At 55.8% G+C, this 113,438-nt stretch carries 111 protein-coding genes, 1 tRNA gene and 1 other RNA gene (2 of these 113 only partly in view); 63 read left to right on the top strand and 50 right to left on the bottom strand.

Features of this window, described 5'->3' with window-relative positions; all coding sequences use genetic code 11:
- From J8E65_RS12480 to J8E65_RS12670, 28 genes are all read left to right on the top strand, one after another.
- Positions 1-1,331, top strand: partial view of a hypothetical protein gene (locus J8E65_RS12480; protein ID WP_237181806.1) — the 3' portion only. It extends 781 nt beyond the left edge of the window; only the last 1,331 of its 2,112 coding nucleotides appear in the window; the start codon falls outside the window, past its left edge; it ends in the stop codon at positions 1,329-1,331.
- 13 nt (positions 1,332-1,344) lie between these two features.
- Entirely contained in the window at positions 1,345-2,028 is a 684-nt protein-coding gene (locus J8E65_RS08945; protein WP_237181804.1) for a flagellar hook assembly protein FlgD, read from the top strand.
- A gap of 19 nt (positions 2,029-2,047) precedes the next feature.
- The gene (locus tag J8E65_RS08940; protein ID WP_210375401.1) at positions 2,048-2,443 is read left to right on the top strand and encodes a TIGR02530 family flagellar biosynthesis protein; all 396 of its coding nucleotides are present in this window, start codon (positions 2,048-2,050) and stop codon (positions 2,441-2,443) included.
- Between the two features lie 99 nt (positions 2,444-2,542).
- Complete coding sequence (locus J8E65_RS08935) at positions 2,543-3,820, top strand: flagellar hook protein FlgE (protein WP_210375400.1); 1,278 nt, start codon at positions 2,543-2,545, stop codon at positions 3,818-3,820.
- Positions 3,821-3,966: 146 nt separating this feature from the next.
- Positions 3,967-4,464, top strand: coding sequence for a chemotaxis protein CheW (locus tag J8E65_RS08930; protein WP_210375399.1), 498 nt, complete (start codon positions 3,967-3,969; stop codon positions 4,462-4,464).
- Between the two features lie 19 nt (positions 4,465-4,483).
- Positions 4,484-5,728, top strand: a complete 1,245-nt coding sequence (locus J8E65_RS08925) for a HEAT repeat domain-containing protein (protein ID WP_210375398.1) — start codon at positions 4,484-4,486, stop codon at positions 5,726-5,728.
- Between the two features lie 27 nt (positions 5,729-5,755).
- Positions 5,756-6,637: a CheR family methyltransferase gene (locus J8E65_RS08920; protein WP_210375397.1), complete on the top strand. Its 882-nt coding sequence runs from the start codon at positions 5,756-5,758 to the stop codon at positions 6,635-6,637.
- Positions 6,638-6,649: 12 nt separating this feature from the next.
- Positions 6,650-7,015: a response regulator gene (locus tag J8E65_RS08915; protein ID WP_210375396.1), complete on the top strand. Its 366-nt coding sequence runs from the start codon at positions 6,650-6,652 to the stop codon at positions 7,013-7,015.
- A gap of 6 nt (positions 7,016-7,021) precedes the next feature.
- Positions 7,022-7,390, top strand: a complete 369-nt coding sequence (locus J8E65_RS08910; RefSeq protein ID WP_210375395.1) for a chemotaxis response regulator CheY — start codon at positions 7,022-7,024, stop codon at positions 7,388-7,390.
- A gap of 7 nt (positions 7,391-7,397) precedes the next feature.
- Positions 7,398-8,321, top strand: coding sequence for a protein phosphatase CheZ (locus tag J8E65_RS08905; protein ID WP_210375394.1), 924 nt, complete (start codon positions 7,398-7,400; stop codon positions 8,319-8,321).
- A 27-nt stretch (positions 8,322-8,348) separates the two neighbouring features.
- Positions 8,349-10,586, top strand: a complete 2,238-nt coding sequence (locus tag J8E65_RS08900) for a chemotaxis protein CheA (RefSeq protein ID WP_210375393.1) — start codon at positions 8,349-8,351, stop codon at positions 10,584-10,586.
- A 14-nt stretch (positions 10,587-10,600) separates the two neighbouring features.
- Positions 10,601-11,659 (top strand): protein-glutamate methylesterase/protein-glutamine glutaminase, encoded by a 1,059-nt coding sequence (locus J8E65_RS08895; protein ID WP_210375392.1) that lies wholly within the window; start codon positions 10,601-10,603, stop codon positions 11,657-11,659.
- Between the two features lie 106 nt (positions 11,660-11,765).
- Positions 11,766-12,554 (top strand): motility protein A, encoded by a 789-nt coding sequence (locus J8E65_RS08890; protein WP_210375391.1) that lies wholly within the window; start codon positions 11,766-11,768, stop codon positions 12,552-12,554.
- 4 nt (positions 12,555-12,558) lie between these two features.
- Positions 12,559-13,317 (top strand): OmpA/MotB family protein, encoded by a 759-nt coding sequence (locus J8E65_RS08885; RefSeq protein ID WP_210375390.1) that lies wholly within the window; start codon positions 12,559-12,561, stop codon positions 13,315-13,317.
- Positions 13,263-13,805: a flagellar basal body-associated FliL family protein gene (locus J8E65_RS08880; protein ID WP_210375389.1), complete on the top strand. Its 543-nt coding sequence runs from the start codon at positions 13,263-13,265 to the stop codon at positions 13,803-13,805. The genes J8E65_RS08885 and J8E65_RS08880 overlap by 55 nt, the downstream gene beginning before the upstream one ends.
- Before the next feature lie 4 nt (positions 13,806-13,809).
- Positions 13,810-14,856, top strand: coding sequence for a flagellar motor switch protein FliM (gene fliM / locus J8E65_RS08875; RefSeq protein WP_210375388.1), 1,047 nt, complete (start codon positions 13,810-13,812; stop codon positions 14,854-14,856).
- Complete coding sequence (gene fliN / locus J8E65_RS08870) at positions 14,825-15,697, top strand: flagellar motor switch protein FliN (RefSeq protein WP_210375387.1); 873 nt, start codon at positions 14,825-14,827, stop codon at positions 15,695-15,697. The genes fliM and fliN overlap by 32 nt, the downstream gene beginning before the upstream one ends.
- Before the next feature lie 63 nt (positions 15,698-15,760).
- Positions 15,761-16,282, top strand: a complete 522-nt coding sequence (locus J8E65_RS08865; protein WP_210375386.1) for a FliO/MopB family protein — start codon at positions 15,761-15,763, stop codon at positions 16,280-16,282.
- A gap of 15 nt (positions 16,283-16,297) precedes the next feature.
- Positions 16,298-17,089, top strand: a complete 792-nt coding sequence (fliP, locus tag J8E65_RS08860) for a flagellar type III secretion system pore protein FliP (protein WP_210375385.1) — start codon at positions 16,298-16,300, stop codon at positions 17,087-17,089.
- A 16-nt stretch (positions 17,090-17,105) separates the two neighbouring features.
- Complete coding sequence (fliQ, locus tag J8E65_RS08855; RefSeq protein WP_210375384.1) at positions 17,106-17,375, top strand: flagellar biosynthesis protein FliQ; 270 nt, start codon at positions 17,106-17,108, stop codon at positions 17,373-17,375.
- A 3-nt stretch (positions 17,376-17,378) separates the two neighbouring features.
- Positions 17,379-18,155 (top strand): flagellar biosynthetic protein FliR, encoded by a 777-nt coding sequence (gene fliR / locus J8E65_RS08850; RefSeq protein ID WP_210375383.1) that lies wholly within the window; start codon positions 17,379-17,381, stop codon positions 18,153-18,155.
- Between the two features lie 111 nt (positions 18,156-18,266).
- Complete coding sequence (locus tag J8E65_RS08845) at positions 18,267-19,343, top strand: EscU/YscU/HrcU family type III secretion system export apparatus switch protein (protein WP_210375382.1); 1,077 nt, start codon at positions 18,267-18,269, stop codon at positions 19,341-19,343.
- Positions 19,344-19,365: 22 nt separating this feature from the next.
- Complete coding sequence (gene flhA / locus J8E65_RS08840) at positions 19,366-21,459, top strand: flagellar biosynthesis protein FlhA (protein ID WP_210375381.1); 2,094 nt, start codon at positions 19,366-19,368, stop codon at positions 21,457-21,459.
- A gap of 21 nt (positions 21,460-21,480) precedes the next feature.
- Positions 21,481-22,716 (top strand): flagellar biosynthesis protein FlhF, encoded by a 1,236-nt coding sequence (locus J8E65_RS08835; RefSeq protein ID WP_210375380.1) that lies wholly within the window; start codon positions 21,481-21,483, stop codon positions 22,714-22,716.
- 3 nt (positions 22,717-22,719) lie between these two features.
- Entirely contained in the window at positions 22,720-23,493 is a 774-nt protein-coding gene (locus J8E65_RS08830) for a nucleotide-binding protein (protein ID WP_210375379.1), read from the top strand.
- Positions 23,494-23,562: 69 nt separating this feature from the next.
- Complete coding sequence (locus tag J8E65_RS08825; RefSeq protein WP_210375378.1) at positions 23,563-23,856, top strand: hypothetical protein; 294 nt, start codon at positions 23,563-23,565, stop codon at positions 23,854-23,856.
- A gap of 24 nt (positions 23,857-23,880) precedes the next feature.
- Positions 23,881-24,642, top strand: a complete 762-nt coding sequence (locus tag J8E65_RS08820; protein WP_210375377.1) for a sigma-70 family RNA polymerase sigma factor — start codon at positions 23,881-23,883, stop codon at positions 24,640-24,642.
- 113 nt (positions 24,643-24,755) lie between these two features.
- Positions 24,756-26,846, top strand: a complete 2,091-nt coding sequence (locus J8E65_RS12670; protein ID WP_210375376.1) for a peptidylprolyl isomerase — start codon at positions 24,756-24,758, stop codon at positions 26,844-26,846.
- Positions 26,847-26,909: 63 nt separating this feature from the next.
- Here J8E65_RS12670 and dapF read toward each other — a convergent pair whose 3' ends face one another.
- Positions 26,910-27,764, bottom strand: coding sequence for a diaminopimelate epimerase (gene dapF / locus J8E65_RS08810; RefSeq protein ID WP_210375375.1), 855 nt, complete (start codon positions 27,762-27,764; stop codon positions 26,910-26,912).
- 117 nt (positions 27,765-27,881) lie between these two features.
- On the opposite strand from dapF, the gene J8E65_RS08805 reads away from it, so the two are divergent.
- On the top strand, positions 27,882-28,916 hold the full coding sequence (locus tag J8E65_RS08805) for a PhoH family protein (protein ID WP_237181801.1): 1,035 nt from the start codon (positions 27,882-27,884) through the stop codon (positions 28,914-28,916).
- A 126-nt stretch (positions 28,917-29,042) separates the two neighbouring features.
- Here J8E65_RS08805 and J8E65_RS08800 read toward each other — a convergent pair whose 3' ends face one another.
- The 4 genes from J8E65_RS08800 to panC are packed head-to-tail and all read right to left on the bottom strand — an operon-like array spanning position 29,043 to position 32,267.
- Positions 29,043-29,903: a 3-hydroxyacyl-CoA dehydrogenase family protein gene (locus J8E65_RS08800; RefSeq protein ID WP_210375374.1), complete on the bottom strand. Its 861-nt coding sequence runs from the start codon at positions 29,901-29,903 to the stop codon at positions 29,043-29,045.
- A gap of 59 nt (positions 29,904-29,962) precedes the next feature.
- The gene (locus J8E65_RS08795) at positions 29,963-30,985 is read right to left on the bottom strand and encodes a WG repeat-containing protein (RefSeq protein WP_210375373.1); all 1,023 of its coding nucleotides are present in this window, start codon (positions 30,983-30,985) and stop codon (positions 29,963-29,965) included.
- On the bottom strand, positions 30,982-31,386 hold the full coding sequence (panD, locus tag J8E65_RS08790) for an aspartate 1-decarboxylase (protein WP_210375372.1): 405 nt from the start codon (positions 31,384-31,386) through the stop codon (positions 30,982-30,984). The genes J8E65_RS08795 and panD overlap by 4 nt, the downstream gene beginning before the upstream one ends.
- Positions 31,387-31,403: 17 nt before the next feature.
- The gene (gene panC, locus J8E65_RS08785) at positions 31,404-32,267 is read right to left on the bottom strand and encodes a pantoate--beta-alanine ligase (RefSeq protein WP_210375371.1); all 864 of its coding nucleotides are present in this window, start codon (positions 32,265-32,267) and stop codon (positions 31,404-31,406) included.
- 165 nt (positions 32,268-32,432) lie between these two features.
- Here panC and J8E65_RS08780 point away from each other — a divergent pair, with 165 nt between their 5' ends.
- Both J8E65_RS08780 and J8E65_RS08775 read left to right on the top strand, forming a co-directional pair.
- Positions 32,433-33,833, top strand: a complete 1,401-nt coding sequence (locus J8E65_RS08780) for a class II fumarate hydratase (protein WP_210375370.1) — start codon at positions 32,433-32,435, stop codon at positions 33,831-33,833.
- Between the two features lie 137 nt (positions 33,834-33,970).
- On the top strand, positions 33,971-35,506 hold the full coding sequence (locus tag J8E65_RS08775) for a Do family serine endopeptidase (RefSeq protein ID WP_210375369.1): 1,536 nt from the start codon (positions 33,971-33,973) through the stop codon (positions 35,504-35,506).
- A 56-nt stretch (positions 35,507-35,562) separates the two neighbouring features.
- On the opposite strand, the gene J8E65_RS08770 is transcribed toward J8E65_RS08775, so the two are convergent.
- From J8E65_RS08770 to J8E65_RS08745, 6 genes are all read right to left on the bottom strand, one after another.
- A complete protein-coding gene (locus tag J8E65_RS08770) occupies positions 35,563-36,945 on the bottom strand; it encodes a high affinity choline transporter 1 (protein WP_210375368.1) in 1,383 nt (460 codons plus the stop codon).
- Between the two features lie 48 nt (positions 36,946-36,993).
- Entirely contained in the window at positions 36,994-38,310 is a 1,317-nt protein-coding gene (locus J8E65_RS08765) for a type IX secretion system plug protein (protein ID WP_210375367.1), read from the bottom strand.
- On the bottom strand, positions 38,253-40,400 hold the full coding sequence (locus J8E65_RS08760) for a hypothetical protein (RefSeq protein WP_210375366.1): 2,148 nt from the start codon (positions 40,398-40,400) through the stop codon (positions 38,253-38,255). Before J8E65_RS08760 ends, J8E65_RS08765 begins: the two co-directional genes overlap by 58 nt.
- Before the next feature lie 67 nt (positions 40,401-40,467).
- On the bottom strand, positions 40,468-41,349 hold the full coding sequence (locus J8E65_RS08755) for a DUF3078 domain-containing protein (RefSeq protein WP_210375365.1): 882 nt from the start codon (positions 41,347-41,349) through the stop codon (positions 40,468-40,470).
- A gap of 99 nt (positions 41,350-41,448) precedes the next feature.
- On the bottom strand, positions 41,449-41,625 hold the full coding sequence (locus J8E65_RS08750) for a histone H1 (protein ID WP_210375364.1): 177 nt from the start codon (positions 41,623-41,625) through the stop codon (positions 41,449-41,451).
- 138 nt (positions 41,626-41,763) lie between these two features.
- A complete protein-coding gene (locus J8E65_RS08745) occupies positions 41,764-42,381 on the bottom strand; it encodes an amino acid kinase family protein (RefSeq protein ID WP_210375363.1) in 618 nt (205 codons plus the stop codon).
- A gap of 133 nt (positions 42,382-42,514) precedes the next feature.
- On the opposite strand from J8E65_RS08745, the gene dnaE reads away from it, so the two are divergent.
- Positions 42,515-46,072, top strand: coding sequence for a DNA polymerase III subunit alpha (dnaE, locus tag J8E65_RS08740; RefSeq protein WP_210375362.1), 3,558 nt, complete (start codon positions 42,515-42,517; stop codon positions 46,070-46,072).
- Positions 46,073-46,121: 49 nt separating this feature from the next.
- Here dnaE and groL read toward each other — a convergent pair whose 3' ends face one another.
- Positions 46,122-47,747 carry a chaperonin GroEL gene (groL, locus tag J8E65_RS08735; RefSeq protein ID WP_210375361.1) on the bottom strand — a complete coding sequence of 542 codons (1,626 nt, stop codon included), beginning with the start codon at positions 47,745-47,747 and terminating at the stop codon, positions 46,122-46,124.
- Positions 47,748-47,828: 81 nt separating this feature from the next.
- The gene (groES, locus tag J8E65_RS08730; protein ID WP_210375360.1) at positions 47,829-48,128 is read right to left on the bottom strand and encodes a co-chaperone GroES; all 300 of its coding nucleotides are present in this window, start codon (positions 48,126-48,128) and stop codon (positions 47,829-47,831) included.
- Positions 48,129-48,338: 210 nt separating this feature from the next.
- Here groES and J8E65_RS08725 point away from each other — a divergent pair, with 210 nt between their 5' ends.
- Positions 48,339-48,791 carry a DUF2085 domain-containing protein gene (locus J8E65_RS08725; RefSeq protein ID WP_210375359.1) on the top strand — a complete coding sequence of 151 codons (453 nt, stop codon included), beginning with the start codon at positions 48,339-48,341 and terminating at the stop codon, positions 48,789-48,791.
- 32 nt (positions 48,792-48,823) lie between these two features.
- Positions 48,824-49,315, top strand: a complete 492-nt coding sequence (locus tag J8E65_RS08720) for a hypothetical protein (protein WP_210375358.1) — start codon at positions 48,824-48,826, stop codon at positions 49,313-49,315.
- Here the strand turns inward: J8E65_RS08720 and J8E65_RS08715 are convergent.
- Positions 49,292-49,744 (bottom strand): hypothetical protein, encoded by a 453-nt coding sequence (locus J8E65_RS08715; RefSeq protein WP_210375357.1) that lies wholly within the window; start codon positions 49,742-49,744, stop codon positions 49,292-49,294. The genes J8E65_RS08720 and J8E65_RS08715 overlap by 24 nt on opposite strands.
- A 61-nt stretch (positions 49,745-49,805) precedes the next feature.
- Positions 49,806-50,960 (bottom strand): A/G-specific adenine glycosylase, encoded by a 1,155-nt coding sequence (mutY, locus tag J8E65_RS08710; protein ID WP_210375356.1) that lies wholly within the window; start codon positions 50,958-50,960, stop codon positions 49,806-49,808.
- Between the two features lie 28 nt (positions 50,961-50,988).
- On the opposite strand from mutY, the gene J8E65_RS08705 reads away from it, so the two are divergent.
- From J8E65_RS08705 to secG, 5 genes are all read left to right on the top strand, one after another.
- Entirely contained in the window at positions 50,989-52,644 is a 1,656-nt protein-coding gene (locus J8E65_RS08705) for a POTRA domain-containing protein (protein ID WP_237181800.1), read from the top strand.
- Positions 52,645-52,647: 3 nt separating this feature from the next.
- Positions 52,648-53,418 (top strand): RsmE family RNA methyltransferase, encoded by a 771-nt coding sequence (locus tag J8E65_RS08700; protein WP_210375354.1) that lies wholly within the window; start codon positions 52,648-52,650, stop codon positions 53,416-53,418.
- A complete protein-coding gene (locus J8E65_RS08695; RefSeq protein WP_210375353.1) occupies positions 53,390-53,716 on the top strand; it encodes a heavy metal-binding domain-containing protein in 327 nt (108 codons plus the stop codon). The genes J8E65_RS08700 and J8E65_RS08695 overlap by 29 nt, the downstream gene beginning before the upstream one ends.
- Positions 53,717-53,737: 21 nt before the next feature.
- A complete protein-coding gene (locus J8E65_RS08690; protein WP_237181798.1) occupies positions 53,738-54,325 on the top strand; it encodes an NUDIX domain-containing protein in 588 nt (195 codons plus the stop codon).
- 61 nt (positions 54,326-54,386) lie between these two features.
- On the top strand, positions 54,387-54,725 hold the full coding sequence (gene secG / locus J8E65_RS08685; RefSeq protein WP_210375352.1) for a preprotein translocase subunit SecG: 339 nt from the start codon (positions 54,387-54,389) through the stop codon (positions 54,723-54,725).
- Between the two features lie 64 nt (positions 54,726-54,789).
- Here the strand turns inward: secG and rnpB are convergent.
- The 4 genes from rnpB to J8E65_RS08665 form a co-directional block, all read right to left on the bottom strand.
- Positions 54,790-55,236, bottom strand: an RNA gene (rnpB, locus tag J8E65_RS08680) — RNase P RNA component class A.
- Between the two features lie 6 nt (positions 55,237-55,242).
- The gene (locus J8E65_RS08675; protein ID WP_210375351.1) at positions 55,243-56,031 is read right to left on the bottom strand and encodes a zinc ribbon domain-containing protein; all 789 of its coding nucleotides are present in this window, start codon (positions 56,029-56,031) and stop codon (positions 55,243-55,245) included.
- A 94-nt stretch (positions 56,032-56,125) separates the two neighbouring features.
- A complete protein-coding gene (locus tag J8E65_RS08670; RefSeq protein WP_210375350.1) occupies positions 56,126-57,268 on the bottom strand; it encodes a Nif3-like dinuclear metal center hexameric protein in 1,143 nt (380 codons plus the stop codon).
- A gap of 43 nt (positions 57,269-57,311) precedes the next feature.
- Positions 57,312-58,607: an MFS transporter gene (locus tag J8E65_RS08665; RefSeq protein ID WP_210375349.1), complete on the bottom strand. Its 1,296-nt coding sequence runs from the start codon at positions 58,605-58,607 to the stop codon at positions 57,312-57,314.
- A 113-nt stretch (positions 58,608-58,720) separates the two neighbouring features.
- On the opposite strand from J8E65_RS08665, the gene J8E65_RS08660 reads away from it, so the two are divergent.
- Positions 58,721-58,794 (top strand) — tRNA-Arg (locus J8E65_RS08660).
- Positions 58,795-58,801: 7 nt separating this feature from the next.
- Here the strand turns inward: J8E65_RS08660 and J8E65_RS08655 are convergent.
- From J8E65_RS08655 to glmM, 3 genes are all read right to left on the bottom strand, one after another.
- The gene (locus J8E65_RS08655; protein WP_210375348.1) at positions 58,802-59,608 is read right to left on the bottom strand and encodes a tellurite resistance TerB family protein; all 807 of its coding nucleotides are present in this window, start codon (positions 59,606-59,608) and stop codon (positions 58,802-58,804) included.
- A gap of 135 nt (positions 59,609-59,743) precedes the next feature.
- On the bottom strand, positions 59,744-62,530 hold the full coding sequence (acs, locus tag J8E65_RS08650; RefSeq protein WP_210375347.1) for an acetate--CoA ligase alpha subunit: 2,787 nt from the start codon (positions 62,528-62,530) through the stop codon (positions 59,744-59,746).
- 90 nt (positions 62,531-62,620) lie between these two features.
- Positions 62,621-64,000 carry a phosphoglucosamine mutase gene (gene glmM / locus J8E65_RS08645; RefSeq protein ID WP_210375346.1) on the bottom strand — a complete coding sequence of 460 codons (1,380 nt, stop codon included), beginning with the start codon at positions 63,998-64,000 and terminating at the stop codon, positions 62,621-62,623.
- Positions 64,001-64,168: 168 nt separating this feature from the next.
- On the opposite strand from glmM, the gene J8E65_RS08640 reads away from it, so the two are divergent.
- From J8E65_RS08640 to J8E65_RS08625, 4 genes are read left to right on the top strand one after another with little or no spacing between them, the layout of a single operon-like run.
- Positions 64,169-65,176 carry a COX15/CtaA family protein gene (locus tag J8E65_RS08640; protein WP_237181797.1) on the top strand — a complete coding sequence of 336 codons (1,008 nt, stop codon included), beginning with the start codon at positions 64,169-64,171 and terminating at the stop codon, positions 65,174-65,176.
- Between the two features lie 6 nt (positions 65,177-65,182).
- Positions 65,183-66,097: a heme o synthase gene (cyoE, locus tag J8E65_RS08635; protein WP_210375344.1), complete on the top strand. Its 915-nt coding sequence runs from the start codon at positions 65,183-65,185 to the stop codon at positions 66,095-66,097.
- Positions 66,058-67,047 carry an ABC transporter ATP-binding protein gene (locus J8E65_RS08630; RefSeq protein ID WP_237181796.1) on the top strand — a complete coding sequence of 330 codons (990 nt, stop codon included), beginning with the start codon at positions 66,058-66,060 and terminating at the stop codon, positions 67,045-67,047. Before cyoE ends, J8E65_RS08630 begins: the two co-directional genes overlap by 40 nt.
- 8 nt (positions 67,048-67,055) lie before the next feature.
- Positions 67,056-67,835: an ABC transporter permease gene (locus J8E65_RS08625; protein WP_237181795.1), complete on the top strand. Its 780-nt coding sequence runs from the start codon at positions 67,056-67,058 to the stop codon at positions 67,833-67,835.
- Positions 67,836-67,863: 28 nt separating this feature from the next.
- Here J8E65_RS08625 and J8E65_RS08620 read toward each other — a convergent pair whose 3' ends face one another.
- The 5 genes from J8E65_RS08620 to J8E65_RS08600 form a co-directional block, all read right to left on the bottom strand.
- Complete coding sequence (locus J8E65_RS08620) at positions 67,864-68,142, bottom strand: NifU family protein (RefSeq protein WP_210375342.1); 279 nt, start codon at positions 68,140-68,142, stop codon at positions 67,864-67,866.
- 66 nt (positions 68,143-68,208) lie between these two features.
- On the bottom strand, positions 68,209-69,312 hold the full coding sequence (locus J8E65_RS08615; RefSeq protein ID WP_210375341.1) for an Mrp/NBP35 family ATP-binding protein: 1,104 nt from the start codon (positions 69,310-69,312) through the stop codon (positions 68,209-68,211).
- Positions 69,313-69,337: 25 nt separating this feature from the next.
- Positions 69,338-70,288: a Ppx/GppA phosphatase family protein gene (locus tag J8E65_RS08610; RefSeq protein WP_210375340.1), complete on the bottom strand. Its 951-nt coding sequence runs from the start codon at positions 70,286-70,288 to the stop codon at positions 69,338-69,340.
- Between the two features lie 4 nt (positions 70,289-70,292).
- Complete coding sequence (gene prmA / locus J8E65_RS08605) at positions 70,293-71,177, bottom strand: 50S ribosomal protein L11 methyltransferase (protein WP_210375339.1); 885 nt, start codon at positions 71,175-71,177, stop codon at positions 70,293-70,295.
- On the bottom strand, positions 71,131-72,879 hold the full coding sequence (locus J8E65_RS08600) for a hypothetical protein (protein WP_210375338.1): 1,749 nt from the start codon (positions 72,877-72,879) through the stop codon (positions 71,131-71,133). The genes prmA and J8E65_RS08600 overlap by 47 nt, the downstream gene beginning before the upstream one ends.
- Before the next feature lie 184 nt (positions 72,880-73,063).
- Here J8E65_RS08600 and J8E65_RS08595 point away from each other — a divergent pair, with 184 nt between their 5' ends.
- From J8E65_RS08595 to J8E65_RS08585, 3 genes are read left to right on the top strand one after another with little or no spacing between them, the layout of a single operon-like run.
- Positions 73,064-75,220: a PP2C family protein-serine/threonine phosphatase gene (locus tag J8E65_RS08595; RefSeq protein WP_210375337.1), complete on the top strand. Its 2,157-nt coding sequence runs from the start codon at positions 73,064-73,066 to the stop codon at positions 75,218-75,220.
- 54 nt (positions 75,221-75,274) lie between these two features.
- Entirely contained in the window at positions 75,275-75,658 is a 384-nt protein-coding gene (locus tag J8E65_RS08590; RefSeq protein WP_210375336.1) for an STAS domain-containing protein, read from the top strand.
- A 15-nt stretch (positions 75,659-75,673) separates the two neighbouring features.
- Positions 75,674-76,138 (top strand): ATP-binding protein, encoded by a 465-nt coding sequence (locus J8E65_RS08585; protein ID WP_210375335.1) that lies wholly within the window; start codon positions 75,674-75,676, stop codon positions 76,136-76,138.
- Here the strand turns inward: J8E65_RS08585 and ubiE are convergent.
- Genes ubiE through aat form a run of 4 tightly spaced genes read right to left on the bottom strand, consistent with a single transcriptional unit; the run spans position 76,135 to position 79,334 of the window.
- On the bottom strand, positions 76,135-76,869 hold the full coding sequence (gene ubiE, locus J8E65_RS08580; protein WP_210375334.1) for a bifunctional demethylmenaquinone methyltransferase/2-methoxy-6-polyprenyl-1,4-benzoquinol methylase UbiE: 735 nt from the start codon (positions 76,867-76,869) through the stop codon (positions 76,135-76,137). The genes J8E65_RS08585 and ubiE overlap by 4 nt on opposite strands.
- A complete protein-coding gene (gene pfkA / locus J8E65_RS08575) occupies positions 76,869-77,852 on the bottom strand; it encodes a 6-phosphofructokinase (protein WP_210375333.1) in 984 nt (327 codons plus the stop codon). The genes ubiE and pfkA overlap by 1 nt, the downstream gene beginning before the upstream one ends.
- Positions 77,853-77,889: 37 nt before the next feature.
- Positions 77,890-78,720: an N-acetylmuramoyl-L-alanine amidase-like domain-containing protein gene (locus J8E65_RS08570; protein ID WP_210375332.1), complete on the bottom strand. Its 831-nt coding sequence runs from the start codon at positions 78,718-78,720 to the stop codon at positions 77,890-77,892.
- A gap of 41 nt (positions 78,721-78,761) precedes the next feature.
- Entirely contained in the window at positions 78,762-79,334 is a 573-nt protein-coding gene (gene aat, locus J8E65_RS08565; RefSeq protein WP_237181794.1) for a leucyl/phenylalanyl-tRNA--protein transferase, read from the bottom strand.
- Positions 79,335-79,475: 141 nt separating this feature from the next.
- Here aat and J8E65_RS08560 point away from each other — a divergent pair, with 141 nt between their 5' ends.
- From J8E65_RS08560 to J8E65_RS08540, 5 genes are all read left to right on the top strand, one after another.
- Positions 79,476-81,611, top strand: a complete 2,136-nt coding sequence (locus J8E65_RS08560) for an Ig-like domain-containing protein (RefSeq protein ID WP_210375330.1) — start codon at positions 79,476-79,478, stop codon at positions 81,609-81,611.
- Positions 81,612-81,757: 146 nt separating this feature from the next.
- Positions 81,758-82,876: a hemolysin family protein gene (locus J8E65_RS08555; protein WP_210375329.1), complete on the top strand. Its 1,119-nt coding sequence runs from the start codon at positions 81,758-81,760 to the stop codon at positions 82,874-82,876.
- 9 nt (positions 82,877-82,885) lie between these two features.
- Entirely contained in the window at positions 82,886-84,403 is a 1,518-nt protein-coding gene (gene mpl, locus J8E65_RS08550; RefSeq protein WP_210375328.1) for a UDP-N-acetylmuramate:L-alanyl-gamma-D-glutamyl-meso-diaminopimelate ligase, read from the top strand.
- Entirely contained in the window at positions 84,384-85,193 is an 810-nt protein-coding gene (locus tag J8E65_RS08545; protein WP_210375327.1) for a helical backbone metal receptor, read from the top strand. The genes mpl and J8E65_RS08545 overlap by 20 nt, the downstream gene beginning before the upstream one ends.
- Before the next feature lie 56 nt (positions 85,194-85,249).
- Positions 85,250-86,455: a dipeptidase gene (locus tag J8E65_RS08540; RefSeq protein ID WP_210375326.1), complete on the top strand. Its 1,206-nt coding sequence runs from the start codon at positions 85,250-85,252 to the stop codon at positions 86,453-86,455.
- Here the strand turns inward: J8E65_RS08540 and J8E65_RS08535 are convergent.
- From J8E65_RS08535 to pncA, 3 genes are all read right to left on the bottom strand, one after another.
- The gene (locus J8E65_RS08535) at positions 86,452-87,492 is read right to left on the bottom strand and encodes an EpsG family protein (protein WP_210375325.1); all 1,041 of its coding nucleotides are present in this window, start codon (positions 87,490-87,492) and stop codon (positions 86,452-86,454) included. The genes J8E65_RS08540 and J8E65_RS08535 overlap by 4 nt on opposite strands.
- Before the next feature lie 9 nt (positions 87,493-87,501).
- Positions 87,502-88,635, bottom strand: coding sequence for a glycosyltransferase family 4 protein (locus tag J8E65_RS08530; protein WP_341481751.1), 1,134 nt, complete (start codon positions 88,633-88,635; stop codon positions 87,502-87,504).
- A 120-nt stretch (positions 88,636-88,755) separates the two neighbouring features.
- The gene (gene pncA / locus J8E65_RS08525) at positions 88,756-89,388 is read right to left on the bottom strand and encodes a bifunctional nicotinamidase/pyrazinamidase (RefSeq protein ID WP_210375324.1); all 633 of its coding nucleotides are present in this window, start codon (positions 89,386-89,388) and stop codon (positions 88,756-88,758) included.
- Between the two features lie 134 nt (positions 89,389-89,522).
- Between pncA and J8E65_RS08520 the strand changes: the two genes are divergently transcribed.
- On the top strand, positions 89,523-90,971 hold the full coding sequence (locus J8E65_RS08520) for an aldehyde dehydrogenase family protein (RefSeq protein WP_210375323.1): 1,449 nt from the start codon (positions 89,523-89,525) through the stop codon (positions 90,969-90,971).
- Here J8E65_RS08520 and J8E65_RS08515 read toward each other — a convergent pair.
- Complete coding sequence (locus J8E65_RS08515; RefSeq protein WP_237181793.1) at positions 90,968-92,029, bottom strand: M42 family metallopeptidase; 1,062 nt, start codon at positions 92,027-92,029, stop codon at positions 90,968-90,970. The two genes, J8E65_RS08520 and J8E65_RS08515, sit on opposite strands and share 4 nt — an antisense overlap.
- Positions 92,030-92,121: 92 nt before the next feature.
- Here J8E65_RS08515 and J8E65_RS08510 point away from each other — a divergent pair, with 92 nt between their 5' ends.
- On the top strand, positions 92,122-92,829 hold the full coding sequence (locus J8E65_RS08510; protein ID WP_210375322.1) for a response regulator transcription factor: 708 nt from the start codon (positions 92,122-92,124) through the stop codon (positions 92,827-92,829).
- Here the strand turns inward: J8E65_RS08510 and J8E65_RS08505 are convergent.
- The 3 genes from J8E65_RS08505 to J8E65_RS08495 all read right to left on the bottom strand — a co-directional run bounded on the left by J8E65_RS08505 (position 92,826) and on the right by J8E65_RS08495 (position 95,644).
- Positions 92,826-93,536, bottom strand: coding sequence for a response regulator transcription factor (locus J8E65_RS08505; protein WP_210375321.1), 711 nt, complete (start codon positions 93,534-93,536; stop codon positions 92,826-92,828). The two genes, J8E65_RS08510 and J8E65_RS08505, sit on opposite strands and share 4 nt — an antisense overlap.
- A 72-nt stretch (positions 93,537-93,608) precedes the next feature.
- A complete protein-coding gene (gene mnmA, locus J8E65_RS08500; protein ID WP_210375320.1) occupies positions 93,609-94,754 on the bottom strand; it encodes a tRNA 2-thiouridine(34) synthase MnmA in 1,146 nt (381 codons plus the stop codon).
- A 74-nt stretch (positions 94,755-94,828) separates the two neighbouring features.
- Positions 94,829-95,644, bottom strand: a complete 816-nt coding sequence (locus tag J8E65_RS08495) for an SDR family oxidoreductase (protein WP_210375319.1) — start codon at positions 95,642-95,644, stop codon at positions 94,829-94,831.
- Positions 95,645-95,716: 72 nt separating this feature from the next.
- Here J8E65_RS08495 and J8E65_RS08490 point away from each other — a divergent pair, with 72 nt between their 5' ends.
- The gene (locus J8E65_RS08490) at positions 95,717-96,139 is read left to right on the top strand and encodes a RidA family protein (protein WP_237181792.1); all 423 of its coding nucleotides are present in this window, start codon (positions 95,717-95,719) and stop codon (positions 96,137-96,139) included.
- On the opposite strand, the gene J8E65_RS08485 is transcribed toward J8E65_RS08490, so the two are convergent.
- From J8E65_RS08485 to J8E65_RS08460, 6 genes are all read right to left on the bottom strand, one after another.
- Complete coding sequence (locus J8E65_RS08485) at positions 96,121-96,669, bottom strand: hypothetical protein (protein ID WP_210375318.1); 549 nt, start codon at positions 96,667-96,669, stop codon at positions 96,121-96,123. The genes J8E65_RS08490 and J8E65_RS08485 overlap by 19 nt on opposite strands.
- A gap of 6 nt (positions 96,670-96,675) precedes the next feature.
- Entirely contained in the window at positions 96,676-97,224 is a 549-nt protein-coding gene (locus tag J8E65_RS08480) for an adenine phosphoribosyltransferase (RefSeq protein WP_272491920.1), read from the bottom strand.
- 5 nt (positions 97,225-97,229) lie between these two features.
- Positions 97,230-98,453: an N-acetylmuramoyl-L-alanine amidase family protein gene (locus J8E65_RS08475; protein ID WP_210375317.1), complete on the bottom strand. Its 1,224-nt coding sequence runs from the start codon at positions 98,451-98,453 to the stop codon at positions 97,230-97,232.
- Between the two features lie 131 nt (positions 98,454-98,584).
- Positions 98,585-99,427, bottom strand: coding sequence for a hypothetical protein (locus tag J8E65_RS08470; protein ID WP_237181791.1), 843 nt, complete (start codon positions 99,425-99,427; stop codon positions 98,585-98,587).
- A 14-nt stretch (positions 99,428-99,441) separates the two neighbouring features.
- A complete protein-coding gene (locus tag J8E65_RS08465) occupies positions 99,442-100,122 on the bottom strand; it encodes a hypothetical protein (protein ID WP_210375316.1) in 681 nt (226 codons plus the stop codon).
- The gene (locus J8E65_RS08460; protein WP_210375315.1) at positions 100,119-100,715 is read right to left on the bottom strand and encodes an RNA polymerase sigma factor; all 597 of its coding nucleotides are present in this window, start codon (positions 100,713-100,715) and stop codon (positions 100,119-100,121) included. Before J8E65_RS08460 ends, J8E65_RS08465 begins: the two co-directional genes overlap by 4 nt.
- A 161-nt stretch (positions 100,716-100,876) precedes the next feature.
- Here J8E65_RS08460 and J8E65_RS08455 point away from each other — a divergent pair, with 161 nt between their 5' ends.
- Together J8E65_RS08455 and J8E65_RS08450 are read left to right on the top strand one after the other, a co-directional pair.
- Positions 100,877-102,196: an O-acetylhomoserine aminocarboxypropyltransferase/cysteine synthase family protein gene (locus tag J8E65_RS08455; RefSeq protein WP_210375314.1), complete on the top strand. Its 1,320-nt coding sequence runs from the start codon at positions 100,877-100,879 to the stop codon at positions 102,194-102,196.
- Positions 102,163-102,702 carry a CoA-binding protein gene (locus tag J8E65_RS08450; RefSeq protein WP_210375313.1) on the top strand — a complete coding sequence of 180 codons (540 nt, stop codon included), beginning with the start codon at positions 102,163-102,165 and terminating at the stop codon, positions 102,700-102,702. Before J8E65_RS08455 ends, J8E65_RS08450 begins: the two co-directional genes overlap by 34 nt.
- On the opposite strand, the gene radA is transcribed toward J8E65_RS08450, so the two are convergent.
- The gene (gene radA / locus J8E65_RS08445; protein ID WP_210375312.1) at positions 102,699-104,060 is read right to left on the bottom strand and encodes a DNA repair protein RadA; all 1,362 of its coding nucleotides are present in this window, start codon (positions 104,058-104,060) and stop codon (positions 102,699-102,701) included. The two genes, J8E65_RS08450 and radA, sit on opposite strands and share 4 nt — an antisense overlap.
- A 122-nt stretch (positions 104,061-104,182) precedes the next feature.
- Here radA and J8E65_RS08440 point away from each other — a divergent pair, with 122 nt between their 5' ends.
- The 5 genes from J8E65_RS08440 to J8E65_RS08420 all read left to right on the top strand — a co-directional run bounded on the left by J8E65_RS08440 (position 104,183) and on the right by J8E65_RS08420 (position 108,144).
- Positions 104,183-104,944, top strand: coding sequence for an MlaE family ABC transporter permease (locus tag J8E65_RS08440; RefSeq protein ID WP_210375311.1), 762 nt, complete (start codon positions 104,183-104,185; stop codon positions 104,942-104,944).
- A gap of 3 nt (positions 104,945-104,947) precedes the next feature.
- Positions 104,948-105,706, top strand: a complete 759-nt coding sequence (locus J8E65_RS08435) for an ABC transporter ATP-binding protein (RefSeq protein ID WP_210375310.1) — start codon at positions 104,948-104,950, stop codon at positions 105,704-105,706.
- Entirely contained in the window at positions 105,703-106,644 is a 942-nt protein-coding gene (locus J8E65_RS08430; protein ID WP_210375309.1) for an MlaD family protein, read from the top strand. The genes J8E65_RS08435 and J8E65_RS08430 overlap by 4 nt, the downstream gene beginning before the upstream one ends.
- A gap of 69 nt (positions 106,645-106,713) precedes the next feature.
- Positions 106,714-107,577, top strand: a complete 864-nt coding sequence (locus J8E65_RS08425) for a hydroxypyruvate isomerase family protein (RefSeq protein ID WP_210375308.1) — start codon at positions 106,714-106,716, stop codon at positions 107,575-107,577.
- Positions 107,578-107,580: 3 nt separating this feature from the next.
- The gene (locus tag J8E65_RS08420; RefSeq protein WP_210375307.1) at positions 107,581-108,144 is read left to right on the top strand and encodes an HD domain-containing protein; all 564 of its coding nucleotides are present in this window, start codon (positions 107,581-107,583) and stop codon (positions 108,142-108,144) included.
- Here the strand turns inward: J8E65_RS08420 and J8E65_RS08415 are convergent.
- Positions 108,141-110,285 carry a cation:proton antiporter domain-containing protein gene (locus J8E65_RS08415; protein WP_210375306.1) on the bottom strand — a complete coding sequence of 715 codons (2,145 nt, stop codon included), beginning with the start codon at positions 110,283-110,285 and terminating at the stop codon, positions 108,141-108,143. The two genes, J8E65_RS08420 and J8E65_RS08415, sit on opposite strands and share 4 nt — an antisense overlap.
- Positions 110,286-110,421: 136 nt before the next feature.
- Positions 110,422-110,643: a hypothetical protein gene (locus J8E65_RS08410; RefSeq protein ID WP_210375305.1), complete on the bottom strand. Its 222-nt coding sequence runs from the start codon at positions 110,641-110,643 to the stop codon at positions 110,422-110,424.
- A gap of 4 nt (positions 110,644-110,647) precedes the next feature.
- On the opposite strand from J8E65_RS08410, the gene J8E65_RS08405 reads away from it, so the two are divergent.
- Positions 110,648-110,851, top strand: a complete 204-nt coding sequence (locus J8E65_RS08405) for a hypothetical protein (RefSeq protein WP_210375304.1) — start codon at positions 110,648-110,650, stop codon at positions 110,849-110,851.
- On the opposite strand, the gene J8E65_RS08400 is transcribed toward J8E65_RS08405, so the two are convergent.
- The 3 genes from J8E65_RS08400 to J8E65_RS08390 all read right to left on the bottom strand — a co-directional run.
- On the bottom strand, positions 110,848-111,201 hold the full coding sequence (locus J8E65_RS08400) for an ArsR/SmtB family transcription factor (protein ID WP_210375303.1): 354 nt from the start codon (positions 111,199-111,201) through the stop codon (positions 110,848-110,850). The two genes, J8E65_RS08405 and J8E65_RS08400, sit on opposite strands and share 4 nt — an antisense overlap.
- A 64-nt stretch (positions 111,202-111,265) precedes the next feature.
- Positions 111,266-113,065 carry an ABC transporter ATP-binding protein gene (locus J8E65_RS08395; protein WP_210375302.1) on the bottom strand — a complete coding sequence of 600 codons (1,800 nt, stop codon included), beginning with the start codon at positions 113,063-113,065 and terminating at the stop codon, positions 111,266-111,268.
- Positions 113,035-113,438 carry the end of a ribonuclease Z gene (locus J8E65_RS08390; protein WP_210375301.1) on the bottom strand. 553 nt of this gene lie beyond the right edge of the window, so the window shows 404 of its 957 coding nt (coding positions 554-957); its start codon lies off the right edge, out of view; the stop codon is at positions 113,035-113,037. Before J8E65_RS08390 ends, J8E65_RS08395 begins: the two co-directional genes overlap by 31 nt.

The raw sequence follows: 113,438 nt of genomic DNA, 5'->3' as shown, positions 1-113,438 counted from the left end.
TGTCTGAGATAGCAAAACAGACCGAAGCCGCATCTCCCCAACCCAGGCACTCTACCTCACCCGCTGACACCAAAGCACCTACGCCAGCTTGGCCTTTTTCAGATGTCCCTCAGCAGCCACAGATGATCGAGGCAAATAAACAAGCCAACCCGATCACAAGCGCCGTACCGAGTGCCGTGCCGGGACCGGGAACCGGCGCAAACAAACAAACCAACCCGACCACAAGCTCCCCTCATTTCCAACGACAGGTTAACCATGTAGCTTTTCAGAAGACGAACGGAGCGCTGGGCCTACAACCTGCTGAGCAGCAAACGTTGCTGCAACCTCTCTTTACGGAAGATCCTACGGTTTCAGCTATCAGCTCAAAGCCATTGCATCAGCAACCAGACATTGTAGCGGCTGAAGCTGCGCAAGTCAATCAGCTTCGTGCTTTAGAAACGGATCCCTTCCTGCGCTCAATCCCAGACGTTCATCCTCAGAAAGCACATGTGCCGCCACTTTCCAGACAGGCAGCGTCGTACGTAGTCGATGCTTCGGTCCCGCAACAAGCCGCAAAAACGCAAATCCTGTCCCCTTTAGCGACAGTGCCCTCAGGGGCGATCCCCGAGCCGGAGCTCAAGACGTCCACGCCCCGGTCGCAGACACATGCACCAAGCACTACGCCCCCCATAGCGATGGCCGAGTCCCCCGAAGAAGGAGTCCATGAGACATTCTTTCCCGCTATGGAGGAAAAAACGCCGCCACCTTCCTTAAAGGGCATGCCTTCAGAAGGTGAAGACTTGGGGATCCTCAAGCCAGAAGCCAAAGCTGTTGAGGAATCGCTGCTGTCTGTCCCTGATGAAATCGTTCGGCCAGATGTACCGCTCCGACCAACGCCAGCTGCCATTGGCTCATCGGTCTTACCGCATGCAATTCGGAGTGCTGCGTGGATACAGGTGCTGTTCGCTTATAGTGAACGCATCGTTCAGCTAGAGCGCGGAAAGGCCCTTGAAGTCACCCTAGCTGATGGATCGGGCACGATGCACATTCGGGCGCAGCGCGAGACCGATCGCGTCACGGTCGCCGTGCATTTTAGCGACCCCACGTTGCGCGCCCTAGCTGCTGCGCATGCGGATCGCATCCAGGAGGCATTGCAGGCGCAATACCAAACAGCCGTGCAGCTGTCGCTCACCGGGGGAGAAAGCCAAAGCAGAGGCTGGCAGACGTTTACGGAAGCGTCCGAGAATGGTACAACGCTTGCTGGAGAGGTTTCAGCCCCCGCTTCCGAGGCATCCCCGACTTCCCCAAGCCGGGCTATGCGCCCTGGAAGTACTTACGAATGGATTGGCTAAGCCTGAACGCATTATGTCGCTCATTGCCCCTATCGAAGCTATTCGTAACCAAGCGCTCCAAGCCACACCAGCAGCGCCGGGTTCACAAACGCTGGATAAAGAAGCTTTCCTGCGGTTGCTGGTCACCCAGCTGCGCTATCAAGACCCAACCAATCCGCTCGATAGCCGGGAGTTTGCCGTGCAGCTAGCGCAGTTTAGCACGGTTGAGCAGCTGATTGAAATCAACAAAGCGCTGACAGCGCAAAATGATGCTTACGGGGCCCTAGCCCAAGGCATTCATAACAGCGTAGCGGCCGGGCTGGTGGGGAAGGTGATCGAAGCCGAAGGCAGCCGTATCCGCTGGACAGGTGAACAGGCCGCAGCCTTCCGGTTTGTGCTCGACGGCAACGCACAGCAAGTAAGTGTGCAGATTCGCAACGAGTCTGGCCAGCTGGTGCGCACCATACAGCTTGGACCTCAAGCTGCAGGAGAGCATGAGCTTTCCTGGGATGGGCGAGACGATTCAGGAAAGTCCTTGCCAGCCGGCACCTATATCCTAGAAGTGACAGCAACCAATGCCGAAGGCGATCCGATAGCCGCACGCACAATGGTACGTGGACGCGTCGATCGCGTGACGTTTGGTCCAGAGGGCATTCTGCTTTGGATAGGCACCTATGCGATTCCCTTGCAAAACGTTCGCGGCGTAACCTCAGCGTAACATCCAAACCCTAGACGCCATGCAGGTACAAGAACTGGCCCAACGCGTTTCGTCTGCTGCTGGGCTGCCTTCGACGGCTAGATCCTCAGAAATATCCCGAACGCATGACCCGCCAGAAGGCACGTTTGCCCACGTCCTTCGTCAAGTGCAAACTGCTGGTGAAGGGTTGCGCCTTTCGGCGCATGCCCAGCAACGCATCGCGCAGCGCCATATTGCCTTCGACGAACTTCTGGCGCGACAGCTGAGCCAAGCGGTGCAGGAGCTAGCCAGTAAAGGCGCCCGAGAGGCCTTAGTGCTTCACCCTGAAGCTGCCTTCATCATCAGTGTGCCCAACCGCACCGTGGTTACTGCACTCGACCGCCAGGAAATGCCACAGCGCATTTTTACGCAGATTGACAGTGCTTACATCTTGTAAAAAATCCGGCAGGCCCCTTATGGGATGCCGGTGGCTGCAGCTGACCGACTGAAGCTGCGGCATCAGTCTAAAAACTTTAAACCTAACCCAAGTAGTGCCATGATTCGCTCACTCCGCACCGGCGTCTCCGGACTCAAAAGCCACCAGGTCCGCATGGACGTCATCTCCAACAACATTGCCAACGTCAACACTACGGCCTTCAAGCGTGGTCGCGCTGCCTTCAATGAACTCTTTGGCCAGACCCTGCTGGGTGTAGGTCGAACGGCTGGCGGCCGTGGCATCAACCCTGCTTATGTTGGCCTGGGCGTCGCGGTTGGATCGATCGATGTCAACTTTGCCCAGGGTGCCCTTGAAAACACGGGCGTGGCCACCGATCTAGGCCTCAACGGTGACGGGTTCTTTGTCGTGCGCGGGGGCGATCGGCTTTACCTGACACGTGCCGGCAACTTTACAGTCAATCGCTTTGGCGAACTGGTGACCAATACCGGCCTGCAAGTGCAAGGCTGGGCTTTTGACGAAAACGGCCAGTTGCGCTCGGCAGCTTTGCAGGATGTGCGCATTCCGCTCAATGCCACGGCTCCCCCAAAACGCACCGAAAACATCTATATCCGTGGAAACCTCAGTGCCGAAGCCGCAATCGGCGACAGCATGAACGTCTCGACCATCGTGTACGACGCGCAGGGACGAACCTATACGCTGATCATCCGCTTTACCAAAACCAATACTAACGAATGGCAATGGGAAGTCCTGGACGCCAACAGCAATCCCATCCTCGACAGTAGCGGCAATCCCCAAAGCGGCACGCTGTCGTTTAACAACGATGGGACCTTGGATTTGGACAGCGACCCTACGACGTATCCGGATGCCGGCACCTTAAACATACCGTTCGAGTGGGATATTGATGGCGATAGTACGTTTGAGACGTTCACGTTGAATTTGGCTGGTGACGATGCTGCAATGACCCAGTTTGCAGGCTCTACCACTGCCATGGTCCGTAACCAGGACGGGGTTCCCCCGGGGTCGCTTGTGGGCTTCAGCATCAACCAAGAGGGCATTGTTGAGCTTAACTTTTCCAACGGCCAGCAACAACGGCTCTATCAGATTGTCCTGGGCATGGTCAACAACCCTAACGGCCTCCAGCAAGAAGGAGACAACCTTTGGAGCCTTACCAGTGCCTCAGGGGACCTGATGCTGGGTCGCGCTGGTGCCGAAATGAACCGTACTGTGATCGTAGCTGGAACGCTCGAAATGAGCAATGTGGACCTAGCTACTGAGTTCACTGACATGATTGTTACCCAGCGAGGTTACCAGGCTTCGGCGCGTATCATTACCACCTCCGACGAAATGCTCCAAGAACTGGTACAGCTAAAACGATAAGCTTTCTGGCGAGCCTCCACGCTGCGCCCTGACCTTGCAAGGGTCAGGGCGCAGCGTTTTTAGCCTAGGGCTTACCTAAAGAAGTTCGGCTTTTGGTCGATATGGTAAGCCGAAGGCCTTCTTACGTCCACCAACGTAATGCTGCCATGCAATCGCACACCAAGCATGCTTCCCTGCTTCAGCTGGTCAGCTTTCTGATTGATCAGGAAGAATTTGGGGTTGACATCCTCAATGTGCAAGAAATCATTCGGCCTGTCGACATTACGCGCGTGCCGAATGCCCCAGCTTTTGTCGAAGGGGTCATCAACCTACGGGGCCGTATTGTACCTGTAGTTGACCTACGCAAGCGTTTTAACCTGCCTACCCGTGAGCGCGACAAAAACTCACGTATCATTGTCGTAGAGCTGGGCGATAAGATTGTGGGCTTTATGGTCGATGCTGTACGCCAGGTGTTGCGCGTAGATGCCAGCGTTATCGAGCCTCCACCAGAGCTGGCTATTGGCATCGACGCGGGCTACATCACGGGTGTAGCCAAGCTAGAAGACCGGTTACTGATCTTACTGGATCTGGAACGCATTCTCTCAGAAGAGGAAAAGCAAGAGCTCCGGCCTGTTCAGGAGCGTGCCGAGGCCCATATGGCATAAGCCTTAATCCGGAAAAGCTATGGTTTTACCCGACGGTTTTGCCCACCCAGACCCAGCAGTACGCCTGGATACCCTGATCACTTTTCTGGCGCAAACGCCGCCCGAAGAAGCTGTTCAGGTTGCTGCCCTGTGCCTGCACGATAGCGATCCAGGCATCCGTGAAGAGGCTGCTCAGTACTTGAGTGCCCACCCGACACCAGAGGCAGCGCAAGCCATAGCACCCATCATTCAGCACCCTGAGCTTCCGATACGGAATTTAGCCGGTGAACTTTTAGTACGCATAGGTCGACCAGCTGTTGAAGCGCTGTTGCCTTTTGTAGATAGCCCAAACGCTGACGTTCGCAAATTTGCCATCGATGTGCTGGCCCAGCTTCCAGCCCAGGACGTAGCAGACCGAATTGCAGCGCATATCGAAGACCCCGATGTCAATGTGCGGCTTTCCGTGATCGATGCCTTAGGCATGCTGAAAGCCACAGGCTATGCTCCCCTGCTGCGCCAGCGATACGCGGATCACCCGCAAGAGCGAGCGCACATTTTAACCGCCCTGGGGGCCTTCCGCGACCCGCGGGATTTGAAGCTAATCGAAACCGCCCTAAACGATCCAGATCCAGTGGTGCGCTACGCTGCAGCCGAAGCCTTAGCCCGCTACCCGATCCCTGAAGTGCTTACGCTACTTTTGCAACAACTTGCTCAAGCTACCCCAGAAGCACGACCCCTTATTCTGTACGATTTGATCGAAGCCTACGAATCGGCTCCAGCACCTCGGCCTCCTTTACCTGAAACACTTCGGCCCTACTTTTTGGAAATGCTCTTTGAGCCCGACCTAGAGTTCAAAAAGGCCGCCATTCGAGGCCTGCGATATCTGTTCGATACGGCAACGCTAGAGGCCTTGCTGGAGCATGCTGGGCAGCACGACGAGCTAGACATCGCCCTGTTTGAAGCAATCGCTACACATCCAGAAACGCTGACCTGCATTGCCCGCTGCGCAGAAAGTGGACGCATGTCGCTCAATGCCGCGGCTGGATTTACCATCGCCCTATTGGCTCAAGGCTGTATCGACGACGTGCAACTTCCACAGGCTGCCCAGTTCCTTCAAGCTCATTTTGAAAACCTGGATGCTGAAACCAAAATGGCGGCCATCACGCTCGCGCTCCAGCTGCAACACCCAGCCTTTAGTAACCTAGTGCAGCAGGGGCTGCACGACCCAGACCCCAGCGTGCGCCACTATGCCGACGATGTGCTGTACGCTACGCAGCGTAAATGAGTCCTCCACCCCTAACCCTCAGCGCTTATGAGCCTGCTGGCCCACCTACCACTTACGCCCCAGCAAGGTGCACTTTCCGACGAGGACTTTCAGCAGTTACGCGACCTGATTTACCAAACAACCGGCATTTTCTTTCAGGAGAATAAGCGTTATCTGCTGGAAAGCCGCGTCAGACGCCGTCTCACCGAGCTTAAGCTGCCTAGCGCGCGTGACTACGTGCACCTGCTGAGCAACGGGCAAAGCAGTGAAGAGCTCCGCAGGCTTATCAATGCGATTACCATTAATGAAACGTTCTTTTTTCGTGCCCCCGGGCAGCTTGAGGTTATAGAAAACCACCTTGTGCCCGAATGGCTGCAGCTCAGGCGTCCTATTCGCATTTGGAGCGCCGGTTGCTCCAGCGGTGAGGAGCCCTATACAATCGCGCTTTTCTTGCGACACAACCTACTGCCTCGCTACCCCCAGCTTCGCTTTGAAATCATCGGTACCGACATTAACACCGAAGTGCTCCAGCAAGCTCAAGAAGGGCTATACGGAAGTTATGCCATACGCAACCTTCCCCCCGAGTACCTACAACGCTATTTCATTGCAGCAGGCAACTACTACCGGCTTCGCCCGGAAATCCGCCAGATGGTTCAGTTTCGCGTGCTCAACCTGGTTGATACGCTGGCCATGCAGGCCATGCGAGATTTCGATCTGATCATCTGCGCTAATGTTTTGATCTATTTCGACGATAATATCAAACGCCGGGTGGTACAGTCTTTCTACCGAAGTCTGGTGCCTGGCGGCTATCTGTTTATTGGATTTTCTGAGACGCTTTATGGCATCAGCCAGGCGTTTCATCCGGTACGCTGTGGCAAGACCATTGTGTATCGGAAGGAACTTCAGCCGGAGGAAACGTCAGGCAACTAAAAACAAAGGGCTATGGCCAAGACCGTTCTGGTCGTCGACGATTCCAGCACCGCAAGAAAGTTTGTCACTTTCGCCCTGCGTGCGCAGGGCCTAACGGTACTGACAGCTTGCGACGGCCTAGAAGCTTTAGAGAAACTGGCCCAAACGCCGGTAGATCTGGTCATTACCGACCTGAATATGCCCAAGCTGGATGGGATAGGGCTGGTGCAGGCGCTTCGCGCAGACCCGGAGTACGCCCACATTCCTATCCTGGTGCTGTCCTCGCTCGAAGATGCCGAGCTGGTCAGCCAAAGCCAGCAACTGGGCGTGCAAGCCTACCTCACCAAACCTTTTGATGCCCAACGCCTACAGTACGAAGTTGCCAAATTTATCTCGTAAGGAGCCATGAAATTCTTGGTCGTTGACGACTCTCCCACCATGCGGCGCATTGTATGCAATGCGCTCCGTGAAATCGGCTATACCGACGTGATCGAAGCCGGCGACGGCGTCGATGCACTGGAAAAACTCGAGCAGGAAACGGTCGACTTTGTTATCACCGACTGGAACATGCCCAACATGAACGGACTGGAGCTAACGCGGACTATCCGAAACCACAGTCGCCTGAGCAACCTGCCTATCCTGATGGTCACTACCCGAGGCATGAAAGAAGACGTGCTTGCCGCCATGCAGGCACGCGTGAACAACTACATCGTTAAGCCCTTCACTCCTGAAGTGCTCCGCGAAAAAATCAACCTGATTCTCAAAACTGCCTAAAGCAATTATGGCTACGCAGCACATTCACGACCTGCTCTCTAAGCTCAACGAGCTACGGGCTGTTTTCATCTTAGGACAACGGGCCATTCCGTTCATTGAAGAAGTGGTTTACTTCCTACGGGAAATCTCACCGCTTCTAGAAGAAGTCAACGATTCGTTGGCCGATAGCACACGAAAAATGCCCAAGGCCAGCTCGCAGCTTAAAAGCGTCACGCAGGCCACGGAAATGGCCACAACGGAGATCCTGGACCTGATCGATGTGGTGCTGCGCGAGCTGGACGAATTTAACCAATCGCGAAGCCAAGCACCGCAATACCTCGAACAGCTCATTGCGCTTGATCAAGAGCTGCAGCAACGCCTGCCCAGTGCGCTACGGGCAGAACTGGAGGCCTGCTTTGCCACACGCCACCAGCTTTACGCAGCCCTTCAAGAACCTTTAGTGCACCAAGATCGCCTTATTGCTTCGGTGCGGGAACGCATGAACCGCATTATGCTGGCGCTTCAGGTGCAAGACATCACGGCCCAGCAATTAGCCGCCGTCAACCACCTCATCGAGTCTGTGCGCCAACGCATGGCGCATCTGATCCAACGCCTAGGAGGCGAAGTTCTCGAAGGACTGGACATGGCCAGTTTGTTTACTCCAGGCACATTCGACCCGCATGCCCACTACGACCGAAGCGGGAAACGCCAGCAGCGGGCTGACGCCATTATCGAAGCCTTCCAACAAGGAGATTTAGCTGAAGCGCCCCTGGCTTCGCAAGACGAAATCGATGCCCTCTTTAGCGGTAGCGCACCAACTTCTCAAAGCGCAATCGACGCGCTGTTTAACGGGACACCGACCTCGCAGCAAGAAATCGATGCCCTCTTTGGCGGCAAAACCCCTGCTTCGCAAGACGAAATTGATGCCCTTTTTAATAAACCACGGTCCTAACAACATCAAAGCGAGCACCCACGGGCCATGAGCGAGCATCCGATCTTTTTGGAGGAGATGCGGGAGATTGTAGAGAGTTTTGTGGTCGAAACCCGCGAAATCTTCGAAGACCTCGAAGCCGACCTGCTCCAGCTCGAAAAAAACCCCTCCGACCGCCAACTGATCGATAAAATCTTCCGCGCAGTGCACACCGTCAAAGGCACCTCGGGGTTTTTGAGCCTGGAGCAGCTCAGCCTCCTGGCCCACCACTTCGAAGACGTGCTCAACCGCCTGCGCCGCGGCACGCTCGCCTTCGAAGCTTCGATGATGGACGTGCTCTTCGAAGCCTTCGACCGCATGAAACTCCTCCTCCAACAGGTCGAAAATCGCACCCTGCAAGCACTTCCCTTAGAAGATATTCTGCGTAAGCTTAAGGCCATCGCCGAAGGAGAACCGCTAGCCCCTGTGTCGGCACCGACCGAAGCAGGTTTGACTGCGCTCAGCGCACCCCCTCCCGAGTCGGAAAATACCCTGAAGGCCTTAGCAGCCCACTTGTTTTCGGAGGAGATGCGGGAGATTGTAGAGAGTTTTGTGGTCGAAACCCGCGAAATCTTCGAAGACCTCGAAGCCGACCTGCTCCAGCTCGAAAAAAACCCCTCCGACCGCCAACTGATCGATAAAATCTTCCGCGCAGTGCACACCGTCAAAGGCACCTCGGGGTTTTTGAGCCTGGAGCAGCTCAGCCTCCTGGCCCACCACTTCGAAGACGTGCTCAACCGCCTGCGCCGCGGCACGCTCGCCTTCGAAGCTTCGATGATGGACGTGCTCTTCGAAGCCTTCGACCGCATGAAACTCCTCCTCCAACAGGTCATCGACCGCAACCTCTATCCCATCGCGCTCGAAAGTACGCTGCAAAAACTGCAGGCTATAGCCACGGGTCAGGCTGTCGCTCCACAATCCCAAGCCCCTCCCAAAGAGCCCATGCCTGTCACCGCCCCATCGCATAACGAAGCAACTTCGCCCAATACAGGCGGCGATGGCCAACTTGCCCACCGAGATCAGCATACCGAGACCATCCGCGTCGAAGTGCGCCGGCTAGACAACCTCATGGACCTGGTGGGCGAGCTGGTGCTGGGCCGGAACCGGTTGTTACAGCTCCTAAGCGACCTGCACAATGGTGCCGATGGTGAAGCCATGCGTGAACTGGCCGACACCACAGCCCAAATCGACTTTATCACCACCGAACTCCAGTCGGCCGTCATGCATACCCGTATGGTGCAAATCGGCCGCGTGTTTAACAAATTTCCACGCTTGGTTCGCGACTTAGCCCGTGAATTCAATAAACAAATCGAACTCATCATCGAAGGGGAAGAAACCGAGCTGGATAAGTCGCTTATCGAAGAAATTAGCGACCCCTTGGTGCACTTAATCCGCAACGCCGCTGACCACGGCATCGAAGACCCAGAAACGCGCCGTGCGCAGGGTAAGCCGCCAACGGGACGCATTCGCCTGGCTGCTGCCCAAGAAGGTAACCACATTGTCATCGAGGTGGAAGACGATGGGGCCGGAATTGATCCCAAAAAGCTTAAAGCGAAAGCCGTAGAAAAACAGCTCATTACCGAAAAAGAAGCAGCCGAGATGAGCGATCGGGAGGCCCTGGAACTCATCTTCCGTGCCGGCTTCAGTACAGCACAGCGTGTAAGTAAGGTTTCTGGCCGGGGCGTAGGCATGGACGTGGTCAAAACCAATATCACCAAGCTCAATGGAACGATCAACATCCATTCGGTGCCAGGCCAAGGTACCCGCTTTACGCTTAAGCTTCCGCTAACGCTAGCGATCATTCAAAGCCTTTTGGTGCGCGTAGCCCGCGAGACGTTTGCTATCCCACTGCATACAGTTATCGAGGTCGTCAAGCTTGAGCCTGAAATGGTCTACTCCATTAAAGGCCGTGAAGTGGTGCGTCTACGCGACACAGTTATCCCACTGCTGCGCATTGGCGAAATGCTTCAGGTACCTGATTGGCAGTACCGTCCAGAGCGCTCCTATGCAGTCATTGTCGGCATTGCGCATTATCGCTTAGGTCTGATTGTGGATGACCTGATCGGACAAAAAGAAATCGTTATCAAGCCCCTTGGCACCTACCTTAAAAAAGTCCCTGGTGTAGCCGGCTCGACCATTTTGGGCGATGGTCGGGTAGTGATGATCCTGGACATTGGCGAACTCGTTCGGCAGGAATCGCACCGGCTGCGCAACGGCCAACGCATCCGCGAAACTGTTATGGCCTAAGCTCGAAAACCCCTATGATCCGTGTTCTGATCGTAGACGATTCTGCCTTTATGCGGAAAGCCCTCGCGATCATGCTTGAGGGCGATCCGGAAATTACCGTTGTCGATACCGCACGGGATGGCCTGGAAGCCATCGAGAAGGTTCGCCAGCTTAAACCCGACATTGTAACGCTGGACGTCGAGATGCCCCGCATGGATGGCATCACAGCGCTGCGGCAAATTATGCGGGAGCATCCCGTGCCCGTCATCATGATCAGCTCGCTGACCCAGGAAGGTGCCCGCGCCACCATCGAAGCGCTAGAAGCCGGGGCAGTCGATTTTATTCCTAAGCAGCATGCCTACGTGTCGATCGAGATTTCTCGGATTCGGGCCGAGCTGATCGAAAAAATTAAAGCCATCACGCGGACGCGACCGCACCTGCGCATGCGCTCCCGCACCGCAGGACGCGAGCGTCTGCCTATGCTAGATTTTACAGATGCTCAAATTATTGCGATTGGCACCTCTACCGGGGGACCCCGCGCCTTGCAGCAGGTGATTCCGGCCTTGCCGGCCAATTTGCCTGTTCCGGTTGTCGTTGTGCAGCATATGCCGCCCCACTTTACGCGTTCCTTAGCTGAACGGCTCGATAGCCTCAGTGCCCTGCCGGTCGTCGAAGCCGAAGAAGGCATGCTGCTTCAACCAGGACGGGTTTTCATTGCGCCAGGAGGTCGCCATCTCCTGGTGGCCATGCCCAATGGCAAAGCAGTCCTGCGTACGCCTGCAGAGCCAGCGACACTGCACCGGCCTTCCGTAGACGTGACATTTGAAAGCGTGTGTCGCACCTTTAATGGTCGCGTCGTAGCCGTCATTATGACCGGCATGGGGCGCGATGGTCTCGAAGGCGCGCGCTTAATCCGACAAATGGGGGGCAAAGTGTTGGCCCAAGACGAAGCCAGCTGCGTAGTCCATGGCATGCCACGCGCAGTCGTTGAGGCCGGACTGGCCGATGCCGTGCTGCCCCTGGAACAAATCGGCCCAACGCTGGCCCGCGGCTTAGGGTGCATGCCAGCAGCAGCACCCAGCAGCACATCTTAAGAGGACCTTTCCGATAGTCGATACTTTAACTATAAGCGCCAGCTAACGGCTCTTTAAGCCAACCACCGGGGAAGCGTTGTAGATTAATCTGCGGGACAGCACCGCTATGGAAAAGTCCGCACCCATTGGGCTTGTCGCTGGATTTATTCTGATTTTTACCGCGATTTTTCTCGGGGGCGACTGGCTCATCTTTATTGACTTCCCATCAGTACTGATCACGGTAGGGGGAACTATTGCCGCGCTACTGGTGGCGTATTCCCTTGAAGAGCTACAAACCATTCCACAGGGCCTAGCCCATTTGTTTCGCTTTACCCCACCGAATCTGGAGCAATACGTCAGCCTTTTTGCAGAACTGTCCCGCACAGCCCGACGCGAAGGCTTGCTGGCTTTAGACCGGCGACTGGGGGAAATTGAGGATGAGTTCTTACGCTTTGGACTCGAAATGGCCGTTGACGGCATCGACGAGCAAGAAATCGAAGAAATGCTGCGCGCCCGTCTAACTGAGGAGGTAAGGCCCCGTCAACTGTTTGCCAAAATTATGACCTCGGCGGGCAGTTTTGCACCAGCTTTTGGTATGATTGGCACGCTAATCGGCCTGATCCAAATGATGCAAAACCTGAACGACCCTACCCAGATCGGGGCGGGCATGGCTGTTGCAATGCTCACGACGCTTTACGGTGCTGTACTGGCGAATTTGGTTTTTCTGCCTTTAGCCAACAAAACCCGACTTCAACTGGCGCAGCTGCAAAAAGCACGGGAAATGGCCCGCATTGGGATTTTGTCGATCGTTCGGGGCGACAGCCCAAGCATGATCGAAAAACGCCTACAAATGCTTGCAGGACAAACCACGGTCAAACCTGAGGCTGAAACCACCCCCCTAGCTAAAGCTGCTTAAGGTTATGCCCGAAGAAGCCTTGAACTTAGAAGAAGAGGACGACGAAGAGCCTTCTGCTCCAGCGTGGATGACCACCTTCAGCGACATGGCTACGCTGTTGCTGACGTTCTTTGTGATGATTGTGGCCATGTCGGAAGTTGAGGTGAAAAAATTTCAGGAAGCGCTCAGTTTTTTTCAGGGACGCACGGGCCTGCTGCAAAGCGAGATGGTAATTCCTTCGATCAAAAATCAAGTGGTAACGCAACAACAGCTGTCCCAAGAGCAAGCCCAAAAGTACGAAGAGCTTTTAAAGTACCTTGAGGAGAACAATCTGGCTGGGAAAGTTCAGGTGAACCTGACCGATCGTGGACTGCACCTGATCATCACGGATTCGGTCATGTTTCGATCGGGTGAAGCGGAACTGATCGAGCCCTCGCGCACCATCCTACGCATCCTAGCGGGAATGATCGATAGCCGTATTCAATCCGTGGTCGTTGAAGGCCATACAGACAATGTGCCGATCAGCACCACACGCTATCCTTCCAACTGGGAGCTTTCAGCTGCACGGGCCGCAGCCGTGGTGCGCTTTCTGCTGGAGCAGACCCGCGCGCTATCCCCCGAGCGCTATTTGGCCGTTGGCTATGGCGAGTTTCACCCGCGTGCACCTAACGACACGCCGGAAGGCCGCGCCCGCAACCGCCGCGTAGAGATTCTTTTTAACTGGGAGCCATGGCAGAACGAAACCAACCCGTATCTGAAGCGACAGACGCTGCCAACGCGGTAGCCCCAGCAGCGGAGGAAACACCTACCAAGCGCCGCTGGCTAAGTGGGCTGCTTTTGGCCGTTTTAACCCTGGGCCCTACAGGGGTAGGCGCTTGGGTCAGCTATTTTTATTATCCGACACTGCTGCAGGCAGCCGCGTGGTTTTCTGGCACGAATCCTGATAAGAAAGAAGAAAAACCCATCCAGTATGGGCAGTTTACCGAGCTACAAGGGTTCATTGTCAACCCTGCCGGAACAAACGGCACGCGTTACCTCATGGTCAACATTGGCCTAGAAAGCAACAAAGCTGACGTACTGGAAGAAGTCAAAGAAAAAGAAGTGGTCATACGCGACATCGTACTGAAGCTACTAAGCCAACGTACGGTGGAAGAACTGGCCGACATCCAGCTGCGCACCCCTATAAAAGAAGCCTTGCGCGACACGATCAATAGCGTCCTCCGCAAGGGAAAAATTGACCGCCTGTATTTTACGCAGTACGTCCTGCAGTAGTCCTATGGCAAAGCCGCTAAGTCAGGAAGAAATCGACATACTCCTTGAGGTCCGAAACCAGATCGGCGAAACCGGTGACTACGACCTCGAGGCGATCGAGTCGATCATGACGGCTGAGGCCGAGAAGAAAATTTTGCCTTATAACTTCAAGCGGCCTCGGCTGTTTTCGCAGGACCAAATGCGCGTCTTGCACTACGTGCACGAAGCCTTCGCGCGCGATCTTTCGGTGTACATGTCGGCCCAGCTGCGCACTTTGGTAGATATTGCGCTTTCGGCTATCGACCAGGTCTTGTACTCCGAGTTTGTCATGTCCAGCGCCCCACCTTCAGCCCTGTATGTGGTGGACGTGACTCCCTTAAACCAGCGTATTGTTGTCGAAATTGACCCCCGCCTCGTGATCTACACGGTGGAAAAGCTTTTTGGGGGTCCAGGAATTTTTCTGCGCAAACCTCGAGAAATCTCCCAGATCGAACGCCGCATCATGGATAAGGTGGTGATGCGGGCCTTTCGCGAACTGGAAAAAGCCTGGAGACAGATTCACGAAATTCAATTGGAAGAAATCGCCTTCGAGTCTAATGCCGAGTTTGTCCAAATTTTACCTGGGGTAGAACCGGCGCTGGTGGCCACGTTCGAAGTGACGATTTACGAACAGCGTTCGTTTATCAACATTTGCTATCCGTACATTTTGCTGGAGCGGATGCTAGGCCACAGCGCTATGAAGCAGTGGATGTCCAGCGCCACCAGCGAAGTGCCCCCCCAGGTACGTCAGCGCTATGAGGAGCGTCTAGAGAAAATCGAGCTTGAGCTGCGAGCCGAAATTGGCCGCACGCGCATCCCGCTTAGCGAACTCCTCACGCTGGAGGTAGGCGACGTGATCGTCCTAGAACGGCGCATTAACGAGCCGATACAAGTTTACATTGGTGAACACGAAAAGTTTAAAGCCATACCGGGTCGCTCGGGTAAATACCGGGCATTACGTATTTTGGAAGTTGTTCTCCCTGAACTACCTGTAGAGGAAGATGAGCTTGCCTCGCGCGCTTCCGCGGCTTGATGCCACCCGAGAGGCATTGCAAGCCTTTTTACAAACGCTCCTAGGACAATCCTTGAACCTAGAGCTGGGAGAGCCGTCTTCGGTAGAGACCAGTCAGCTGCCTACGCTTAGCCAGCAACATGTGTTGATTTGGGGTATACCGGCGCCTTTTGCAATTGCCCTACAACCAGACTGGGTACCCCTGCTGGCCCAAGCCATGCTTAACGAAAGCCTTCAGGCAGGGGATGCCGGTAGTGCAGACTTACTCAGTGAAGTAGCTGCCCAAGGCTATGGCGCGCTCCGCAACGCTTTGGCTGCTGACGGAGTTCGTTTGCCTGAAGTATCGTTTTCAGTAAACTTTCCTACCACAAAGGCTTCCCTTCCGGATGCGCTCCCAACCGCATTTATCCGTCTGCCTTTTACTTTGCACATTGGTGAGACCCGTCATAACGGCTTTTTGCTGCTTCCTCCTGGTGTAGCTGAGAAAACATCGACCACCGATGCAGGCGCAGCATCCCGTCCAGGTGGTGCTACCGTCGAGGTGCGCCCGGCATCGTTTAAAGACTTGGGGCCAGAGCGCATTGGCAACGGAGGGTTCAAAGGCAATTTTGAGCTCCTAGCCGATGTTGAGCTCGAAGTAGTTGTTGAACTGGGTCGGCGTCGTCTACCGTTGGCCGATGTGTTACGCCTAACGACCGGAAGCATTATTGAGCTGGAAAAATTGGTCGGGGAGCCGCTGGAAATTTATGCCAACGGACGGCTTATTGCCGAAGGTGAGGCTGTTGTCATTGACGAGCAATTTGGCGTACGCATCACCAACTTGGTTACGGGCAGTCGCCAGCGCGAAAAGACGCTCATCTAAGTGTTCCTGGCACAGTGTTCGCTCTAAGCCCTAGAAGTCTTGGAGCCTCATCCACGCTGTGCCATGCCATCGCTTATAAGTCGTGCTGTGCAGCAGATCCCCGCCCCATGGCGGCGCCTGCTGCTTTTCATTGCGGGGTTATTTGTCCTTTGGGCCCTGTGGCAATGGGCCACAGCCCCTTCAGGTCCCCCTCCAATTCCAGCCGATGCAGCGGATCCCACAACGTTCTCACAGCAGCATGCACCAACTGCAGAACCTGGCTTTTTACTACGCTACTTTCTGATTCTTATCGTCTTGGCAGGTGGTGCGCTGTGGGCGCTGCACTTGCGCCGGCGGGTTACCCCTGCAGCCAACACTATGCTGCTTCGCCCCCTTGGGCAGCTTTCATTGGGTCCAGGCCAGCAAATCCGGCTTGTGGCTTGTGGGGAGGAACTGTTGGTGCTAGGCGTAACAGCCCATCACATTACCCTACTCAAAAGTCTACCTTTACCGGCTGAACTGCGAACCGAAACAACCAGTGAGGCGGTGCGCGCTGCGACCTTTGCCCGCTTGTTGGAGTCTCTCCCTGTTTCCCTAAGTCGCTGACCGCTGCAAGCTGCTATGCTACGTGCGTGCCCCGTACTTCTCCTTATCGGGCTGCTCAGCGGGCCACTCCTTTCGCCGGCCCTTGCTCAGTCGGCACCCACTCAGCAAACCACCCCACCAAGCTCAGGGTCCCTTCTGGGTCCATTGCCTCAGATTCGACTGGGCGAAAACGAAGACTTCGAGCTGCCACTCCAGCTGCTCCTGCTTTTAACCATTCTTTCGCTGGCCCCCGCAATTATTATTCTAACCACCAGCTTTACCCGCCTGGTTGTTGTTTTTAGCATTCTGCGTACAGCCCTGGGCCTGCAGCAGTCGCCGCCAACGCAAGTGCTCATCGGCCTAGCGCTTTTTTTAACCCTGTTTATCATGCATCCTGTGTTTGACCAAATCCACAAGCAAGCGCTACGGCCCTACTTAGACAAGCAGATTACGCAAAAAGAAGCGCTGGAGCGTGCTGCCGCCCCGCTGCGCACCTTCATGCTTCGGCAAACACGTGAAAAAGACCTTATGCTTTTTATGGACCTGGCACGCATCGAAGCCTTCGATCGCCCCGAAGATGTGCCGTTTTACATTTTGGTACCTGCCTTTGTGATTAGCGAGCTCCGGATCGCTTTCCAAATCGGTTTTATGATTTTTCTGCCGTTTCTGCTGGTTGACCTGATTGTAGCCAGCGTGCTGATGAGCATGGGCATGATGATGCTACCGCCCGTGATGATTTCGCTGCCGCTTAAGCTTTTGCTGTTTGTGCTTGCCGACGGCTGGTACTTGATTGTGGAATCGGTCGTTCGCGGCTACTTGGGTACCTAAAACCGCTTTTGCTGCTATGAATAGCGACGTTGCGTTGTACTGGATTCAGGAAGCCCTAAAAACCGCCCTACTGCTTGTGGGTCCTTTGCTAGGCGTAGCCTTAGTGGTTGGCCTGGTGGTCAGCCTGCTACAAGCCATTACTTCGGTACAAGAGATGACGCTTAGCTATGTACCCAAAATTTTGGCAGTTGGTTTGGTGCTGCTGCTTTTAGCTCCTTGGATGTTACAGATGTTGACCGATTTTACGGTGCACGTGCTGCAGTTTATTCCGAACGTTTCCCGCTAACGCATGCCGCTGCTGAATCCCGAATACTTGCTTCGCGTGTTGTTGGTGTTTGTACGGATCAGCGGCGTATTGCTGACTGCGCCGCTTTTTGGGCAACTGGCCATCCCCGTTCGTGTGCGTCTTCTACTGGCGGTACTGCTGGCCTACAGCCTTTCAGGTCTGGTACGCACGCCTTTACCTCCCCACGTTGATCAAGCCCTCGGCTTTATGGTAGCGGTAGCCATTGAAGCCCTAACCGGCGTGCTGCTGGGCTTTGCCGCACATGTCGTTTTTTGGGCCGTTGAAATGGCCAGCGACCTTATTGGCTTTCAAGTCGGCCTGCACATGGCACAGGTGTTTAATCCCCTGGAGGCCCACAGTACCAATCCCCTAGGCCGGCTGCTATCGCTAACTACACTAATGGTGTTTGTACTCCTAGAAGGTCACCATGCCGTAGTGCGCGTGCTGGTCCGCTCGTTTGACGTTGTGCCTTTAGCCGGTGCCTATTTGGCTGGAAGTAGCCCTTTGCTCCTGCACTGGGCCTGGGAGTTTCTCGTACTGGCCTTTCGGCTGGCAGCTCCGTTTTTGGTCACTATCTTGCTCATTGATGTGGCTTTAGGGATCTTTGCACGGATTGTGCCGCAAGCTGACCTGTTTTCCATTGCCCTGCCGCTCAAGCTGCTGGTGGGCTTAGGGGTTGCCGTTTTTTACGTGCAGCATTTCTTCCCGCTGATGTTCTCGCTACTTGGGGACCTGGAAAACACCTTGCTGCGCCTGCTTGAAGCCATTGTGCCGCGCTAAAGGAAAGGTTTTCCCTCTGGGGCAGGTGTTATGGGCATTGGGAAACGCGTTTATCCAGGCGGCACTGTTTTTTCACCTGTGGTAACGAGAAAGCACGGAACCGCTTGAGGTATGCCCGAACGCGACCAAAAGCAATTTGACCCTACACCGCGCCGTTTGCAAAAAGCACGCGAGGAGGGCAGTGTCTTTCGGTCGCAGGAAGCCACAGCTGTTGCGCTGCTCATAGGCGCTCTGGCGATCCTGACTTTAGGCTTGCCCTATGCTTTTGCTCTGTTGCAGCAGGCCATGCGGCGCTATTTGGCCAGTGCACCCTTTTTCCCCCTGCAGGCCTCCTCGGTTGCTCTGGCTGTGCAGGATGCGCTTCAGGTGGCAGGCCGCTTGCTGCTTCCTTTTATGGCTTTACTATTTGTATTGGCTTTTGCGGTCAACGTCTGGCAAACCGGCTGGCATCCCACTGCCAAGCCCTTAGCGCCAAAGCCAGAACGGGTGAGCCCGGCAAAGGGCTTGCAGCGGCTATTTTCTTCACGCGGCCTGTTTAATTTGCTCAAAGCACTGCTCAAAGTAGCCATCGTGGGCCCGATTGCCTATTTCGTCATTGCGCGTCATTTACCTGAAATCCTGCTCCTCCACCTTTATCCCCTGGAAGTGATTGTGCAAAACCTAGGGCGCTGGATGCTGCAGTTGAGCGCATTTGCGCTAGGCGCATTGCTGCTGCTATCGGCTGCCGACTTTGCTTATGAGAAATGGCGCTATCGCCAGGATCTCAAAATGACGGCTCAGGAGCTCAAAGATGAGTACCGAGAGCTGGAAGGCGACCCCTTGGTCAAAAGCCGTCGCCTCAAAAAAGCGCGTGAGCTCCTCCGCAAGCGGCGGCTCGACCATGCGGTATTGCGTTCTGACTTTGTGGTGACAAACCCGACGCATTATGCGGTTGCGCTGCGCTACGATCCTACAGAAGCCCCAGCACCCCGCGTGATGGCCAAAGGCATCCGCAAACGCGCCTTGCGCATCAAAGCCTTGGCGCAGGCCTACAACATTCCGATCGTTGAAGACCCGCCTTTGGCAAGGGCTTTGTATCATAGCGTGCCTGAAGAGCACGAAATCCCCGAAGAGCTCTACCTGGCTGTGGCCACCATCCTGGCTGAGATCTACCGCCAGCGTGGCCGCAACCCCCACGCACAGGTCTAATCCTTCGGCCTAAAAGGAGTATATGGCAAACCTTGTCTCTGTCACGAATACGCCGGCCACACCCGTGGGCACGCTGCTTCGCCGGGTCAATACCGAGGCTTTTTTGGCCAGTAGCGTCGTTTTTATCCTGTTTGTGATGCTGGTGCCGCTGCCCCCGTTTCTGCTCGACGTTCTGCTAGCCACCAACATTACGATCAGTTTGGCCATTTTGCTCACGGCTTTTTATGCCGCCAGACCGCTAGAATTTGCGATTTTTCCGGGCTTACTGCTGCTTACCACCCTGTTCCGCCTCTCGCTGAACGTAGCCTCCACGCGACTCATCCTTAGCGAAGGCAAGGCCGGTGCACTGATTAGCGCCTTTGGGCAGTTCGTCGTAGCTGGCAACTATGTGGTAGGGGCCATCATTTTTATCGTACTGGTGATCATCAACTTTGTAGTAATCACCAAAGGCTCTGGCCGCATTGCAGAGGTTGCGGCACGCTTTACGCTCGATGCCTTACCAGGCAAACAGATGGCGATCGACGCCGACCTAAACGCTGGGCTCATTGACGAAACGGAAGCCCGGCGCCGCCGCGAAGAAATCGCCCGAGAAGCCGACTTTTACGGGGCTATGGACGGCGCGAGCAAATTCGTACGCGGCGACGCCATCGCGGGACTAGTCATTACGGCGGTCAACATCGTTGGGGGTTTTTTAGTTGGCGTTTTTCAACAGGGCATGTCGGCCGCCGAAGCAGCCCAGAACTTCATGCTTCTTTCGATCGGCGATGGCCTGGTTTCCCAAATTCCGGCGCTGTTGATTTCTACCGCGGCAGGCATCATCGTCTCACGCGCCAGCGGCGAATCGAACCTGGCCGAGGACTTCAAGGGACAGCTCTTCAAACGCTCTTATCCGTTACTGATCACAGGCAGCTTTTTGGTACTGTTGGGGTTGGTTCCCGGGTTGCCACTACTGCCTTTCTGGATGTTGGCAGGTGCTACATTGCTTTTGGGGTTTCAACGACGGCAAGCTGAGATGCAGGAAAAAGTGGGCGCCCAGCAACCCGAAACGCCTCCGTCCCAACCCCAACCTGTCGAAGACCCTACGGCGTTGCTTTTTGTGGATCCGTTAGAGCTAGAAATCGGCTACGGCCTGATTCCCCTTGTAGATCCCAATCAACATGGCGATTTGCTGGATCGCGTCAAAGTGCTGCGCCAGCAACTGGCTTTAGAGTTGGGTATCGTCATTCCTCCAGTGCGCATTCGAGACAACCTGCGCTTAGGTGCTAACCGTTACGTCATCAAACTTCGGGGCAATCCGGTTGCCGAAGGGGAAGTGCTTCCGGGCTACTACCTGGCCCTCTTGCCGGAAGGGCTTGAAGAAACCCCACCTGGACTGCGTACGCAAGATCCAACGTTTGGTCTGCCTGCACTCTGGGTAGCCGAGCGCAACCTATCTGAGGCAGAACGCCTGGGCTTGACGGTGGTCGAAGCGCCTGCGGTCATCACCACCCACCTCCTGGAAGTACTCCGCAAACATGCACACCAGCTCTTAGACCGTCAAGAAGTCAAAAAGCTGCTCGAAAAGGTCAAAGAAACACACCCGGCATTGATTGAGGAGCTCACCCCAGGCTTACTCAGCCTGGGCGCTATCCAAAAAGTGCTCAAAAAGCTGCTGCGCGAACGCATCCCTATACGAGACTTGGTCGCCATTCTCGAGACACTGGCCGACCATGCCACTAGCACAAAAAACCTGGATGTGCTGACCGAGTACGTGCGACATGCCTTAGCGCCTACCATCACGCGCCAATTCCTGTCTCAAGACGGCGCCATCTACGCCTTTGTGCTGGATCCTGTATTGGAACGGCACTTGCTACACCAAGCCGAGGCAGGAGAACTGCATCCTAGTACCCTGGGCTTGGAGCCACGACAGGCGGATCGCCTGCTCAAAGAGGCAGACCGCCTCACCAAACGCATGCTGAGCGAAGGGCGTCCGCCTATCCTGCTTACCTCACCGGTACTCCGACCGGTGTTGTATAGCTTCTTAACACCTTCAGTTTCAGACCTTAACATACTGTCCTACAACGATTTATTACCGGATGTCCGTGTAGAAGTTGTCGAGCAATTGCGGCTTCCTTAGTGCATGCCTTTAGCTTAAACCATGCGCATTCAAACACTCACTGGAGCAACCATTCAGGCTGCCTTGCTAGAAGCGCGCCGCCGCTTTGGCGACGACGTGGTGTTGCTGGAATCTATTCCTCCTCAAGGAGATCAGCCGGCCCGCATTACGATTATGGTGGACGAGCGGCTTGAGATGCCCGAAGCGCTCCCTTATGGCTATGGAGCTGCGCTGGCTCGAGCACAAAAAGCGGTCGGGAAAACGACACCTGCGGCAAACGACACTGCAGAGGTGCTTGTAGCCCCGCAGGCAAGCCCGGAAAAGCCGGCCGCTACGTTAAACGGGCGCGGGCAACTTTTTCCGCAACGCACAGCACCTCCAGCACCTGCGCCTAGTGCTACGGCGGGTTCGGCAGAGGTCCAGCTAGAACGTCTCAGCCGTCGACTGGCACGGCTGGAGCGACAGTTGGGAAGCGCGCTGGTAGGCACCTCGCATCGCTGGCTGGCACATCCGCTGGCCACAGAGCTGCTGCGCCAGGGGTTGCGCTCCGCTACGGTTATCCGGCTCTTTGACCGGCTTCTTGCCCAAGGATTTGACCCAGAGCAGCCCGAAGAGCAGTTGCGCTGGGCCCTAGCGCGTGAAATGCGACGCCAACTTTCGCCCACCACGCCTCGACCATTGCAAGGCACATTGGTATGCATTGGCGCAGCTGGTTCAGGCAAAACCTCTGTCGTGCTTAAATTGGCCCGGCATCCAGGTTTCTTTGGCAGGCGCTTGGTGGCCGTGTTGGTTCTCATGCCAGAGGAGGTTGAATCCCAGCCTTATATCAGCCCTGTAGATCTGTATCGCCGTTTTGAGCTGCCCGTCCAGACAGTTAGTAGGCCTGATGAGATGGCGGCCGCCCTTCGACGCCTACAAGGTTTTGATCAGGTGCTGATCGACACGCCTTCGCTTCCTCTCCTGGAAGGGCCAGCACGTCGTCTTCTGCTGCAGCTGCGGCAGCTCCTGTCGCCGATTGTACCCCTTCAGGTACTCTTTACGCTCAATGCTACGACCAACCTCGAAGACTTACCGCCAGAATTCCTGCAGCGGCTACCGCTGTCGCCCGATGCGTTGGTGCTCACGCACTGGGACGAAGTGCGACGGCCTGGTCGGCTCTACGACTGGCTTGTAGCCTTAGCCCGACCCGTTGTTTGCCTATCGAGCGGCAGCCGCGTGCCTGAAAGCCTAGAAGCGTTCTCACCTACTGCCTATATTGAGCAGCTACTTCGGTTGTAACCTATGAAACGCCGTTCAACAGTTGTTGCTGTAGTCAGTGGAAAAGGAGGCGTAGGCAAAAGCGTTCTCGCCGTTAACCTAGCGGAAACGCTGGCTATGCAGGGCGAACGCGTAGCCCTAGTAGACGTCGATTTTGGCCAAGGTGCTTGTAGCATCCTGCTGAACGAATCCCCTGCAGCCAGTGTGCTAGACCTCATGCGGGACCAGGCCACCCTTGAAGACGTGCTGCATCCTACAAGCAGCGGCCTTACCCTGGTTCAGGCCGTGACCGAAGCCGGACAAGCAGATGGACAGCAGGAGGAGCTCTACGCCACGCTGGACTGGCTGCTAAAAGAACTGCGCCACAACCACACCATTGTGCTATTGGATGCCCCAGCTGGTACCGAAGGCGCAGTGCGCTGGGCCTTGGATCGCGCAGACCTGGGCTTGCTGCTGCTGGTGGGAGAACCAACCGCCATAGCCGATGCCTATCGACTATGCAAACTGCTGTGGCAGCACGCTCCCCACTATCCACTTAGCTGCGTCGTTAACTTTGCCGATACCGAAGCCGAAGCCCGCAGCATTGCCGATCGCTTCGCTACCCTAACGCAGCACTTCCTCCACCAAACCCCAACATTTCTAGGCTGGATACCCTACGCGACCCAGATCCGCCGCAGCGTGCTGATGCAGCAACCAGCCGTTCAACAGCCCGGACCCGTGCGTAACGCCTTTGAACGCTTAGCCTATGCCCTCCTTCACGGCAAAACGACCCACGCAGCCTCTTGCCCAACCTCCTAAGCCTTAGATGGCATGCATCTTGCCTTTTGTGCTTTGTAAACCCATGTAAAACCCCCACCCTCAAGGGCCATGCGAAGTTTGCTAACCTACACCAGTAGCCTGCTAGGTGCCTTTGTGCTATTCTGGCAACTATGGAAATTTGTGCCGCTAGAACGTGCACTGCTCAGTGCTGCTACTGCAGCAGTGGGTAGCTATTTGGTCCTACTAGGAGGCTATCTCACGGTGCGGTGGATTCTGCAGCAAACATCGACTGCCAAACCCACTAAGGATCAGCAGGGAACCCTACCGGATGGAGATTCCGAGACTTCAGCAAAAACTGCCGCACCAACGGCCTCCCGAACGCCAACGCCCGCAGCCGCTTAAGTCTGATTTTGCGCATCGCCTTCTATGGGCACGGATCTGCAGCGCCTTGCCGAGCAACACGCCGCTGACCCTTCGCCGGCTAACCGTGAAGCCGTCGTGCTGGCGGCCGTCCCCTTAGTACGGGCATTGGTCGGCCGGCTGAGCATCCCTGACCATCCGCTGGTCACCCGTGAAGACCTGGAAAATGTAGGGCTCATGGGGTTGCTCCAAGCACTCGACAGCTACGACCCCAGCCGCGGCACCCCCTTTGCTTCCTATGCCTACGGCCGCATTCGCGGCGCGCTGGTCGATTACCTCCGTTCCATCGATGCCCTGCCCCGGGAGCGACGTCGCAAGCTGGCCGAGCTCCAACAGGCCCTTGAAAGCTTACGCCAACTGCTGGGCGGCGAGCCCGAAGACCAAGACGTGGCCGACTACCTAGGCATTTCACTCAACGAATACTATGCGCTGCTCTCCGACGCCCAGTGCCGCTATGCCCTTTCTTTGCAAGACACCCTCAACGATGAAGGTGAACAAGCTGTCCTGGAAACCATTCCCAATGAAGAAGCCGAGCAGGCTTTCGAAACTATCGATCGCAAATCGCTCATCGAATACGTCGCTTCGCTCATCAAAAAACTGCCTGAGCGCGAGCAAAACATCCTGGCCCTCTACTATTACGAAAACCTTACCCTGCGTGAGATTGCCCAGCTGATGGGACTCACCGAAGCCCGCATATCCCAGATTTTGGGAAAAACCTTAGTGATGCTCCGCACGCACATCCAACGCATCCACCCCCGCGTTGCCTGAGCTTCGAACAAAACGCTGCTGCTAACCGTTACATGCAGCACGTGATGTAGAAGATTTCGCTTCTACCCACGTAATTCCTACCCGGTGGTAGTCAACCAAACCGTGTTGCGTGCATGGGCATCATGAACAAACTCCGGGAGCAGACCGGAGTCATTTTGTGGATTTTGGTGATTTCTTTCGGCATCATCTGGGTACTGCAGGATACAGGGGCCTTTGACGTGATCGGCCGCACCGGCGACACTATTGCTGAAGTCAACGGTGAACCCATCTCGTATCAAGAATACGCTCGCGCTGTCGAAGCGCAACTGCAAGCCTTCCAGCAACAGACCGGAGAGTCACCTACCCCCCAGCTTACTGACCTCATCCGGGAGCAGGTCTTCAACGCCCTGATCGAAGAGCGGCTGCGCGAGCAGGCCATGAAAAAGCTGGGCATCCGCGTAACCGACGACGAGGTTGTACAGATGGTGCTGGGAGAAAATCCCCACCCCATCATTAAGGCCTACTTTGGCGATGAAAATGGCAATGTCAACCGCGCCCTGCTCCAGAACTTTATTGACAACCCGGCTGCCCGAGAAGACTGGATCCGATTGGAAGAATACCTAAGGGCTGAGCGGGGTCGGCAAAAACTGGAGCAACTGCTCTTGGCAACCGTTCGCGTCTCTGATCAAGAAGTCGAAGAAGAATACCGGCGACGCACGCTTCGCGCCGATGCCCACTACATTGCCTTACGCTATGCTGAAGTGCCTGACGATTCGGTCTCGGTGTCCGATAGCGACCTACGCCGCTACTACAACGCACACCGAGAAGACTTCAAGCGAAAGCGTACGTATTTGGTGAGCTATGCCAGCTTGCCCAAAACGCCCACAGCCGAGGATACAGCACAGGTACTAAATGAGCTCAATCAGCTTAAAACGCGCTTTGCTGAAGCAGAAAACGACTCACTCTTTTTGGTCCGCTATGCTTCGGAGCGGCCCTACACCGATGCGTTTTTCCGGCGTGATGAGCTCGACGAAGCAATCGGCGAAGCGGTTTTTGGCCATTTGGAACCGGGCGCTGTCGTTGGTCCAGTGATTTCCGGAAATCAGGCCCATCTGATTAAGATTCGTGCAGTGCGCCCCTCGAACGAAGTGGTCGTTCGCGCCCGCCACATTTTACTACAAGCACCGGAAGGGGATGCTGCAGCGCGTGAGCGCGCTCGCCAAGAAGCTTTAGCGCTCAAGCGCCAGCTGGAGCAAGGTGCCGATTTTGCAACGCTAGCCCGTGAGCACTCCGATGATCCAGGCAGTGCCAACCGTGGTGGCGACCTAGGATGGTTTGGCCGCGGGCGTATGGTGGAGCCCTTTGAAAAGGCTGCCTTTGAGGCCCCCTTAGGACGGGTGGTCGGCCCGGTCGAAACCCGCTTTGGCTACCACCTCATTCAAGTAACCGGTCGCGCTCAGCAGGAAGTGCAACTGGCCGATTTAGCGCTCCCCCTTACCCCTTCGCTGGCCACGCTCAACCGCATTCAAGAGCGCATGGAAGACCTGGCCTACTATGCCAGCGAGTCTGGCGATTTCCGTGCTGAAGCCCAACGCTTAGGGTTGCAAGTGCAGGACATGCGCATCGAGGAGGGCCAGCAAATTATCCCGGGTATTGGTCAAAGCCGAGCCATACAAAACTTTTTGGCCGATGCCCGCAAAGGAGCCGTCAGCCCAGTTATCGAGCTAGACGACCGGTTTATCGTGCTGCATCTCGTTCGCATAGAACCTGAAGGCTACCGCTCCTTTGAGGAAGTGCGCGAAGAGCTGCGGCCGCGCGTTTTACTGGAAAAGAAAAAGGAAATTCAGGTGGCGCGCTTGCGCCGGGCCCTTGCCCAACACGGGTTTGATGGACTGGCCAGTGCCCTGGGCACGAGCGTACAAACCATTACCCAGCTGAGCTATACGCAAACGATCCTTCCAGGCCTAGGCCGTGAGCCCCGCTTTGTCGGGACCGTCTTTGGCCTTCAGGAAGGACAAACCTCAGACGTTGTCGCGGGGGAAAATGCAGCTTTTGTAGTACAGCTCACGCAGCTTTATGAACCCCCTCCACTGACCGAAGCCATGCGAAACCAAATTCGCCAGCAATTGCTTAATCAGCGCCGGCAACAGGTACTCAGTCAGTGGACAGCTGCTTTGCGTGAACAAGCAGAGATTAAAGACCACCGGCGCCGCTTCGAGTTGTAAGTCGCTCGCTGAACTACACCTGCCCGAAGGCACCTTCTGATTGTAGAAGGTGCCTTCGGCGTTTTATGGCACCAAGGGCATAGGCACTTCCACTGTTCCGCGATAGACCACAACCGCTGGCCCTTCCAGAAAGAAGCCATGCTGCGCTGTTGGATCAACCCCTACCGTGAGCACGCCGCCAGGCATGTGTACGGCAATGGGCAACTGCTCCACGCGCTGCTGCTGCCAGGCTACCAGCGCAGCTGCCAGTGCCCCTGTGCCGCAGGCGAGCGTTTCGGCCTCAACCCCCTTTTCGAAGGTGCGCACGCGCACGGCACTTTTGCTGAGTACTTCCACAAAGTTTACGTTTGCTCCACGAGGTTGCAGTGCCGGATCGTGCCGAAGCTGCAAGCCCCAATAGGCCACATCGACAGCTTGCACCGATGGCACAAAACACACCAAGTGCTCGGTACCCGTCCAAATGAACGCGGCAGCCTCAATCGTCTCTGGCAGCGAGGTCTCCAAGGCCGGCCTAGGGGTATAGTGCTGTGGGGGGGGAACGTATAGCCGAACGGGCGCCTGTGGATCGTCGGGCACGTCAACATGGTACAAACCGGCATCGGTCTCAAACCACAACGGCGCAGCTTTTAGGCCTGCCATGCGCGCAAAGCGTGCCAGACAACGCGCCCCATTCCCACACATGGTTCCTTGGCTGCCATCCGCATTGAAATACCGCATGCGATAGTGCACGCCTTCCTGCTGAGGAGCGTTGAGCGCCAACAAGCCGTCGGCTCCAATGCCTACGCGCCGAGGACAATACCGCCGGGCTAAAGCTGAAAGCTCTTCATCCGAAAACACATAAAACCGGTTGTCAATAACGATAAAGTCGTTCCCCGCCCCATTCATTTTGGTAAATTCCAGAATCAGTGGTGTAGCCATAGGTATAAACCGTGGGTGAAAAACGGGCACCAAGTGCAAGACGCACCGTTAAACGGTGGTGCCTAAAGAATTTTCCATTGAAGTCAAACGTTCACCTAAACCAGCATCGAACCTACATTGGCGGAAAAGCGACTGGTGATTGAGCACGCCGACCCGGTCTTGCTCTTTGGGTTAGGCGACGTTTATCTACGCAAGCTCGAGGCTGCCTTCCCGGAAACGCAGATCATTGCTCGAGGGAACCAGCTTATTCTGCGCGGTGAAAGCGAAACGTTAGCGTGCATCGAAAGGGCTGTACGCGAGCTCATCGTGGTCCTCAACCGAAACGGCCAGCTGTTGGAACGGGACGTCGACACCGTCTTGGCCCTATTTACTGCCGGTGATGGGGCAGGCCTAGCTGAAACAGTCCTTGACGATGTCATCCTCTTTACGCCCAGTGGAACGCCCGTGCGGGCCAAAACACCTAACCAACGAAAGCTGGTCGAAATGGCCCGGAAAAACGACATTGTGTTTGCCATCGGACCTGCCGGTACAGGCAAAACCTACACCGCTGTAGCCCTGGCGGTTGCAGCCCTGAAAGCGCGACAGGTTAAGCGTATTGTGCTCTCGCGCCCAGCCGTAGAGGCGGGAGAACGGCTGGGCTTCCTACCCGGTGATTTCCGGGAAAAAATTGATCCTTACCTGCGCCCACTTTACGATGCTCTAGAAGACATGTTACCGCGCGAGCGCCTGCGGGCGCTTATGGAGCAGAACGTGGTGGAAATCGTGCCGTTGGCTTACATGCGCGGCCGCACGCTCAACTCGGCCTTCGTCATCTTAGACGAAGCGCAAAATGCCACCACGCAACAAATGAAGATGTTCTTGACCCGTCTAGGTGCCAATAGCCGCGCTATCGTTACAGGCGATATTACCCAAACCGATCTTCCTAGCCCTGAACGCAGCGGCTTAGTGGAAGTCCGCCACGTCCTCGAGGGTATCGAGGGCATTGGGTTTGTCTATTTCGACCGAGAAGACGTGGTACGCCACCGTCTGGTAAAAGACATCATCGAAGCCTACGAGCGCTTTGCCCAACGCGAACAAAACGGCAATGGGCGTACGACGGTTACGACAGGTGGACAAAATACAGGGTCAGCAGCAGCGCCATCACCACAATAACAGCCCATGCAGCCACGCCGGGGCGTCGATAAAATGGTATGCTGCGCTTGCGGTAGGAAATCGTAGAGCTTTCCATAGGCCGTTGAAGTTTGATAGGGGGTGTCATGGTGGGGTTTTTCATGAGCTCTAAGCCGCAGGATATTCATAAAAACCCCGCCCAGTTTTGCGCCCTAAGTACCCAGCAGCCACCATCTTGCGTAGCAAGGGGCATGGGCGGTACTTATCCTCACCCAGCTCGCGATGGAGCACCTCCAAAATAGCCAGGCATACATCTAACCCAATCAAGTCGGCCAACGCTAGCGGTCCCATCGGGTGCGCCATGCCCAGTTGCATCACCCGATCAACGTCTTCAACCGAAGCCACCCCTTCCATCACACAATAGACCGCCTCGTTGATCATGGGCATAAGCACACGATTAGAGACGAAACCAGGGGCATCCTGCACCGCAACGGGAACCTTATCCAGCCGTTGCGCTAAAGCTGCTACCGCCTCAAACGTCGCTTGACTGGTCTTCAAGCCGCGTACAATTTCTACAAGGCGCATTACCGGCACCGGATTAAAAAAATGCATGCCGATCACCTGCTCTGGACGCCGAGTGCGGGTACCCAACCAAGTAATGGAAATCGAGGACGTATTGGAGGCTAAAATAGCATGTGCCGGTGCCTGCGCATCCAATGCAGCAAACAACTGCCCTTTCAACGTAGGGTCTTCAGGTACAGCTTCGATAACCAGTTCTACATCAGCCACTGCCGCCGCGATATCGGTCAAGCAGGTGATCCGCTTGCGTGCAGCCTCGACCTGCTCGAGCGTGATGAGCGATTTGTTCAGCTGGCGTTGCAAGTGGTGCTCGATAGTTTGAAATGCCTGCTGCAGCACTGCTTCAGACGTATCGACGAGTCGCACAGTAAGCCCATGCACAGCCGCCACCTGGGCAATGCCGCGTCCCATGGTACCCGCCCCGATAACGGCAACCGTCGAAATCTCCATGGTGGGCCTTAGGTGCCTGTCTCAACAGGGCTCAAACGTACAAAATTCAGATCTTATCCTCAAGGGGTGCCAGCTTGCCAGTAGACCCTCCCCACAGGATCGATATAGGTCAACCTCCCCTGTTCGACGACAAGCGCTCGCCCTTGGGTAAAAGGACGTGCCTGTTCATAACGAGCTGGAATGACAAGATCTCCCTCTGGATTGATGTAGCCCCACCGCCCTCCTATACGCACGGCGGCCAGCCCTTCGGAAAAATCTAGCGCCTGCTCATAGCGCAGCGGAATGACCAACGCGCCGGTGCGATCAATAAATCCCCATGCGGTGCCGTCGGAAACCCGGGCCCTGCCCTCAGCAAAGCTAAACACCTGTCGGTAAGGGACCTCCAGCACAACATTACCCTGCTTATCGATAAACAGCGTGCGACCACCTTCGCGCACCAGCGCTAACCCTTCCGAAAAACTCCGTGCTGAGCTGTAGCGGGGGGGAATGACCCAACGACCTGTGCTATCTATAAACCCCCATCGACGTTCGGTAGTCACAAAAAGCGTTTGCTCGCCCGTTTCAACTGCAGCCAGCCCTTCGCTAAACGATAACGCCTGCGTAAACTGGGGCGGAATCACCAGTTCACCCGTGCTGTTGACAAAGCCCCAGCGCGTACGCCGCATGACAACAAGTAGCTTTTGGGCAAATCCCACCGGCGCCAGGCCTTGAGCAAAGTCACGCGCAGCCACATACCGCGGTGGGATGATTTCCTGACCTTGGCTATCGACAAAACCCCAGCGCTCCCCTAGCTGCACGCGCGCATAGCCATTTTGATAGGAAAAAACATGATCGTATTTAGGCAAAACAATCCACCGGCCCGTCGTATCAACAAACCCCCATCGACCGTCCAGTTGCGCACCAGCGCGCCCTTCAGCAAAAGGCAGCACACGTTCAAACTGGGGCGTAATGGCGAGCTGGCCTTCGCTGGTCACAAAGCCGTATCCGTCGGGCGTGGCTACCGGCAAAAGCACCTGCGACTGCGCATAAAGCCCACTGTAGCTAACCAATAGGAAGAGTCCGAAAAACACACCTCGTCTCATACCCTAGCCCCGTTTTCAACCACTGTAGAAGGCGACACGGCATACTCCAAGATCTGCTGGGGTTCGTTCTGTTCACTCACAAGCACCACACGGGCCCGATGCTGCTGTGCTTCTTCAGGGGTCATTTGGGCATACGCGATCACCAACACCTGGTCGCCTCGTACCGCTCTACGGGCAGCTGGACCATTTAGGCAGACGATCCGGCTCCCTCGCCTACCAGGAATCGTGTACGTTTCTAGACGATCCCCGTTGTTTACGTTGACGACCTGTACCTTCTCGTAGGGCAGAATGCCCGCTAGTTCCAAGAGCTCTTCGTCGATGGTAATTGATCCCTCATAATACAGATCCGCATCGGTGACGCGAAGCCCATGCAGCTTCGCGCGAAACATGGTGATCGTCATGTGTAGACCGGGAAGATTTAAGGGACCTCAACAAACGCACTGTCGATCAGGCGGGTTTGTCCAAAAAATACAGCAACACCTATCAACACCTGCTGTCCGGGCATGATGCGGTCAACTGGCTGGAGCGTCTCCGCATCGACCACCTCAGCATATTGCACGCGTGCTAATGGCGCACGTGCCAACGTTTGACGCATGGCTTCAACAATAGCCTCTACCCGCTGTTCCCCTTGACGAATAGCCTGCTGGGCAGCCTCAATGGCTTGCGAGAGCACCACTGCTTGCGTTCGTTCTTCTGGCGTTAGGTACGCATTGCGCGACGAGAGCGCCAGACCATCTGCAGCCCGCACCGTTGGCACACCGATCAGTTCGATATCGTAGTGCAGGTCGCGCACCATACGTCGGATAATTTGAAATTGCTGGGCGTCTTTAAGCCCAAAAACGGCTACATGGGGCTTACAAATGTTAAAGAGCTTGGCCACGACCGTTGTCACCCCTCGGAAATGCCCAGGCCGGTAGCGACCGCATAGGTGCGCATCGAGCCGTTCCACATAGACCCAAGTGAGGTTTGCCTCGGGCCCTTCGGGATACATCTCAGCAACCGAAGGAGCAAATACCACATCCACACCTAACGCCTCTAAGGCAGCCACATCACGTGCTAACTGGCGTGGATAGCGCGCGTAATCTTCACCAGGCCCAAACTGCGTGGGATTGACGAAGATCGATACGGTGACGTGGTCGGCATGGCAGCGAGCCGCGCTTACTAGGGTCAAGTGGCCCTCGTGCAACGCGCCCATCGTAGGCACCAAAGCCAGCCGGCGTCCTTCGCGTCGCCGCGCTTCGGCATGGGCTTGCATGGCTGCCACGGTCTGAATCACTTCCATAAAAACTTCGGCACTATTACCGCTGCCTAATCTACAAAAATCCCTTGCTTATGTGCTCGCCAAAAAAAGCGCTAAAAAATGCCGCCGCGTCACTTATGGTCCTTTTTCCGCCTAATCGATCGTAGTTTATACGCACGCTGTGTCACCGAAAATGCCAATGCAGCCATGCCAAGCTACCGCATTGAACGCGATTCGCTGGGCGAAGTGCGCGTCCCAGCCGATGCGCTTTACGGCGCCCAAACCCAACGGGCCGTAGAAAACTTTCCAATTAGCGGAATACGCTTTCCGCGCCGGTTCATTGAAGCCCTGGGGATTATCAAACTAGCAGCAGCCCGAGCTAACCGAGCGCTGGGTCTGTTGGCAGCTGACAAAGCTGAAGCTATCGAAAAAGCGGCGTTACGCGTCATCAGTGGCGAGCTCGATGATCAGTTTGTGGTCGATGTGTTTCAAACCGGTAGTGGGACCTCGACCAACATGAATGCTAATGAAGTGATCGCCAACTTGGCTACTGAACTGCTCGGGGGGCAGCGGGGCAGCAAGCTCGTTCACCCCAACGATGACGTCAACATGTCGCAATCATCAAACGACGTCATTCCTACTGCCATGCACATTGCGGCCCGTGTCGCACTGGAAAATGAACTGATCCCGGCATTGTTGCGCTTGCGGGCCGCCCTTCAAGAAAAAGCCGTACAGTTCGACGACGTGCTGAAAAGTGGCCGCACCCACTTAATGGATGCGACCCCGGTGCGTCTAGGCCAAGAATTTAGTGGCTATGCGGCCCAGATTGACCATGCCATTCGTCGGCTACGCACCGCCTCGCACGAACTGGCCGAGCTGGCTTTAGGCGGCACCGCAACAGGCACCGGCATTAACCGGCATCCCGACTTTCCCCCACGGGCTATAGAACACATCAGTGACCTAACAGGCCTGCCCTTTCGCGAAGCAGAAAATCATTTCGAGGCGCAAGGCAGCAAAGACGCCTATGTCTCGGTCTCAGGCGCACTGAACACGCTAGCCGTAGCGCTCATGAAAATCGCCAACGACATTCGCTGGCTGGCCAGCGGTCCTACCAGTGGATTGGCAGAAATCCGGCTGCCGGCTGTGCAGCCTGGCTCGTCGATCATGCCCGGAAAAGTCAATCCGGTGCACAACGAAGCCTTAATGATGATCTGCGCCCGCGTTATGGGCAACCACCTAACCGTTACCATCGGTGGCCAGCACGGCAACTTTGAGCTGAACACGATGATGCCTGTCATGGCCTATGCCTTGCTCGAAAGCATCCAGCTTTTGACAAATGGTTGCGAAGTTTTTCGCACTAAGTGCATCGAAGGTATTGAAGCGGATCGCGAACGCTGCCGCGAGTTGCTTGAACGTAATCCTTCTATTGCGACGGCCCTGAATCCTATCCTTGGTTACGACAAGGCCGCCGAGGTGGCCAAACGTGCAGCTCGGGAGCGCAAGTCGGTCCGTGAAGTGGTCAAGGAAATGGGCCTGTTGTCTGATGAAGAACTCGACCGCGTGTTGAATGTCCGTGAAATGACCGAGCCTGGCATTCCAGGTAAATAGCCTGCTGGCTGTCTCTCCACAACGCGCAGGCACAAAACGGCCTGCGCGTTGTTGTTTATACGAAACGACAGCTTCGCATCGTTTCTTTTCCGGCACAAGGCTACACAGCTTGCCAACCCTAAAACCTACTTGCTGCTATGCAACGCAAACGTACGCTGTCGATTGTGGCGCTGCTGGTTATCGCTTTTCTGGCCGGCGTGCTGTTTACCACAGCCGGAGCTAACCTGTTGGGCCTGGGAGAACGTGCCACTACCCCCACACTGGCCAGCCAAGAAACCGGTGGCACACGCTTAACGAACCTGGATGCCAGCTCGCTCGAGGAAGCGTTCATCGCCGTAGCGGAGCGGGTGAATCCTACCGTGGTCCAGATTCGCTCTGAAAAGATTATCCGCCGCCGGCCCTTTACGTGGAATCCGTTTGAGGGAACACCGTTTGAGGACTTTTTCAACTTCCGCATTCCCAATCAGCCTGAAGAGTTTCGCTCGCAGGGCTTAGGCTCGGGGGTGATCATTCGTGCCGACGGTTACGTGGTCACCAACAACCACGTTGTTGAGGGGGCCGACGAGCTGCAGGTGGTGCTGTTCGATGGCAGCACCTATAGCGCCAAGATTGTAGGCACTGATCCTCAAAGCGACCTGGCTGTGCTCAAGATCGAGGCCCAGAACCTGCCCTACATCTCCATGGGCGATGCAAGCACAATCCGCGTAGGGCAATGGGTACTGGCCTTTGGATCACCCCTTTCTGAGCAGCTGAGCAATACGGTAACCGCGGGCATCATCAGTGCGATTAACCGCTACACGAGCTTTGGCCAAGCAGTGCAAAACTACATCCAGACCGATGCTGCCATTAACCCAGGCAACTCGGGCGGCCCGCTGGTCAACCTGCGCGGAGAGCTGATTGGGATCAACACGGCTATTATGACCCGTACGGGAGGCTATCAGGGCATTGGCTTTGCCATCCCAGTGGACGTGGTACAATACGTGGTACCCCAGCTTATCGCAAGCGGCAGGGTAGAACGGGCACGGCTCGGGGTGCAATACACAGCAGCCTCGCCGGCGGTGATCCGCGCGCTCAACCTGCCTCATGGCGCAGCTCAGGTGGTTTCGGTTGAGGAAGGCTCAGCCGCCGAAAAAGCAGGCATCCGGCCAGGCGACATTATCGTTGCCGTCGATGGGCAAGAGCTAACCAATTCGCTGCAGCTTTCTAAACTGATTGGTACGCGCAAACCAGGCGAAGAAATCAAAATCACGATCAACCGCGACGGAGAAAAGCGCACGGTTACCGTACGCCTGGGTTCTGCACCGGCAGACAACCCGACAGCCTCCAGCAGTCCTTCTCCTAGCGGCGGAGAAGGCTCAGCCTCTAAGCTCAAACAAGAGCTAGGCATCTCGATTGCCGACCTGACGCCGGCGTTGGCGCAGCGCTTTGGCCTAGAAAACACCGATGTGCAAGGCGTGCTTATTACGGATGTGGATCCTGCCAGCGCCGCTTACCGCGAAGCCAACTTGCGCAGCGGCCTTCTGATCATCGAAGTCGACCGCAAACCGGTGCGCAATGTGCGGGAGTTTGAGCAGGTTTACAAAGCCATTAAGCCTGGAGCTATGTTTCTGCTGCGCGTACGGGACCCGCAGTCGAACGGCACGCTCGTTACTGCACTACGCAAACCTTCTTAAGCCTTTTAGCGATTTGGGGTAGCCCGTGGGGAAGCCCAAGCGGCTTCCCCACTTTTTTAAGAAGTGGATACCGATTCGGCACGTATCGGCATCCGTTCCAGCAACATCCCTAGCAGATAAACCGAGAATGCCGTGCCCAGCGAAGTGAGATACGGATGGGGCCACTCAAAAATGTAAGCACCTAAAACCCAACTGGTAATCCCGGCTCCCAGAGTGGCTAGTGCCGTCCACTCCCCGCCATAGCGTGAAAACAGCCCAAACAGGATTACCACAAACAAGCCAGCACTGCCAAACGCCGAAGCTTCTTCAACCAAAGCATACACACCCTCAGCATAGAGGGCCATGATATATGCGATCACCCCAAAGAGGGCTACCCCCCCTCGAGCAATCCACACCTTTTGCCGCTCTGAAAGCCCGGGAAGCAGAGGAACCACTAGGTTATGGGAAACCAAAGAGGAAGCTACCAGCAATGCACTGTCGACCGTCGACAAAATGGCCGATACCAGGGCCCCAGCAAAAGCGACGTAAAGCAGCGTTGGCAGGTATTGCCCAGCCAAGCGCGGCAGGAGTTGTTCCGGATGCTCTAGCCCAGGAAGAATCATAGGCCCCATCAGCCCTAAGGAAACCGGGATCAGTCCTACCAGCAAGTAAATACCTGAGGCTATCAGGGAAGAGCGTCGAGCAACTTCTGCAGATCGAGCCCCCAAAATGCGCGATACAAGCTCAGCCGAAAGCACCGAGCCAAAGACAGGAATCGCCCATGCTTCTGCCGCATCCCACCAGCTATCATAGCCGTGAAAGGGGTTGATGCGTTCGGCAGGCACCTGCAGCAGCATTTCGCCCTGTTGCTGCCATACCGCAACGCCCAGTACCCCTAGGCCAATAATCAACGCAATCCCTTGGATGAGGTCGGTCCACGCATCGGCTAGCAGCCCACCAGAGATGGTGTAAACAATCACCACCAAAGCCGCCAACGTGATCGTCAGCTCAACATTCCACCCCGAAGAAGCAGCCAGCACCTGCCCAAAGGCACGGATTTGTGCAGCAGCCCACAGCAGTCCGGTAGGCACCAATAGCAGCACGGCTAAACGCTCAACCCGAACGCTGTAACGCTGCCGAAACAGGTCGGCCAGCGTGGTTAGGCCACGTCGCCAAAGCGGCACCGCAAAAAACAGCCCCATGAACAGCAAACAAAGCCCATAGCCAAAAGGATCTGCTGTTCCTCCAGCCAGACCTTCGGCGTAAATAGATCCTGCGGAACCAATACAGGTCTCGGCTCCAAACCACGTAGCAAACACCGTAAAGGTCGTCAAACCATAGCCTAAGCTACGTCCGGCAAGCAAGTAGTCGGCTTCTGTACGAATGCGCCGAGAGACCCAGGCCCCTATAAAGAGTTGCATGAGCACATAGAGGCCTATCCCCAAAAGAACCAGTGGCATCGCGGCAAGCTTTCAGGGTTAGTAGGCAAAAACGTCCGCGTAAACGTTTTACGGTGCGGTTTGATTCCCTATCCCAAGGAGCCGATCGGTGCCGCGGCTGCTGTCGCGAAAGTACACCAAGGCAGTGTATACATTTTCCGAGCGCGGCATTGCTTGTGCATTTGCCCGCAATGCAACGTCGCCGCCAAGCACATAGCGGTAAGCATGCCAACCCTGCTTCACCAAGGCTTCTCCTTCATAGTAACGCTGCTCTGGATGCCAGCGCATTCGATAAGCAGGTCGCACTTGCCATCCTGAAAAACTGCCTATGAGAAATACTTCTCGGCCCAAAGGTCGCTCAGGCACCAATCGAAAACGTACCCGCACATACGCGGCAGCCACGCTAGGATCGCCAGGCGCATCACGCACTACCGCGGTTACCACCGACTGCCCAGCCAAAAGCGGCTCGACATCACTTCCGCCAAAACGTACGTAATCCGGCTCCAACCACACCTCCGGCGGCTGCGTGCCTCGGTCGACACGCTGAATGCGCCCTCCGGGTTGCAAGGTGCTTAGGTCCAGAAAATAGTCGGCAGGCTCCGGTGGAAAAGCTTCTTCAGGTGCTAACGTAAAACTCACCATAGGCTGTTCGTCCAAAAGTGGCCGTCGGCTGCAGCGCACTGCTTCAAAACCTCCGTTACGGGCAAAGCAAACCGTAAAGTCGAACACTGCGGCACTCATTTCAACGGGCACCTGGAAGCGAGCTAGCGGCCGCACCTGCTGCGCAGCCTGACTCCCCAGAAACGCATCGAAAGCGAGCTCCACCTGTAACCTGGGCTCAACCACAAAAAACGCTCGCTCAAACAAAACGGCATCTTCCTGCCCTTGTTCGGTCACCCGAAGAATGTAGTTCCCGCTTAGCCGAAACTGGATGCTTTCGTTAGGGAAGCGATACACGTAATGCTGGTAGGCCAAGTCAGTATGGATCGAAGGTTCAGCCGCCAGCAGATCGTCTCGGTGAAACGACGCCAGATACTCTGCGGGCAATAGGTCGCGCTGCCAACGGTAATCGGCATGATAAAAGTAAATCGAAAGCGGCCGTGCCTGGGCCGCCAAAAGATCAAAGCTTAGGGTCAAATAATCGCGGCTTCCTAGGCGTAAGATCGGCCACTGGCGCTCATCTTCTCCTTGGTAGAGCTGCACCAATCCCACCGCTTCTCCATCTGGGAGCAAACCCGGGCCTATCCTGCTAGGTAGTGTTGGTGCATGTTGCGCACGAGCAGCGCCTACAGGCTGTCCAGCCTCTTGGGTTGCGGCACAGGCTCCCACTAAAAGCAGCAGTAGGCAGGCCGCCCCGCAAGCGCGCGTTGTAGCCAAGTGTACCATGCCAAATTTTCTGCGACCCGGGCTGCCTGTGCATAAGCACCCGCCTGTTGCAGCAAGGCATAAAGCTGCTCACCTCGCCGCTGCGCTTCATCCCATCGACCCTGACGGCAAGCACGGATCATTGTTTGCATTTCCAGATAGCTCTGCAGCAAAAGCAATTGGCCATCGGGTAAGCTCGGAGCTAAAGATACGTCAAGGACTTCGGCTTCACACCAGCATCCTTCATTTTCCTGCTGAAACCACTTGCGCAATGCTTCGGGCTGATCGGCGATCTGTTGGCGCAACACCAACCCGAGTCGGCCTTCCCAATCATACAGGGGCCACCGAGCGTAAAGCTGGGCATAGGCGCGGCGGGCTGCATCGACCGAGCCAGACAAAGCCCAGGCATCGGCTCGGTACCGCGCTAGCACCAGCCAGTTAGACAAAGCCGACAGGTCCCCTAGGCGCTCCAGTACCGCTAGGGCTTCACCGCGTAGCAACCGAATCCGTGCCCAAAGCGCAAGCGCTAAAGGATAACGTTCTCCGACGCGTTCTAGGTGCTGCAATGCCTGCAGGGTATCGCCATAAAGCAAGGCGCGTTGCGCTGCCTCGTAGGCGCGGACTTCTGGCGGCACGTAGTGCGGGCAGTGCCGCTCTATGAGTGCAGGCACCGCAAAACGCCGCCTTACATAAGCCCATGTACCGCGGTCGACGGCCGGCAACAGCTGCAGCATCTGCTGCCACTGCCTAAGCAGGGCTTCCAAAGGTTGGCCATAAGCTTTCTGAAATGAGGCGCCACGATAAACCTGTTGCAAGGGATCTGCTCCATAGTGGTCCCAAAGAAAACGTACAAACGATCCAGCTAGGGTATACGCCACAGCGCTGCGGCTTGTCCAAAAGCCTTGCGGTGTCACCAGAGTGGCAACCCGATCAGCAAGTCTGCTTTCTGGATCCCGCACCATGGCGGCCGCTACAGCAGCTTGTTCATGTGGCGTTGGCCTACCGTCGGGGGGCTCCAAGGCTACCGCCAAACCCTCAAGCAACCCAATGCGTGGCGAAATCCCCAACACTCCCCAACGCCGAGCCGCGACATGGACCAGCTCGTGGGCTATCGTACGTGCAAAGGCTCCCTGCCACAAGTGCACCTGGGGTTGTGGTAGCCAAACCAAGGCCACGCTGGCCTGCCGCGCTCCGGTAAGTTGCGCCCGCTGCTCTGGATCCGAAAACACCCAAAGGTGCACCAGCTCTGGATCTGTAATATCGAACTGCTGCAAGAGTCGTTCATAAAAATAAGCCGCTTTCTGGGCATAGTGAGCAGCCATCCCAGGCTTCAAAAAACGTGGATCGTAATGCAGTATCACCTGACCCCAAGAGGCCTGGCCTGGCAGCGCCCGGGCTAGCTGAGCGGTAGACGTGTTAAACCCTAAAGGTTCAGCCATTTGGTAGCAGGCCGCTAGCAACAATGCCAGTCCTACCTGCGCTCGGTACCAGACGAAGCGCTCTGTCCAAATGGCCTGGTAAAACCGCCAAACACCATATAGCCACAAAGCCCAAAGCAAGCTAACAGCTCGAAACACAAACAGACCTGGCCTTAGAGCCAACGCTTCCTCATAGATAGGGCCTAGAATGCCTCCAAAAACATGATTATAGGTGTACAGCTGCGGATGCCATCGCAGGTCGTAAAAAACCGGTATCACCATCAGCCCAAGCCCCACACCCACAAACCATAGCCGCGATCGCCTAAGGCGAATCGCCTCCAGGGCCCCAGCCAATGCAACCGCTAAAGCTACGCTGACAGGTGGGAAAAGTATAAAAAATAGCAAACCCCGTAGGTAGTCGCAGTTTGGACGCCATACTGTGGTCACGCTGAGCAGTAGCCAAGGTATCAGCAATAAGCCGAGTTGCACCTTAAGGGCCTCATCCAAGTTACCCCCAAAACGCACGTAGCCGATCGTCCACCATCCTGCCACAAAAAAAGCCACCGTTGCCCATAGCGCCGCTGCCTCGACGTGCAGCATACCTAACAGTGGTACCGGCCATAAGGCTATCCCCAGCGCAACATACAACAGTAAGCATCCCCGCGTACTGCGGTATCGTTCCGGGATCCACATGCTTTCTAGCCCCGCTGGCGTGCAGCAAGCTAAGAATAATGCCTCGGAACACCTGCCTTCAAGGCGATCAAATCAACTTAATGGTAACGCCCAACGAAAACACTTCCTTGAGTTGCACGCGGCGACTGATGTCCCGGTCATACAAGGCCACCACTTCCAAACTCGTCCCTAACCAGCTATTGACCTGCATTTCAAGCAGGTTTTCCCAAAGCATATCCGGAAGATCAGGCTTGTTGAAGGCGCCAAAAAGCCCGAGACGGGACTTAAGCCGCACATTTTCAAAAAGCTGCCGGTCTAGCTCTGTGCGAGATTCTACCCCAACCTCAAAGCGTACCGTTTGATTTGGGGCTAATCCGTAAAGTGCACGTAGACGCTCCAGCAATACTACCGTCTCTTTGGCACCCACGCCTAGCCGCTGGCGAAACCAGCCGTCGGGCTGATAGGTAAGCCCTAGGGCTTGGTTAAAAATGGCCGGCGAAAACAAGTCCGACACCTTTACCGGTGGCTGACGTCCGTCACCAAACGGATTTTTGGTGTAGTTGTAGCCTGAGGCAAATTGCGTGCGCACATCTGCCGACAACGTTGGATTAAACAAGCCAAAAAATCCATCCCCCCGATACTGCAAAGAAGCGGCTACCCGAATCACATCCTCAGCCTTACGCAGCTCTAGCGTATCCTGCTTTACCACCCCTAGCGAGAGGCGTATGTCGTAGAGTTGGCGCCAGGCCGGCGACAAGCGCTCAAACGTTCCATTGATTGCTCCCGAAAGGGCCAATGCGCTCAGTCCTCCTTCAGCCCAATGACTAAAAGAAGCTTGCGTGGCCGAAAGCCGAGCCCCCAGCGACCGCTTCCACCAAACCTGTGTCGTATCCGCTAAACCATGTGGCGCAGCTTGCAGTGGTGTAGATATCCCTATGAATACTACAAACAAGTTTTTAATTTTCAGCATTTTATAACCAATACCTTCATATTTGTCTATCAACAAAAAAGGCTATGCCTTACGCATAGCCTTTTACGCACTCGATAAAAGAAGCGGTCAAGCGCGGCTTTACATCTGGTTCTTTTTCTCCTGAATTTCTACGCGGATCTCTTGGGCCAGCTTTTTGAGGTCTTGCATCGCTTTGCGCACCCGCGTACCAGCTGCTTTGTTGCCTTTTTCGTAGAATTTTTTGAAATCAGCCTCCAGGCCCATGACAAAATCACGGAGTTGTTCAAAGCGGTTCATAGCTAAACCTCCATCGGTTTTAGGTTCTCTAGTAGCACACCGGATCGGTAGCCGATACGGTAGAATTTATGCGCAACTTAACACCTGCTGCTGTGACTGTCAAGGAGCGCGTAGCGCGAAAGGCGCAAAAAAACCGCATTAATGTAGCTTGCGTAACGCTTCTAGGGGACCGACCCACAAGGGAATGCCTTCTTGAAGAAGGTGGTGCGCTACATCTGCTGCAGCCGGTTGGTGCGTTTTGGGGTCTGCAAGCAGCAGCACTTGAGCTGCATCTAAAGGCCAAGCTTTGGCTAAAGCGGAGAGCATCTCAGCTGGATTCACCTCGACGGCTTGCGCATGCTCGCGTGCTAAGGTAGAGAGCACAGGCCAGATGCCTTGGGCAAGCAGCGTGCGCAGCCAGTCAACGCGACCAACCTTCAGCGTCCCATCGCATTCTCGGCGTAGCAGTCCGCGATCGGTGCCTTGAATGCCTACGGCAGGCACCAGTCGTTCGCTCAGTTCAGCCACCAGGCGCTGATTGGTCTCTCGGATTCCCCGCTCAATCAGCATCTGTTCCCGTGCCGACTGTACCACGAGCACGCCTTTTTCCCTTCGAGGCACATAGCCTTCAGCTTCCAACAGCTGCTCAGCACGCCCTCCGCTTCCATGCACCAAAACCAGCGGTGCTGTGAGCTGCTTTAAGATGCGTGCCAGATAATCCACAAACAGCAAGTCCTCCAAGCACTGCTCGTCCAGGTACAAAAACCTTGTCAGCATACGTTTTGTTATTTTTAAGCTTTCGGGCTACGCTGCGCCCCCGCAAAAGATTCGCGAAAGGCTTGCGTGGGTTGCTGCGACGTCTTTCCTTATAGGAGCCGGCGCAGGCGCTCACCTATCTTTACCTTACGCTATGGAGCACTTTTGCCATCTGCACTGCCACACCCAGTACTCGCTGCTTGACGGGGCTGCCCGGATCGAATCCTTGCTGAAGCGAGCGGCTGCCTACGACATATCGGCTGTCGCCATCACCGATCACGGCAATTTGTTTGGTGCCCCTGAATTTTACCGCACCGCTGAAAAGATGGGTCTCCAACCCATTATCGGCTGTGAGTTTTATTTGACACCGGGCAGTCGTTTCGATCGCAACGAACGCACCCGTTACCATCAAGTCTTGCTGGCCAAAAACGAAACTGGCTATCGTAACCTCATCAAGCTTTCTTCGCTGTCCTACCTCGAAGGCTACTACTACAAGCCACGCATCGATCGCGAGCTTTTGGTGCAATATCGCGAGGGGTTGATTGCCACAACATGCTGTTTGCAAGGCGAAATTCCCCAAACCCTTCTCGAACAGGGCGAGGCTGCTGCACGCAAAGTCTTTGAGTGGTATTTGGAACTGTTTGGCGAGGATTACTACATCGAAATTCAGGATCACGGCCTCCTAGAGCAGAAAAAAGTCAATGCCGTTTTGCTTCGCTGGGCTAAGGAATACGGCGTCAAGGTGCTAGCCACCAACGACGTACACTATGTCGATCGCACCGATGCCGAAGCCCACGACGTATTGCTCTGCCTACAAACGGGCAAGGACCTTTCAGATCCAAACCGGATGCGGTTTGATAACGACCAGTTCTATCTCAAAAGCCCTGCTGAAATGCGCCAGGCCCTACTGGCCGATATCCCTCCTTCTTTAGTCGATGAGATGATGGCCACAACAGCTGAGGTAGCCGAAAAGTGTCGCTTTCAGCTTCCTCTAGGCCGACTGCTCATGCCCCACTATCCTATCCCGGCCGAGTACGGCGGCGACATGGATGCCTACCTGCGCGACTTGGTCTTTCAGGGGGCGCACCGTCGCTATGGCGATCCTTTACCTCAAGCTGTTGCCGAGCGCCTGGAGTTCGAACTGTCGGTTATCCAAAAGATGGGGTTTGCCGGGTATTTTTTGATTGTGCAGGATTTCACTACCGCAGCGCGCCAGCTAGGGGTGCGCGTTGGACCAGGGCGCGGATCAGCTGCCGGAAGTGCCGTGGCCTATTGCCTGGGCATCACGAACATTGATCCGCTAAAGTATGACCTCCTTTTTGAGCGGTTTTTGAACCCTGAACGCGTCTCCATGCCCGATATCGACATCGACTTTGATGACCGAGGCCGAGGCAAAGTGATTGACTACGTGGTGCAAAAATACGGCCGGGAAAACGTCTGTCAAATTATTACGTTTGGCACGATGGGGGCCAAAATGGCTATTCGCGACGTGGCCCGCGTGCTGGGCATTCCACTTGCACAAGCCGACCGTATCGCCAAGCTCATCCCCGAAGGGCCTAAAGTTACACTGGCTGAGGCCTACGAAGAGGTACCCGAGCTTCGCGCACTTAAGCAAAGCAGCGATCCGCAAATCCGTAAGTTACTGCATTACGCCGAAGTGCTCGAGGGCTCCGTCCGGCATACAGGCGTACATGCTGCAGGGGTCATCATTGCTCCAGGCCGGCTCAGTGACTACATCCCCATCGCCATCGCCAAAGGGAAAGACAACGACACCATCACGACCCAGTACGACGGCAAGTGGATCGAGGAGTTCGGTCTCCTCAAAATGGACTTTCTTGGACTCAAAACGCTTACCATTCTCAACGATACACTGGCCCTCGTCAAAGCAAACCATGGTTTAGAGCTTGACCTGGATCAAATTCCGCTTGACGATCCCAAGACTTTTGAACTGTTTCAGCGGGGCGAAACGGTGGCCATCTTCCAGTTTGAATCCGAAGGCATGCGCGAGTGGCTTCGCAAGCTGAAACCTACCTCGATCGACGATCTGATCGCCATGAACGCGCTTTACCGGCCAGGGCCCATGGACTTAATTCCAAAGTACATTGCACGTAAACATGGCCTAGAGCCGGTTGAATACCCCCACCCACTGCTTGAACCTGTCCTCAAAAACACCTATGGCATTCCCGTCTATCAGGAGCAGGTCATGGAGATGGCCCGCGTCATTGCAGGCTACACGCTCGGCCAAGCCGATTTGCTGCGAAGGGCCATGGGCAAAAAAAAGCCCGAAGAGATGAAGCGGCATCGCGAAGTCTTTCGCGAAGGAGCCGCGCGCCTACACGGCATTCCAACCGAAAAGGCCGACGAAATTTTCGACATGATGGAAAAGTTCGCTGGCTATGGCTTTAACAAGAGCCATAGTGCCGCCTACTCCATTGTGGCCTACCAGACAGCCTATCTGAAAGCCAACTTTCCGGCCGAATTCATGGCGGCAGCCATGACCAGCGAAATGGGCGACACAAAAAAGCTGGCTGTTGTGCTTGACGAAGCCCGCCGTATGGGTCTGGAACTGCTGCCTCCTTCGATTAACCACAGCCAAGCGCACTTTACGGTTGAAGCAGGCCGCATCCGCTTTGGCCTTGGCGCCATCAAAGGCGTTGGTTTGAGCGCCATTGAAGCCATCATCCAGGCACGCCAAAAGCATGGCCCCTTCCGTACGATTTTCGACCTGGTGCGCCATGTCGATTTGCGGGTGGTCAATAAAAAAGTGCTGGAAGCCCTGGTACGCTCTGGCGCCCTGGATGATCTTGAGGGCCACCGGGCACAAAAGCTAGAGGCGATTGATCTGGCATTGCAGTACGCCCAGAAGTTTCAGGGGGAGCAGCTTCTTGGCCAGGCTTCGCTTTTTGGTGCTAGCGGCTCCCGCTCGGCCCTCCCCGAACCCAACTTGCCCGTGGTTCAGCCCTGGTCACGTGCCCAGTGTTTGAAAGAAGAACGCGAACTAATCGGCTTTTATGTCACAGGCCATCCCCTTGAGGCCTACCGTGCCGAGGTCAATGCCTTTGCTACGGCCACACTGGCCGGGCTATCGCGCATGCTCGAAGCTACCGACGCAACGCCGGAAATCAATGGTGCGGCCAATGGATATACGAATGGATCGGCTCATGGCTTTACCGCACAGCCCAACCGGCCACGCCACCGCATTTGTGGCATTATCACCGAGCTGCAGCGCCGAACTGGCCGAAACGGCCGCCCCATGGCATTTGCCGCCATTGAAGATTTTACCGGGCAAGGCGAGCTCGTGCTGTTTTCATCGGTGCTGGAACGTGCATTGCCACACTTAGAAGTGGATGCCGTAGTCCTGGTCGAAGGTCAGGTAGAAGTACGTGGCGGCAATGTAAAAATACTGGTAGACGAAGTTTGGCCCATGTGGAAGGTGCGGGAGCTCGTGGAAGTCTTGGTAGTCCAAATTAACCTAGAGCAAGTGACCGTAGAGCAGATTGAGCGTTTTCATGCATTGTGCACTGCGCATCCAGGGACCTGCAAGCTGCAATTCGATCTACTGAGCCCGCAATTCCCCAACGGACACCAGCGTCTGGTGAGTCGCCAATGCCTGGTTGAGCTCAGTGACCGTTTTTTGCAACAGACACTGAAGCTTTTTGGCGCCGAAGCCGTCCGTCTTGAAAGCCGTCGCCTATCCTCTATGCGCACATAAAAAAGCGGGGCTGCCCTGAAGCAGCCCCGCTTGCAATGTTAAGACCGGCTTAGAAGTCCATGTCTCCCGCACTAGGCGTAGCTGGTGCTTTTTCCTTTTCCGGCTTTTCAGCCACGACAGCCTCTGTGGTCAGTAGCAACCCAGCTACCGAGGCAGCGTTTTCCAGCGCCGTACGCGCCACCTTGGTTGGGTCGATCACGCCCTGCTCCAGCAGGTTGCCGAACTCTTCGGTCTGGGCATTGAAGCCAAAATCGTCCTTGCCGTCTTTGACGCGCTGGACGACGATCGAGCCTTCCCAGCCCGCATTTTCGGCAATCTGCCGCAGGGGCTCTTCCAGCGCTCGCTGCACAATCTGTACACCGATCTTCTGGTCTTCGTTTTCAACCTCAACCTTGTCGAGCGCCGGAATAGCCCGGATATAGGCTACACCACCACCAGGCACGATGCCCTCTTCAACAGCCGCGCGGGTCGCATGCAGCGCATCCTCTACGCGCGCCTTCTTCTCCTTCATTTCGGGCTCCGTGGCTGCGCCGATCTTCAACACCGCTACGCCACCGGAGAGCTTCGCCAAGCGCTCCTGCAGCTTTTCGCGGTCGTAATCACTTGTGGTCTCTTCGATTTGCTGGCGGATCTGGTTGGCCCGCGCTTTAATCTGAGCCGGATCTCCCTTGCCACCGACGATCGTCGTGTTGTCCTTATCCACAATGATCCGCTCCGCTTGGCCCAGATAGTCGAGCGTGGCGTTCTCCAGGCGATAGCCTTTCTCTTCCGAGACCACCGTACCACCCGTCAGGATGGCAATGTCTTCCAGCATGGCTTTGCGCCGATCGCCAAAGCCTGGCGCCTTAACGGCCGCCACCTTGAGCACGCCACGCAGCTTGTTGACAACCAGCGTAGCCAGCGCTTCACCTTCCACATCCTCGGCAATGATGAGCAGCGGCTTGCCCGTCTGGACCACCTTCTCCAGAATCGGCAGCAAGTCCTTCATTGCCGAGATCTTCTTGTCATGGATCAGAATGTAGGCGTCCTCCAGGACGGCCTCCATCGTGTCGGGGTTGGTCACAAAGTAAGGCGACAGGTAACCCCGGTCGAACTGCATCCCTTCGACGACCTCAAGCGTCGTCTCGGTGCCTTTGGCCTCTTCGACCGTGATCACGCCATCCTTGCCGACTTTTTCAAACGCATCGGCAATCAACTGCCCGATCGCTTTGTCGCCATTAGCTGAGATCGTGGCTACCTGCGCAATGCGGTTCTTGTCCTGCACCTCTTGGCTCATCTTGCGCAGCTCAGCCACAACCACTTCGACAGCTTTGTCAATACCCCGCTTGAGGTCCATTGGGTTAGACCCAGCCGTAACGCTCTTCAACCCCGCCGTCAAGATCGCCTGTGCCAAGACGGTCGCCGTCGTCGTACCATCACCGGCCACGTCGCTTGTCTTCGAGGCGACCTCTTTGACCATCTGGGCACCGACGTTTTCAAGTTTATCTTCCAACTCAATCTCCTTAGCCACCGTTACCCCATCTTTCGTAACGGTCGGCGCACCAAACTTCTTCTCAATGATCACGTTGCGCCCCTTCGGACCCAGCGTAACCTTTACGGCATCGGCCAGTTTGTCGACGCCGCGCTTGAGCGCCATGCGCGCATCCGCATTAAACGTAATCTGCTTCGCAGCCATAGGATTCCCTCCTGGTTGGTTTCAGCTCACCGGTTTTCCGGACAACACGTCACGAAAAAAGCGCCACCTTTACCGCAGCGCTTACTTCTTCGACTCCTCAATAATGCCCAAAATGTCCGTCTCCCGCATAATGAGGTACTCTTCGCCGTCGATCGAGATTTCGGTGCCGGCATACTTGCCATAGAGCACCTTGTCCCCTTCCTTAACGGTCATTTCAATCTTCGTCCCATTCTCTACACGCCCTGGACCAACGGCAATCACTGTACCTCGCTGCGGCTTTTCCTTGGCCGTGTCCGGAATGTACAGACCGCTCTCTGTACGCTCTTCCGGTGGTTCCGGCTTGATCACCACGCGATCGCCGAGTGGTTTAATCTTCGTCATACCCGCTCCTCCGTTTAGGTTTTATTGGATCGCTTGCACGGGAATGTGAAAAAACGTCTAAGAAGTGTTAGCACTCTCCAGTTGAGAGTGCTAACACTTCAACCCGAGCCCATCGTGAGGGGTTCCTACAAGGCATGAAGAAATTTTTAAACTCTCTGGCATCCACCTGCCAGCTTGCTTAGCTTTATGCCAAACCTAACGGTGCGTAGGATGCGGCGTTTTAACCGGCTTTGGCTTTTGGTCTGTCTGCTTACAGGCCTGCTGCTCGTGCTGGCCACCCTGCCGCCCTTCGTTGCGCCACCTTTGCGCGCAGGGCTGATGGCGCTGTTTGCGCCTGTATGCCACCAACTTCCCGATCGCTCGCTGTGGATCGAGGGTGTGCAACTGGCCGTCTGCCACCGCTGCTATGGCATCTACGCCGGGCTTTTCCTAGGGATTATGCTGTTTCCTTTGGTGCATGCACGACTGCGCACTGCAGCCCAAGAGCCTCGCTGGCTTCTTCTGGTGGCCTTGATCCCCGCTGGGCTGGACTGGAGCCTTGAAGCCTTCTCCCTCCAGTCCAGCACACCGCTGAGCCGTCTGTTCACTGGACTATGGCTAGGAGGGATCGCGGGGCTTCTTATGGCCACACGGCTAACGCCGCTTTCTCGCATCTTCCGCTGAGTAACTTTCTGTCACAAGCCTGGTTATGTCTTATGCGGGACAAGCTCCTCTCGGTTTTGCTTGGTGGCGCCATCGTAGGCGTTGCAAGCACATTGATTGCTAAGATTCCGTTTTTAGGTGGGTGCCTAGCATGTCTAGGGTATGCTGGTGCAGGACTCCTAACCGTGTGGCACTACACCAATACGCATCAGCTTACCCTTCCTGGTGGGCAAGGTGCCTTGCTGGGTCTGTTAAGCGGAGCAGTGGCTGCCTTGATCTCAGGTTTGCTAACCCTACTTTTAATCCATTGGGGATTTTTTGCCGACCCAATCGCTACGCTGGAAGCCAGTGGCCAGCTTGACCAGATGTCTCCTCAACAAGCAGAGATAGCTCTTCGCGTTGCTCAAGTGCTTTCGGGCTTCTGGGGCATCGTCTTAGGGATCCTCATTGGGGGCATTTTGGGGCTTTTCGGAGGCATCTTGGGAGCCGCCACTTTCAAAAAAGGCGCTTCCGAAACGCCCTCATCCGAACCGGACGTGCTCTAAGCCCATACGGGGGCGCCAGGGCCGACGTGCCCGCGGTGCGCTTAGCAATTCAGCCATTACATAGGCCTCTTGTAAGGCCTTCGGCTGTGCTAAGCGTTGTACCCATAAGGAAGGCGTAGCGGGTGCTGCTGGTCGCTCCGGCTTAAGTGCTGCTGCAGGCGCGGCTGCTACCGGCGCACGCCACTCCGGGCCTGTTTGTTCTAAATTTCGAAATGCTGAAGCTTGGTTTGTGTAGGTCGACGGCTGGGGTTGCGGAGCCGGTGCAGTAGGTTCTGACCGCAAAACATCCCGAATCGTTCGCAGCGCTTCCTCAAGCTCGGCATCGCGCGTGCGCTGGGGGAGAGGCTTTGGTATGGTAGGCCGGGTACGCCGACCGCCCAAAAGCCAATAGAGGACAAACAAAAAAAGTAAAAGCTCCAGAAAACCCATAGCACGACTTCATCTTTGTTTTGCTGGCTTACCGAAAATCAGGAGACTTTGTTGCACGGTTTCACTCAAACAGATCAGGTTGCATCCGTTGCTGTTTGAGCAGAGCAATAAGTTTTCGGTTGGCACGCGGAAAGGCGTACTGATCCAGCTCTTCTATCGTCACCCAGCGTAGCTGCAGCCCTTCTCGTGAGACAGGGGTTCCTTCAAGCAAGCGACACCAGAAGGCATGTAGCGTCACCCGGAAGTGCGTATAGGCATGGCGCACAGTAGCCAGTGGACCTGTGATTTCTACCTGCACCCCCAGCTCCTCATAGAGCTCACGTCGGCAAGTCTCTTGGAGCGGTTCGTCTTGCTGGCGCTTTCCACCTGGGAACTCCCAGAGCCCCCCCAAAAGTCCGTCTTCTTTACGACGCTGGATCAGCAATTGACCTTGGGCGTTTTGCAAAAGTCCGATCGCTACCTCATAGTGCGGCACAGGCATACGCGGGGGCTGTACCGGAAAGGCAGTAGGCATACCCAAGGCAAAGGCTTGGCAACAGGAACGCAGCGGACAAGCCGGGCAATCCGGTCGCTTGGGTAGGCAAACTGTAGCCCCCAACTCCATGAGCGCCTGATTGAAGGTACCGGGGTCCTCGGTTGCCACCAACGCATCAGCTACTTCTTGCAGCTGTAGGCGGGTGGTTTCCGCGCGGGCATTGTGCGCAACGGCCAGCACGCGCGTCAACACACGGACGACATTACCGTCGAGCACTGCCCGCGGCTCACCAAAGGCAATCGAAGCTACAGCAGCTGCTGTGTAGGGGCCAATACCCGGCAGGCGGCGCAGTGCTTCGTAGGTTTGAGGCAGTTTACCCTGATGATGGGCGACGAGGACTTGCGCAGCCCGATGCAAGTTGCGCGCACGAGCGTAGTAGCCTAAGCCTTCCCAGCAGCGCAGCACCTCGTCGAGCGGCACTGCAGCTAAAGCTTCAAGGGTAGGAAAGGCCTGCACAAAACGCCGGTAGTAGGGCAGCACCTGATCGACCCGCGTCTGCTGCAGCATAACTTCGGCTACCCAGATGTAGTAGGGATTGCGCGTGCGACGCCAAGGCAGGTCACGCGCTCTGGCCTTATACCAAGCAACGAGCTGGCGAAACGTCTGCCGATGCGCTGGCGTCAGACGGTCAAGTAACCGATCAGAAGCTGTAGGCGAAGGCGAGGCTTGAGCTTTGGCCATGGATCGTTCGTGCAAGCAAAACAGGCGCTTGCTATACGTTTGGCTAGCCATTGGGTTCAGCCTTTGGCTGCAGCTTGGCCGGCTTTATGCGCAAACTGCCCCATTTATCTCTCCCCCATCTGATAGCCTTATCCATCAGTTAAGCAGGCGTTTGGCCCAGCTCCAAGAGGAAGGTTTTTATTTGGCCCGCCTGCACCAGGCGTCCGACAGCTTCTGGATCGAACCTGGCCCACGCATCACGCTCGACACAGTTATTTTTGAAAATACGGGCCCGCTTTCCCCCCAAATGCTTTACCGCACCTTTCCAGTCCATCCAGGCCAGGTGCTAACTACAGAACGCCTTAAGGCCGGCCTGGAGCAACTGGCTCGCCATTATGCCGAGGCCGGCTATCCGCTCATGCGCGTGCGCATTGCCCGTTTGGATCTGCATCAGCGTAAGCCCGACCGGCTGATCCTTGTGTTACAGATTGAACCAGGTCCACGGCTATATCTAGACCACATTCTACTTCGTGGAGCAAAGCGCACGCAACCAGACTTTGTGGCCCGTGTGCTTGGGCTCCGAAAAGGGATGTGGCTGCGCCCCTTTCACCCGGAACGCATGGTAAGGCGCCTCGAGGCTACCGGACTATTTCGGCGTGTGGAGCTCCCCGAGCTCTACCTAAGCAGCGACACAACTGCTGTGCTTGTCGTGCCGCTTGAAGAAGCTGCACTTGGCACGTTTGACTTGCTGCTGGGGTACGTGCCGGAGGCCAGAAGTCTCATAGGCAGCGGCCATCTCAAACTCCAGCACGTGCAAGGAGCGGGCCGTCGGCTCGAGGTGCAACTCATGCGCCTGCCCGGTAGCGTCAGCCGCTTTCGTCTCGAGGCTGGTGACCCTTTTTTCTTGGGATGGCCGCTTGAACTCCGCGTGGCTTTTGCCGGCCGCCAACAGGACTCTACGTATAACCAACAGCATTATCGCCTTACCCTGGGCTATCACATGTCCTCGGGCCTTGAACTCATCGGTTTCTGGCGCCGGGAAGCTACGCAGCCCGGGATAGCTGGGGTACAGCTTCTTTCAGGGCAAGCACCTATTGGCCACAGCACGGCCCATTTAGCCGGCATGGGTATCTCCTTGCAGCCTTTCGATCCTAGCGTAACGGTTGCTCAAGGCCTGCTCCTAAACTTCCAAGCCGAGCGGGGAACCAAGCTGCTTACTAGGCGCGTGCGTACGCCTACTGGCGACACGCTCCGCAGCCACCAACGCCTTCAGCAACACCGACTAGAAGCCTCAGTGCGGTTTTATCAGCCACTAGCATCGCGGCTGCTCTTTGTCGGTGGAGGCGATCTGCACGTGCTCCAAGCAGACCTGTACGAGGCTTCGGATTTGTACCGGCTGGGGGGAGCGCGTTCGCTACGCGGCTACGACGAAGAGCAGTTTGCCGGCCATCGAACAGCCCGCCTATTGTTTGAAGTGCACTGGTTGCTGCATTTTCCTAGCTATGCTTTTGCGTTTTTGGATCTGGGATATGTGGCTACGCCACCTGGCACGCTCGAAACGGCCCAAACAGCTTGGTATCCCGGCTACGGCCTAGGCGTGCAGTGGCAAACGCGGGCCGGTTTGCTTAACCTAAGCTACGCCCTAAACCCTAAGGAATCATGGCTTGACGGACGACTGCACTTGCAACTTGCGCTGGGACTCTAAGCAATGACCACCACCTTTTACATACCCCCGGAAATGTTCCGTGACGGATGGGTCGTGCTCCCACCGGATGAGGCGCATCATGCCGTACGTGTCTTGCGCCATCGCCCAGGGGACGAGGTAGTGGCTGTCGACGGTGAAGGGGGCTGGTATCGACTGCGGCTAGAGCAAGTCGATCGTCAGACCGTCGGCGCTCGCGTGCTCGAAACGCGCCGCGACCATGGCGAGCCGCCTTATCACCTGACTGTCGGCTTGGCCTTGCTTAAGCAAAGCGCCCGCTTTGAAACCTTTCTTGAAAAAGCCGTAGAGCTGGGCGTGCAGTGCATCCTACCCCTCCAAACAGAGCGTACCGAACGCGTCCAGTTTCGCCTGGAGCGTGCTCAACGCATTTTGGTAGCTGCCCTCAAGCAATGCGGCCGTAGCCGCCTGCCTCGCGTATTACCACCGCAGACCTTCACCGAAGCAATCCGCAAGCCAGCTGCCTTGCGTCTGCTGTGTCACGAGCAACCTGACGCCGCTTCGTTGCCCCTGGGGCAGCTGCTTTGCGGGCAACGTATGCCCAATGCCCTGGTACTGATTGGCCCCGAAGGTGGCTTCAGCGGGTCAGAAGTCCGCCAAGCCCTTGCGGCAGGATTCCAGCTTGTCTCCCTGGGTCCACGTCGTCTACGTGCAGAAACTGCTGCGCTGGTGGCAGCCAGCGCTTTTAGCCTATACTGGGAAGCACAACGTTCACCAACCCGTTCCTACCATGCTCAAAAGCACTACACCAATCCTTGAAGGGCGCCGAATTACGCACTACCACGGTATTGTTACCGGAGAGGCCATCCTGGGCGCCAACATTTTTCGGGATTTTTTTGCTGGCATCCGGGATATTGTGGGTGGCCGCTCGGCAGCCTACGAGAAAGAGCTGCGTAAAGCCCGAGAAGTTGCCTTCGCAGAAATGGAAGCCCAGGCTCGTCAGTTGGGAGCCAACGCGATTGTGGGTATCGACATCGACTATGAGACCCTTAGCGTAGGTGGCGGAGGCAACATGCTCATGGTCAGCGTCAGCGGCACAGCAGTTACCGTAACCTAAGACGTACCCTGATAAAAAACCATGCCAACACAACACACCTTCGACATGGCCGCCGTTCGCGAAGAAACGCTCCATTCCCAGCAGGTATTTGACGGCCGCCTGCTTAAGGTCTATCAAGACGAGGTACGCTTGCCCAATGGCCAACACTCGGTGCGTGAATGGATCAACCATCCAGGGGCTTCCGCGGTCGTTCCGCTTTTTGAAGACGGAACAACCGTGATGGTCCGGCAATTTCGCTATCCACCCCGGCAGTTTTTTCTAGAGGTGCCCGCAGGTAAGCTAGATCGACCTGGGGAAGATCCACAAGCCGTTGCGCTCCGCGAGTTAGAGGAGGAGACCGGTTGGTGCGCCCGTAGCCTGGTTCATCTGGGTTCATTGTATCCCTGCATCGGCTACAGCAACGAAGTCATTCACTGCTTTTTAGCCCAGGACCTAGAACCTGGTCGCCAGCAGTTGGCGGATGGGGAATGGTTAGAAGTGGTCCGTCTTCCGCTGGCCGAGGCTGTGGCTATGGCGCGCTGTGGCAAAATTCCCGATATGAAATCTACCGCGGCTTTGCTCTTGGCAGATGCCTTTCTTCAGCAAAAAACCCGAAAGGATGCTGGATAAGTAAGGTTATGTTGATGTATCTTGCTTTTAAGCAAGGCATGCAAAATGCTAAGGTCGAAAAATGTTTACGTTTTTGATTATTCTGATTACGCTACTGGCAATACTGCTAGTGCTGGTTGTACTGCTGCAAAGCGGTCGGGGAGGGGGCTTAGCAGGCATTGCCGCCGGTGGAGCGCAGCAAATCTTGGGCGCGCGGCAGGCTCCTGATATTTTGGAGAAGACCACTTGGACGCTAGCCGCGATTTTTATTGTGCTGTGCATTCTGACCAACTTTACAATTGATACGGGTGCGCGGCGCGAAAGCATTATTCAGCAACGGGCACAGCAAGAGCAAACGCAACCTGTACCACCGGCCACGCCTCCGGCAACGACACCAGCGCCTGCAGATGACGCTAACTAGAGCGTTTTGCACAAAAACGGTAAAGGGCTGCTCTGCAGAGCAGCCCTTCGTGTTTAAACATGGCGGCATGCGCTGGCCTGTAAGCCGAATTCTGTCTACCCGAGCAACGGCCGCCACATCGCTCGGGGAGACCATCATTTATCTGGGACTGCCGTCACCGGCAGCCTCAAGCGGCCTACCCGCGCCGCCGCGTCCTAAGTGGACGCCTTTCAGCGGGCCACCTTATCCGCGCTAAGGGCGGTGCGGCGCTGCTTGGCCTTGCACCCCCCGGGGTTTACCTAGCCGCCGCTGTTACCAGCGACGCTGGTGGGCTCTTACCCCACCCTTTCACCCTTTGCCTGCGTCTCGCCGCACAGCGAGACCATCGGCCGGTCTACTCTCTGTGGCACTTGCCGTCGCCCTTTGGTTGCCCAAAGGACGCCCTCCGGTTAGGAGGCGGGGTGCCCTGTGGTGTTCGGACTTTCCTCACCGTCGCGCTGCAGGCGGACGGCGCGATGGTCCGGCCAGCGCAAGGTTTCTACGCTATCCCGTTACCTTCGTTCGCGAAACCAAGCTCCTGGCTCACTTCATGAAACAGCTCGCTGTCGACAATAATGCGGCCTGTTTGCTCACAGGCAATAATCCGCTTACGCTGCCGAATTTCTACCTGTTGCTGTGGAGGCACGGTATAGCCTGCAGCTGCACCTCGCTCAAGGGGCACCACCGCACGTCCATCCCGAAAACGCATACGCAGCCGCTTATACGCCCGCAGATAGCGCGGGTCAACCGCCTGCTCGGCTTCGGCGCGCTTGGCCAACAGCTCTTCCATTTCTTGCTTGGTATCCTCCAAAACAGCCTGCAGCTCAGCACGCTTAGCGGCGAGCAGCGCCTCTAGCTCTTGCAACCGCTCCTCTGCTTCTTTTTGCGTCACCACACGCTCTTGCTCCAGCCGCTCTAGCTCCTCTAAACGGGCCTTTGCGACTTCGATGCGCTGACGCTGCGCTTCAATCTCTTTGGTCAGCGCATCATACTCCCGGTTGTTACGCACGTGGAGCTGCTGCTCTTCGTAGCGCTTAATAAGCGTTTCGGCTTCTTCAATATCCAAACGCGCCCGCCGCCGTTCGACCTCGTGCTCTTTAGCTTCCCGTTTGTACTTTTCTAGGCGCGTCTGCAGGCCTGCTTTTTCATCCTCTAAGTCCTGAATTTCCTCTGGCAAATCCCCACGCAGTTTTTCGAGTTGGTCAATGCGCGTGTCGATAAGCTGTAAACGAACGAGCGCCCGTAATTGCTCAGCTATGGAAGCTGTTTCCTGCATTGTGGTGGGCATAGGCATTCTTAAAGCTTGATAGCGAGAACAATACCAGTCGTAGAAAACGCATGGTCATAGCGAAAGTTTAGTGTGTTTTATGCAAAACCTAGATTTAGCGCTCCGCTACAAATGTAGCTACAGGAGCTGTGCGCAGCCGGGTGCGATGCCATGCAACCGATGGGAAACGCTCTTGCAGCCAGCTTTGAAGTCGCGTTTCAAAGAGCACTTCCGTTTCGTAATGTCCAGCATCGATCAACGCCATGCGAGGCTTGCCTTCCGCTCCCAACACCTCAAAAAAGCGATGGTACGTTAGGTCGGCCGTTACGTACGCATCAGCTCCAGCTGCTAAGGCTTTAGCGATCAAATCCCCTCCAGCTCCACCACAGACCGCCACGGTTGCGATACGTGCCCCAAGATCTCCAACATACCTTAGACTCCGGACCCCAAGCCGCGTAGCCACGTGCCGCAAAAACGCCTCCAGCGATTGCGGCGGATCAAGCTTCCCAATCGCTCCCCAACCCGCCCGTGTGTAGGGCTGCTCAACTGGATACACGTCGTAGGCTACTTCTTCATAGGGATGCGCTGCCCGCATGGCCTTAAGCACCTTGGGCAGATCCCAGCGCGCTACCTCAACCTCCAGACGAACCTCTTCGGCCGATTCCAGCTGCCCTGGCTTACCAATAAACGGTCGCGCCATATCCCCCGGACGAAAATAGCCGATCCCTTTACTGGCAAAAGCACAGGCCTCGTAATTGCCGATGCGGCCTGCGCCAGCTTCAGCCAACGCCTCGCGCACCGGTTCCACATGCGAAGCTGGCACAAACGTCACCAGCTTGTAGAGTGCCTGCGGCAGCTTTTCCAAAAAGCGAATCTCCTGCAACCCCAAGTGCTCAGCCAAGGCAAACGAGACGCCCCCAGGAGCTGCATCTACATTCGTATGCAGACTGTAGAGTGCAATGCCGGCTTCGGCTAGCCGAAGCGCCAGCGCCGAGACCAAACCGTCGGGCGTTAGCCGACGCAACGGACGAAACAGCAGTGGGTGATGCGTCAAAATAAGCTCGGCCCCGAGGGCCTGCGCTTCCTCAACTACGGCTGGCGTAAGATCCAGCGCAATCAGCGCCCGCTGAACCACGCGATCTGGATGCCCTACCTGGAGGCCCACGTTATCGTAGGACTGCGCTGTTGCCGGTGGCGCCCAAGCCTCTAAGGCATCAGCAATCTGTTGCAGTGTAGGATAGGAGCTCTGCAGCGCCATATTTCTTACAACAGGTTCAACAACGCCGATTTGTTTTCCAACACTACAGCTCAGGTTCCCTCTGCTGCTCCTGGGCCTGCCGCACACCCTCAGCCTCGTCAATACGCAACAGCAACCAAAGGCCTAGCCCAAAGAACAAAAGTACCGAACTAACGCCCACACGCTGGCTACCCGACCAGTCCGTAAACAACCCTAGCAGCAATGGCCCCAGAAATGCTGTAGCCTTTCCCGAAAAGGCAAAAAATCCGTAGAACTCATTGCGTTTGCCCAGGGGTGTAAAACGTCCCAAAAGCGAGCGGCTGGCAGACTGGTTGGGCCCAACGCAAAGACCAATGATCAGGGCAGCCACCCAAAAAAGCAATCGATCGGTTGCCAATACGGCCAGCAGCGTAGCACCGAGCAAACCTCCTAAACTCAGCATCAGCGCACGCTTGCCGCCTAAGTAGTCATCAATAAACCCAAACAGCCACGCACCCAACCCGGCTGCCACATTCAGCACAATACCAAAGACAATGATTTCATCGGTTTGAAAGCCAAATGTACCCGCCGCGTAGATGCCCCCAAAAGCAAAAAGGGTCAGCAGCCCATCGTTATAAAGCAAATGGGCCAGCAGCAAGCGCGCTACCTGCCGGTAGCGGCGCACTTCATGAAAGGTCTCCCCAAGCTGCCGCGCGGCCTGGCGTAGTAAGATCGGGAGCTGCACGCGATGCTTAGGCCGATGTTCGGGCACCCAGAGCAGCAGTGGTACACTAAAAAGAGCATACCAGACGGCGACCAAGAGGTTGGTCGCCCGCACGTTTTCGCCATCTGTCTTGGAAAATCCCCCAAGCGGTGCCTCAGGCATCACCAGTCCAACCAACGCTACCGCTAAGCAGAGCAGGCCGCCTACGTACCCTAAAGCCCAGCCGTAACCCGAAATGCGTCCGATGCGTCCGTGCGGCGCAATGTCTGGTAAAAATGCATTGTAAAACACATTGCCCAGCTCAAAGGCAACGTTAGCGATCGTGAACAAGATCAGTGCTTCAAGAACCTGACCAGGACGTGGAAAAAACAGCGCAGCCGTCGTGAGCACGCAAACACCCGTTGCAGCCGCCAAAAATCGCTTGCGATAGTGCCCCTGATCGGCTAACGCCCCGAGGAATGGAGAAAGCAAAGCCACCAGAATCCCGCTCACCGTTACCGCACGCGACCAGAGCGTCGTTCCTGTTACGCTATCAGCGGCAATGGCCTGCGTGAAATACGTGGCGTAGACAAACGTGACAACGAGGGTTGTAAACGCCGAATTGGCAAAATCATACAAAGCCCATGCCCAAAGAGTACGTCGCGGGTACGTTTGCATGCTGATCACAGGCCGCTGCGTGAAACATAAAACGCAAAGAACGCTTACGCGTAGTTCCTCAAAATCCCAGGGAGCTTGCACCTTGGACGTGCGTTGCACGCCAGAGCGCCTCTGCCCACGTAGCTCAGTTGGATAGAGCAGCGGCTTCCTAAGCCGTTGGTCGCAGGTTCGAGTCCTGCCGTGGGCACTATGGTTCAGGAAGCAGGTGCGGCGGCTCCAATAGAGGGCGTTAGCTCCCAGAGTTCGACCAGTTCATTGAGCAAGTCTTCCTCAACGTCAAGAAAGGTACCGTCCGCGTTGGCAATTTGTACCAGGTCGTGGAAAGCTGTCAGCCGCTGCTCGGGCGTGAGGGCCAGTTTAACCGCTTCTGCTGCGGCGCGTAGTTCGGCATGGCCTACCCCTTCGGCATAGCGACTGGTTGCCTCTTGCAGCACGGCAGACAGTTGCTGCTCATTCAGCTCAGGGCACCAAGCGTGCAACTTGCGCCAGATGATATGCCGCTCCTGGCGCGTTAGCTCATGATCGATGCCGTGTGCCAGGACTAAGTACAGCAAAGCCAAATGAATCAAGACTTCCGGGATATCGGTATGACCGAACTTCAGCAGGGAGACGTGTTCCCAGGGAAGCTCCTGTCCCCACCGTTGGGCCAATGTTTCAAGAAACTGGCGCTCGCTTTCCATAACGATCCCATCGGCCTGGGCAATGCGCAATAGGTCGTGCAACACCGCCTGCCGCTGCGCCGGTGACAGATGTGGCTCGATCTCGTTCAGTGCAGTCTGTAAAACGACCTCAGCATCTTCATGAGCAAGCACCACGTCGAGCGCCTCCAGCACGATCGTTCGCAGCTGATCCAGCGGCAACGTAGGGCAGCGCGCTTGCAGTTGCTCGATCACTGCTTCCAAACGCCCGTTACTGAAAGACCATCCAGACCGATAGGCAGCTGTCAAGTACAGCAACGCCAGTTCATGCAGCCGGCTGGCCACGCAAAGTGTTACCGACATGGCAGATTGGGCAGTAATGAAAGCCTTCTGTAGGTTCTATCTCTACCCTCAGGTGCATGAGGGTTGATATCGGCCAACCGACAGCTTGTTTAACAAATTTCGGAAAATAAGGTGCGCTGCAGCAAGGGCTATTTGTTACGCTTTTGCAAGGGATTCACGCTCGGCTGACACCTGAAGGGTTTTGACCGCTTTTACCATCGGGTCAGCCGGGTCACTGCTGTGCAGCACTTGAAAGCCCAGCTTCCGGCAAACGTGCTGCATAGCATGGTTTTGTACCAAGATGTCGGCTACGATGCGCTCCAAACCCTCGGCCTCTCCAATTTGAAGCAATCGCCGCAGCAGTTCTGTACCTAAGCCCTTACCCTGCACATCGTCGCGCACCAGCAAGGCAAACTCGCCATCGTTGGTGCCGTAAACCTTGGTCAAGCGTGCAACAGCAAGGATTTCGGGCCGACCGGTTTCTGGGCTACGCCGCTCAGCCACCAATGCCATTTCTCGGTCATAGTCGATAAAGCACAGCCGGGCCAACCGCTCGTGGGCTACGCGCTGGCTCAGCTTAAGCAGGCTTGCATAGCGCAGGTAAACACTGCGCTCCGAAAGCTTATGATGAAACGCAACCAAAAGCGGTTCATCCTCTGGACGGATCGGCCGGATCAATACCGCTGAGCCATCCTTAAGCCGCCAGGTGCCCATGTACTGGCGTGGATAGGGGCGAATAGCTGGCCGCGGCAGCTCTTCTTCCCGCAAGTGTAAAGGATGCAGCACGATGCGGGCATCAAGCGCAATCAGTTGCTCGGGGGCAGCCAAAAATGGGTTAATGTCAATCTCACGAATCCAAGGCTGTTCAACAACGAGCTGACTAAAACGCACCAGTAGCTTTTCTAAGCGATCCAGGTTGACCGGTGGGCGTCCCCGCACGCCTTCCAAGGCTCGGTATACCTTGGTTTGCTCCATCATGCGCCGTGCTAGCGTAGTGTTCAGTGGCGGCAAAGCTAAGGCCCGATCGCGATAGACCTCCACCAGCGTTCCACCCGCACCAAATAAGATGACTGGGCCAAACTGCGGATCAATCGTGCTGCCAATAATCAGCTCGTAGCCGTCGCGCAGGTGTACCATAGGTTGCACGGTTACACCGTCGAAAGCCTCAAGCTGGCCACGCGCCGCGAGATTGGCACGAATGCTTTCAAAAGCCTGCCGTACAGCCTCAGGAGATCCCAAGTTGAGCTGAACGCCGCCTACGTCGGTTTTGTGCGTGATCGTCAGCGAATGCAGCTTAACGACTACCGGATAACCCAGCGCTTCGGCCGCAGCCACTGCCTCGTCGGCTGTGCGCGCCAAACGCGTTGGCGTAACCGGCAAACAGTATGCTTCTAATACCTGCTTTGCCTCATATTCGGTAAGCAGCGTGCGCCCTTCTTGACGCACTTGCTCGAGCAGGCGTTGCGCCCGTTCTCGATCAGGCCCGCCGTCGATTTCGTCGTCGGGCAGCGAAGGGGTCTCGTAGAGCCCACGCAGGTTGTAACTGTAACGCCACATGTAGTTAAAAACGCGCACTGCCGTGTCGGGATAGGGGAAGGTGGGTATGCCCGCGCGATTGAGGATTTGCCGTCCTGCAGCCACCTCAACCCCACCCATCCAGCTTGCTAGAATGGGCTTGCGACTTTGGGCAAAACGCCGAAGGTGCTCGGCCGTTTGCGTGGGTTCGGTCATCGCCTGTGGAGTCAGAATCACCAGCAGACCATCGCTGTTTTCGTCAGCCAGTGCCACTTCAAGCGCCTTGGCATAACGCTCTGGGTCCGCATCTCCCAGAATGTCTACCGGATTACCCCGGCTCCATTGTGGCGGCAAAAAGGCATTCAATGCCTGCAACGTAGTCTCCGACAGTTCTGCCAGTTGCCCACCACCCTGCACCAGGGCGTCAGTAGCCAGCACGCCAGCACCGCCAGCATTGGTTACAATTGTAAGCCGAGGACCTTCAGGGCGTGGCTGCTTGGCAAGCACTTCAGCCATGTAAAACAGGTCGGCAATGGAATCTACCCGCAACACCCCTGTGCGCCGAAAAGCAGCACTGAGCACTTCGTCGCTACCGGCCAACGTACCGGTATGGGATAAGGCTGCCTTGGCCGCCTCTTCGGTTCTTCCCGCCTTGATTACGATAATTGGTTTTTGAAAGGCCACCTCCCGTGCTGCCGAAAGAAACGACCGGGCATCGCCGATCGACTCCATGTAGAGGATGATGCTCTTGGTGTACGGATCATTACCGAGATAGTGGATTAGGTCGCCCCAGCCCACATCGAGCATCGAACCGATCGAGACAAAGGCACTAAACCCTACGTTCTCCTCCAGACTCCAGTCCAAAATCGCTGTTAGCAGCGCCCCACTCTGGCTAATAAAACCCACCGAACCAGGCCGTGCCATGGTGCTGGCAAAAGTGGCGTTTAGTCCGGTTACCGGACGCATAACGCCTAAGCAGTTGGGGCCAACAATGCGCATGCCTCCCTTACGCGCAATGGCCAAAATCTGCTCTTCAAGCCGGCGTCCTTCCTCACCAATCTCTTTGAAACCTGCTGAAATAATGATCGCCCCTTTGACACCTGCCTCAACGCACTCCTGGACCACGCCCGGAACCGTTGGCGCTGGCGTAGCAATGACGGCCAAATCTACAGGCTCCGGGATATCGCGCACTGAAGGATAGGCCCGGATGCCTAGCACATTAGAACGTTTGGGATTAACCGGATAAACCGTGCCCCCAAACGGGTTACTAATTAGATTCCACAGCAGCGTGCGTCCCACACTTCCAGGACGCTCGCTAGCTCCAATGACGGCCACACTTTGGGGTTTAAAAATCGCATCCAAGTGCAAGCGACGAGGCAAAAAAAGCTCGTGCGAAGGGTCAGTATGCACAGTAGTCCGGGCTTCCATGGCGCGCTATAACCGTTGGCGTTTCTTGCTACAGGTTCTACCACCCCTGGACGCAGAAGTTAACGCCCAACAGGCGAATTGACAGTTTTCTTACCCAATCGTCTGCAATTCCTCAATAAAGCGGGTTGCCAACGCTTCGGCTTCAGCTGCCGTTCGGGCTTCTGCATAGATACGCACGATCGGCTCTGTATTCGAACGGCGCAAATGTACCCACCCTTCGTCCAGATCGATCTTTAGGCCATCGATCGTGGAAATGCGGGCATGGGCGTAACGCTCGGCCAAGCGCGCTAACGCCGTTTCGGCATCCAAGTGGTCAAGCGGTAGCTTGTACTTGACCATCGCGTAACGCGGCAGCGTTGCCACCAGCTCGGAAAGCGACTGCTCCAGGTTAGCCAGGTGTTGCAGAATCATGGCAGCCCCCACCAGCGCATCACGGCCGTAGTGCACGTCGGGCAAGATCACGCCACCGTTGCCTTCCCCACCTAAAATAGCCCCAACGGCTTTCATCTTTTGCACCACGTTGATTTCCCCCACAGCTGCGCGGTAGACCGGCATGCCATAGCGTGCAGCGACCTCGTCGATAGCCCGTGACGAAGACAAGTTCGTCACAAAGGGCCCTTCCCGAAAGCGCCACAGAAAGTCGGCCGCGATTACCTGCGTCAATTCTTCGCTCACGTACACACCGCCATCGGCAATCAAGGCCAATCGATCGGCGTCGGGGTCTACCACAAAACCCAAATCGACGCCGCTTTCCGCTACCGCAGCGATCGTGCCGGTCAAATGCTCAGGTAACGGCTCTGGTGGATGTGCAAAACGGCCATGGGGTTCACCATTGACCAGCCGAATTTCAACGACTCCCAAACGCCGCAGCAATGCTGGCAGCGCTATAGCCCCTACTGAGTTGATACCATCAACCAACACCCGAAACTGCCTGCGAGCAATGCGCTCAGGATCAATAAAATCGAGCGCCAAAATCCGCTGTAGGTGCTCGTCAAGAAAATCCCGAGCTTCGTAGCTTCCTAAGGCTTCATACCTTACCAGCGGAAGTGCGCTGGCTTCAGCAAGCGCCAGTACTTCACGGACTTCTCCAGGAGTCAAAAACTCCCCCTGCCGGTTGAGCAGCTTCAGCGCGTTCCATTCAGCTGGATTGTGGGAAGCTGAAAGGACAATACCCCCATCGGCACAGGCTGCTTGCACGGCTACTTCGACGGTCGGCGTGGTTGCAAGCCCAGCATCCAGCACATCGCATCCAATGCTCTCAAGCGTAGCTGTTACAATACGGGCACATATCGAACCTGTTACGCGTCCGTCACGCCCAACAACCACCCGCGGGCGGCGCCCGCTAACTTGGCGATGCAACCAGGCACCAAAAGCGCCCGCATAGCGCATGAGCTCTTCCGGACCAAGCCCTGCGCCAAAAATTCCACGAATACCTGACGTTGAAGCAATCAGTGTTTTTGAGGATTCCATAAGGCGTTTACCGTGTCTTTTTGCGGTAATTTCGCACAGAACCGGCCGAAAAGTCGAGGGCTTCAACGGAAGTCCATTGACAAATTGGACTTTCAAGTCGTTTTTACGGAACAGCGTTTATAAGCCTACGTTTGGCCGATAGCAACCACTGATGCACGATTGTTTGCAATGAATTGGGGGATTCCGGTTCAGGCTTATGCATTTCGCGCGCGAGCGCGATGGTGGTTTTTATTGTTCACGGCCTTTTGTACCCTAGCCCTGATCTCATGGGGTGGATTTGTGACCACGATCGGAGCAGGGATGGCCGTCCCCGATTGGCCAGCCTCATTTGGCTCGTATGATCCTTTCCGTACCGGTTTTCAAGATCCAACAGATCCCGCTGCGCGCTGGTGGCACCGCACGCCGATTCTGGCCGAACATGGCCATCGCCTGCTGGGCGCGTTGGTTGGTCTGTTGACCATTGGCGTTGCCCTATGGACCTGGCGGCGCGATCCGCGGCGCTGGATGCATCGGTTAGGCTTTGCTGCCTTGGCTTTAGTTATTGTGCAAGGCATTTTAGGTGGCCTGCGTGTTACGGAAAACTCGCTTGCTCTGGCAGCCGTGCACGGTGCTACGGCCCAGCTCTTTTTTTCGCTTATTGTTGCCCTAGCGGTGTTTACTTCTCCCTCCTGGCTTGAGGCCCGATCGCTTGTGCCCGAAAACCCCCCGCTGGTGCAACTGCGTCGTCTGGCACTGTTTACCGTACTGGCCCTTTACGGCCAGATCATCCTGGGCGTACTTTTGCGGCACCCTGGTAGAGGCCTCGAGTTAAGCTTTGCTGTAGTGCACATTGCCGGGGCGTTTGTAGTAACTGGCCTGGTGCTGGCTGTATTTATCCACGTGCAGAAGCATTTTGAAACGAACCCGTTGCTTCATCGAGCTGCCTGGGCTATGCTCTGGATCGTAGCGCTGCAGTTTGCCTTGGGCCTTTCGGCCTACATGGCGCTCCTCTACGAAACACCTATGGCGCTGCGTAGCGTGCTGCAAATTGTGTTGCGTACAGCCCATGTCGCTACTGGTGCTCTGCTGATGGGCAGCACAGTGGTTCTGCTGCTGCTGGCGTTCCGTCGCCTGCAAAGCACCGCAGCTGTTGTGCCGGACACTTCAGAGCTTGCTACTGTCCAACCTAACTCCTAAAGCGCCGTGTTGCCCACCCCACGCTCGTTGCTGACCGCACTCTCGATACCTGCGCATCGTCGAGCCTGGCTCCAAGGCTGCTGGGAGCTGACCAAACCCGAAATTACATTTCAAGTGACGCTTTCGGCGCTCGCGGGCTACTTGATGGGCACTCCAGATGCGCTCGATGGCTGGCGTTTGGCAGGTACGCTGCTAGGAACAGCGCTGACGGCAGCCGGCGTGGGTACGTTAAATCATTACCTTGAGCGGGATTATGATGCAGCTATGCGCCGCACTGCGCAGCGCCCATTGCCTTCAGGACGCGTGTCTGCTGCCACGGCACGTTACCTAGGTATGCTGCTCGTATTTGCAGGTATTGGGCTGCTATGCCCAGTGGCGAATGCGCTCACGGCTGCCCTAGCCATCCTAACCGTTCTGCTTTACCTCTACGTTTACACCCCCTTGAAGCGACGCACCCCTTACAATACGCTTATCGGAACAGTCCCGGGGGCCTTACCTGCACTAGGCGGCTGGGCGGCGGCAACAGGCAACCTAGCGCTGGGCGGCTGGACGTTGTTTGCTATTTTGGCCGCCTGGCAAATGCCTCATTTTCTGTCGCTTGCCTGGATGTATCGCAAGGACTATGAGCGAGCACGCTATCAAATGCTACCCGTCGTTGAACCCGATGGACGCGCTACGGCCTTTCAGACACTTGCATTCACAGCGCTGCTACTGCCCCTGGGCATGGGACCCTTTTTTGCTGGGGTAGCAGGACCAGTATACCTCGCAGGAGCGCTTCTGCTAGGACTATACTTCCTGCGTCCTGCACTGGCGTTTTACCGCACACGTCACGTGCAAGATGCCCGCCGGGTACTGCTGGCCTCGATCGTGTACATCCCGGTATGGACCGGGCTCATTGTGCTGGACTGGCTGTTACGCTAACCATGAGCGAAGCGGCCGTTACGCTGACCGCCGTTACCTTCCGCTACGGCTCGCACGTTGCCCTACACAATCTTTCGCTTGAAGTGCCAACAGGAAGTTGCTTTGGCCTTCTAGGTCCTAATGGTAGCGGCAAAACAACGCTCATGCGACTTCTGGCCACGCTGCTTCCCCCTACCCATGGACATCTGCGCGTCTGCGGGTTCGATACCGTACGCGAAGCCGACGCCGTCCGTCGCTGCTTGGGCATTGTCTTTCAGCATCCGGCGTTGGACGGTGACCTTACCGTAGAAGAAAATCTGCGCTTGCACGGGGCTTTCTATGGACTGCGCGGCCCAGAACTAACGCAACGTATTGAGGAGCTGCTCGAACGACTAGGCCTTAGCGACCAAAAACGCACCCTGGTCAAACGGCTTTCAGGTGGCCAGCAACGGCGCGTAGACCTGGCGCGCGGTCTGCTGCATCGCCCTAAGCTCCTCCTGCTCGACGAGCCCACTACAGGGTTGGACCCGCTGGCCCGACACGCGTTCTGGCAACTGCTGCATTTGCTGCGTCAAACGGTAACCTTGATTGTGGCCACCCATTTGCTTGAAGAAGCTGAGCGTTGCGACACCGTCGCCTTGCTCGATGCAGGGCGCCTGGTTGCCCTCGGTGCACCGAAAGCTTTAACCAGCACCTTAGGGGACGAATTGCTCTGTTTAGAGACGCCAGTGCCCGAAACACTAGCCCAAGCGCTCCAAACCCACTTTGGGTTGGAAGCTCACGTGATTGGCAATTCAGTACGCGTTGCTACACCCCATGCCCATGCCCTGCTACCGCGCTTGTATGAAAGCTTAGGGGATCGGCTGCAAAGCGCAACCATCCGTCACCCTACGCTGGAAGATGTGTTTTTAGCCTATACCGGCCATCCACTGCAGGCGACCTCCCCCTTGCCGTTTGCCGAAGCACCATGAATACTTTCATGTTGAGCGTTCGAGCGCTCTGGTGGCGCGAGCTTGTGAAGTTTGTGCGCGACCGCGCCAGGCTATTAGGCGCTCTGGCCCAGCCGTTGGTCTTTTGGCTACTGCTGGGTTTGGGGTTTCACAGGTCGATTCAACTAACTGGTCCTGCTACGCCAGGCTCCTACCTGGCCTACTTGCTGCCAGGCATGATGGCCTTGACCATGCTGTTCACGGCCATCTTTTCGACCATGGCGCTCATCGAAGAGCGCCGTAGTGGATTGCTTCAGGCTTTGCTGGTTGCGCCGGTTGCACGCACAGCGCTGGTGCTGGGCTACGGCCTAGGGAGTGCTACACTGGCTTTTTTTGAAGCTCTCTTGCTGCTCGGTTTGCTACCTTTTGTCAATGGCGCACAGCTCACACCTACTGGCCTCATCCAAGTGCTTGCCGTTAGCCTACTGGCGGGTCTAGCCTTTGCGCTGCTGGGCTTGGTCGTGGCCTGGCGTTCGGTTTCTACGCGCGGCTACCATGCGATCATGAATGTGGTGCTGTTGCCACTTTGGGCCCTCTCTGGTGCTGTTTTTCCCATTGAAGGAGCGGCACCGGTTTTGCAACTTCTCATGCGCCTTAATCCTGTTACCTACATCGTCAGTGCCTTGCGGCAAGGATTGTTTGGTAGCGACGCAGCAGGAGCCGTGGGTTCGCCCGCAGGCTGCCTGTTCATCACAGGTCTGCTGACGCTTGCCCTACTCTTCAGCGCTGTGCACACCGTGCGCCGTCCCCTAAGCCGCAGCACCTTTTAACAAAAAAGCCCTAAGCGCTTTTTCCTGATTACGAAGTGGCTTGAACGGCTTCAACGCGGGTGATCTCCGGAATAGCACGCTTAAGCACCTGTTCAATGCCTGCCCGTAGCGTCATCAGGCTCATGGGGCAGCTTCCGCAGGCGCCCAGCAACTCCAGCTCAACCACATAATCCTCTGTCACGCCAAGGAGACGCACCGAACCGCCATCGGTCATTAAATAGGGACGAATCATATCGAGCGCTTCTTCGATGCGCCGGTGCAGTTCGGGATCGTTGGGCGTCAGCGGTGTGGCTTTCGTATCGGTCATAACGCGCGTAAAGCTGACGACGATATACGTTGAGCTAAAACCCGTTTCCTACGGGATTGTTGCGCCCTAGCGGTAAAGGATTTCCACCTTTTGCGTCGGGGGCTGCTCGGCATTGCGCAGATTAACCTGTTCGACTACCTGTTGGGCCAGCTGGAAAAAAGCGCGGGCTGAAGTGCTTTCCGGATCGCTGAGCACAATAGGCTGGCCTGTATCGCCGCCTTCACGTACAGCCTCTTCGATAGGAATCTCGCCTAAAAACGGCACGTCCAGTTCTTCCGCAAGCCGGCGAGCCCCTCCGCGACCAAACAGGTAGTACTTTCGATCGGGAAGGTCAGGCGGTGCAAAATAAGCCATGTTTTCTACAATGCCCAGCACAGGCACTTGCACGTTGCGGAACATAGCGACCCCTTTGCGGGCATCGGCCAACGCGACCGGTTGTGGTGTAGAAACAATAATCGCTCCGGTTAACGCAATAGATTGCACAATGGTCAGCGGTACGTCACCAGTACCAGGCGGCAAATCCAGAATCAGATAATCCAGTGTTCCCCAATCGGTCTCACCTAAGAACTGTCGTAAGGCCTTGGCTACCATAGGCCCACGCCAGATTACGGCCTGCTCGGGATCGACAATAAAACCCATCGAAAGCAGCCGGACGTTGTGGCGCACTAGGGGAACGATCTTGCGCTGCTCGTTTACGCGGGGTTTCTCATCACGCACACCAAACATGGTTGGGACCGAAGGCCCGTAGATGTCGGCATCGAGCAATCCCACCTCATAGCCTTGCTGAGCCAAAGCTACGGCCAGGTTGACCGCCACCGTGCTTTTGCCTACCCCTCCCTTGCCTGAGGCGACAGCCACAAAGTTGAGCACGCCTTCTGGCTCTACCGTAGACATCGGACTCCCCCCTTGGATTTCAAGCCCGATTAGCTCTGTATCGGTGTCAATGTGTAGCTTAAGATTTTCACCAAAGGCTTCCTGCAACAGACGGCGGCATTGCTCAGGGGCCTCACGGGCAAAGTTGGTATCTGGACGCGGCAAAACAAGGGTGAAGGCAACGCGATCGTCTTCAACGCGCAGATTACGCACACGCTTCAGCCGAACCACATCGCGTCCTGAATCGGGATCCACAACCCGCGCCAAAACGCGCAAGACCTGCTGTGGGGTAAGCATGGGCAATACAATCTTTCTCTTCTAATTACCCAAAAGTGGGACCGGCTGGTGAGGCGATTTGTTCCGTTTGACCCATGCTGAGCCACCGCAGTAACAGTCCATGCCGTAAGCCAAAAGGGCTGACGTAGCACAGGTCCCAGCCACCCCAGGCTACGATTTCGCCAAGCAGCAACGCTCCCATAGGTAGTACATCGGCTCTTCCCGCAAGCAACGCAGGCCAAAGGGCTCGAATGTCTTCTGGCTTCATGCCCAAAAGTCGATCTCGCCAATGGTATATCGCCTCGCGGGAAAGCGCCACGGGTTCACGCAATGGAAAACGCCTGGTCTCCAGTGCTGCCAGCGATACGCAAGTGCCGGCAATGCCCACAAGGGTGTAGGATTGGGGTGCATGCGGGAGTGGCTGTGCCGCTAAAACGCTGCAGATGTGCTCTTGGGCTAAGACGACTTCAGCTGGTGTAGGGGGGAAGCGGTGAAAGTAGCGCTCGGTAAGGCGTACAGTGCCTAGCGGTAAGCTTCGAAGGAAAGTGATCGCTCCTGGTCTTCCTGCGATCAGTTCTGTAGATCCACCCCCAATATCCACGGCCAGGCAAGGACCTTGAGGCATGGCTGGTGCTGCCAAAGCACCAGCCATACTCCAGCGCGCTTCTTCTTCACCCGAGAGGATTTCGAGTGGCAAGCCCAGTGTATCGGCTACTACGGCCTGGAGTGCGTCTTGGTTTTCGGCTTCTCGTCCAGCGCTGGTAGCTGCAACAATACATGTAGCCACGTTGTAGGCTAGCAGCAGTTCACGATAGGCCATCAGCGTCTGGCGTAGCCGCTCCAGTGCTGCTGGACTGATCCTGCCGCGACCTTCCAGCCCTTCCCCCAATCGCACAAACCGCTCGGTCTCATAGGAAGGGATCAGGCGGTTGCCGGTGACTTCGGCAATCAGCAATAGCGCGGTATTCGTGCCCAAATCGATTGCGGCCAGACGCACGGCTTTAAAGCGAGCGTTTAAGCATTACTGCCCACCAGGCGTTTTCCACGGCCTCATGCAGTGGCTTTAGGTCTTGCGCAGCAGCCGCCTCCAGCATCACCTCCCGTTCCTCACGCAGCAGCCCAGAAAGCAGCACATAGCCCTCGGGGCGCACCTTTTCACGAAACGCAGGCAGCATCTCCAGCAATACGCGACGGTGGATATTCGCCAAGATCAGATCGAAATCCCGTTCAGGCACTACATCCATGGAGCCTTGGCGAAACGTGACGCGGTCGGCTACGCCGTTACGCGCGAAGTTCTCTTGAGCGTTTTCAGCAGCCCATGGGTCAATGTCGAAGGCAATAGCTGAGCCAGCCCCGAGCTTCAGGGCAGCAATGGTTAAAATACCTGTTCCCGTTCCCGCATCCAGCACGCGAGCGCCTGGTTCGACGCAATCGGGTAGCATCTGCAATACCAAGCGGGTGCTTTCGTGATAGCCCGTGCCAAAGCTCATTTTAGGATCGATTTCCAGCACAATATGTGTGGCATACGCTTCAGGCACGGCGTGCCAGCTGGGCTTAATGAGAAAGGGACCGACCGCAATGGGTTGCATTTGTGCTTCCCAGCGGGCGTTCCAGTTTTCGGGCTCGATGGTGCGTACTTCGATCGTATCAGGCAGCCCCTGCTTTCGCAAGAGTTCACGGACAGCTTCCCGAACCGCAGCCCGCCATTGCGAAGCCGGCATGTAAGCTTTGAGCACATCGGCTTCTTCCCAAAATGCCTCGAATCCCAAAGCATCTAGGTGCAAAATTAGCGGGTCATGCAAAGCTTCGGGAGCTGTAAGTACCAGCTCAATCGTAGGTTCATTGGTCGATACGCTCAATCCGGAGTCCCCAGGCTTCGGGTTCATGGGGCTCGGGATATTCGAACTGTCCATAGGCGTGTGAAAAATCGGTGCGAAAGTGGGCAATATAAGTTCCGGCAGGGAGCGTCAGCAGGGTATCGGCCATACGGTTGCGTCCGTCTCCGCCTGCCGGTTTTGTATGTTGCCAAGTCATTTCCCAAACGACTTCACCTGTGCCAGCTTGCTCGATCCAACCGTAGTCGTATTGGCCGCTAAGCGACAGCTCGCCTACGGCGCGAATGCGCAGCCGCGTGGGTTGCGTCAGCGTAAACGCTTGTTCTCGATGTTCGTTGTTGCGCACGCGGGTTAGGTCGACTAAAAGCGCACCGGTGGTCTGAACCGGTGGCGAGGGCGGTGCAACCGAAGGGGCACTGGTCGATGCCGCGTGCACAATCAGGGTGTCACGGCCTGGTCGCAAGGGAAATAGCGTCACGCCCCAGCGTTCCGGGTGTTCCGGGCGCCCGTTACGCCAGTCTTCATAAGCGTGGGAGTCGTCAGTTTGATAATGCAGCACGTACCGGCCAGGAGGCAAGCGCAGCGCTGCTACTTCAAGGCGGTTGTTGGGATGGCCACCTGCTGGAACCGACCGTGCACGCTCCATTTTCCAGAGCGTGGTGCCTAGGCTATCGGTCAGCCAAGCATAATCGTAACGACGGTTTCGTGTGCCTAGCTCACCCACAGCATACAGCAGCACCTCTGTAGTATCCCTGGCCGAGAATTCAACCTGACGGTTTTCAGCATTGCCAACAGGAGCTAGCATCAGTAGCGGACGACGGCTTACCCAGGGATCCAGTAGGACTACGCTGGTATCTTCAGGGTGAAGACGCCACAGCGTCAATCCCCAGGCTGCCACATCAAAAGGGGGGTTAAAACGCCAATTGCCAAAGGCGTGAGCGGCATCCGTTTGAAACCAAGCACGGTAGACGCCTGGCATAAACTCAACCGTATCGCGCGCCATCCGATTCCCCTCCCATCCGCCCGCAGGTTGGGTATTTTCTCGCCGCATTTCCCAGAGTCGTTCACCATCGGGCAAGCGCTCGATCCATCCGTAGTCTGCTGGCTGCGCTTGAAGTTCACCGACAGCGTAGACCAAAAGGCGCGTAGGGCGTCGCACTTCCAATAGGGCCATGCGAGACGAAGCGCTAGCCATCGGTGCAGCGGTCCACAACAACGCAGGTCCTGCAGGCGCTGCTGGCGAACCTTCCTCTAGGCGCAGGCTTGCGGGTCCATCCAAGACTTCTGCCCATAAACCCCAGTCGCGGTAGCCACGCATCCAGGAAGCTTTAGGGAACAGCCAAGACCAAAAGCCATTGGGCTGCGATACGTTGCCCTGTGTCGTAAAAAAGACATCGTAAACGCCTGGTGCAAGGCGAAGCGTATCCTGCACACGAAAGCGTGGTGGATCATCGACGTCGCGTGGCTGCATCTGCCAGACGACCTGGCGATCTGAACGTCGCAGTACCCAGCCGTAGGCCACTGGCTCAGGGCCCGAGGCAGTGCGCCTCCATGCCCCAATCCCTTTCCAGCGCAAGCGTACGGGCTGCTCGACATGGAGCACTTTGTGGTACAGCATGCCTGGCGCCATGTCGGCAAACAGCGTTATCGCGTGGGGTGCTTCTGCCCGACGCTGACACGCCCGAAGTCCAACCAGCAGCGTCAGCACCGCAAGCACCAACAATTGCCATCGAACAAGCGACGTGCGCGACATAGGCAGGGCAGAAAACGTCTGCAAGGCGTACGCAAGGCGGCCGCAAGAAGTTACAACAAGGTCATACGCATTGAACTTGCTGACAGGTTTTTAGCAAATTACTCCTATGTAACAAATGCTCGCGTTTGCCGGTATGATGCGTTAACGTTGTTGGAACGGATCGTCAGCTCCGAAGGCTTTTTGCATGGCACGCCTCCTCAGGCTTTCTTCTTGGCAACAAACCGGAGTGCTTCTGCAGCAGCGGCGCACACGACGGGCCTTACTGCTACCGCTGTTCAGCATAGGGTATATTCTGACGGTCATTTTCCATGTCGTTCAGTGGCAAACGGGCCAACCGGCATCCCCTTGGCTACAGGTGCTCTATTACGATGGCCTGGTGTTGTTCACCTATGGTACGCTTTGGCTATTGCTTTGGGGTGAAACGCACCAGCGGAGTGCTGCACCGGTACGCACGTTTTGGAGTCTTGCCCTAGCTGCTTTGCTAGTACAAGCTTCAAGTCATCTGCTGCTGCAAATCGGAAGCCTTCCTTCTGAGGCCACTGCCTCGGGCTTTGCCTACGAAACCGGCGTCCCTTTGACGCTGGTCACGGTTGTACAAATGAACGCGCTGGCGCTCCTGCAGGCCCTACTGGCTTTCTGGCTGCTGCTTGGGCTGCGCGGGCTGGTCTTGTTTAAGCGGACGCGCCAAAGCGAGCGCAACTGGCGCCTCATGCTGGGCAGTATGGCCTTTTCGGCTTTGCTGGTGGATTGGCTTGAGCCAAGCGAGCCGGTATTGGTCCTGCTGCTGATCGTGCCGGTAGGCCTAATGTTGCGGAATGCTTTTCGGGTTTCCTGGATTTTGTACTTGACGTTTCGGCAAAAACTACTCAACCTGGGCTTGTCAGTTTTAGCAGCTGGCGCTTTGTCGGCCGCACTGGCGTTTGTCAGCGGCTCAGCGCACGTCTATCTCTGGCATTACAGCGCAGCACTCAGCACGTTTATCAGCCTAGCTCTGGCTTTTGGCATCTTGTACCTTGCCACAACCTTTCTTTCGCTGCTTTTTCATCTGCCTACCACTGGAGACTTTCAGCGCAAAGTAGATGAACTAGCTGCGCTGCACGCCCTGATGCAACTGGTGCGTCAGGTCTTCGATGCTGAGCGCCTGGCCGAAACGATCGTCCGCCTACCGGTTGAAGCGGGCGTAGCCCAATCGGCCTGGCTGGCGCTGCCCGACCTGCAGCGCGGTTCACTGCGACCGCGGCTGGTTGCCCAAAGCGGACCTAAAGACTTGCCTTTTGACACGCTGGTCGATCTCGAGGCGCTGTATCAGGAAGCAGCTGCGCGACGCCAGCCGCTCTTGTTGGAACAGGCTTTGGCCGACCATCGCGTGCGGGCCCGTCCAGAGCATGGCCTGGGCAGCCTTCTGGCTGTACCCCTGCTTGCCCGCAACGAAGTCCTTGGCGTGCTGTTCGTAGCGCGCGAGGTGGCCTACGGCTTTGAGCAAGACGACGTCGAAGCTATCACTGTCTTTGCGGCCCAAGCCGCACTGGCGCTTGACAACGCACAACTTTTGGCCGAACGCCTGGAAAAAGAGCGTTTGGCCCGTGAGCTCTCCATCGCACGCGATGTGCAGCGCCGACTGTTACCCCAGCGGATCCCCCGTTTGCCTAACCTAAACGTGGTCGCCAGCAGCATTCCTGCCCAAGAAGTAGGCGGCGACTACTACGATCTGCTTCCACTGGACGGCAACCGCCTGGCGTTCATCGTGGCCGACGTATCCGGCAAAGGAACCTCAGCTGCTTTTTATATGGCCGAGCTTCAAGGTATTTTTCGCGCCTTAAGTCGCCTAACCCCAGATCCACCTATATTTTTGACCCATGCCAATCAGGCCCTCTCCGATACCCTGGAACGCACTGCATTTATCTCGGCCGTCTACGGCGTCTTTGACCTTCAGGCAGCCACACTCACCCTCGCCCGTGCCGGCCACACGCCTCCTATCCTGCTGCGCACAGGACACCCCCCACACTCACTGCGACTTCAAGGACTTGGACTGGGACTGGACCGCAGCGGCCTGTTTCAGCAAACCCTTGAAACCTATACGCTAACCCTAATGCCAGGCGACCGACTGATTTTGTATACCGACGGCCTCATTGAAAGCCGCAATGCCTCTGGGGAACCTTACGGCTACGACCGCTTGCTGCAGCTCCTTACAACGCATGCCCATCAAGACGCGGAGACATTGCATGTGCTGATTTTGGAGACATTGCAGCAGTTTACTGGCCGCCCCATCTACGACGACGACCTCACGCTGGTTATTTTCCACTACGATCCTTCTTGCGGAAACCAACCGTCAGCTTGCTGATAAGCCTTTGCTCAGATTTCCTAACCCTCTGGTTTGCATCAGGCAGGTGAAGCTATGAGCAATTTTTCTGTAGGTTTTCGGACACATGAGGACATCCAGATTCTAGACTTGCATGGTGAGCTGGATGCCCACACAGCACCCGAGCTGGAAGCAGCTTTGCAACAATGCCTCAAGGAAGGCCACCACCAAATTCTAATCAATGGACGCAACCTGGATTACATCTCCAGTGCCGGATTAGGTGTCTTTATGGCTTACATCGAAGAAATTAGGGAAAAAGGAGGAGATCTTAAAATTGCCGAGCTCAAGCCCAATGTGTATAACGTATTTGACCTTTTAGGCTTTCCGCTACTTTTCGACATTGTACCTACCGAGGCTGAAGCACTAGCGCGGTTTGCTCGGCAGGAACGGCCGGTGCCGCCTTCCTCTCTTAAACCCTAAGCTGGTAGTGTCATCGTGGTGCGCGCGCTCTACACCCTCCGCATTCCCAGCTCAACGCGCTACCTAGAAACGGTTCGGCGCTTTGTGGAGCAGCATGCCCGGAAGGCCGGTCTTCCCGAAACCGTCATCAACGAACTCAAACTCGCTGTCGATGAAGCATGCACCAACATCATTAAACATGCTTACAAAGGCAGGACAGATCAACCCATCGATGTGGCTGTGCTCATCGAACCAGAGCGTTTTGTGGTGCGCCTTCGTGACCAAGGAGATGCCTTTGACGTTACCCACTACCGTGAACCCGATCTGCAGGCACTGATTCGCCGTCGCCAGGGAGGTGGTCTGGGCATACGCTTAATCCGTAAACTGATGGATCAAGTAGAGTATCGCAGCTTAGGCCGCTACAACGAAGTGCAACTCGTCAAATACTTGCACCCTGCACCCGCCCCAAATACTTCACCCCCCTCCTCAACCAATACTTAACGACGTCCGCGATATAGCGAAGCAATGCCAAAGGTCAACGGCTGCCACAACAGATCTCGAAAACCAGCCTGCTCCATACGTACCAGAAAGTCGGGGCCATCGGGGAAGACCTCAACCGAATCGGGCAAGTAGCGGTAAGCGCCCTCGTCCCGAGAAAGCCAGGTCCCAATGCGCGGCAGCACGTGATGGGCATACCATCGATAAAGCGTACGGATAACTGGAGCACGTGGGTGGCTAAACTCCAACACGACAAGCACGCCCCCCGGTCGAAGCACGCGATAAATCTCCGCCAACCCGCGTTGGAGGTTTTCAAAATTGCGCACGCCAAAGGCTACCAGTGCCGCATCGAATTGTCGATCTGAAAACGGTAGTTTTTCCGCATCTCCTACGCGCAGCAACACCCGATCGCTAAGCCCCAAACGCGCCACTTTTTCTTGGCCAATACGCAGCATAGCTTCAGAAATGTCCACCCCAATCACCTTTTCCACAGGTAAGCGCCGCGCTGCCTCGATGGCCAGGTCAGCCGTACCTGTGGCTACATCGAGCACGCGGCGAGGAGCTTCGGGCATAAGCAGCCCTACTGCTCGGCGTCGCCAGCGCCGATCGATACCCCCGCTCAAGATGCGATTGAGCAGGTCGTAGCGCGGCGCGATGGCATTGAACATTTCCGCCACCTGCCGCTTTTTACCTTGTGCTTCGCCAACAGGGGGATAGTGCTTGCGTTGCGGCATTAGCCCAGTAGCTGCGTGAGCTTCAGCAACTCGTAGTCAATGGTTTTCTTACGACTGTAGACGTGCTTTAGCGGGGTCAGCTTGATCTCACCATTGATAATGCCCACCATAACGTTCACGTGTCCTTCTAGCAACGCTTCAACCGCTGCTGCACCCAACCGACTGGCCAGCACGCGATCGCGCGCCGTAGGCGAGCCGCCCCGCTGCGTATGCCCCAGGATGCACACCCGCAGGTCAATGTTGGCAAATGCCGGATCTTCGCGTAACGCTTGCGCAATCTGCGTTGCCCCCCCATGCTCACCCCCCTCAGCCACAACCACAATCGAAGAGCGTGACTGGGCAGACATGAGCGACAAAATGCGCTCTTTGATCTCTTCAATCTCGGTAAACGTTTCCGGCACCAGCACCATTTCAGCCCCGCTTCCGATCCCGGAGTTGAGCGCAATAAACCCGGCATCCCGCCCCATCACCTCCACCAGAAATAGCCGGTCATGCGCATCGGCCGTGTCCCGTATGCGGTCAATATTCTGAATGGCCGTGTTCATGGCCGTGTCGAAACCGATTGTCTCGTCGGTGCCAAAAAGGTCATTGTCGATCGTTCCTGGGCAGCCTACTACAGGAATGTGGTGTTCTTCATAAAAAATCGCTGCCCCGCGGAACGTCCCGTCTCCCCCAATAGCTACCAATGCATCAATGCCAGCTCGGCGAAGCTGTTCAGCAGCTTGCGCACGTCCTTCGGGGGTCATAAAACGGCGGGAGCGGGCGCTTTTGAGAATTGTACCCCCCAGCTGCAAAATGTTTGACACCGAGCGGCCGTCCATTTCCACAAAATCCCCTTCGATCATCCCCGCATAACCACGCCGAATACCAATAACTTCCAGGTCGTGCGCAATCGCGGTGCGCACTACTGCGCGAATGCAGGCATTCATGCCTGGGGCATCGCCTCCACTGGTGAAAACGCCAATTCGTCGGATTTCTTCCATAGGGAGCTGTCAGCTTAAGGTTTGCCGAGCATCCGGGCTAAGGATGACGCGGGTCAATCGGCCGCGCCACCACAATGCCTACTGAGCTACGGTTGTTCTGAAGATACGTTTGAAGATCCGGAGAAACCTTCACTCCCCCCTGTGGTGAAGCATGTAACAGACCTCGCCGGCCGTTGGGTCCGACGTACACCAACCCCACATGCACTACGTCAAGCGTCGGCTCACGGGCAACCAAGGCCACAATATCCCCAGCCTGTAGCTGAGCGCTTATCTGACGCACTTGACTTTTGGAAAGCACATAGCGCTTCCGTTGGCTGAGTGCTGTTTCGACAGCGCGCAGACACTGCCAGGTGCTATCGGACTGCAGTTTAGGATAGCGCATGCGATGCGTGCTCATAAAAGCAATAGGGCGCTGCACAAGCTTTCCGCCCAATACTTGCGTGATATCGCGCACCATGCCGCGCCGGGCATTGTCGTCGATCCAATCGGTAAAGTAGTGCAGTCGGGTGCAATATCCCCCCAGCCGACCATCCCGATAGCGCAAAGCTTCCACACGCCGCTGAAACGTCTCCATACGGGTATCTCCTAAAGCTATCGTTTGTGCCAAAGCCAACACGCTTTCTACAAACAGCACGCAGTCGAAACGGTCCAGTGGCGTCAGCAGCGTCTCCACTGGGGCTTCGTCTAGTAAGCCAGCAACATAAGGAGCGCCCTGAAACCAAAGCCCCACGGCTTGCAAGATCTCCCCAAATGGCCGAACTTCTAAGCGCTGCGCCTGCGCCTGAGCCATCAAGGCTGAAAAACGGGCCTGCAAGGCCGAATCTGGCCCCGCAAAGGTTAGCCCCCCAATGAATAGCAGCCAAATCATTACCGCTTTCACCTTTGATCCTTAAGTTACAAACATCAGCCTTACCAATGCACCGGCAAGGCCAACGCCTCTGCAAGTTGCTTTTCAAAAAGGTGTCGTGAAATCTCCTCGGCCCCAAACTGCAAAAAGTGCGGTGTAAGAAACTGTATGTCCAGTAACCGAAACCCACGCCAGCGCAGATGCGTCACCAAATGCACGAGCGCCACTTTAGAGGCTCCTGTAACCCGGTGAAACATCGACTCGCCAAAAAAAGCCCCACCTATGGCAATCCCAAACAGACCCCCAACCAACTGCCCTTCTTGCCAGCATTCAACACTATGGGCGTGGCCCACACGGTATAACTCCCGATAGACTGCCTGGAGCTCCTTAGAAAGCCAACTCTCGGACCGGTCAGCGCAAGCCGCAACCACCGCATCAAAGGCACGGTCATGGTAGACTTCAAAAACGCTACGCCGCACTAGACGCGCCACGCTCCGCGGCACATGAAATTCTGCTAACGGCAACACAGCCCGAGGATCCGGAGAAAACCACCAAATCCGACCGGTTTGGGGATCAGCCATCGGAAAGTATCCCCTGCGGTAGGCTTCTAGCACTTTGGTCACAGATAAACGCATATACATGTTACAACATAAGAACTATTGAACAATGCAAGATCATATAGTAAATTGTTATTTACCTGTGTCGCTTCTACAACGGGACGGATCACTACCCCCCCTTCTCACGATCCCTACTAACCTTAAGCCCCCAGCGTAGCTATGAAACATGCATTACTCATTTTGAGCCTTTTCTGCACTATCCCCCTGGTTCAGGCTCAAGACCTGCGAGTGGTAGCGGTCTCGCCTGCCCATGGTTCGGCAAACGTAGCCCTCACCACACCGGTCTCCATTACATTCAACCAGGCCATTAATCCAGCAGACAGTTTGCTCATTTTTCCTTTAGATACGCTTTTGCAACAGCAGCTGAGTGACCCTTCCAGGGTTTCCTTGAGCCCAGATGGGCGTACGATTACCTTTAACCTAACCCATCAGGCCGACCGGGATTATCTCTGGGTTGTTTTTTATGCCAAAAGCATCTCTGGAAACCGCTTGGCACAAAGGTATACCTTTTACTACACCACGGCCTCCACTGCTGGAGAACACACCGTTAGCGGTCATCTTGTAGAATTTTCTTCTGGGGGACCCGGTGAGATCTATCCTCGGCTGGCTACATCTTCTGTGGCTTCCTGGCAGATGCCTCGTCTTACCCTCAGCATTTCGGCGGCCTCATCCTCAGGGCAAACCCCGCCTTCCCGCCTTTTGATCTCACAGCCTCCCACTGTTCAGTCAGGTCACTTGGGTAACTGGTTGGTACTGCTCACCACAAGCCCTAGTCTAGAAATTACCACGGTCGCCCGGATTGCAGTCTCTGCTGCCGATGGTGCTTTTACACTCGACTACGTACGTCCAGGCACGTATTATCTTTTAGCCTTATTTTTTGAACCTGGCAATCTAGGAGAACCTGCAGGCTATGGCATCTATGATGCCAACCAGGATGACACACCCGACGCGTTGCAAATTCCTCCAGATCTTTCAGGGTTGAACGTTCCAGTTATCCGTCTGATCACCACTACAGCACTTGAAGCTGCTACCCTAGCCCAAAGTGCTTTTCAAGCTGAGGCCAGCGATGCCCAGATTGTTTTTCTTCAGGGTTTTGTGGACACCACCGGCCGTTCCTTTGTATGGAACTTCACTGCGTACGCTCCTTCACAAGATACAGCCTATACGCTAGAGGTTAGGGGAGGTGCACCTGGAGCGTTAAAGCCCATAATGTCCAGGCCATATCGCCAAATGCAGCCGCTTCCTTTAAACGACATGCAGGATTCTGACGCGATCGTAGCTGCTTTTATGAATCGTTTTCCAAGTACGCAACACAGCGGCTTTCAGCTCATGGCTGGACAATTGTATCATTGGTTCACAAGTCAAGGTTTTCTTCAGCCCAGCCTCTATCCTTTAGATCCAGAGCTGCCCATTTGGTTGGTGCAAGAATGGCGTCCTTTAGCAGCGCCCTTACAGGGCGAGCTGGAATACAGCGCTGCTTACAACCTGCAAGGGAATGAGCAGGTAGCTTATGAGCCGATTCGGGCCAAGGCAGCTCTAAATGCGGCTTTGGAGAAAGCACCTTCAAGGCAGGAAGGGGATGGCATTATAGGTTTCGAAGTCAGTCCGTTTGATCCGTTCAGCGGCAAGGCTTCGGAGTGGAGCGTTGATCTGGTCGCAGGAGGGCAGGCGTTACAGATACGTCTGGCAAACAATCTGGTTGTACATATTGACACGCTGGAGGCAGATTGGCGCAGCCTACCCAAACTGCCCTACCCGGACATGGTTGACTCTGACCAAGCTGCCGACACGGCACTGGCGCACAACGCCACCGAATTTTTGGCCGCCCTCTCTTCTGGATGGGGACGGCTAGTTGGAGGCTTTCTGGGTCCGGATTACGGCCTAGAGGTAGATGCTAACACACCGCTTTATGGGATTTTTCTCACTGGGGGGGATCCCTGGAGGGAGGCCCGCTATTTTGTACACATGGGAACTGGGGCCTTTGTGACCGAGCAAGTGCTCACAACCCGTGAAGCTGCCCCAGCTTCCTTTACGGGAGGATTACGCGCGGTTTATCCACATCCCGTTGGTCGCGAGGCCACCATCGAGGTGGTGCTAATGCAGTCCGGGCCCTTAACCCTACGGGTCTACAACGTGCTCGGCCAAGAGGTCGGACGCATCTTTGAAGGTTTTCTACCCGCAGGTACCCATCAACTCCGCTGGCAGCCAGAGGCGCTGCCAGCCGGAATTTACCTGCTGCAACTGCAGCAATCCGGACAGGTCTATCACCGATCTGTCGTGGTAAGCGGGCAGTAATCGGTTTGCAGCCTAAACCCTGCAAGGGCCTGCGCAGGCCCTTGCAGGGTTTTTTATAGGGAAACCCTTTTGCCAAAAGTAGCATTCTTTTTTGCTCGGGCTATGCGAATCAACCGAATCCGGAATGCATCCGGAAGAACGCTTCGATGGAATTACTGATTTTTTATCTGGCGCTAGCATTAATCGTTTCCTTTGTGTGCTCGCTCCTGGAGGCCGTCCTGCTTAGCGTTACTCCTTCTTACATTGAAGCACACCAGCACACAACCACAGGAAGGTTGTTACGGCGACTTAAGCAGGATATTGATCGACCGCTAGCTGCCATTCTAACCCTAAACACCGCTGCCCACACTGCTGGAGCTACGGGTGTAGGAGCGCAGGCAGTATTGGTATTTGGCGATGCGTACACGGGTTTAATTTCCGCAGGCCTCACCCTGGCGATTCTAATCCTCTCAGAGATTATTCCCAAAACACTGGGGGCGCTCTACTGGCATGTACTGACCCCTATAACGGCCCGCTTACTGATCGTACTCATCTGGCCATTTTATCCTTTCGTCTTATTGTCCCAAGGGATTACACGGCTGCTTTCACGTAAACCTACAGGTCCGTCTGTAAGCCGAGAAGAACTTGCTGCTTTGGCCGAGTTAGGGCGGCAACAGGGCGTCTTTGAGCAAGAAGAACTGCGCATTCTTAAAAACCTGCTCCGGTTTCGCGCCTTGCGGGCTAAAGACGTCATGACGCCACGTACGGTGATTTTTGCTTTGCCTGAAAACCTGACCCTTGCCGAGGTGCTCCGTCGCTATCCTGAGTTACGCTTTTCTCGCATTCCAATTTACCGAGAATCGCGAGATCAGATTACCGGCTATGTGCTCAAAGATGAGGTGCTGTTGCGCGCCGCGCGGGATGATGGCGAAGTGCCTTTGCACCGGCTTCGCCGGGAAATCCTGGTCGTTCCAGAAACCCTTCCGCTGCTTGAACTATTCGAACGCATGCTCAATCGGCTAGAGCACATTGCCTTAGTGATCGACGAGTACGGCGGCACCGCCGGCATCGTTACTTTAGAAGACATTGTTGAAACCCTGCTTGGACTGGAAATTGTCGACGAGGCCGATGCCACGCGCGACATGCAAGAACTAGCCCGTGAGCAGTGGCGCCGCCGTGCAGAGCGCTTAGGATTGCTTCCAGAAGTCAGTCAACCTTCTGAAACTGCTAGCGCCGAGCGGGCTGCAGTCATCCGTCTAGGCCTAACCGGTAAATCACCTTCCTAAGGGCAGCGTATGAAACGCTTGGAAGAATATCCCGACGCGCATCTGCGCCTTTTTGAACGTCCACCTGCGCCCCCTCCTGAAGCAGTGCGCGAGGTATACCTGATTGGCATTTGCGGCAGCGGCATGGGCACGCTGGCGGTTTTGCTGCATGAAGCGGGCTACAAGGTACGCGGAAGCGACGCGGCGGCTTACCCGCCTATGAGTACGTACCTCCGCCAGCGCGGCATTTCCTTTTATGAGGACTACGATCCAGCGCATCTAGAACCCCCACCCGATCTGGTTGTGGTGGGCAACGCATGCACGCCTACCCATCCCGAAGCCGCTGCCGCCCGCGAGCGTCGCCTACCGCAACTTTCGCTACCGGAAGCGCTAGCTCATTTTTTTCTGCGCCATCGGCGCCCTGTCGTTGTCGCTGGCACGCACGGCAAAACCACCACCAGTGGCCTACTGGCTCATGTGCTTCACTGTGCAGGATGGGATCCAGGCTTTTTTATTGGGGGCGTCATGATTGGTGCTGAAACGAGCGGCCGCATAGGCTCCGGTCCTTGGTTTGTCATCGAAGGCGATGAGTACGACAGCGCTTATTTTGACAAGCGCCCCAAGTTCTTGCATTACCGTCCGCAGAGTGTACTGCTCACTGCGATCGAATTTGACCATGCAGACCTCTACGACGACCTCGAAGATTACCGAGAAGCTTTTGAGCAGCTGGTTGCGCTTTTGCCTACCCAAGGGCTGCTTATTGCACACGGCGATGATCCCCTGGTGCGCCAGTTGGCGCGTCAGTGCCCAGCCCAGGTGCGCACCTATGGACTGCACACGCCTTGCGACATTACGGTGGGCAGCCTGCATCCTACCTTTGAGGGGCAGCACTTTGAACTCATTGCCGACGGTCAAAAAATCGGTCGCTTCTTTCTTCCGCTAAGCGGTCGGCACAACTTGCGCAATGCACTGGCGGTTTGCGCGTTTGCTTTGCAGCAGGGCCTTTCACCCGAGCAGCTTCATGAAGGGCTGGCTACTTTTCCGGGGATGAAGCGCCGCCTAGAAGTACGGGGCGAGGCGGGCGGGATACTGGTGGTCGACGATTTTGCCCATCATCCAACAGCTGTGCGGGAAACCTTGCGGGCAGCACGCCAGCGGTGGCCCAATCGCCGCCTCATAGCCGTCTTTGAACCCCGTTCCAACTCAAGCCGGCGTCGTCGCTTCGAATCCGACTACATAGAAGCCTTCGACGATGCTGATGCCGTATGGCTTAGCATGCCGCCCTTTCGGCATAACGATCATCCAGAGGATTTCTTTGACCCGGAGCATGTGGCTGCTGGCATTCGTGCCCGTGGTATTCCCGCTGAAGTAGCCAACGGTGCCGACGCCCTGCTTCCACGCCTTTTAGAAAGCCTACAAGCAGGCGATGTGGCCCTGCTTATGAGCAACGGCGCTTTTGGTAACCTACCAGCCCGGTTGTTGCACGCCCTGCAAAGCCGTACCCAAACAACACCAGCCTCCTTCCCTAATGCCCCCTTTTCCGCTTAACCTAACAGATAGCCGAGGCCACCTTCTGAGGCTGAGACATCCACCCCAGCGCATCGTTTCCCTAGTACCTAGCCTGACTGAACTCCTGGCTGTGCTGGGGTTAGACGAGCAGGTGGTAGGCTTAACGCGCTTTTGCGTGCGCCCACCTGACTGGAAACGCCGTAAAACCATCGTCGGGGGCACAAAACAGCTCAATGTGGAACGGCTGCTCCAGTTGAAGCCCGATCTAGTGCTCGCTAACCTAGAAGAAAACACGCGCGAGATGGTTGAAGCCCTAGAACCCCATGTGCCAGTCTTTGTGACGCACGTGCGCACGCTCGAGGAGGCTTTAATGATGATCCACCATGTGGGTCTGCTCACCCACCGTAAGCACGCTGCTGAAGCACTTGCTGCCACTATTGCGCAGCGTTTTGCCACCTTGCCCACATTTCCCACGCTGCGAACGCTTTACCTCATCTGGCGACAACCTTACATGAGCATCGGGGCCGACACGTTTATTCACGACATGCTCCAACGCGGCGGTTTTGAAAACGTATGCGCTGCTTATACCCGCTACCCGGTGCTTACGCCCGAAATGGTGGCTACCCTGCAGCCTGAGCTCATCCTGCTGAGTAGCGAGCCCTATCCGTTTCAAGAAAAACACCTACCCGAACTGCAAGCCCTTTGCCCACAAGCTACCGTGCTGCTTGTAGACGGCCAGCTTTTCTCTTGGTACGGCGCCCGGCTGCTCGAAACCCCCGCTTATATGCAAGCGCTGCGTGACCAGCTCAAAAAGGCCTTGTCCTTTTAAAGGCGGGATTTTGTATGTTTAAACTACCGTACCTCCAAACCCGCTGCTGTAGAAAAATGCGTTTGTGGTTTGCCCCAATGCTTTTGCTTGGCCTGCTTACGGCCTGCCGCTCGCAAGAAGATCGCCTACTGGAACAGGCACGCGCGCTTACGCAGCAGTTTATCTTGATCGATGGCCACATCGACGTCCCTTACCGGCTCTACCGACTCCCTGAGGACATCACGGGCCGCAGCGAGCTGGGCGACTTTGACTACGCGCGCGCTAAAGCGGGAGGACTTGACGCTCCGTTTTTTTCCATCTATTTGCCTTCAAACTTGCAGGACATCCCGGGGGCTTCCAAGCAGCTGGCCGACTCGCTGATCGACATGGTTGCATCTTTGGCCCAGCAAGCACCCGACAAGTTCATGCTGGCGCGCTCACCTAGCGATGTACGCCGAGCTCATCAAGAAGGCCGCATTGCGCTGCTCATGGGTATGGAAAACGGCTCCGGGCTTGAGGGCGAACTGCAAAACGTAGCCTATTTTTACGCGCGCGGCATCCGTTACATCACGCTGACGCACGCTCGGGCCAACCAGATTTGCGACAGCTCCTACGACACCGTTCGCGTTTGGAACGGGCTGAGCCCCTTTGGGGAACAGGTAGTGCATGAAATGAACCGACTGGGCATGCTCGTCGACATCTCGCATGTTTCTGACAGCGCATTTTACGACGTGCTGCGCATCAGTAAAGCGCCTGTGATCGCCTCGCACTCCTCGGCCCGGCACTTTACCCCTGGCTGGGAGCGCAACATGAGCGACGAGATGATCCAAGCGCTGGCTGCTCAAGGTGGCGTCATCATGATCAATTTCGGGTCTTCCTTTTTGCGCAGCGCGTATCAAGCAATCGGCGATTCCATCCGCCAGCAACTACAAGCCGCACTAGAGGCGCAGGGCCTAACACCAGATACCCCAGAAGCCAGACGCTGGCTAGGCCAACAGCGCAAGCGGTACCCTATAGGTACCGTGGCCGATGTAGCCGACCACATTGACCACGTCGTGCAGCTTGTGGGCATCGACCACGTAGGCATCGGGTCAGATTTTGATGGCGTATTTGCCCTGCCTGAAGGTTTGCAGGACGTATCCATGTATCCCAACCTGGTAGCCGAACTGCTGCGACGCGGCTACAGCGAGGCAGATATCGAAAAAATTCTGGGCGGCAATCTCCTGCGCCTCTGGGAAACCGTCGAAACCATTGCCACCCAACTCCAGCAGTCTGCACCTTAGTGCTCAAAAAAGGTATGGTAGGGAAGAAATGGGGAAGGCGTCCAAAAACTCTCATATAGCATGTAGCGATACATCCCTGCTGCACCGGCCAACCCCGCCATGAAAAGTCCCATCTTGACCGGAGTCTCAACAGGCTCCTGAATGCGATAGTAAGCACGAAAAATTGCGATAGGAATAAGGAAATTGACCAAATCTAAAAGACGCGGTGTTACATAAATTCCCAAACTGAAAAACACAATCATAAAAAATACAGAAAATCCAACAATTCTATATTTGTAATTTTTATCTATCTTCGTAAAAAATAAAGAGGATAGCAATACAAAGCCTAAAGCCAATCTAGAAAGCCCAGAAAACAAACTAGGAGCTTCACGCACTACATAATGAGATAATTTAAACAAAAAATAACTTTCATTAATTAATATAAATGCAATTAAAGTTAGGACAGCTAAAAACAGAATCAAGAAGTTTCTGAACTTACTAAAACTGAAGTTTATGGATTCATGGGTGAGCCATAAATAAAATAAAGCAAATAACATAGAATAGTGAAAAAATACGGTACTAAAAGCGATAAGGATGGCCTTTTTATATTTTCCTCTTCTTTCTTCTTGAAATGCCATAAGCAACAAAGCTAAAGCTAATCCTACGCGTATCACATTCATACTGAAGTTATAAAAGAACAAAGGAACTACAAAAGCCATCAAAAGAAATAACTCCTCGTTGTTTGATCTATTCAGATACCAAACTAGAATCAGGGTAAACAATAGAGAAAAAAGCCTTACAATAATTACAGGATCATCAAAGATTAGAGAAAACAGATAGGTAAGCAACCAAAATCCAGGTTCTAATCCTTGCCACACATGAGCTTGAGAGGCCAGTCTTTCATAAACGGCTGTATCGGTACCTACAGCTCCGCGGAAGATTGCTATAAGCCCTAAGATTCCGACAACACTGATTGCCAAAAGACGTGAATAATTTCGCGTAAAGAAGCTAAGTGCAAAGTAATAATACACGAGCAGCCAACCGACGAGATAAATCATCTCTTTGACTTAACGGCTATAGTGGCACAACACTTCTTGGTAAACTTGCCAAGTTTCCGTTACCATGCGTTCGAGCGTAAAATGGGTTTCGTAGCGTTGACGTCCAGCTGTGCCCAAGTGCTCCCGACATGCTGGATGCAAAAGCAGGGTCTGCAGATGGTTTTTTAATCCTTCTACGTCGCCACGGGCAAACAACAGTCCTGTTTTCCCATGGACCACACCCTCTTTGACCCCAGACACATCTGCGGCAATTACCGGCAGACCTGCTCGCATTGCTTCCAGGATGCTTATGGGTAAGCCTTCGTAGTTGGAGGCCAATACAAAAATCTGTGCTCGTGCTAAGCGTTCAGCCACATCCTGACGTTCTCCCAAAAAATAGACCCGGTTTTTAATCCCAAGCGCCAAGGCTAACTGTTCGCATTTGGGCCGCAAAGGACCGTCTCCAACAAATTCGATCTCCCAAGGTAGATGACGCAATGCTGCCAGGGCTTGCAAGACCAAGGCCTGATCTTTCTGCGGACTAAAGCGCGCTACCATAATCAAGCGCACGGGTGCTCCAGCTGCGGGGCGGGCCCATAATGCAGGGGGAACATCTGGGATGCCATAGTAGACCGTAACCAACTGTCTTGGGGATGCTACGCGATACCGAAGGGCCAGCTGGCGATCGTATTCGGATACAGTAATAATGCGATCTGCAAAGCGCGCAGCAAGCCGCTCGGCCAATGCAAAAGCGCGACGACGTGCCTCGGGAATACCTTCCGTAAAAGCCCATCCATGCGCTGTAAACGTTACGGGCAGCCGCAGGCTTTTAGCGGCAAGCCGTCCTAACCAGCCTGCCTTGGAAGAATGCGTCGTGACCAAGTCTGGCTGCAATTTGCGAAACAAGCGACGTAACGCCCAAAAGCATCGGTAATCCTCCTTTGGAGAAATGGCCCTTTGGAGGAAGGGAACATGGACGTAGGGAATTCCCGCGTTTTCTACCAGCTTTGAGAAAGATCCTTCACTTCCCGCCAGAACTGTAACCTGCATGCCTTGTGCCTGAAAGCTTTGGGCTAGATACAGCACATGCATCTGTGCCCCCCCAATCTCATCGGCACGGGTAATCAGATAAGCGAGATGGAGTGGTTTATTTTTTGAGCTCACCAAGTGCAAAGCTTAGCTTCCCCCATCGTTGGCGGCAAGATACGCAAAGTTTGGGCTTTTCCCTGCCGTACCGAAGGCAGATTCCTAGCAAATTTTATCCCTATCGGCAGCGCTTACGCTTTACCCCACTGGCTGGGCCTGGCGCGTGACTTCTTCAGCCGTCACCAAGTGCACCCCGGCTGCCCGCATTTCTTCCCAAGCCCGGGCTAGCGAACCGTTGGTGTCGATGCCGCGCGTGGCATCGGTGACCACATACACCTCAAAGCCCAGCCGACGGGCGTCCAAAGCCGACCACTTAACGCAAAAATCTGCCGCAAGCCCCACGACATAAAGGGTCGTTATCCCCCGCTCGCGTAAGTAACCTGCCAACCCGGTGGTCGTTTGCTTGTCATTCTCATAAAAGGCGGAATAGGAGTCAATTTCTTTGCGAAACCCTTTTCGGATGATCAGTTGCGCGCGCGTAGTGTCCAAGCCCGCATGAAAAGCAGCCCCAGGCGTGCCCTGCACGCAATGATCCGGCCAAAGCACCTGCTCGCCATAACTGAGCTGGATGGTTTCAAAAGGCTTTTTGCCAGGATGCGCCGATGCAAACGATCCATGGCCAGCTGGATGCCAGTCCTGCGTCAGGATAAGGTTTTCGAAATACCGGCTCAAGCGATTAATCACAGGCACCACGGCATCTCCTTCTGGTACAGGTAAGGCGCCCCCTGGACAAAAATCGTTCTGCACATCTACGATCAGCAGCGCTTTCATTGCTTACCTTACAGGTTGGTTAAAGGGATCTTTAAAAAAGAGAACCTCTAGCCAGAAAAGTTCCAAAAGCTTGACCCCAGTTTCAAAATTGTATACCATTAAAAAAGGTTACTTCGGCTTTCCTCCCACAGGCCATGGCTCCCCATCCAGCGGCGACACCGTGCACGCCCGAACTGGCGCGTGAAATAGCCTTGCTTTTTGAACGGCAGCGACAGCATCAAGCCTACGTGCGGACGCGTACTGTTCGTGCTCGGCGCCGTCAGCTGATTCGTCTCCGCGAAGCCGTCCTCGACCATCGGGAAACCATCCGCGCGGCCCTCTGGGCCGACTTTCGCAAACCTGCACTGGAAGTAGACCTCACGGAGATCGCGCCAGTCGTTACCGAAGCGGGCTACGTAGCGCGGCATCTAGCCGCCTGGATGCGGCCTAAACGGGTTGGCACAGCTCCTACGCATATCGGTACCCGCGCCGAAATTCGCTATGAACCTAAGGGCGTAGTGCTCATTCTTTCCCCCTGGAATTATCCATTTACGCTTACGCTGGCGCCGCTGGTTACCGCGGTTGCTGCCGGGAATTGCGTCATGATTAAGCCTTCAGAGCTGGCGCCTAACAGTGCTCGCGTAATTCGCCGTATCGTTGAAGAGGTATTTGAGCCTGAGGAAGTTGCTGTATTTGAAGGGGATCACACGGTAGCCGAAACGCTGTTGACCTTGCCCTTCGACCACATCTTTTTCACTGGCAGTCCTCGTGTCGGACGATTGGTTATGGAAGCAGCTGCTCGGCATTTGGCTTCGGTCACGCTGGAGCTCGGGGGCAAATCGCCTGCTGTGGTCGATGAAACGGCCGATGTCGCGCAGGCTGCAGCAAAAATTGCTTGGGGAAAGTTTACAAACGCTGGCCAAACCTGCATTGCCCCGGACTATATCCTGGTGCATCGCCAGCTGCATGACGCCCTTGTCGAAGCGCTCCGAGAGCAACTGGAAACTTTCTACGGTCCTGACGCTGAGGCTTGGGCGCAAAGTGAAAGTTATGCACGCATCGTAAACGACCATCACTTCGCGCGGCTACGCTTGCTTTACGAAGACGCCCTGGCCAAAGGGGCGCGCGAAGCCATTGGGGGGCCTTGGCGTGCCGCTGAGCGCTTTATTCCCCCAACCGTGCTCACCCATGTGCCCGATGAAGCCGCGATCATGCAGGAAGAGATTTTTGGTCCGTTGCTCCCTATCCAGATCTTCGACGATCTAGACGAAGCCTTACAGGCCATTAACCGACGTCCCAAACCTTTGGCCCTCTACGTGTTTGCGCAAGAAGCCCGCCGGGTGGAATACGTGCTTACCCATACTTCTGCAGGGGGTGGATGCGTCAACGACACGCTGCTGCACTTTAACCATCCTGATCTTCCCTTCGGCGGCATTGGCCCAAGTGGTCTAGGGAAGGCTTACCGCTATCATGGCTTTTTGGCCTTCTCCAACGCGCGGCCTGTCGTTTACCGTCGCTTTGAGGTTCCTCTACTGCGCCAGCTTTATCCACCCTACAGCGAGCGCGCACGTCGACTCATCGACCGCTTGTTGCCTTTTTTCTAAAACGGATCGCCTGCCTGTAGGCTACGGATAAACGCAACCAGCAGCTTCACGGTGTGCGCCACATCGTCGAGGTCGACCATTTCTACAGGCGAATGCATGTAGCGCAGCGGTACCGAGACCAGCGCACACGGGATGCCCTCACGTGTAGCAAAAATATCGTCGGCATCGGTTCCAGTGCGTCGGGAGGAGGCTTCATGTTGCACCGGAATGCTTTCGGCTTCGGCAACCTGTAACAAGCGTTCAACCAGTTTGGGATGATTGGCGGTACCATGCGTTATTACGGGTCCACTTCCCAACCGGATCAATCCATGTCGCCGGGCTTCAATTCCGGGCACATCGGTAGCATGGGTGACTTCCAGCACCAGCGCCAGGTCTGGATGCAATCGATAAGCCACCATGCGCGCTCCATAGCCCCCGATTTCTTCTTGCACAGCATTGACGGCATACACCGTGGCGGCTACGGGTTCAGCAGCTAGCGTCTGCAATACCTGGACAAGAATAAACCCGCCTAGGCGGTTATCCAGTGCCCTGCCAACCAAGCGACGTCTGTCAAGCAAAAAGGGTTCTTCGGCCAATACGATCGGGTGTCCTACGCGAATGCCCAACGCAGCCACTTCATCCCGACTTCTAGCCCCTACGTCCACAAACAGCTCATGCCATTCCGGCACCTTGTCTTCTTTAGGATCACGGAGATGAATGGCCGTGTGACCCAGCACGCCGTCTACGGGCCCTTGGCTCCCCAAAACGCGTACGCGCCGGGCACGGGCTAGCACCCGATCGGCGCCACCGATAGGGGCAATATGCAAAAAGCCCTCTTCAGAAATGTAGTGCACAATGAACCCGACTTCGTCCGCATGGGCTTCTAGCATTAGGCGTGGTGCTAGGCTTTCCGTACCACGGCGCACAGCCCACGCCGTACCGTAGCTATCCTGCGCGACCTCATCTGCCCAAGGGCGTATGGCTTCCAGCCAACGTTGCTGCAAGGCGCTCTCAAACCCTGAGGGGCTAGGCGTACCGAGCAATTCAAGCAAAAATGCCTGGTTGGGTTGGTTGATCATCGTGCATTTTTCCTTAGGGTCAACGGTTGACAGCGCCTTGTTCAGTTCCTAATCTCCAGAAAGAGTTCCCTGTTCACCTAAGTCTTGATGCTATGCCAACCCCGTCGGCACCCGTATATCACTTGCTTATCGTTGAAGACGACGCAGACGTTGCTCAGGCCCTCCAGGATTTCTTTACGCTCCAAGGCTATCAGGTTACGCACGCGGCCCAGGGTGCCCAGGCGCTGGATTTGGTGAAAAATGGGCGTCCGTTTGACGTTGTGCTGCTAGACATCATGCTTCCAGACCAAAGCGGTTTTGAGGTGCTTCGAGCGCTGCGGCAGCAAGGTTGTGCTGTGCCCGTTTTGGTCTTAACCGGGCGGGGAGAACGGGAGCATCTGTTACAAGGCTTTGATCTGGGGGCTGACGACTATATTGTCAAACCCTTCGATCCCGACGAAGTGGCTGCACGCGTGCGTGCTGTGTTGCAACGTACCCAACCTCCTGACCGCACCCCTATGCAATGCTATCGCATTGGCGATCTAGAGATCAACTTTAGTACTTATGAAGCCTACCGAGGCAACGAGCGCGTCAACTTCACGGCCATGGAACTCAACGTGTTGCACTATCTTATCCATCACCGCGGACAAGTCGTTACGCGCCGTCAGCTATTGCGCGACGTGTGGCACATCGAAGGCGATGTCGAAACGCGCACCATTGACCGACACATCGCGTCGATTCGCAAAAAAATTGAGCCTGATCTGCGTCAGCCGCGGTATATTGAGACAGTTTACGGGAAAGGATACCGGTTTAAAGGCTAATCGACAAACTCGCCTCCCACCAGCCGATAGCCAATGCCGTAAACGCTCTGGATGGGCCAACTGGCTTCGTCTTCCCCATCCATGATGCGTCGTAAAGCGTTGATGTGGCGATCGATGGTGCGCGTCTGTACGGTAGGCGGTAGTCCCCATACCTCCCGCAAGAGCTGCTCGCGCCTTACCGTGCGGCCGCGGTGCAAAATCAGGTACCGTAGCAGCCGAAACTCCATGTCGGTCAGGGCAACAGGCTGGCCGTTGCGGGTTACGGTACCCTGCTCTAGGTCTACTTCAATCCCGCCTACACGGAAGCGCCGTTTTTCGGGCAAGGGCTGACTGCGTGCGCGCCGGAGTACAGCTTCTACGCGGGCCAGCAGCTCTTCAGGGGTAAATGGCTTGGCAAGATAATCGTCGGCGCCAAGCTCAAAGCCTTTCAAGCGATGCTCGCGATCACCCAGCGCCGTGAGCATCAGCACAGGCGTAAGCACGCCGTCTTCTTCTCGCAACTGACGCAGCACCTCGAAGCCGTCACGGCCCGGCAGCCGGGCATCCAGCAAAATCAAGTCATATCCGGGCACCTGAATCGCCTGCTCTCGACCGGCTTCGCCCGTAGCAACGGCATCTACTTCGTAGCCTGCAGCTTCCAGGTAAAGCGTGAGCGCTTCGCGTACTTGGGCTTCGTCTTCAATAATCAGCAGCCGCGCTTTGGCCATATCTGCAGAGGCGCTATTTGCGGAAGGACTATCGTGAATCTACAATACCGCATTGCTTTAAACAAGCGGACTTCAGCGCACTGCGGCTGCATCAACAGCTTCGGCCGCTTGCGCACGGTGCACTTCGTAGATCCAGCCGCCAGCCAGCACATCGTCGCCCTCGTAGAGCACGACCGCCTGCCCTGGCGTAATGGCAGCGCGCGGCTCGGCAAAGGCTACCTGCAGTGCGTCGTCTTCCTGCCAAACCAAGCAGGGAGCGCCCTCATCCTTATAGCGAATCTTGCCTATCGCTGGACGCTCTTCGTAAAGATCGGGGTACTTGATAAGGTTAATCTGGCGGGCCACAAGCCGCTGACGCAGCAACGCCTCGCGCGGCCCTACTGTAATGGTGTTGGTTTCCGGGTCGATATGCGTCACGTATACCGGATAGCCTAGCGAAAGTCCTAGGCCATGGCGCTGGCCAATGGTATAGAACGGATAGCCCTGGTGTGTGCCCACTACCGTGCCATCTTCAAGCACAAACTTTCCCGGTCCTACCTTAGCATCTAGATCGGGCACACGCTGCCGCAAAAACCGGCGATAGTCATTATCGGGAATGAAGCAGATTTCGTAGGAGTCTGGCTTTTGCGCTAGGCGTTCAAAGCCCATTTCAGCAGCCAGGCGACGGATCTCTGGCTTGGTGTAGTCGCCCAGTGGCAGCAACGTGCGCGCCAGGTGTTCCTGCGAGAGGCCCCAGAGCGCATAGCTCTGATCCTTGTTCAAGTCGCGGCCACGTGAGATGACGTACCGCCCTAGTGCCTCTTCGTAGCGCACGCGTGCATAATGCCCTGTGGCAATATACTGACACTCCAAGCGATCGGCCCGCCGCAACAGCGCTGCCCACTTGATGTGCGTGTTGCACAGCACGCAAGGGTTAGGTGTACGCCCGGCCAAATATTCCGAGACAAACCGCTGGATCACCCAATCCCCAAACTCTTCACGAATGTCCACGATGAAATGTGGGAAACCCAAGCGCACGGCTACGGCGCGGGCATCGTTCATTGATTCCAGCGAGCAACACCCAACCTCCTTGCCGGTGCGCACACCGCTAGAGACGTAGTCCCATGTCTTCATCGTGATGCCCACCACCTCGTAGCCCTGCTCGTGCAGCAGTGCTGCCGTTACGGACGAATCCACGCCGCCGCTCATTGCCACCAGTACGCGTCCGTTTCGGCTCATCGTCTTTATTTGTATGCTTTTGGTTATCGCTTTGCGCCGTTTTGTACGGAAGGGGATCGCTTCCGTTCCCCCTGTTAGAGCAGATGCTTGGAGCGCCCACCATCCACGGGCAGCGCCACACCGGTAATGTAGCTCGCACGTGCACTTGCCAAAAAAACCACAGCGGCAGCGAACTCTTCGGGCTCGCCAAGGCGTTTGAGGGCTGCTTGTTCTGCCCAAGAAGCTTCGATCTCTTCGACCGAACGTCCAGTACGCTGCTGCTGCAAGCGAGCCAGTTCAGCCAACCGCTCGGTGCGTGTATAGCCAGGTAGCAGCGTATTTACCGTAATGCCTTCGGGGCCTAGTTCTTCAGCCAGGCTTTTAGCAAAGCCCTGAACGCCTGCACGTGCCGCATTGGAGAGATACAGGTTTGGGATCGGCTGCTTAGCGGAAATAGACGTAATCATCAAGATACGTGCTAAGCCGTTTGGTTTTCGGGCAGCCTGGCGCAGGTGCGGCAAGGCATGCCGGCAAAGGTTGATCGTGCTAAGCAGGTTCAGCTCTAAAGCCGCCCGCCAGTCGTCGGCGGTAAAATCGCCGATATATCCAGCCGGAGGACCGCCGGCATTCGTCACAAGAATGTTCAACTGTCCCCAATGCGCTACCACCTGCTCAATCACTTGAACAATTTGTGCTTCTTCACGCACATCGCACACCAAAGGGAGCAGGCGATCTTCGGCCACCCCGGTTTCGACCGCGATACGTGCAGCTGCCTGCCGGATGCGCGTCTCTGAGCGCGAGCAAAGGGCTACTTTGCAGCCTTCGCGGGCCAACTCGCGGGCAGCTGCCCAACCCAAACCACTGCTGGCGCCTGTTACCAAGGCAATCCGATCCTGTAAGCCCAAATCCATATCGCCTTAGCGGATTCTTCGTTTGAAGTTTCCCAACCAGTTGTCGCAAGTTAATAAACCCAAAGATGCCTAATGGATCATCGACCGAATCTTCACGTGCCAGCACGTACCATCATCAAGACCCCACGAGCCCCTGCGGCCATTGGTCCTTATAGCCAGGCCATCTTGGTGGGCGACACGCTGTACTGCTCGGGGCAAATCGCTATTGATCCCAAAACGGGGAGTTTGATTACTGAGAGTATTGAGCGCGAAACCGAACAGGTTCTGGAAAACCTGGGGGCCGTGTTGCGGGCCGCAGGAATGGACTACAAGGACGTGGTGCGCTGCACCGTGTACCTGGTCGACATCAACGACTACGCCCAGGTCAACGAGGTGTACGCTCGGTACTTTAATGAGTCTCCACCGGCACGCGAAGCTGTGCAAGTAGCGGCACTGCCGCGCGGTGCCCGCGTTGAGATTTCGTGCATTGCTGTGCGTCAAACGCCTTCGACCTGAACTTGCAGTGTTAGGCGCACTTCGTAGACGTATTGTTCTTGAGGGTTGGGATTGCGGGGCACCAGGCGCAATTTTGCCCCAAAAGAGGGTTGTTGCACAAAGGCTGTGACGTCGATGCCTGTTCGGGGAGAAAGTGCCGCTTCGGTTTCGCTAGGAAAGCCAGTGCGTGAGGCCACCTCGGTATCGTTTACCCCTGAAGCCGTTAGAAGTAAGCGTGCTTCTGTGAGCAAATCGGCCAAGTTGGTTAAAACAGGCTGAATGCGCGTGAGGGTAGCTGCGGTCACAAGGGCACGGGTAACTTCGGTTTTGCGGTACCCCCCTCGCTCGGCAAGTGCCTGCGTTAGGTCTACACTACCCGTAGCCGTAGCCGTGTAGGCTTGGCCATCCTGCAACGCATTGCCGTTCACTTCAAAGCGAAACGACACCTCGATCGGTGGCAGCGTGAGCGTTTCGTTTGCAGCTGCTTCACACCCAGCCAGCACCAGTACCAAGCCTAGCAGCCATAGCCATGGATATGCGCGCAGTCCCATCCCAGGTTAAAGTTGCAATACCGCATGTATAGGGATGTGATCCGGCAGACGCCGACGCCCTTTGAGGGCCATCAGCTCGATCAGAAAGGCACACCCAACGACCTGCCCACCGGCGCGTTCTACCAGCCGGATCGTTGCCTCGGCCGTTCCACCGGTAGCAATCACATCGTCGTGAATGAGCACCCGATCTCCTGGTTCAATCGCATCGACATGCATTTCAATGCTGTCGGTGCCGTATTCAAGCTGATAGCTTTCCGAGAGCGTCTTGTAAGGCAATTTACCTTTCTTGCGCACTGGTACAAAACCAGCATCCAGATGATGGGCCAGCATGCCTCCCAGAATAAAGCCCCGGGACTCAATGCCCACAACCTTGGTGATCACCTGATCTTGAAAGGGGTCCAGCAGGGCTTCAATGGCCAGCCGAAGCAGTTCAGGATGGCCCAGAACAGGCGTAATATCTTTGAACAGTACACCCGGCTCTGGAAAGTCCGGGATCGTACGTACCGCCTGCTTAAGCGTTTCCAGCGTCTTGACGTTATTCATGCGTGTCATCATGTTGCTTAACGCGCCGAAGCGGGGAACGCCAATTCCCGTTCATAGAGTTCCTTAAAGGCCTGCACCGCCCGAAAGATCGCTTGGGCCATCTGTTCTTGGCCTGCTTTACTTTTTAGAAAGGCGGCTTCGCGTGGATTGGTCAAAAAGCCCAGTTCGACGAGGATGGCTGGCATGGAGGCGCTCCAGAGCACATAAAATCCGGCTTGCTTTACGCCGCGATTGACGCGGCCTGTGCGATGGGCAAACTCTTCCTGCACGAGCATAGCTAGCTTTTCGCTCTTGCGCAGGTAGGCACTTTGTGCTAGCGTCATCAGAATCAGCTCCTGCTCGGTAAACGCTTCGTACTGGGAAGGATCACTTTCCAAGCGAACGACGCTGTTTTCACGTTCCATCACGCGGCGGGCCGCTTCGGTTTTATGCAAGCCCAAAAAGTACGTCTCCGCGCCATAGGCCGAACGATCGCCAGGGGCAGCATTGCAGTGGAGCGAAATGAACAGTTTGCCTCCGGCTTCGTTGGCGATGCGCCCTCGCTCGCGCAGTTCTACAAACCGGTCGCTGGTCCGTGTGTAGATCACACGCAAGCCTTGCTGTTGCAAGTAGGCTCCCAGTTTCAGGGCAACCGCTAAGGTAACGTCCTTTTCGCGCACGCCGTTAGCCACAGCACCGGGGTCTTTACCTCCATGACCGGCATCGATCACCACCGTGTCCAGGTGCCAGCGATCGAGGTTTCGCGGCGTTGAGGATTCCGGTTTGAGTGCGACTGTACGGGCAGGCGGTGTGTTTGCTTGCTGTGGGCTAGGGAGCGAAGCTACGTCGGCTACCGGCGCAGACGTGACGGTCAGTCCTAGCAAAATATCTGTTGACAACCGGTCGCGATAGGCAGCAGCTTCTACAGCAAGTCCTTCGGCGAACTGGAAGCGCAGGATCAGGTGGCCGTTTTGAGGCTCAATGGTATAAGAGACGACGGGGCCGGCCGGCGGGTCATGCTGTAAGGAAGGGGCGGGTTCCGTGTAAAACAGTACCAATTGCAGCCGGTGCGCATCCAGCCACTCGGGTTCCTGATAAGCGCTGACGTGGTCGGTCGTGTGAATGCGCACGACATATCCGGTTTGATCGGCACGTGGCGTAAACGATATGCGCGTAACTTGGACTGCAGCCCGCCCCCAGGCCATCTGGCAGCCTAGCAGCATGCACAATCCGAGCACCACCTGTAGTCTTGCGTGTCGCATATGCCCTGGCGTTTGCCCGTAGTGCCTGCCATATAGCAAGCTTCATACCGCCTTTTTAGGAGGCGCAGTTGTGCCAACCGCAAAGGTCCCTGCGCAGAGAAAGGTACAACATGCGTATGCTTTTTGCCAACTCAGGGGCCTTGCAACAGGTCTTGCAGGTATTGCTCGACGATATGCTTCCGGTAGCGGGCACGTTCGTCCAGGCGCTGCCGCAAGCGTTGGATTTGGCGTTCTAGCTGAGCGATTTCAGCCTGTCGGTTTTGCTGTTTACGGTCAAAGGCGGCTTCGAGCTGTCGGCGCAGTTGGGCTATAGCTTGCTGACGCTGCGGCCCTTCAGGAAGTTGCCGGATGCGCGCAGCCTGCGCGCGCAAGTCCTGTTCCCATTCCCATTCCTCCATCAATCGGCGGGCTAGTTCAGCATTGTGCTGATGCATCGTCTGCAGATAGGCCTCCCATTCCAAGCGCGGCAGCTGGCGTGCATATTCTGAAAGCACTGCAGCCTGTTGCTGCAAGACTTCCAGCTGACGCGCTACGTCCATCGACCATGCCGTCTGGTTCTGCGCAAGCTGCTGGTAAAGCGCCTGCGCAGCCTCGCGCAGCGCCTGCGCCTGTGCGACCAAGTGAGCGCGCAACACGTCTAGCGTATCTTGCGCATCGATCGCGGCAGGCCTCTCACTTTTGAGCAGCTTTTCAGGTGCAGGGGTCAACGATACCAATCGATCGCCCTCAATGCGGAAAAATTGACCTTTGATGGCAAAAACTGGGCTAACCTCGCCACTAAACTGCACGTGCAAGGATACGTCGCCCGTTTGCAGCTCTGCAGGCAGCTCCGCTGCAGTCACAGGCCGTCCATCCAGCAATACCTTTCCCTGCTCAATAATGAGCGAACGCACAGGACCAGTTGGCTGGGCCTGCAGTCTTGAACCCATCAATCCTAAGGCGATCCATCCCAGTATCCATGCAATGCCCTTCATGGTAAGCACGTCGTCTAAGGCATACGCCGAGAAGCTGGGAGCAAGCCAGGCGTGGCTTGCCTTGTAGGCCAGGCTTCCAGGGGAAGCGCTGGCTCCCAAGCATCGGGGGCGCTCCGGGCTTCCAAAAGCTGAAGTTGGCGGTAGACTTGTTGTACCGCTTCACGGTCGTCCCATTCCAAGAAAAGCGGTGGCGTTTGGGAAGTTCGCGGTGCTGTCGCGGCTATAGCGGCATGCGGCGTAGCAGGCTGAAGCATTTTAGCCATCGGAAGCTCAACAGCCTGGGGCGTGGTAGCGGCCTGCTCAGCCAGAATTCGTCCCGTACGTGTAGCGGGCACAGGACGGAGGGCATAAGCGAAGAGACCTACCAGTCCCATGGACACCGTCAGGACTATGGCTAAGGTTTTTCGGGTACGCCATGAGGAGTGCCGTGGGCGCGCCGATCGGTCGGCTGCCCGCGCAGCCCGAGCAGCAGCTGCTACAATACGATCAACTACAGCCGGATCTGGACGCGACCGCGGCCGCGCCTCTAGCCATGCCTTCACCTCCTGCCAGACCTGCCACTCGGCTGCTAACTCCGGATCGCTTTCCGGATCAATGCCATTCGGAGGCACTTCACCGTAGAGTCGGCAGAGCAGATGCAGACGCTTTGCCTCCATGGAATCTGGCACATGCTGCGGTGGTAGCCCTGTTTTCATTCCGTGGCCAGTTGTTTTTGCCGTTGCACCATCATTTTGCGCAGGTTAATCAGGGCATAGCGCATACGCCCCAGCGCCGTGTTAATGGAAACACCTGTCAGTTCTGCAATTTCACGGAAGGTCAGTTCTGCTTCTTGCCGCAAAAGCAGCACTTCGCGCTGCTCCGGAGGTAACCGTTCAATACAGTCGGCCAGTAAGGCCTGAAGCTCGGCATTTTCTAGTTCCCGATCGGCTGCTGGGGCTTCATCCGGCAATCGATCCCAAAACGTAGCGCCTTCTTCAAGGTCATTTTCGGCTACATTGTGCCATTTACGGCGACTGCGCAGGTAATCCAGCGCTGCGTTGCGGGCAATGCGCATCACCCAGGCTAACCAGCGCCCTTGCTGGGTGTAGGAAGCCCGCTCCTGCCGGAGCGCTGCCAGCACCCGTAAAAACGTCTCCTGAAACAGGTCATTTGCCACTTCAGGATCGCGTACCCAGCCGAGCAAATAGCCGTAAATACGCTCTTGATGGCGCTCGACCAGTTGTCGAAACGCCTGCGTATCGCCCTGCTCTAGGTAGGCCGCAACAAGTTGGTCGTCGGTAGGATGCATCCGGCAGGTTAGGCTTCCGGAAGGAGGGCTGCGCAGCCATTCCGTATAACGGAGGCGCTGTAGGTTTTATTGCTTAGCCTTCAACAGGTTCACACGAAACCCTACGGGCGGTATGCGGTTAGTGCCTTCGCTTTTGGCATCGTGATCGGACCTTGTAGACTATGGCTGAGCGCACTGCTTCGGCTTCCGCAACGCGGACCAATCGCGTGTTTGGCTTTGAAACACGCATGCTGCATGCAGGGCATATCCCTGATGCTGTTACCGGCTCCCGTGCCGTGCCGATTTATCAGACCACATCCTATGTCTTCGACGACGTGGACTATGCAGCCCAGCTCTTTGAGCTGAAGCAGTACGGCAACATCTATACGCGCATCAACAACCCCACAACGGCCGTTTTCGAAGAGCGCATGGCTTCTCTCGAAAACGGAACGGGTGCTGTAGCCACGGCCAGTGGGATGGCCGCCCAGTTTCTCACCCTCATGACGCTGCTGGAGCCTGGTGACGAGGTGGTGGCTTCGAAGCACCTTTATGGGGGCACAAAAACACAGTTCACCCATACGCTCAAAAAGTTGGGCGTTAGGGTGCACTTTGTTGATCCGACCGACTTCGACGCCTGGGAAGCAGCGATTACGACGCGCACGCGTGCACTCTACGGCGAGACTATTGGCAATCCGCAAGGCAGCGTGCTCGACATCGAGCGTCTGGCTGAACTGGCTCACGCGCACCGTATTCCGCTCATTGTGGACAACACCTTTGCCACACCGTACCTGTGCCGACCCATCGATTGGGGCGCTGACATCGTGGTGCACTCGGCCACCAAGTTCATTGGCGGCCATGGTAATTCAATCGCTGGCGTGGTTGTTGAAGCCGGAACGTTCGACTACAGCCACTTCCCTACGATTGCCGAGCCTTCGCCTTCATACCACGGTTTGCGTTTCTACGACACCTTTGGCCACCATGGCTTTCTGATGAAGCTGCGTGCCGAAACGCTTCGTGACGTAGGCGCTTGCTTATCGCCTTTTAATGCCTTTTTACTCCTTCAAGGCCTAGAGACGCTTTCGCTTCGCATGGAGCGCCACGTTGCTAATGCACGCGCCGTGGCCGAATTCCTGCATGACCATCCCAAGGTAGCCTGGGTAGCGTATGCCGGATTGCCAGACAATCCCTATTACGAGCTGGCCCAGAAATATACGCCTCTAGGTCCTGGTGCGGTCTTCACGTTTGGCATCAAGTACGGCAGCGAAGGCCCAAGGGCTGCTGGCAAAAAGTTTATTGAGTCGCTCCAGCTTTTCTCGCATTTGGCCAACGTGGGTGATGTGCGCAGCCTGGTCATCCATCCAGCCACCACTACGCACCAACAGCTTTCGGATGAAGAACTAGAAGAAGCCGGTATTAGACCGGAAATGATTCGACTATCGATTGGACTAGAAACCCTGGACGACTTGCTATGGGACCTGGATCAGGCCTTGCATGCGATCTGACGCTAAACTCGCTCCTTCCTCCTGAGCTCCGGGAGAAGTACCAAAACCCGAGCGTCATCCGAAAAGTTTTGGCTGAGTCGCGTACGATCGCGATTGTCGGGCTATCGGCCGATCGGCAGAAAGCCAGCCACTTTGTGGCAACCTACCTGCAATATGCCGGCTATCGGATCATTCCCGTGAATCCGCGGGCGGAAGAAATCTTGGGCGAACGGGCTTACCCCGACTTGCGGAGCATTCCGGAGCCTGTCGATGTGGTTGATGTGTTTCGCCCGGCCCATGAATGCCCGCTTTACGCCCGCCAAGCCGTAGAAATCGGTGCCAAAACGCTTTGGCTTCAGCTGCGCATCGTCAGCCTAGAAGCAGCCCAGATTGCTGAAGCGGGTGGCCTCAAGGTCGTTATGGACCGCTGCATCAAGATGGAGCACGGTCGCTATAACGGCAGCATGCACTGGGTGGGGATGAATACCGGCATCATTACGGCCCGTCGCGCGCGCCGCTGGTTTTAAAGCACCTGTTCGAGTGCTTCCTGGAGCGTGCGCACGCCAACGACTTCCAAACGCTCAGGGCGCAGCAGCCCTTTGAGATGGTGTGCTGGGATTAAAGCCTGCTGAAAGCCTAGGCGTGCAGCCTCACGCAAGCGTAGCTCAAGCTGACTTACGCCGCGAATTTCTCCCCCAAGCCCGACCTCGCCAATCAGTACCGTGCCGGTATCGGCTGGAATGTCTCGAAACGACGAAGCAACCGCCACCAGCACGCCGAGATCAGCCGCTGGATCTTCCAAACGCAACCCTCCCGCAACGTTGACAAATACATCATAAGCGGCCAAACGCCACCCTTCCCGCTTCTCGAGTACGGCCAGCAGCATCTGCAGCCGCCGGTAATCAAAACCTGTGGCATTGCGCTGGGGTGTACCATAGGCAGTGGGTGTAACCAGCGCCTGAATTTCCACCAGCACAGGACGCGTACCCTCCAGCGTGCATACCACAGCCGAGCCACTCATGCCATAGCGCCGCTCTGACAGAAACCGTTCGCTAGGGTTGTCGACCGCCTGAAGACCAGTTTCGTGCATTTCAAAGACACCAATTTCGTGCGTTGCGCCAAAACGGTTCTTTACGGCACGCAAGATACGATAGGCATGATGGCGGTCCCCTTCAAAGTAGAGCACGGTATCGACCATGTGCTCCAGCACGCGCGGTCCGGCGATAGCCCCCTCCTTGGTCACATGGCCGACCAAAAACACGGGCACATGCGTTGTTTTGGCGTACCGAAGCAGCAACGCAGCGCTTTCGCGCACTTGGCTCACCGATCCCGGAGCGCTTTCTAGCTCAGGCCGGTAGACCGTTTGAATCGAGTCGACAATGAGCACTTCAGCAGCTGCACGCTGGGCAGCTTCCAAAATGACCTCCAGATTGGTTTCAGCCAAAAGGAGCAAGTTTTCGCCTTCAATGCCCAAGCGCTGAGCACGCAGCCGCACCTGCCGCACCGACTCTTCACCTGTTACGTACAGAAGGCGTCGATCGCGCAAGTAGCGAGCGAGCTCGGTCATCAGTGTACTTTTGCCAATGCCTGGTTCACCCGCCAGCAGAATTAACGACCCCGGCACGATACCCCCTCCTAACACCCGATCGAGCTCAGCTACGCCAGTCGTTAGCCGCAGCTCAGCTTCTAGGGGGACAGCCGACAAAGGCAGCGGCTCAGCCGGCGGACCTTCCGCAGCCGCTCGGCCTAAGCGCGTCTTTAAAGGAGAAGGGCGAACTTCTTCGACCAAAGTGTTCCACCCCCCACACTCTGGGCAGCGTCCCATCCAACGTGGGGCCTCATATCCGCAAACTTGACATACGTATCGACTCGAAGTGCGGGCCATAGGCAGATTGCAAGGAAACCCCTGCTCTGGTGCTTGTGTTACGTTTGCTAAGGCTGTAGCGGCTCTGTCCAAGAGCGTTTTTCGACAGCTACCGACGCGAGTCTGTGTTTAAAGTTGCCGGTATGGCTTCATCAATACCCCGGCCTTTGCGCCCTTTTCATGCCTTGGGTCAGTACACGCTGCTCCTGGTGCAGACCTTCTCGGCCCTAGGCGAGTTTAAAACCTATCGTAAAAATTTGGTGCAGCAAATGGTGCGCATCGGGATCGACTCGATCCCGATTGTGGCTATGGCTGCAGCCTTTTCTGGAGCGGTGATGACGGTGCAAACGGCCTATCAGCTCGTATCGCCGTTTATTCCCAAAACGGTGATTGGTGCGGTCGTTGCCCCTTCCATGATTTTGGAGTTGGCTGCTGTTGTCACGGGCTTTATCTTGGCGGGTCGCGTTGGCGCGCGCATTGCGGCAGAACTAGGAACGATGCGCGTAACCGAACAGATCGATGCCTTAGAGGCCATGGGATTAAATTCGGTCAGTTACCTGATCGCCCCTCGCGTGCTGGCCGGCATGATTATGGTGCCTGTGCTCTACGTTGCGGCAACCTTCATTGGCATTTTAGCAGGCATCATTGTGGCCAACCTGGGAGGCTTTTTGTCAACAGGCGAATTTCTTCAAGGAGCACGGCAGTTTTTTAAACCATTTGATCCAATTTTTGGCGTGATCAAATCGTTTGTGTTTGGCTTTGTGATCACGTCGGTCTCTTGCTATAAAGGCTATTTTACCCAGGGCGGTGCCGAAGGGGTAGGTCGGAGCACTACGCAAGCCGCTGTGCTCAGCTGCGTTTACATTCTGGTTGCTGATCTTGTGCTGGCCATTGTGTTGCTGTAGGTCATGATTCGCGTAGAACACCTCTACAAAAGCTTTGATGACCGCCCCGTGCTGGTAGACGTTTCGCTAGAAATTCAGGACGGTGAGACGATAGCGATCATTGGGCGTTCGGGCTCAGGCAAAAGTGTGCTCATGAAGCACTTGATTGGCCTGCTCAAGCCTGACCGCGGGCGGGTGCTGGTTGACGGGGTCGATATCAATGCGGTCTCCTACAGTGAGCTGCGCCGCATTCGTCGTCAATTTGGCGTGTTGTTTCAAGGCGGCGCCTTATTTGACTCGATGAATGCTTTTGAGAACGTGGCCTTTCCGCTGCGTACGTTTACCAACCTTTCAGAAGAGGACATCCGCCGTCGCGTGCAGGAATGCCTCGAGTTGGTACAGCTTCCAGACGTAGGCGCGAAAATGCCGGATGAGCTCTCGGGTGGCATGAAAAAACGCGTCGCGCTGGCCCGGGCTATTGCCCTAAAGCCGCGCTACATCATCTATGATGAGCCCACAACGGGCCTGGATCCAGAAACCGCGAATGCCATTGATGAGCTAATTTGTGACCTAAATCACCGCCTCAACGTAACGGGCATTGTGGTTACGCACGACATGCACTCTGTACTGTCGATTGCCGACCGTGTGGCTTTTTTATACCAAGGGCGCATGCACTGGATTGGCACGCTCGATGAGCTGCATCGCAGCGATGATCCTATCTTGCTGGCCTTTGTGAAGGCCAGTGAATACCAAATAGGTCAACCTTTATCGCGCACGGCATGAACCCAACGATGACGATCAGCAACGAAATCAAAGTAGGAGTAGCGCTTGTTGTAGCTGCCCTCATCTTGTTTTTCGGCACACGTTTTTTCATGAACTTACCGCTTTTTGAACGCACTGCCAGCTACGAAACGCTACTGCCTGACGCGGGAGGGTTGGTAGACGGCAGCCTGGTGCGTCTCAAAGGGGTGGTGGTTGGGCGCGTCACCGACGTGCGTTTTGATGCTGTGCGCAACATGGCCCGCGTACGCTTTCAAATCCATGGCAGCTTACCCCTCCCCGAGGGTTCCTATACACGCATTGCGGGCTTGGCTGTGTTTGGCAATGTAGAAATGGAAATCGTGCCTGGCCCACCTGGCAATCCCTTGCTTCGTCCGGGCAGTGTGCTTCCCAGCGAAAATGAAAGCGGTTTAAATACCGTGCTCGAAGAGGCGCCAGAGACGCTTGCGCGTCTGAATGCCCTGCTCGACCGTGCCAATACTGTTGCCGAAGCTGCTGCTACGCAGCTTAGCGCACCCGCAAGCGACCTGCGTCAGGCCCTCCTAGCGCTGCGGCAAAGCACGCAAACCTTAGCCGCGCTGCTGGCCCAAGAGCAGCAACACATTGCCCGTACGCTCGAAAACCTTGCGCATGCCTCTACCCAACTGCATGAAGCTGCAGGCCCTGTGGCCGATTCCGTCCGTGAAGCAGCAACCCAGCTGCGGCATCTTCTGCGCCGCCTGGAATATAGTGCCGCCTCGCTCGAGCGTGCAGGGGCTTCCTTAAACCATATGTTGGCGTACATGGCTCAAGGAGAAGGCACGCTCGGACGGCTTGTCTACGACGAAACGCTCTACTTGCGGCTCGATACCACGCTCACCGAGCTCAACGCCATCCTGCGCGATTTCCGTCGCCAGCCTGGCCGCTACTTACGCGAAATGCCCCTTTTAAAAGTGTTCTAATGCCCGTTGCGTAAAAGCCTGGCGTGTTGTTTCTTACTTTAGATTGCATCACGCAAGGCAAATAAACCCATGGGCCTCACACGTCGTCAGGCGTTGCGCACACTGGCAGGTGCCGCAGCCCTAAGCAGTTTTGGCGCGCCAGCCATCCTGGCTAGCAATAGGCGTCCTTCCTGGAAAGGACGCATCAAACACTCGGTGTGCAAGTGGTGCTATCCCAACCTTAGCGTGGAAGAGCTTGCCGCTATCGGTGCACAGATTGGCCTGCAGTCGATTGAGCTTTTAGACCCTCAAGACTGGCCTATAGTTAAAAAGTACGGGCTTACCTGCGCAATGGGCAACGGCCCTTCACGGATTCCCGATGGTTTTAATCGCCGAGAAAATCATGAATGGCTCGTTCCTCAGTTCAAAAAGCGTATCGAAGAAGCAGCTGAAGCGGGCATCCCAAACGTGATTTGCTTTTCTGGCAACCGCAAAGGCATGGACGACGAGGAAGGGTTGGAAAATTGCGTGCTCGGCCTCAAGCAAATCCTCCCCACTGCGGAAAAATACGGGGTGACCATCTGCATGGAGCTGCTCAACAGCAAGATTGACCACCCCGACTACATGTGCGATCACACTGCCTGGGGTGTCCAGCTGGTCAAACGCATCGGTTCGGAGCGTTTTAAGCTGCTCTACGATATCTACCACATGCAAATCATGGAAGGCGACGTTATCCGAACCATCCGGGAAAACATCGACTACATCGCCCACTTCCACACTGCAGGGGTGCCGGGCCGTCACGAAATTGACGATTCGCAGGAGCTCTACTACCCGGCGATTATGCGGGCCATAGCCGATGCAGGTTTTCAGGGTTTTGTGGCCCAGGAGTTTATCCCTACCCGGCCAGACCCGATCGAATCGTTACGCCATGCGATTGCCATTTGTGATGTGTAGGCCATGCCCACCTACGAAGATGCCCTAAAACTTTTTCATGAATGGGTCCAGTCAGAAAACCTCCGGCGCCATGGCTATGCCGTTGAAGCAGCGATGGCGCACTATGCCCGTCATTTTGGCGCAGATGAGATGCTTTGGCGCATGACGGGCCTCCTACACGACTTGGACTACGAACGGCATCCCACGCCCGAAGAACACCCGTATGTGGCCGTCCGTGTGCTGGGCGAGCTCGGTTACCCCGAAGTGATGCTAGAGGCTATTTTAGGCCATGCGGATTATACAGGCACACCACGTCAAACGCTTTTGGCGAAAACGCTTTTTGCTGTCGATGAACTCTCTGGTTTTCTAGTGGCTGTAGCCTACGTGCGCCCTACCCGCTTAGAGGGCCTGACCGTGTCGTCGGTGCGCAAAAAGCTTAAGGACAAAGCGTTTGCAGCAGCTGTTAGCCGTGAAGACATCTATCGAGGTGCTGAGGCCTTGGGCTTGCCGCTTGACGAACACATCGCCCACGTTATTGCCGGCCTGCAAGCCGAGGCCAAACGCCTGGGACTACATCCTGCACGTTAAGAAGCATTAAACACGACAACTGGGCAAGGCGCACTGTTTAAAATACGTTCGACCCGGGGACCAAGAAACAAGCGATCAGAGCCCGGTCGCACATCCGTTCCTAAAAGGATAAGATCTACGCCTTCACGACGGGCTACGTCCACGATGACCGTTTCGACCTCTGCACCGGTTTCGATCAGGCTACGGGCACGCACGCCTCGGGCTACAGCACGCGCAACAAGCTCATCCAAAATCTGACGCCGCACTTCTCGTTCACGCTCAAGTAACGCAGCCTCTAAAAGATTTTCTGGACTTGGACGTTGCATGACGCTTAGGAGAAGCACCTCATGGCTAGGTTCATCGGCCAAAAGGTAAGCAATCTCCGCCGCATGCTGTGAAGCTACAGATCCGTTCGTTGGGACCATTAAGCGCTTTGGAAGCCAGTGCGATGCCTTGTTGCCGCCCTTGACCACAAGGGTTGGACAAGGTGCCAGGCGTACCATCTCGTCGATAATAGGATGAAAAAGCGCACCTTGGCGATCTGCTTCTTCTGTAGCACCCAACACAATGAGGTGATAATCTTTCAAGGCTTCATCTAAAATAGCCTGCACAGGCGCTCGCGCTTCAACCACTTTTTTGGTAACCTCCTTGGCCTTGAGTTCCTTCGCGAGTTGATCTAAAAACGCCATACTTAAGGCGTGTTCGTGACGATCACAAACATTAAAAAGGGTTACAGAAAGCGGTGCATGGCGGTTGAGTTTATCTAACAAATACGTTTTGATGTGATACATAGCGTCTGGCTCATCGCGACGACGCACAGGCACCAACACCCGATGGATCTGCGCAACCACACTGTCTTTGAACAATTCTTCTTGGCGCAGACGTTCTAGCTCTTGAGGCTCGGGTGTAATGCGGCTTAAAGTCCATCGAAGGATAGGAGGGGCCATGAGTGAGGTGACCATCGCCATCAATACGATGATCGAGAACATCTCTTGAGAGAGGATGCCAAGCTGCAGCCCGATCGTAGCCACAATAATTTCCATAGCCCCTCGGGCATTCATGCCGGCACCTAAGCTGAGCGCTGTCCAGGGATCACGTCGCCCCATGAAACGCACGCCCACGTAAGCCCCAACAAATTTGCCGAATGTTGCTACTAAAATCACAAGCAAAGCGATAGCCATAAGCTGGGGCGTAAACAGGTTGAGCACGTGCACTTTCAAGCCAGCCACGGCAAAAAAGATAGGGGCAAAGATGCCCATGGTCATACTCTCCAGCTTGTGGACCACATCATTGGGTAGACGTGGCATTTGCCCAAAAAGAATCCCCATAAAAAATGCCCCCAGCACGGCTTCAAGATTGAGCGCTTGCGTAATGCTTCCCCACACAAAGGTCAACACAATCACCAATGTGAGCAGACGATCACGGCTTCGCACTTCGTCTTGCACAAAGTCCAGCGATCTCTTGACGAGCCACCGCCCAAAAGTAAAGCTAAAAGCGATAAAGAGCGCTACTTTAGCAACTGCCCATAGCACGCTTTCGACAGACACCTGTGCGCCTGCTGCCAGCCCCGCAACAATCGACAGCAAGATCCAACCCATAGCATCGTCCACCATACCTGCAGCGAGAATGGTCTGGCCCACATCCCGCCGCATTAACTTCATATCAATCAGCACCTTTGCAATAACTGGAATAGCCGATATGGACATCGCGGTAGCTAAAAAAAGCGCAAAAATGAGGCGCTGCTCAGTGCGAACAAGCAGGACGTCTGGCAAGTAGTAGCCTAACACAAAACCAGAAATAAAAGGCACTAAAATTCCTCCCAAAGAGGCACCAACAGCTGTTCGTGCTTGACGTCGGATAAGGGCTAGATCGGTTTCTAAGCCTGTAATTAAAAGCAAAAACATTACACCTAACAGCGAAACCACCTCGAGTAGATAACCCTGCACCGGAGTTTGCGGCATTATCCAGCTCCCTAATGCAGGGAATAAGCTGCTAAGCAAGGAGGGCCCAAGCAGAATACCTGCTAAAATTTCACCAACCACAGATGGTTGATTCAGGCGTTGGGCTACTTCTCCCAAACCCCTCGCGGTCAGCAAAAGCACCGCGATCTGGACAAGCAAGAGGAGTACATCATGATGCGCAGCAGCTGTAAAAGTCTCCATACGTCTCTGGATATGTTACGTCCTGAGCAGAATCGACTGCGCTGCTCAGCTTCAATGCATCCCCCAAATGTCTGGAGATGACATTAGGCGATTACGCCGGCCGTAGCGTTTATGTTGCTCCCCTTGCCCAGTCAGCTCAGCGCCCATGGCGCCGCCCACGCTTTTGTGTGTCGATAATCCCATTGCCCAACGTCAGCGCACAAAGCTCGCTTTCAGCCCAAATCGCCAACCGATCGGCCAGTGCGGTATAGAAACAAGCACTTGGGGCGCTGCGGTCATCATCACGCTGCCTCAACCAGCCACCCGAGAGCAACGCCCAAAGCTGCAGTGCATTTGGCTGCGAAAGGAATTTGGCCATACCGATGCAGCTGAAACGACACGTCAGTGAACTGCAAAATAGGCCTTCTTCTTCTCGGCAGGTTTCCTTGGGCTTGACGCTTCACAAAATGATCCTGATCGCTGAAGGCTTCTTATCCATGGGCGTCCTTCTCGGATGGCACTTTCGGCGCAAGCGTGCCGATGCACCGGTTTGGGTTGAGGCGCTCTCAGGTAAAAAGCAGCTTTAAGCTACATGCGAAGGGAAAGCTGCGTCGGGTGGCACAGCCGGGCGCAGCTGCATCATCAGAAAGCGAAAGGCACGGTCAAGCTCCTGAAGCACTTCGGGCTGAATGCGATAGTAAGAGCGCGACCCTTCGGTCTGGAACGTCACAAGCCCCACCTCCCGAAGCGCGCGCAAGTGCTGAGAGATGGTCGCCTGCGCCAGGGGCAACTCTTCGACCAATTCAAAACAAGGCATAGCCCCTCGCTCGGCCAGCAACTTCAGGATGGCAATACGAGCTGGATGTCCTAAGGCACGCATGAGCGCTGCCATGCGCGCTTCAGGGGGTAAAAATCGTTTAGGCTCAGCCCGTGCCATATTGTTTCGTTTTTTAGGACAGCGCAGTCTATGATAACATTTTCACCTCCCTGGAGACAAGCCTTTAGGCCGCACTACGCGCCTGCTCTTGAAACTGCAGCTCATAGAGCCGTCGGTAAAGGCCATCGCGGGCGAGCAGTTCCTGGTGCGTGCCGCATTCGCGTACTTCTCCGCGGTGCAAGACCAGAATTTGATCCGCATGCTGAATGGTGGATAGTCGATGCGCAATAATCAAGGCAGTACGGCCGCGAAGTAATGTTTCCATGGCGCGTTGAATGAGCTGCTCGGTTTCACTATCCACGCTTGAGGTAGCCTCGTCGAGCACCAAGATTTCGGGATCATGCACCAGCGCACGGACAAACGAAAGAAGCTGGCGCTGGCCGTGCGACAGCGTTAGGCCGCGTTCACGCACGTCCTGATCATAACCCGCGGGAAGCTGCTCGATGAACCGATCGGCGCCAATGAGCCGAGCAGCTTCGCGTACTTTTTCCAAAGGAATAGAAGGGTCTCCCAAAGTGATGTTTTCACGCACGGAGCCAGAAAAGAGAAACACGTCTTGCAGGACCAGTCCAATGTGCCGGCGCAGGTCTTGCGAAGCATAGTCGCGCACGTCTCGGCCGTCGATAAGGATTTGGCCGCGCTGTACATCGTAGAAGCGCAGCAGCAAATGGATAATGGTGGTCTTACCGGCACCGGTTGCCCCTACGATGGCTACATGCTGACCAGGCTCAATGCTAAACGACACGTCACGCAACACCCAATTAGGCTCTTGGCCATCTAGAGGCAGCGTATCATAGGTAAACCAGACATTGCGAAAAGCTATGCTACCCCGCAGTCGCTCCACCCGAACTGGTCGTGCTGGTTCAGGCAACGCCGTATCCTGGTCAAGCAGGCCAAAGATGCGCTCGGCACCCGCCATGGCGCTTTGGAGCATGTTGTACTGATCGGAGAGGTTGCGAATAGGCTCAAAGAACTGGCGCACGTACTGAACAAAAGCGATCAGCACACCGAGTGTCAGGGTGCCCTCAAGCGCCCGAAGGCCGCCTACCCAAAGCACCAAGCCCAAGGCTGCATCCGAGACAAGCTGCACCGCCGGCCAGAAAATGGCAAAGTAGAAGACCGTTTTGATCTGGGCCTGTCGGTGCTCGTCGTTAATCTGACTAAAGCGTTGTTTTTCCTCTGCTTCTCTATTGAAGAGCTGAACTATTTTCATCCCGCTGATATGCTCTTGTAAGAAAGCATTCAGCCGGGCAATTTGCCGGCGCGTTTCGCGATACTGTTGGCGCACTTTGCGCCTGAACCATGCCACGGCTCCGATCATGAAGGGCATCACCGAGAGTGTCACCAGGGCTAGTCGCCACTCCAGCATAAACATGAAATAGGCAATAAAGACCAGTCGAAACAGGTCGCCCAGAATGCGTACCACGCCAGCCGAAAGCATGTCGCTGAGCGCCTCAACATCACTGGTTACGCGCGTGATCAAACGTCCAACTGGCGTGTGATCAAAAAAGCGTAGCGACTGCCGCTGGATGTGCCGGTAAACCTGGGTTCGGATATCGAAGATTGCTTTTTGCCCAATCCATTGGGTGAGGTAGTCGTTCACAAACGACAGGACAGCTTCTACAAGCAGCACGCCGACCAAAAGCAGAATGATGCGTTCCAGGCCCTGCCAATCGCCAGCGACAATGTGATGGTCGACGGCCACCTGGACCAGCTTTGGTCGCAAAGGGCCCAAAAAAGCAGCTGCCATGACGGTGCCAAAGGCTAGCGCTACCCAGTGCCGGTAGGGCCACAGGTAGCGGGCCAGCCGCCACAGCAATCTGCGATCGAGGGCTACGTTGTCGCGTGTGCTTTGATCATCCACGGCAAATCTTTCGCGATTGCATACCGCTTGAGTTCTTCGGCGGCCTCGGTTTCGGGGAAAATGCTTCGGGCTTCTTCAACAAGGGGCATTGGATCTTCATAGCGAGCGCTAAAATGCCCTAGAAGCAGTCGGCGTGCGCCAGCCTGCAGCGCGACCTCAGCGGCTTCGCGGGCTGTGCTATGCCCGCGCTCCACAGCCAGTCGGTGCTGCGCCTGGCAAAACGTGGCCTCGTGATAAAGTAGGTCCACGCCTTCTGCTAGACGTATTCCGGCCTCACAGGGTCGCGTATCGGCCACGTAAGCAAAGGTGCGTCCAGGGATGGGGGGTGAAAGCACTGTTTCTGGAGTAATCCACCGCTTGCCCACTTGCACTG

The sequence above is a fragment of the Rhodothermus bifroesti genome (assembly GCF_017908595.1).
Classification (GTDB): Bacteria; Bacteroidota; Rhodothermia; order Rhodothermales; family Rhodothermaceae; genus Rhodothermus; species Rhodothermus bifroesti.
The sequence above is the reverse complement of the archived record's forward strand: the minus strand, read 5'-3'. Positions and strand labels throughout refer to the sequence as shown.

Excerpts from the sequence above, each read along its gene's own strand:
- J8E65_RS08945 (WP_237181804.1), top strand. The coding sequence starts at position 1,345 with ATGTCGCTCATTGCCCCTATCGAAGCTATTCGTAACCAAGCGCTCCAA.
- J8E65_RS08940 (WP_210375401.1), top strand. The coding sequence starts at position 2,048 with ATGCAGGTACAAGAACTGGCCCAACGCGTTTCGTCTGCTGCTGGGCTG.
- J8E65_RS08935 (WP_210375400.1), top strand. The coding sequence starts at position 2,543 with ATGATTCGCTCACTCCGCACCGGCGTCTCCGGACTCAAAAGCCACCAG.
- J8E65_RS08930 (WP_210375399.1), top strand. The coding sequence starts at position 3,967 with ATGCAATCGCACACCAAGCATGCTTCCCTGCTTCAGCTGGTCAGCTTT.
- J8E65_RS08925 (WP_210375398.1), top strand. The coding sequence starts at position 4,484 with ATGGTTTTACCCGACGGTTTTGCCCACCCAGACCCAGCAGTACGCCTG.
- J8E65_RS08920 (WP_210375397.1), top strand. The coding sequence starts at position 5,756 with ATGAGCCTGCTGGCCCACCTACCACTTACGCCCCAGCAAGGTGCACTT.
- J8E65_RS08915 (WP_210375396.1), top strand. The coding sequence starts at position 6,650 with ATGGCCAAGACCGTTCTGGTCGTCGACGATTCCAGCACCGCAAGAAAG.
- J8E65_RS08910 (WP_210375395.1), top strand. The coding sequence starts at position 7,022 with ATGAAATTCTTGGTCGTTGACGACTCTCCCACCATGCGGCGCATTGTA.
- J8E65_RS08905 (WP_210375394.1), top strand. The coding sequence starts at position 7,398 with ATGGCTACGCAGCACATTCACGACCTGCTCTCTAAGCTCAACGAGCTA.
- J8E65_RS08900 (WP_210375393.1), top strand. The coding sequence starts at position 8,349 with ATGAGCGAGCATCCGATCTTTTTGGAGGAGATGCGGGAGATTGTAGAG.
- J8E65_RS08895 (WP_210375392.1), top strand. The coding sequence starts at position 10,601 with ATGATCCGTGTTCTGATCGTAGACGATTCTGCCTTTATGCGGAAAGCC.
- J8E65_RS08890 (WP_210375391.1), top strand. The coding sequence starts at position 11,766 with ATGGAAAAGTCCGCACCCATTGGGCTTGTCGCTGGATTTATTCTGATT.
- J8E65_RS08885 (WP_210375390.1), top strand. The coding sequence starts at position 12,559 with ATGCCCGAAGAAGCCTTGAACTTAGAAGAAGAGGACGACGAAGAGCCT.
- J8E65_RS08880 (WP_210375389.1), top strand. The coding sequence starts at position 13,263 with ATGGCAGAACGAAACCAACCCGTATCTGAAGCGACAGACGCTGCCAAC.
- fliM (WP_210375388.1), top strand. The coding sequence starts at position 13,810 with ATGGCAAAGCCGCTAAGTCAGGAAGAAATCGACATACTCCTTGAGGTC.
- fliN (WP_210375387.1), top strand. The coding sequence starts at position 14,825 with ATGAGCTTGCCTCGCGCGCTTCCGCGGCTTGATGCCACCCGAGAGGCA.
- J8E65_RS08865 (WP_210375386.1), top strand. The coding sequence starts at position 15,761 with ATGCCATCGCTTATAAGTCGTGCTGTGCAGCAGATCCCCGCCCCATGG.
- fliP (WP_210375385.1), top strand. The coding sequence starts at position 16,298 with ATGCTACGTGCGTGCCCCGTACTTCTCCTTATCGGGCTGCTCAGCGGG.
- fliQ (WP_210375384.1), top strand. The coding sequence starts at position 17,106 with ATGAATAGCGACGTTGCGTTGTACTGGATTCAGGAAGCCCTAAAAACC.
- fliR (WP_210375383.1), top strand. The coding sequence starts at position 17,379 with ATGCCGCTGCTGAATCCCGAATACTTGCTTCGCGTGTTGTTGGTGTTT.
- J8E65_RS08845 (WP_210375382.1), top strand. The coding sequence starts at position 18,267 with ATGCCCGAACGCGACCAAAAGCAATTTGACCCTACACCGCGCCGTTTG.
- flhA (WP_210375381.1), top strand. The coding sequence starts at position 19,366 with ATGGCAAACCTTGTCTCTGTCACGAATACGCCGGCCACACCCGTGGGC.
- J8E65_RS08835 (WP_210375380.1), top strand. The coding sequence starts at position 21,481 with ATGCGCATTCAAACACTCACTGGAGCAACCATTCAGGCTGCCTTGCTA.
- J8E65_RS08830 (WP_210375379.1), top strand. The coding sequence starts at position 22,720 with ATGAAACGCCGTTCAACAGTTGTTGCTGTAGTCAGTGGAAAAGGAGGC.
- J8E65_RS08825 (WP_210375378.1), top strand. The coding sequence starts at position 23,563 with ATGCGAAGTTTGCTAACCTACACCAGTAGCCTGCTAGGTGCCTTTGTG.
- J8E65_RS08820 (WP_210375377.1), top strand. The coding sequence starts at position 23,881 with ATGGGCACGGATCTGCAGCGCCTTGCCGAGCAACACGCCGCTGACCCT.
- J8E65_RS12670 (WP_210375376.1), top strand. The coding sequence starts at position 24,756 with ATGGGCATCATGAACAAACTCCGGGAGCAGACCGGAGTCATTTTGTGG.
- dapF (WP_210375375.1), bottom strand. The coding sequence starts at position 27,764 with ATGGCTACACCACTGATTCTGGAATTTACCAAAATGAATGGGGCGGGG.
- J8E65_RS08800 (WP_210375374.1), bottom strand. The coding sequence starts at position 29,903 with ATGGAGATTTCGACGGTTGCCGTTATCGGGGCGGGTACCATGGGACGC.
- J8E65_RS08795 (WP_210375373.1), bottom strand. The coding sequence starts at position 30,985 with ATGAGACGAGGTGTGTTTTTCGGACTCTTCCTATTGGTTAGCTACAGT.
- panD (WP_210375372.1), bottom strand. The coding sequence starts at position 31,386 with ATGACGATCACCATGTTTCGCGCGAAGCTGCATGGGCTTCGCGTCACC.
- panC (WP_210375371.1), bottom strand. The coding sequence starts at position 32,267 with ATGGAAGTGATTCAGACCGTGGCAGCCATGCAAGCCCATGCCGAAGCG.
- J8E65_RS08780 (WP_210375370.1), top strand. The coding sequence starts at position 32,433 with ATGCCAAGCTACCGCATTGAACGCGATTCGCTGGGCGAAGTGCGCGTC.
- J8E65_RS08775 (WP_210375369.1), top strand. The coding sequence starts at position 33,971 with ATGCAACGCAAACGTACGCTGTCGATTGTGGCGCTGCTGGTTATCGCT.
- J8E65_RS08770 (WP_210375368.1), bottom strand. The coding sequence starts at position 36,945 with ATGCCACTGGTTCTTTTGGGGATAGGCCTCTATGTGCTCATGCAACTC.
- J8E65_RS08765 (WP_210375367.1), bottom strand. The coding sequence starts at position 38,310 with ATGGTACACTTGGCTACAACGCGCGCTTGCGGGGCGGCCTGCCTACTG.
- J8E65_RS08760 (WP_210375366.1), bottom strand. The coding sequence starts at position 40,400 with ATGTGGATCCCGGAACGATACCGCAGTACGCGGGGATGCTTACTGTTG.
- J8E65_RS08755 (WP_210375365.1), bottom strand. The coding sequence starts at position 41,349 with ATGCTGAAAATTAAAAACTTGTTTGTAGTATTCATAGGGATATCTACA.
- J8E65_RS08750 (WP_210375364.1), bottom strand. The coding sequence starts at position 41,625 with ATGAACCGCTTTGAACAACTCCGTGATTTTGTCATGGGCCTGGAGGCT.
- J8E65_RS08745 (WP_210375363.1), bottom strand. The coding sequence starts at position 42,381 with ATGCTGACAAGGTTTTTGTACCTGGACGAGCAGTGCTTGGAGGACTTG.
- dnaE (WP_210375362.1), top strand. The coding sequence starts at position 42,515 with ATGGAGCACTTTTGCCATCTGCACTGCCACACCCAGTACTCGCTGCTT.
- groL (WP_210375361.1), bottom strand. The coding sequence starts at position 47,747 with ATGGCTGCGAAGCAGATTACGTTTAATGCGGATGCGCGCATGGCGCTC.
- groES (WP_210375360.1), bottom strand. The coding sequence starts at position 48,128 with ATGACGAAGATTAAACCACTCGGCGATCGCGTGGTGATCAAGCCGGAA.
- J8E65_RS08725 (WP_210375359.1), top strand. The coding sequence starts at position 48,339 with ATGCGGCGTTTTAACCGGCTTTGGCTTTTGGTCTGTCTGCTTACAGGC.
- J8E65_RS08720 (WP_210375358.1), top strand. The coding sequence starts at position 48,824 with ATGCGGGACAAGCTCCTCTCGGTTTTGCTTGGTGGCGCCATCGTAGGC.
- J8E65_RS08715 (WP_210375357.1), bottom strand. The coding sequence starts at position 49,744 with ATGGGTTTTCTGGAGCTTTTACTTTTTTTGTTTGTCCTCTATTGGCTT.
- mutY (WP_210375356.1), bottom strand. The coding sequence starts at position 50,960 with ATGGCCAAAGCTCAAGCCTCGCCTTCGCCTACAGCTTCTGATCGGTTA.
- J8E65_RS08700 (WP_210375354.1), top strand. The coding sequence starts at position 52,648 with ATGACCACCACCTTTTACATACCCCCGGAAATGTTCCGTGACGGATGG.
- J8E65_RS08695 (WP_210375353.1), top strand. The coding sequence starts at position 53,390 with ATGCTCAAAAGCACTACACCAATCCTTGAAGGGCGCCGAATTACGCAC.
- J8E65_RS08690 (WP_237181798.1), top strand. The coding sequence starts at position 53,738 with ATGCCAACACAACACACCTTCGACATGGCCGCCGTTCGCGAAGAAACG.
- secG (WP_210375352.1), top strand. The coding sequence starts at position 54,387 with ATGTTTACGTTTTTGATTATTCTGATTACGCTACTGGCAATACTGCTA.
- J8E65_RS08675 (WP_210375351.1), bottom strand. The coding sequence starts at position 56,031 with ATGCCCACCACAATGCAGGAAACAGCTTCCATAGCTGAGCAATTACGG.
- J8E65_RS08670 (WP_210375350.1), bottom strand. The coding sequence starts at position 57,268 with ATGGCGCTGCAGAGCTCCTATCCTACACTGCAACAGATTGCTGATGCC.
- J8E65_RS08665 (WP_210375349.1), bottom strand. The coding sequence starts at position 58,607 with ATGCAAACGTACCCGCGACGTACTCTTTGGGCATGGGCTTTGTATGAT.
- J8E65_RS08655 (WP_210375348.1), bottom strand. The coding sequence starts at position 59,608 with ATGTCGGTAACACTTTGCGTGGCCAGCCGGCTGCATGAACTGGCGTTG.
- acs (WP_210375347.1), bottom strand. The coding sequence starts at position 62,530 with ATGGAAGCCCGGACTACTGTGCATACTGACCCTTCGCACGAGCTTTTT.
- glmM (WP_210375346.1), bottom strand. The coding sequence starts at position 64,000 with ATGGAATCCTCAAAAACACTGATTGCTTCAACGTCAGGTATTCGTGGA.
- J8E65_RS08640 (WP_237181797.1), top strand. The coding sequence starts at position 64,169 with ATGAATTGGGGGATTCCGGTTCAGGCTTATGCATTTCGCGCGCGAGCG.
- J8E65_RS08630 (WP_237181796.1), top strand. The coding sequence starts at position 66,058 with ATGGACCGGGCTCATTGTGCTGGACTGGCTGTTACGCTAACCATGAGC.
- J8E65_RS08625 (WP_237181795.1), top strand. The coding sequence starts at position 67,056 with ATGTTGAGCGTTCGAGCGCTCTGGTGGCGCGAGCTTGTGAAGTTTGTG.
- J8E65_RS08620 (WP_210375342.1), bottom strand. The coding sequence starts at position 68,142 with ATGACCGATACGAAAGCCACACCGCTGACGCCCAACGATCCCGAACTG.
- J8E65_RS08615 (WP_210375341.1), bottom strand. The coding sequence starts at position 69,312 with ATGCTTACCCCACAGCAGGTCTTGCGCGTTTTGGCGCGGGTTGTGGAT.
- prmA (WP_210375339.1), bottom strand. The coding sequence starts at position 71,177 with ATGAACCCGAAGCCTGGGGACTCCGGATTGAGCGTATCGACCAATGAA.
- J8E65_RS08600 (WP_210375338.1), bottom strand. The coding sequence starts at position 72,879 with ATGTCGCGCACGTCGCTTGTTCGATGGCAATTGTTGGTGCTTGCGGTG.
- J8E65_RS08595 (WP_210375337.1), top strand. The coding sequence starts at position 73,064 with ATGGCACGCCTCCTCAGGCTTTCTTCTTGGCAACAAACCGGAGTGCTT.
- J8E65_RS08590 (WP_210375336.1), top strand. The coding sequence starts at position 75,275 with ATGAGCAATTTTTCTGTAGGTTTTCGGACACATGAGGACATCCAGATT.
- ubiE (WP_210375334.1), bottom strand. The coding sequence starts at position 76,869 with ATGCCGCAACGCAAGCACTATCCCCCTGTTGGCGAAGCACAAGGTAAA.
- pfkA (WP_210375333.1), bottom strand. The coding sequence starts at position 77,852 with ATGGAAGAAATCCGACGAATTGGCGTTTTCACCAGTGGAGGCGATGCC.
- J8E65_RS08570 (WP_210375332.1), bottom strand. The coding sequence starts at position 78,720 with ATGATTTGGCTGCTATTCATTGGGGGGCTAACCTTTGCGGGGCCAGAT.
- aat (WP_237181794.1), bottom strand. The coding sequence starts at position 79,334 with ATGCGTTTATCTGTGACCAAAGTGCTAGAAGCCTACCGCAGGGGATAC.
- J8E65_RS08560 (WP_210375330.1), top strand. The coding sequence starts at position 79,476 with ATGAAACATGCATTACTCATTTTGAGCCTTTTCTGCACTATCCCCCTG.
- J8E65_RS08555 (WP_210375329.1), top strand. The coding sequence starts at position 81,758 with ATGGAATTACTGATTTTTTATCTGGCGCTAGCATTAATCGTTTCCTTT.
- mpl (WP_210375328.1), top strand. The coding sequence starts at position 82,886 with ATGAAACGCTTGGAAGAATATCCCGACGCGCATCTGCGCCTTTTTGAA.
- J8E65_RS08545 (WP_210375327.1), top strand. The coding sequence starts at position 84,384 with ATGCCCCCTTTTCCGCTTAACCTAACAGATAGCCGAGGCCACCTTCTG.
- J8E65_RS08540 (WP_210375326.1), top strand. The coding sequence starts at position 85,250 with ATGCGTTTGTGGTTTGCCCCAATGCTTTTGCTTGGCCTGCTTACGGCC.
- J8E65_RS08535 (WP_210375325.1), bottom strand. The coding sequence starts at position 87,492 with ATGATTTATCTCGTCGGTTGGCTGCTCGTGTATTATTACTTTGCACTT.
- pncA (WP_210375324.1), bottom strand. The coding sequence starts at position 89,388 with ATGAAAGCGCTGCTGATCGTAGATGTGCAGAACGATTTTTGTCCAGGG.
- J8E65_RS08520 (WP_210375323.1), top strand. The coding sequence starts at position 89,523 with ATGGCTCCCCATCCAGCGGCGACACCGTGCACGCCCGAACTGGCGCGT.
- J8E65_RS08515 (WP_237181793.1), bottom strand. The coding sequence starts at position 92,029 with ATGATCAACCAACCCAACCAGGCATTTTTGCTTGAATTGCTCGGTACG.
- J8E65_RS08510 (WP_210375322.1), top strand. The coding sequence starts at position 92,122 with ATGCCAACCCCGTCGGCACCCGTATATCACTTGCTTATCGTTGAAGAC.
- J8E65_RS08505 (WP_210375321.1), bottom strand. The coding sequence starts at position 93,536 with ATGGCCAAAGCGCGGCTGCTGATTATTGAAGACGAAGCCCAAGTACGC.
- mnmA (WP_210375320.1), bottom strand. The coding sequence starts at position 94,754 with ATGAGCCGAAACGGACGCGTACTGGTGGCAATGAGCGGCGGCGTGGAT.
- J8E65_RS08495 (WP_210375319.1), bottom strand. The coding sequence starts at position 95,644 with ATGGATTTGGGCTTACAGGATCGGATTGCCTTGGTAACAGGCGCCAGC.
- J8E65_RS08490 (WP_237181792.1), top strand. The coding sequence starts at position 95,717 with ATGGATCATCGACCGAATCTTCACGTGCCAGCACGTACCATCATCAAG.
- J8E65_RS08485 (WP_210375318.1), bottom strand. The coding sequence starts at position 96,669 with ATGGGACTGCGCGCATATCCATGGCTATGGCTGCTAGGCTTGGTACTG.
- J8E65_RS08480 (WP_272491920.1), bottom strand. The coding sequence starts at position 97,224 with ATGATGACACGCATGAATAACGTCAAGACGCTGGAAACGCTTAAGCAG.
- J8E65_RS08475 (WP_210375317.1), bottom strand. The coding sequence starts at position 98,453 with ATGCGACACGCAAGACTACAGGTGGTGCTCGGATTGTGCATGCTGCTA.
- J8E65_RS08470 (WP_237181791.1), bottom strand. The coding sequence starts at position 99,427 with ATGAAGGGCATTGCATGGATACTGGGATGGATCGCCTTAGGATTGATG.
- J8E65_RS08465 (WP_210375316.1), bottom strand. The coding sequence starts at position 100,122 with ATGAAAACAGGGCTACCACCGCAGCATGTGCCAGATTCCATGGAGGCA.
- J8E65_RS08460 (WP_210375315.1), bottom strand. The coding sequence starts at position 100,715 with ATGCATCCTACCGACGACCAACTTGTTGCGGCCTACCTAGAGCAGGGC.
- J8E65_RS08455 (WP_210375314.1), top strand. The coding sequence starts at position 100,877 with ATGGCTGAGCGCACTGCTTCGGCTTCCGCAACGCGGACCAATCGCGTG.
- J8E65_RS08450 (WP_210375313.1), top strand. The coding sequence starts at position 102,163 with ATGGGACCTGGATCAGGCCTTGCATGCGATCTGACGCTAAACTCGCTC.
- radA (WP_210375312.1), bottom strand. The coding sequence starts at position 104,060 with ATGGCCCGCACTTCGAGTCGATACGTATGTCAAGTTTGCGGATATGAG.
- J8E65_RS08440 (WP_210375311.1), top strand. The coding sequence starts at position 104,183 with ATGGCTTCATCAATACCCCGGCCTTTGCGCCCTTTTCATGCCTTGGGT.
- J8E65_RS08435 (WP_210375310.1), top strand. The coding sequence starts at position 104,948 with ATGATTCGCGTAGAACACCTCTACAAAAGCTTTGATGACCGCCCCGTG.
- J8E65_RS08430 (WP_210375309.1), top strand. The coding sequence starts at position 105,703 with ATGAACCCAACGATGACGATCAGCAACGAAATCAAAGTAGGAGTAGCG.
- J8E65_RS08425 (WP_210375308.1), top strand. The coding sequence starts at position 106,714 with ATGGGCCTCACACGTCGTCAGGCGTTGCGCACACTGGCAGGTGCCGCA.
- J8E65_RS08420 (WP_210375307.1), top strand. The coding sequence starts at position 107,581 with ATGCCCACCTACGAAGATGCCCTAAAACTTTTTCATGAATGGGTCCAG.
- J8E65_RS08415 (WP_210375306.1), bottom strand. The coding sequence starts at position 110,285 with ATGGAGACTTTTACAGCTGCTGCGCATCATGATGTACTCCTCTTGCTT.
- J8E65_RS08410 (WP_210375305.1), bottom strand. The coding sequence starts at position 110,643 with ATGGCCAAATTCCTTTCGCAGCCAAATGCACTGCAGCTTTGGGCGTTG.
- J8E65_RS08405 (WP_210375304.1), top strand. The coding sequence starts at position 110,648 with ATGCAGCTGAAACGACACGTCAGTGAACTGCAAAATAGGCCTTCTTCT.
- J8E65_RS08400 (WP_210375303.1), bottom strand. The coding sequence starts at position 111,201 with ATGGCACGGGCTGAGCCTAAACGATTTTTACCCCCTGAAGCGCGCATG.